Source organism: Lactobacillus kitasatonis DSM 16761 = JCM 1039 (genome assembly GCF_000615285.1).
Classification (GTDB): Bacteria; Bacillota; Bacilli; order Lactobacillales; family Lactobacillaceae; genus Lactobacillus; species Lactobacillus kitasatonis.
This window is the reverse complement of record NZ_BALU01000008.1, coordinates 1-100150: the sequence shown is the minus strand read 5'-3', so window position 1 is coordinate 100150 and position 100150 is coordinate 1. Positions and strand designations below refer to the sequence as shown.

Below are 100150 nucleotides of genomic sequence, written 5' to 3'. Positions count from 1 at the left end.
GCCAATAAGGTAATTAAGCAGTGCTTTGTCTACTTTACTTCATTATTAGAAGATGAGGGATTAATCCGTGAAAATGCAGTTTTTATCGATGGTACTAAGATTGAAGCGGATGCCAACGGGTACACTTTTGTCTGGCGAAAAGCTATTGAGAAGTATCATGCCAAGTTAAAGGAAGACGTGTCTGCTTTATATGAAGAACTGATCAATAAGGAAGTAGTCAAAGCCATGGTCGAAGAAGAAGCCCAAACTAGTCAAGGCTTAGAGATTCTGGCTCAAGAAACGGAAAAAGAAGTTGAGAAGCTGACCGAGAAAATTAATAGAGAACCTAAAGCCATTCCAGGCGGATCAAAGAATAAGGCCAAGCGCCGTGAATTAAAGAAGATCGCACATAAACTCAGAAAAGATTTTATTCCGCGTGCTAACGCTAGTTTGTGGACTTTGAAAATTTTTATAAAGGAGTTTGCTTTAGTAGTTATTTCTTCTCGATTGTAATCTTCTATACTCCATGCTATAGTTACATAAAAAGATATTAGGAGGTTTATTGAGAATGTCTAAGATTGATAATAATATCGATCCTACATTGCATGAGTTTATGGATGATTTCTATAAAAAGTACAAGGACCTCATGAAAGAATTAGAAGATAAGTAATAATTGTAATTAAGTGAGGTTAAGTTGCTATCATCAGTTGAAGAAAGGTAAAGAGAAATGACTATCAAGATTTCAAAAACTGATCCCAAAACTTATACAATTTATCAGAACGAAAAAGACCTAGGCACTCTTAAGACCTATCATAATATTTATCATGATACATGTACTTACCTAAATATTAAACTTGAAACTTACACCATTGATTTACCTTTTTCTGTTATTCGTCAACGGGAAGAAAAGCCATTAGCAGTTTTGACCGAGTCTGAAAACAAAGATTTAATCCAGTTATTGATACGAAATGGCTTTAAATGTAAGCGACGTTGCTTTACACCAATCTTTACTAAAAAAGACCTTAAATATCCAGTGAATACCTTTTCGGTAATATATCCGTTTACGCAAGCGAATTCAAGGTATCTTGAGTGTTGTGGTTTACTTTATCAATATTATAAAGACACACATGCTAATGTAGCCCCGCTAACAGTTAATCGTTCTACTTTTATTAAAGACGCACCAACAAAAACAGGTTTTTATAGTTTAAATAGAAACAATAGAATCGAAAATCTAGTATTTACTGAAAACAATGAAATCGCTTATGTCTGTTCATTGAACCGCCAAAGCTATCAACCATTTATTCAGACTGTATTAAATGAAATCTTTTCTAAATTTGATGAAATTTTCTTTGAAGCAGATGATACAGATTGGGCTGCTTCTATTTTGCTTAATCAGTTCAAGTTCAATAAAAACGAGAGTTTCAATACTTACATTTACAGCTAGATTCAATTTTTCTGAGAGTGTAATTTTAAGGGCTATCTTATAAAGCAAGTAATATGCAAAAAGTGTCTGGGAAAAAACTAATTTCCAGGCCATGAAAAAAGCGATGAACTTCATAAGAAGTCATCGCTCTTTTTGTAAGCTCTTTGTCAAATGGTGTTGATAAAGAGCCATTTTTATTTCAAAAGCAAAAAACACAGGAATTCACTAAAAATAATGAATTTCTGTGTTTTTATATCCGAGCTAAAAATCGAGTTCTTCCCAGACACTTTTTATGTAAAAGAAAAAGTCACTAAGGAAAATGTCCTTAATGGCTTTTCTACACCTTCAAATTTCTTCCTATCAGCAGATGCCCTAAGAGACATCTTGCTTAGCCTTTTCATCCTCGGAGCGCTCATCACACGCTCCGCTATTATAGTATCAAATTATTCTAGAAATTTAAAGAGATTTGTTTCAAAAAATTTACGCATGTGAACCATGAATTTGTTTCAAATTAGTATTTGGCTGAGAATCTGTTTTAGCTCTACTCTTTTGACTATTCAAGGTCTTATAAAAAGATGCAATTTGAGTAATTTCTTTAACTCCAGTTGAACAACATCCCCCAATAATATGAGCACCATGTTCATACCATTCTTTACTGAGTTTCCCAAAATCAAACTTAGCATTAAATGGAATCCAGTTTCTCTCGAATTCGTTGTAGACGCCGCCTAAGTTTGGATAAATAATGATCGTCTTCTTAGTAAATTCACGCATTTTATCAATAGCAGCAGTGGCAAAAAATGGTTTAAAGCAATTCGCACCCACAGCAAAGACTTGATCATATTCATTCAATTTCTCCATGACCTTTTTCAATGGAGTGCCGTCACTAATCTTAGTCGTATCATGCAAAGTGAAGCTAACATACACAGGCATCTTAGGTGCATTTTCTTTTAACCAGTCTAAAAGGACAACAACCTCATCAAGTTTAGGTTGCGTTTCGATTGCTAGACAATCTGGTTTATTCTCCAATAGCACCTTTAATCTTGGTAAATGAAAATCCAGGTACTGTTTTTTGGTTAAATCATAATCGCCGCGAAATTCATCACCTTCGGCCAAGTAAGCGCCGTATGAACCTACGGAAGCTGCAACATAATTATGAATCCCAGTCTGCTTTTCAAAGTCGTCTCTAGCCTTTTTTGCAATTTTGACAGCATCTGCAATCATCTTCTTGGCTTGATCTTCAGAATAACCATCTTTTTCAAAAGCTTGCACATTTGCTTGATAAGTATCGGTGATGGTCATTTGAGCTCCGGCTTTGAAGTAGTTCATATGTACACGGTAGACTTTACTCAAATCTTTTTCTAAAGCTACAGCTGTCCATAAGTCTGTATTTGTATCAATGCCTTGTTTTTCAAGTGCAGTTGACATTGCACCATCCAAAACCAAACCTTTAGCAGAAATTTGTTTAGTCAAATCCATATCCTCACCTTATTCACATTAATGTATCAGTAATTAATATTAATTTAATTTTATATTAATAAAGTGAATAAATCAACTTTTAATTTTCGTTTATACAAAAAAGCAGCCCTTCGGCTGCTTTACATAATTATTTTTATTTAATTATTACTTTACCCAATCATTAACTCCACTGTCATCACGGGCAACACCAATGACGTTTAAGCCATTTGCCCATTTCTTAAAGTGACTAGTATAAGCCTTATGGTTGGTACCTGCAGAAGTGAAGAATGAGGCAACTTCACCTTTGTAGTTCTTCATCTTTTCAAGAAGTGACTTGATTGGAGTTGCAGGATAACCTGACCAAACAGGGCTGCCCACTAAGATCAAATCATAATTATTAAAGTCGATATCTTTAAGTTGAGCTTCTGGAAAATCGGCCTTACCTTGAATTTGATCTAATGCGATGTCATTAGTCTTATACATATCTGAATCGAAGGTGCCATCAGCTACTGTAACTTCTTCAATATCACTACCGGCAATTTCACCATTAATCTTTTCTGCCATCTTCTTGGTAGTGCCTGACCATGAATAATACAAAATCAAAGTTTTTTTAGCCATAATTTGTCTTCCTTTCGTTTATTACTTTTATTGTAAATTAAAAAGAATAACTAAGCCAACATAAAGGTAACTAATTTTGCTATAAGGTACAACTAAAATTCTTTAATTACTTTTATCATCGTTGAGCCATACTTTTCCATTTTTGCTTGTCCTACGCCACTTACTTCTAAGAATTCTTCATTGTTTTGTGGCTTGATCTTGGCCATATCATGCAAACTGCGGTCAGAAAAGATCATAAATGCTGGCACTTTTTGCTTTCTAGCCAGTTCCATTCGTTTCTTTCTTAATGCTTCATACAAATCTGGATTTTCGTCTTGAGCAAAAATACGAGCCTTCTTTTGAACTTTAGCAATTCGTCTTTTTACCGTAACTTTACCATCAAGCACATCCCAACCTCGATTGGTAACATGAACTAACGGATATTTTGTTCCTTCAATTTCTAAATATCTTGATGCAATCAAATAATCGATTAAACTGATTGCATCTTTCTGATTCATTTTCAAACTGCCGAAGTGATCATATTGGGCCGCATTCATGTCTTTCATCTTTTGATTATTTGATCCAACTAAACACTGCGCAACCACATTTTTACCAAAGCGACCGTCTAATTCATAGACCATCGAAATTACTTTTTGCGCCTCGGCTGTGATATCAACCAGATCGTCTTGATTTAAGCAGTTAGAACATTTACCACAAGGTTCACAGTCTTGGCCAAAATAGCGCACGATAAATTGTTGCAAACATTCACCGGTATTGGCGTAATTGGTAATTGATTGCAGTTTTTGATATTGCAACTCGCGATACTTCTCATCAGCAGTTGAGTCATCGATAAAATAGCGGTACTGATGTAAATCGCCTGGATGGTAAATCATAATTGCTTCACTTTCTTCGCCATCCCTGCCTGCACGTCCAGCTTCCTGGTAGTAGCTTTCGATATTACATGCACTTGAAGCATGAATAACGAAGCGAACATTGCTTTTATCGATTCCCATGCCAAAAGCATTTGTAGCTACGATTACTTGAATTTGATCAAATTGAAAGGCTTCTTGAACTTCATCTCTTTCTTTTGTCTGCATCCCGCCATGATATGCGCCAACTGAAATACCTTTTTTCGCCAAATAATCAGTTAAACTTTCTACCTTTTTACGAGTGTTGGTATAAATAATTCCTGCTTCGTCGGGATGCATTTTAATATATTGCGCAATATAAAGTGGCGTATTTTGAGGCGAATTTACTACTTTAAAGCTCAGATTCGGTCGTGCAAATGAAGTAATTATCATATTTTGCTTTGGAATATTCAACTGCTCGCAGATATCATCTTGAACTGCCGGTGTGGCTGTTGCGGTTAATGCTAAAATATTCGGTCTGCTTTTTAAAGAATTAATTCCATCAAGTAGTTGCCTGTAGGCAGGGCGAAAGTCGTGACCCCACTGAGAAATACAGTGTGCTTCATCAACCGCTACTAGATCAATATCCAAGAAATTGAGCTGATATCTGAAATAGTCGATTGCTAGTCGCTCCGGAGTAATATAGATCAGTTTGATTTTTCCTTCATAGGCTTGACGCAAAATAGGATTTACTTCCTCTTGTGGTGTTGCCGAATTTAAGGCAGCCGCATTAATTCCATTTTGCTTTAATGTATCAATTTGATCCTTCATTAATGAAATTAGTGGTGAAATCACTAAAGTAACACCTGAGTTCATTAACGCTGGCACTTGGTAACAAAGAGACTTTCCTGCACCAGTTGGCATCACTGCTAGCACATTTTGTTTATTTAAAACTAAATCAATAACTTTCTTTTGTCCTGGACGAAAACTATCATAGCCAAAGGTTTGCTTTAATACTTTTTCTGGATTCATCGAATTTTCCTAACTTGAACGAACTACTTTCTTTAATTTTAACAGAGTATCATAAAAAATTCTTATGCCTTATAATTAAGGTATTCTAGTCAGAGAGAAGGAAAGAACTTGATACATCTTTTTCATCGACGTATCACATTTTCACTTGCTTTAACTATTGGATTTTTAATTATGATCCTTATTGGAAGCATTCTTTTATCGCTTCCTTTTGCAGACAAAGCAGGTCGAGCAACTGCTTATTCTGATGCACTTTTTACCGCTACTTCAGCGGTTTGTGTTACAGGATTAAGTACAGTAACTACGGCCACGCACTGGTCATTTTTCGGCCAGTTAATCATTATGATCTTAGTTGAAGTCGGCGGTTTAGGCTTCATGACTTTTGCCGTTATGCTCAGCAACTTCGCCCACCAACGAATGAGTTTAGGCGCAAGAATGCTAACAGGAGAAGCTCTTAGTCTTAATCACCTTTCACAGCTTCGCGTAGTGCGATTAATCATTAGGCTTTCACTGATTATCCAGTTAGTAGGAGCTGCTCTACTTTTTGTTGCTTTAGAGCCAAAACTAGGAATAGGTAAAGGTATTTGGTACAGTCTTTTCCACTCTGTAGCAGCCTATTGTAATGCCGGCTTTGACTTATTTGGTCCATCCCTTGAGCAGCTAAACAATAATCCTTATGTTTTAACTGTGATTATGCTTTTAATTGGTGCTGGTTCATTAGGTTTCTTAGTATGGCGTGATCTATTAACTTACCATATTCGTCACAAGATTACTTTGCATACTCGTTTTGCTTTGGCCGTTGGTGGAACTATTTTAGTTTTATCAATCATCGGTTTCTTATTCAGTGAACGAAACCTTAGCCAATTTAGTAACAGTTTAAATGGTGTAGATCGGTTCTTTAACACTCTATTTTTAGCAGTTACGCCAAGAACAGCTGGGTTCTTCTCAGTACCTTATACTAAACTCAGTACTGCCGGAATCGTTATCACGATTATTCTGATGTTCATTGGTGGTACTCCTGGTTCAACCGCTGGTGGTGTTAAGACGTCAACGATCGGTATTCTTTTCTTGCAAAGCATTGGCACTTTTACCGGAAAAGAATCTGCCTTTTCACACCGTCGCTTCACCCGCAGTAATATCAATCGCGCATTGACCTTATTCTTTTCTGCAATCTTGTTAATCATTTTAACAACATTGTTACTTACTATGACACAACCTAGCTTAGGTCATAATGGCGTCACTAAGGCTGTCTTCGAAGCAGTGTCGGCATTCGGTACTGTTGGTTTAACACTAGGACTTACACCACAACTTAATTTATTCGGAAAAATTATTATCATGGCTTTGATGTTTATCGGACGTGTCGGAATCTATACTTTCATGTATTCCATCTTCAAATCGCATCCTTCAAAACAAAGCTATCGTTACCCAGAGGAGGAAATTATCATTGGCTGATCAAAGTTTTGCCGTTTTAGGTTTAGGAAAATTCGGTATGGCACTTACTGTTGCTCTTTTAAAAGCTGAACAAGATGTGCTTGTAATCGATTCAAACGAAGAAGTAATTAACGACGTGGCCCACTTAGTTACTCACGCTGTAATTGCGGATGCTACCGATGAAGATGAGTTGCGTGATTTGGATATTGGTTCTTTTGATCATGTCTTCGTAACAATGGGTGAAAACGTAGAAGGTAGTATTATTGCTACGATGCTTGCTAAAAAGCTTGGTGTTCCAGATGTGACTACCCGTGCTAATAACCACAATCACCGTTTAGTACTTGAAAAAATCGGTGCTGACCATGTTATCGAACCTGAGCAAGATATGGCTAGACAATTAATTTTCCGTCAGCTTCACCCTAATGTAGTTAACTTCTTTAATTTATCTAAGAATGTATCTTTAATCGAAGTCAGCGTTGAAAATCCCCGCTTCTTTAATAAATCACTCGGTGAGCTAGACTTTCGTAAGAACTATGACGTTAACGTAATTGGTATTGTTCATGATGGACACTTAAATCAGGTGCCTCTTGCTACAGACATCATTAATCCTCATGATCAAATCACTTTGATTGGTTCTAATGAAGCTGTTCAAACAATTGACGAAATCTTGCAAGAAGAACATTAATTAACCGAAATAAAAATTGCCTTGAGAGAAATTTCTCAAGGCAATTTTTCTACCTAAAATAAAGTATTATCAGTAATTTCCTTAATTAATTTATACTTGATTTTAGGTAGAAAAAAAGGCTAAATGTCTTTTTTATTACTTGTAAAATGTTTCTTCAACTGCGTGAGTAATGGCAATCTTATCATGAGCATATGACAGACCACCTTGAATGTACAACATGTATGGATCACGAAGTGGACCATCGGATGATAATTCAATGGTTGAACCTTCAACAAATGAACCTGAGGCCATGACAACTTCATCTTCGTATCCATCTTGGTGATATGGAATAGGATCAACGAATGAGTTCATTGGTGAGTAGTGTTGAATTGCGGCACAGAACTTAACCATTGGGTCTGGTTTACCAAAGGTTACAGTTTGAACAATGTCACTACGTGGATCACTCCACTTAGGTGAAACTTGCATCCCCATTTCTTCCAAAAGTGCTGCAGTAAAGACCATCCCCTTTTGTGCTTCACCAGTTGTATGAGGTGCCATAAAGAAGCCTTGGTAAATATCACGCAAGTAGCCCCAAGTTGCGCCTTCACCTTTACCAGCACCTGGGACAGTCAAACGTGAACCTGCGCCGTCGATCAAGTCTTGACGACCAACTAAGAAGGCACCACCCTTAACTAAACCAGCACCAGCATTTTTGTAAAGTGAACCAGCCATCATATCTGCACCATAAAATGTTGGTTCTTCACATTCAGAAAATTCGCCGTAGCAGTTATCAATAAAGATGTTAACGTCTGGACGAACTTCCTTAATGAACTTAAGCATCTTCTTAATCTTGTCCATTGTGAAAGTTTTACGAGTGGCATAACCAAGTGATCTTTGAATGGCTACAACCTTGATAGACTTATCTTGAAGATCTTTTCTAGCCTTTTCATAGTCAACTTGACCTTCATCTGTCAATTCGGTGGTCTTGAAGTTGATGCCCCATTCCTTCATGTTGCCTGGCTTATTACCTGCTAAACCGATAACTTCTTGAATAGTGTCGTATGGCGTACCGGTTAAGTAGTAAAGAGTATCGCCTGGACGAAGCATACTAAAAAGACCAACGGTAATTGCGTGTGTACCTGAACCAAATTGTGGTCTTACTAAAGCATCATCAGTCTTGAAGTAATCCGCATAGATATCTTCAATCTTGTCACGACCAATGTCATCATAGCCGTAACCAGTTGATGGAACTAAGTCTTCTTCACCAACATGATGCTTTCTAAATAAATCTAGAACTCTTTGTTGGTTATACAAAACTTGTTCATCAATTTCTTCGATTCGAGGTTGAATCATTTTTTCAACCTTAGTAACCTTTTCTTTTAATTCTTCTGGTAAATTTTCTTTCCAAGAAAAACTCATTCTTTACTCCCTTTTCTTTTAATTTTTAATAACTTCTGCTTGTACTCTCAATGTACCATCACTATTTTGATCTAAATATACACCTTGGATTTCAGGTACAAAGCCTGGGAATTTTTCAATAGCATGTGCCAAAACTTCAAAGTACTTTTGGTCAACTTTCCCCCATTTTTCACCAGGAGCTACAATAAATACACCTGGTGGGTATGGCAAAGCACCTTCAGCTGCAGTCTTTCCAACTACATCGTCAAGATCAACCAATTCATTTTCATTACGCTTAAACATTTGATCTGCTTCAGCTGGGGTCATCTTGTAATCCTGCATCCCTGGCTTTTCGAACAATTCTTGTTGCAAAACAAAGGTATTGTTGTCCTTGTAATATTCATGCATTTCTTGGCAAAGCTGCTTAACAGTGTAGCCCTTGTAACGATCAGGATATTCTTTATATAAAACAGGCAAAACGTCTTTTACTAATGCATCATCGTTATAGTACTTTTCAAACTTTAAGAATGCATCAAGCAAAGTATCAAGTTCTTCTTTAGTATCGCCTGGTGTTAGCAAGAACAAAAGTGAGTTCAAGTCGTTCTTAGCACGAATAATATGATTTTCCATTAGGAATTCGGCTACAACTGCACCTGGGATACCAGTTTCTTCATACTTAGCATTCTTTACATCGATACCTGGCGTCTTAACAGTGATCTTAAGCGGGTCGATCATTGCTTCGCCCCTACCCATCTTAGTGAAGCCGTGCCAATTATCTTCCTTGCTCATATTCCAATATTTAGCATTAGTTGCTAATTCATCGGTTGGAATATCTGCAAAATTATCTGGAACGAATGGTTTAAACAACTTGGACTTCTTTAGAAGTTCCTTACGCCATTCAATGCCCATGCGCAAAATCTCATCCCACCACTTCTTGTTACCTTCACCAGCAGTTACATATGAGTTAACAGTTAGTGATGCGTAAAGTGGGTAAGCGTATGAAGAAGTTACAAACTTCAAGTATTCGTGGTTGAAGTGCTTATGATCGACGTAACGCTTTTGTCCTTTAATGTGTGAGTCCTTCTTCAGAATTTGTGAAGCTTGTGCCATACCAACTTGTTGCTTGTGCAATGATTGAGTAACCAGAATACCAGGATCATCAGGACCCAAGTTAAGAAGTAATGGTGACAAGTGTTCCATGATTGGTACGAATTCTTCGAAGCCGCCCCAAGCACAATCAAACAAAATGTAGTCACAAAGCTTACCGATCTTATCAACGATCCACTTGGCATCATAAAAGACACCATCATAAGTTTCAGCCTGAACGATAGCTAACCTAAATGGACGTTTAGCTTTAGCCTTTTCTGGATCAACTTTAGCAACTTCAGATCTGATTTTATTTTCAGTTAAAAAATCAGGATCCATTTCTCCAATTAAGCCCAAAGCATTACGGTCAGTTGGAATATAAACTGGCTTAGCACCGCTCATAACCAACGCACTGTTGTACAAAGATTTGTGGTTATTACGGTCGAATAAAACTAAATCGCCTTCTGACAAAAGTGCACTGGCACAAATGGAGTTAGCACTAGTTGTACCATTAGTACAAAAATATACTTTATCAGCATGGTAAGTCTTAGCTGCTAATTTTTCTGCATCAAGTGGCGTACCAACGTGAGTCATCGTGTCGCCCAATTGAGGAACGGTGTCACTAGTATCAGCAAACATCATGTTTTTGCCGAAGAATTTATTAAAGACAACACCAGCGGGATGCAAATCAAGGTATTGACCGTTGTGGTGACCTGGTGTAGTAAAACTAATTGGCTTTGCTTCAGCGAAATTAATCAAATCAGTCAAAAAGCCAGGAACCATCTTTTGTTCATATTCCTTAGCAACTTGTCCGATTTTTTTAATCTCAGCATCACTTGCTTGCCCTTTTACTTCAATAACAGGAATAGGAAAATCAGATTGTGCTCGTAATTCCGCTGCTTTCTTTTTGGCAACTTGATCACCGTTCTTAATTACAATTGCTGCTAATTCAGAACTGTTTTTAGTTTGATCAAGCGGAACTGAAGACCATTCCCGTAATTGACTAATATTTACTCCATTTCCAATAGCAATTTTTAAAAAATCCATCTTTTCCCTTCCGATTTGATTACAAATTCAAGTTGTGTATTGCAAATCTTATGAAAATCTTTATAATCTTTTTTACAGTAGGACTGTAATTATGACCAATATTCGTAATTTACAGTACACATTATTATATAAACATTGGAGGTTTTAGACAAGTGCACTTGCCGTGTTCTCCTCCGCAGGGATAGATAAATTTTTAATTGACAATTAAATAATATCTTGGAGGAAAATCTTTTTATGTCAGAAGAAATCGAAACTATTAATTTCGAACCGGGCAAAAAACATTACATGAAATGGCCGGTTATCGCTTTAATCGACTTCGTAACTATTATCAGTTTTGAAAACATTTTTTACCCATTTCAAAACCAAGGTTTATCTGTAGTTGTTTCTTGGATATTCCTTTTATTCGCTTACGTTATCCCTTACGCATTAATGTGTAGTCAAATGGGATTAACTTTCAAAGACCAAGCCGGTGGTCTTGCATCTTGGGTTCGTCACTCCTCAAACGATACTTTGGGTTACTGGACCTCATGGATGTACTGGGTACAAACAGTTCCTTATCTAGTTGACGTTTCCAACTCAGTTATTGTTTCATTCTCATGGATTATTTTGGGCAATAACACCTTGGACAAGCACATGTCCACTTTCTGGTTCGGAATCTTAACTTTCGTCATTATCTTGGCATTTATCTTGATTGAAAATGCTATTAAGAACTCATTGGAACTTCTTTCCTTAATCGGTGGTGGTGCCATGTTCATCATGTCCATGCTCTTTGTTTTACTTGCAGCTTGGTCAGTTATGCACGGTCACCATATTGCTACCCAACCTTTCAACTGGGGTGCATTTAAGCCATCATTTAGTTTGAGATACTTCTCAACTACTGGTTTGTTAATTTTCGCTATGTCTGGTGCTGAACTTGCTGCACCTTACATCGTGCAAATGCGTGATCCAAAGCATGAATTTCCTAAGGCTATGTGGATGTTAGCCATTATGACTGGTTTCTTAACTATCTTTGGTACTTTAGCATTGGCTGTCTTCTTTAATGCTCACCACATTCCACATGACTTTAAGATGAATGGTCCTTACTACGCTTTCCAACTTTTGGGCGAAAGCTTAGGTTGGGGCAAGGTCTTAATGTACATCTTCGCAATTGTTCAAGCTATCTTCATGATGGCTCAACTTGCTGTTTTGCTTGATGCTTCAAGTCGTGTATTTGCTGGTGACGTTGCCGACAGATACATGCCTAAGTGGCTTACTGGTAAGAAAGACAAGACTGGTCGTCCAGTTCACTCTTACACTTTGACTTGTGGTTTGGCTTTGTTCTTACTTTTACTTACTGGTACTTTGCCAAACATCAACTCAATTTATAACTGGTTGTTGAATATTAACGGTATTATTTCACCATACAAGACTTGCTGGGTATTCTTCGCATTCGTAATGCTTCGTATGCACCAAGAAAAATCCCACTCAGATTATGTCTTCATCAAGAACAGAACTGGTGCCTTGATCATGGGCTGGTGGTGCTTGATCTTCACCTTTATCTGTGCAACTTTAGGATTTATTCCTCAAGAAGCTGAAGCAACATTTGGTAGTGCCGCATTCAACCACCAATTAATGATGAACATTATCACTGTTATCGTTCTCTTCGGTTTAGGTTTCTTATTACCATGGTTACGTAAACGTGAAGAAAAACGCGAAAATGAAATGTAAAAATCAAATTTAATAAAAATAAAGAGTCGGTCTAAACCGGCTCTTTTTCATTCATAAAATCAAATTGTTTTTGAAAGGCACGTCCTTCTCTTAGACCATAAACAGATCCTAAAACAGGTGTCAGTGCAAATGGACGCAAGGTATTGATGTCCTTAGTTTTATTAGCATAAATGTGATGCATCTCTGGTTTAATTTCAAAAATCTTTTCTAAATACGATGGGCTAATCTCATTGACATATCCTTTAAGCGTAAAACCAACGCTATTTAATGTCTCTATACCTCGTAAAGCAGTCAGACAAACACGATTATTTCCTTTAATATTACGGTAAAAATTCTTTTGATTTGTAGTTGCGAAAATTAAACAACCATCTTCGTTAAAATCTAAATTAACAATGTTGGTGTGAGGCTCACCATTTTGGTCAACTGTACCAAAGATTGCGGAGTGAAAACAAGAAACGATTAAATCTAAAAAGTCATTATTAGTTAAGTCTGTATCTAAACTGGGAACATGTTGTCTCATAATTTTTATCCATTCTATTTTTAGCTTTACCTATATATTTAGATCAATTATATACATTATAAAAATAATGCTATTTTAATGCTCACGAAATATATTAATTTTTCCTTAATCGTTTGCAAAAAAGGACTTTTTTCGATAGAATTTTAACTAACTAAAAATAAGAAAAGAGGATGAGTATGGTCTTAGATTACAAGAAACTAGCTCAAGCAAAAAAGGATGACATTTTACGTGATTTAGATGAATTAATTGCGATTGATTCATCTGAAGATTTAGACAACACTTCTAAAAAATACCCTGTTGGTCCTGGACCAGTTAAGGCAATGAAGAAGTTCTTATCTTTTGCGGAACGTGATGGCTTCCATATTAAGAACGTTGACAACTATGCTGGTCGTGTTGATTATGGTGAAGGTGAAAAACGTCTCGGTATTATTGGCCACATGGACGTTGTCCCTGCTGGTGATGGCTGGGTAACTGATCCTTTCAAGATGCTTATCAAAGATGGCAAGATTATCGGTCGTGGTTCTGCCGATGACAAAGGCCCAGCTTTAGCCGCTTACTACGGTATGCTTTTGCTCAAAGAAGCTGGCTTTAAACCTAGGAAGAAGATCGACTTTATCGTTGGTACTAACGAAGAAACCAACTGGGTAGGTATCGATTACTACTTGAAGCACGAACCTACTCCAGATCAAGTTTTCTCACCAGATGCCGAATACCCAATTATCAATGGTGAACAAGGAATCTACACTTTAGTACTTACTTTTAAGGATGATAAGCAAAAAGGTTCTGTAATTCTTAAGTCCTTCAAGGCAGGTATTGCAGAAAACGTAACTCCACAAAAGGCTTATGCCACTGTTCAAGCTGATAACCTTGAAGAAATTAAAGCTAGGTTTGAACAATTCTTAGCCGACAACAAGTTAGAAGGTCAATTCGATATTGATGAAAACATTGCTAAGATCGAATTAACTGGTCAAGGTGCTCACGCTTCAGCTCCTCAAGTTGGACGAAACGCTGCTACCTTCTTAGGTCTTTTCTTAGATCAATTCGATTTTGCAGGCCGTGATAAAAACTACCTTCATTTCTTGGCAGACGTTGAACATGAAGACTTCCAAGGTAAGAAATTAGGCGTCTTCCACAACGATGATTTAATGGGTGACTTATCCTCTGCTCCTTCTATTTTTGAATACAGTGAAGACGGGGATGCGATTCTTAAAGACAATATTCGTTACCCTCAAGGTACCGATCCAGATACCATGGTGAAACAAGTTACTGAAAAATTTGGTGATATTTTAGCACCAAGCTATGCTTCATTTGAAGAACCTCACTACGTACCTGGCGATGATCCATTAGTTAAAACTCTTCTTGCAGTTTATGAGCGTCAAACTGGCAAGAAAGGTCACGAAGTAGTTATCGGTGGCGGTACTTATGGTCGACTATTCAAGCATGGTGTCGCATATGGTGCTCAACCTGAAGATGCACCAATGGTTATGCACCAAGCTAACGAATACATGAAAGTTGATGACTTAATTGATTCAATTGCTATCTATGCAGAAGCAATTTATGAATTAACTAAAGAAGCCTAATAACCAAAATAGTGAGCAATGAATTTCATTGCTCGCTATTTTTATTGTTTAAAAAAGTGTTCCTAAATAATAACCTGTAAATACTAAGATTAAACCGCCAAGATAAGAAGCTAGCGCATAAAAAGTAAGTCCGCGATAGTTTTTACTTTTATATAATTCAACTAATTCTGTGTTCATAGTTGAGAAAGTCGTGTAACCACCTAGTACGCCAGTCCCAACTATGGCGTAAAAAAAGACATTTGCTTTGATTCCAAAAACAAAGCCTAAGATAAATGCACCAGTTAAATTAATGAATAACGTTGGGATAGCAAATTAGAGAACTTTTTACCAAACCATTCCCAATGCCTTTTACCATAATTAGTGATTGCGTAACGAATCATCGCGCCAATTGATGCTCCAATACCTGCTAACAATAAATTCAACTTAATCTTCCTTTCTTAACAGTTGACCTACTCGTTTACCAATACCCATGCCTAAATAAGCAAAAAGAAAGCCAAAGATAATTGAGGCTAAGAAATAAATTAATGCTGTGACTGGCATGTTAGCCTGAATATTTTTCAAAACATCCAAATTAAAGGTTGAAAAAGTAGTAAAGGCACCGACAAATCCTGTACCCAAACCTACTGTTAGCCATTGACGCATAGTCTTAAATTCCATAAAGAAATATGATGCTAAAAGAAAGCAGCCGATAATATTTCCCCAGAAAGTACCATAGAAGCTAAAACTAGCATTCAAACACGCACGTGCCATTCCACCAAAGAAGGCAAAAAATGCGACACTAATATAATTACTGATTTTTGTAGACAAATATAATTCCCCCAAACAAAAAAACATCTACTCTACCCCTTCGGATAAAGTAGACGTCATTAGATTTCTCGGTTAATGGTGAACGTCATCACCTATTTAGTTAACATATTGAATATACAACAAGCGTCAGAATTTATCAAGTACTAATTCAGTAACAATATACTTGAAAATGATATAATTAATAAAAAGAAAGGGTGATTTTATGAACTTTCCTTACGAAAAAGAGTTTCGCACATATTGCAAAAAGAAGAAGAAACTAGCAGATTCAACTATTTCTTTAGCCGACAAATCCATTACTACCTTCTGGAATTATTACGCTGCTAACGTAGGTCCAGATGCTAATGTAAATGACGTTAGAGCTGGTGACATCCGCAACTTTTTAGATTCTCTTGAAACTACGCTAAATTTTAAGAGCAACACAGTTAACAAATATCTCAGCCATATAAAAATGTATTTCATCTTTCTAAGTGAATATGGCTACATTATCACCTACCCGCTATTGACCTTGCGTGGCAATAAGTTTGACCGTAAGCAAAAATATATTATCAACTGGATGTCATATTTACCTGATTTAACCCAAAACAAAGACATTCATCCCGAAACCATCAAAATGATGGCAGCAATTGTAGCTGGTTTTAAGCCGAAAGAAATTGTCGTTTTAAAGACAAATGATTTACTTAGGCAAATTGATAGTGAAGAAGTTAAACAATATATTAAAGATCATACTGACTATTCTAAAAGCGACGATCCTTATATCTTTGCTCGTAAAAACGGCGAACCATATGCATCAGACTTCAACATTAATCAGAGAATAGCACCCGATAGAAAAATAATCGGCATGCCTCTTACTACTCATAAATTACGGATGAGCTTTGTTTATTCTATCCTTTCTAATCACCAGTTATCTGATAATGACATATTAAAGACTTTACGGATTACACTAAAATCACTCACTTACTACCGCAAGAATATGACGCTTTATGTTGAAACTGAAAACTTTTCATTAGACTAAAAAAGACGATTGTTCACTCGAACAGTCGTCTTTTAGTTTGTTTAATTTCTTGGAGATGGACCTCTACCTCGATTATTATTTAAAACGTACTCTTCAATTAACTGCAGAACTTGATTGTTTTGAGGCAGTTCTGAATGTCGAGCTAAACGTCCCGTAACCGTTATTTGCGTATAATGTCTAACTGCGCCTTGGTAGATATACTTACCTGCTTCTACACTCGAGACAGGAACGATACCATCAGCCACGTAGTTCTTAGTCCCGGCAACGGAATACATCGTCAAATACTTAGGCAAGTTTTTTCTATTTTTGACAAAGTCTTTGAGCATTTGCGTAGGACGATTCAAAGTTTCCGCAAAGTTATATGGTGAACCAATTGTCATCAAGACGTTCACTCTAATCAGTCTATTGCTTGTAGTATTGAAATAATTTTCTAAAAATGCAGTATAATTCAAACCACCATTTGAGTGTCCTATTGCTTTAAAATTGTTAAAACTATATCTTTGCTTTAATTCATTAAAGGCCATGTTAAACCAACGTGCTTGCTTTTTGATATTGCTGTAGCCGTCATGATTATTTTGAAAACCAACTACAATAAATGGTTCATTATCATTACGGCGAATTCTACCCGTAAAAATCATTTGGCCATTTTCTTTAACATAAACCTTAAGCAAACTATGATTTCTGCGATCTCTTTGATTGATTTTTTGTACTAAAGTATCAAAACGATTTACAGAAGCAGAACTACCCGGAATCATAATGACCGGTGACATCCGTGAGTCACGCCGTATCTGCAATTTATCAGCATTATTTCTCGCATAAACTGCGGCTGGAACAGCACAAGCAATAGTTGCCACTAAAATTAGTATTAGGTAAAGCCATTTTTTGTATCTTTTCATTTTAAACTTTCCTCGTATTTTTTAGCTACTTTATTATCTAACTTCACAAAAGGTATGTAGATCATGACATCTACTATTAAAATGAAAATCGTATAAATTAAGACTACGATATTACCTCCTGTTCCCATCAAAGGTCCCAAGATTCCGGGAATACCATCTGGAACTGGATAAACCAATGGTGGAAACATTTTTAACAAAATAGCGACACTGCCCAAAAGCATATTAACTATTGGTGATAAGACAAATGGAATAACATAAATAGGATTCAAAATAGTCGGTATACCAACTACAAGAGCAAGATTGACATTGAAAAATACTGGTGCCGCACTAGTAACTGCTATTTCTCGTTTTTGTCTTTTATTACTGAATAAAATTAACGCAATAACTAATGCTAAGGTTGCACCAACGCCACCTATCCCTCCAAATCCGTTAAATAGTGCTTGCAAGGTATATGGATAAGGAATATTCCAGGGCGTTTTATGTGACAAAGCATACGACAAGTTAGCAATTGATTCATTACCAAAAATATTACTGCTAAAGTTTAGCGTACCAGCATAACCTAACCACATGGTAAAAGTAGTTATCAATGAAATCAAAATTGATAAGCCATAGCTACTGTGCTGGTTAGCTACCGTAGATACGCTTTGAGCAATTATTCTATCCATCTGATATTGTCGATATGTAGCAAAACCCAAGTGAATAATTAAGGCTCCAGCCAAAACAATTAGCAATGGTTTGATATTAATAATAATTGTTTTAACAAGATCTCTATCCTTAACTTCCGGAATATTATGACCAAGTTTAGCAAAAATCCAACCTACAAAATAGCCAACAACAATACCTACAATGAACCAGGTAGCATTATAGTAATTCATTTCATACTGTTGCGTGTTACGAATCGTATGAATAAATATTAAAATATACGACGCAACACTGGCAATGCCCACGATACTAGAGTTTTTACTATAATGCCGCATAGTTAACTCCGCACTGATAAAAGCTGCATAAAGCGCTAAAACGCCGGTTGTAGCTAAACTAATATCATTAACAATAGCACCAGCGAAATTATGTGCTGGAAACCATTTAGCGATGTTAGTTAAACGGCCAAAAAACTATTTGTCGATAAAAAACTATTAACTAAAGCCCAGCAATATGTTCCGATTAAGGCAAATGGAAAAATCGAAACCATTGTCTGTTGCAATATTTTAATAAAAGTTAGCTGCTTATATCTAACTAACAGATCAACTATTTTTTTGTCATTCATATTCCCACTCTTTTCTTTTCCTTACAAATATACATTTTTAGGTGAAATGGAACAAGAAAAAAAGACGTTTAATAAATTAAACGCCTTATAGTTCATATTTATTATTCAGGATCTGAATCTGAGTGGTAAGTAATACTGAACCCTGCTTGGAATTCCTTGCCCGGTTCCAAGTGATTCATGCCATATTTATCTTCTAGTTTACCATCTGTATCGTCACGGTCTGCGATACCCCACCATGGTTCGATGCAGACATAGTTTGCAGTCTTTGGGTATTGTGACCAAATACCTACAAATGGAGCATTTCTGGTCCAAATGTTAATGTGGAACTTACTCTTATCGGTTCTAAGTGAAACCTTGTTATCATGTCCGTGTAATTCGTAAATTAATGCATCATTCTTAAACAAGTCATCACTTAAAGCGATCATACTATCAGTTGATGCCAATGAACGATTTTCCCAATCAAGGCTAGCATTCTTAAGAGGAATTCTAACACGTGCTACAGATGGGTGCATGTCGAAGTAATAGTCTTCTTTCTTTTCACCGTTCTTTGTTGGTAAATTGAAACCTGGGTGACCACCAACACCGAAGATCATTGTTTCGTCTGACTTGTTAACAACACTGAAATTTTCTTCAAGCAAATTGTTCATCAAATTGTAGTTAACTCTGAACTCAAACTTAAATGGGTAAACTCTACGAGTTTCTTCGTTATCTTTCAATAAGAAAGTAATGCTTTCTTGAGTGTGGTTTTCAACTTCAAAGTCAGAGTTTCTAGCAAAACCATGTTGACCCAGGTGATAGGTCTTACCCTTGTAAGTGTATTCATCGTTCTTTAAACGACCGACAATTGGGAAAAGAATAGGTGCGTGTCTGCCCCAAATTTCTGGATCAGCTTGCCACATATATTCTTCACCGGTGTGAGCACCTTTTACACTTTGAATTTCAGCACCGTGGTCTGAAATAACCACTTTGATCATATTATTTTCAATTGTATAATCCATAATTTTATTTATCCTTACCTATCAAATCAAATAACAAAAATTAGAATGTAATCGCTTTTACTCTATTCTAACATAATGATCCGATAAGTTAGAGTAAATTTTAGGCAAGAAAAAAAGCAGTCAATGACTGCCTTTGTATTTTACAAGATAAACTTAGTTAAGTCCTTGTTGGTAATGATATCACCTAATTTATCTTCAACATAAGCTTCAGTAATGGTGATTTCACCCATTTCCATGTCTGGACCTTCGTAAAGAACGTCTTCAAGCAATTTTTCAAGAATAGTTGAAAGACGTCTTGCACCAATATTATCAGTACCTTGGTTAACATCGAAGGCAATTTCAGCAATCTTATCAACTGCTTCTTGAGTAAAGACTAACTTGATTCCATCAGCCTTCATTAAGGCAACATATTGTTTAAGAAGTGAGTTTTGTGGATCCTTCAAGATCTTTACAAAGTCATCCTTAGTCAAAGCGTTTAATTCAACACGAATTGGGAAACGACCTTGTAATTCAGGAATTAAATCACTTGGCTTACTTTCAGCAAAGGCACCAGCTGCAATGAAAAGAATATGGTCAGTTGATACAGGACCATATTTAGTATTTACAGTTGAACCTTCAACGATTGGCAAGATATCTCTTTGAACACCTTCACGAGAAACTTCACCAGAATTACGCTTGTTACCAGCAATAATCTTATCAATTTCGTCGATAAAGATGATACCGTTGTTTTGACTTCTTTCAATGGCACGTTGATAAATAGTGTCATAGTCAACCATCTTGCGTGATTCTTCTTGGATTAAAACTTCACGTGCATCCTTAACAGGCAAAGTACGCTTAACTTTCTTCTTAGGCATAATGTCATTAAGCATTGAACCCATGTCCATGCCCATTTGACCCATCATGTCACTCATTGGACTTGCCTTAGGAGCTTGTTCAACTTCAATAGTAACTTCACGATCTTCAAGAAGTCCCTTGTTTAACTTTTCAGCAACGTCCATTCTTTGGTTGCGAACTTCATCAGTAACTTCTTCTTGATCGTTATTATTTTGATTGCCGCCACCCATAAGCATTGACATCATATCTTGCATTTGTTGCATTTGGCTTTCACGATTTTCACGTTTAACACCAGGTGCAAGAAGACGGACCAATTGCTTGTTAGCTTCCTTAGTGGCTTGTGGCTTTACACGCTCAAATTGGTCTTTTTCTTCCATACGAACGGCTTCGCTAACCAAGTCACGGACCATTGATTCAACATCACGACCAACATAACCAACTTCAGTAAACTTAGTAGCTTCAACTTTAACAAATGGAGCGTCAACGATATCTGCTAAACGACGAGCAATTTCAGTCTTACCAACACCAGTAGGACCAGCCATCAGCAAGTTCTTAGGTGTGATTTCCTTTTGCATCTTTTTATTAAGTTGCATTCTTCGGTAACGGTTGTAAAGAGCAATCGCTACTGACTTCTTTGCTTCATCTTGACCAATAATATATTCATTTAAGATTCTAACTATTTCTTTTGGGGTCTTAATAGCCATTATTTTTTCTCCTAAATTTCGTCAGTAATAATTTGATCGTCAGTAAACACATCAATGCCTGATGCAATCTTAACTGCTTCATGAGCAATTTCATCAGCCTTCATGTCTTTAGCATGACGAGTCATCGCAATCGCAGCAGCTTGAGCAAAATTACCACCTGAACCAATTGCCACAACATTTTCATCTGGTTCAAGCACTTCACCATTACCTGAAATAAGTAGAAGGTCTTTATCGTTAAAAGCAATAAGCATTGCGTTTAACTTTTGTAAAGCTGGGTCTTTACGCCAGTCTTGTGCCATTTCAACGGCAGCACGACGCAAATCACCGCTGTAGCTTTCAAGCTTACCTTCAAGCATTTCTTGTAAACTTACTGCGTCGGCTACACCACCGGCAAAACCAATGACTACACGGTCATGGTAGATTCTACGAATCTTTCTTGCAGTAGCTTTAGCAATTACCTTTTCACCTAAAGTAACTTGCCCATCACCTGCAATAGCAGTCTTGCCGTTAAATCTTACTGAACAAATTGTTGTCATTATTAAACCTCAACTTTCTTCATTACGAGGAAAATATTTTTCATAATCTGATTTTAAATGAGCCATTGTCACATGCGTATAAATCTGAGTAGCAGATAAACTACTGTGTCCTAACAATTCTTGCACACTACGCATATCTGCACCATTATTTAACATTGCTGTCGCAAACGTGTGACGAAGCTCATGTGGATGTACTTTACCACTTATCCCTGCTTGATTAAAAGTTTTTTGCATGACATATTGAATTCCGCGAACGCTGATTGCTTTCCCTTGATTACTTAAGAAAACATGTTGTTCATCTTTATCCTTCAATAAGCATGGACGAGCATTATTCAAATAATTAAGCAGGGAGTTTTTAGCCCGATCATCAAAGGCAACATAACGATCCTTGTTACCTTTTCCGTGAACTAAAATTGTATTCAAGTCTAAATCGATTTGTTTTAAAGTCAAGCCGCTAACTTCGCTAACTCGCATTCCCGTCGCATAAAATAATTCAAACAAGGCCAAATTACGAACCGTTAACGGCTTATCTCCTTGCAAAGAATCAAACACCTGCTTTATTTCAGGCTGGTAAAAAAATTGCGGCAACTTTTTTTCACCACGTCTGACGACAATCGTCTGAGTCGGATCAATTTTGATAATCCGTCTTTTAATTAAAAAGCGATAAAACGAATGCAAACTCGACATTTGTCTTCCCTGGCTGCTGCGAGCAAGTTTTCTATCTGCCAAATGTTGCAAATAAATTTGAATATCTCGTTCAGTCACCTTTTGCCAGCCATTAAAGCCGCCATTCTGTTGCCAGAACTTCTTTTCTTCGTACAAATCAGTCGAATAAGACTCTACCGTTTTTTCACTATAACCGCGCTCAAACCTTAAATAGGAGATAAATTGATCTAGTAGTTCATCCTTTTCATTTTTCATTAGTCTAAGACTTCTGCCTTAAATTTATCTAAACTAGCCAAGCCACGTTCACTAATTTTTTCGTGACGCTCACGCTTTTTACGGATCTTCTTTCCTTCAAGAGCTGGTAAAAGAGCAAAGCTAGCATTCATAGGTTGGAAATTCTTAGCACTTGTAGTGGTTATATAATTAGCCATTGAACCTAATGCAGTGTCCTTTGGAAAGGCAACAGTATCTTCGTCTAAAGCTTCTCTTGCCGCATTAACACCGGCAACTAAACCACTACCGGCACTTTCTACATAGCCTTCTACACCTGTCATTTGACCAGCAAAGAATAAACCTGGTCTATTTTTTGCTTCATAACTAGCATTTAAAACGTCTGGAGAAGCCATGTAAGTATTTCTATGCATCTTACCGTAACGAACGAAACGAGCATTTTCAAGACCTGGAATCATTGAGAATACGCGCTTTTGTTCCCCGAACTTCAAGTGAGTTTGAAAACCAACAATGTTATACATTGAAGCAGCTGCATTATCTTGACGTAATTGAACTACGGCATATGGAGTCTCACCAGTATGAGGATCTTCCAAACCCACAGGCTTTAGTGGACCAAACAACATTGTTTTAGCACCACGAGCAGCCATTACTTCGATTGGCATGCATCCCTCAAATACGTCATTCTTCTCAAAGCCATGAAGTTGAGCAGTTTCCGCATTAATCAATTCATGAGCAAACTTTTCGTATTGCTCCTTAGTCATTGGACAGTTCAAATAAGCTGCTTCGCCACGATCATAGCGAGACTTCTTGTAAACAATATCCATGTCAATTGAATCTGCAGCAACAATTGGAGCAGCCGCATCAAAGAAATGAAGACTATCGGTACCTGAAAATTCTTGAATCTTTTCAGCCAATGCATCACTAGTAAGCGGACCAGTCGCGATGACTGTAATGCCATCTTCTGGAATCTCGGTAATTTCTTCTTCATGGACAGTTACATTATCAAGACTGCGAAGTGTATCAGTTACATACTTGCTAAAACTATCACGGTCAACAGCCAATGCGCCACCAGCTGGAACTTGAGTCTTATCAGCAGCCTTCATAATTAATGAATCCATATGACGCATTTCTTCTTTTAAAAGACCAACCGCATTAGATAATTGGTTGGAGCGCATTGAGTTTGTACAAACAAGCTCTGCAAATTCACCAGTTTCATGTGCAGGTGTCTCTTTCTTGGGACGCATTTCATAGAGGTCAACATGGATTCCGCGCTTAGCTAATTGCCAAGTAGCTTCACTTCCGGCTAATCCTGCTCCAATTACAGTAACATTTTTTGGCATCAAATCACCTTTATTTCTTTATATTTAAATTTTACTTATCAGTTTCATCTTCTTGTGGATCTTCACGATAATCGCCGTTTGGACAGAGAATTACTGGACCCTTCTTTGAGTGCTTTTCAACCAAGAAGTGGCCATCATTTGGACAGTTTCTGCCAATTGGCTTATCCCAAGAAACAAAGTCACATTCTGGGTAACGAGAACAACCGTAGAATTTACGATTTCTTCTAGACTTCTTTTCAACTACTTGACCCTTGCCACATTTTGGACAAATAACACCAATTTCTTTAACGATTGGCTTAGTATTGCGACAATCTGGGAAGCGTGAACAAGCATAGAACTTACCGTAACGGCCCATCTTGATTACCATTGGCGCACCACAGATATCACAGTTAAATCCAGCTGGTTCATCCTTAATTTGAACCTTTTCGATTTCACTATCTGCCTTGTTCAATTCCTTCTTGAAAGGTTGGTAGTATTCATCGACAACGTTAACCCATTGCTTTTTACCATCTTCGACTTCGTCAAGTTCGTCTTCAAGATGAGCAGTATAGTCAACGTTAGCAATATCTGGGAAGAATTGTTCAATTAAGGTATCAACAATTTCGCCTAATTCTGTTGGCACGATTGAACGACCTTCAAGCTTGACGTAGTAACGACGTTGAATCGTATCAATTGTTGGTGCATAAGTTGATGGACGACCTACACCATTTTCTTCCAAAGCATGTACCAAACTAGCTTCAGTATAACGTGCTGGTGGTTGAGTGAAGTGTTGCTTGTTATCAGACTTAGCCATTCGGACCTTATCGCCTTCTTCTAAATCTGGCAAGTCAACATTCTTTTCTTGTTGGTTATCGTAAACTTTTGTAAAACCAGCAAACTTCATCTTAGAACCAGTAGTTCTAAACATGACACCGTTTTGTACGATGTCAGCTCTAACAGTGTCATAAACAGCTGGAGTCATTTCACTAGCTACAAATCTTGACCAAATCAACTTGTACAAACGATATTGTTCAGTCGTAAGCACACTCTTAAGTGATTCTGGTGTTCTGTAAACGCTAGTAGGACGAATAGCTTCGTGGGCGTCTTGGGCATCTTCTTGGTTCTTGAAGTGTCTTTGACTTTTGGCAGCATATTCAGCACCATATTTTTCATGCAAGAACTTAGAAGCTTCTTGTTGAGCAACAGGTGAAGTACGCTTAGAGTCAGTTCTCATGTAGGTAATCAAACCAACAGTGCCTTGCTTACCCAAACTAATTCCTTCGTACAGTTGTTGAGCAATGCTCATAGTTCTACGAGTTCTGTACCCCAAGCGCTTGTTAGCCTCTTGTTGCATGGTAGAAGTAGTGAATGGAGCTGCTGGTTGGCGACGACGTTGTCTTGAAACAACCTTGGCAACTTCAAAGTCTTTCTTCTTATCGATCTTTGCCAAAACTTCTTTGACCGCATCAATATTAGGCAAATCTTTCTTCTTGCCATCAACACCGTAAAAAGCAGACTTAAAGCTTTCTTTACCCTTCTTAAATTCGGCATCAATTGACCAATATTCTTGTGGTTTAAAATCTTTGATTTCTTTTTCACGGTCAATAACAAGCTTTAAAGCAACAGATTGAACACGACCTGCACTCAAGCCTTTCTTAACCTTAGCCCAAAGAATTGGAGAAAGAGAATAACCTACAATTCTGTCCAAAACTCTACGGGCTTGTTGCGCATCAACCGTATCCATATCAATGGTGCGAGGATGTTTAAAACTTTCTTTTACAGCGTCTTTAGTAACTTCGTTGAAAGTTACTCTGTTTTTGGCATTTTTATCCAAATTAAGAGCATGGGCTACGTGCCATGCAATAGCTTCCCCTTCACGATCGGGGTCGGAAGCTAGATATACTTCTTTAGCTTTCTTAGCTTCGCTCTTTAATTCTTTAATAGTGTCACCTTTACCGCGAATAGAAATATATTTTGGCTTATAGTTATCGTCAAAATCAATTCCCATTTGAGATTTAGGTAAATCACGAATATGACCTTTTGAAGCGATTACATGATAGTTTCTACCTAAATATTTTTCAATTGTCTTGGCCTTTGCAGGTGACTCCACAATTACCAAGGTTTTCTTACGTTTTTTAGTTTTTGGTTTACTCTTTGCTTTAGTAGGCATTAAATGCCTCCTTATCAAAATATTATTTTATAATTACAGTCCACAGATTAATTAATACTTTATGAATTGTCAAATCTTTCCGTTTTTAAATTTGAAATTTACGATTGGAGTTGCTCCTGCTTCAATCAATTGATTGGGACCAGCAGAAAGCTCGCTAGTAATGGCACCTGGCACTGCATAAATATCACGATTTTCCTGTAAAGCAATACTTGCCGTAATTAGTGACCCTGATTTTTCTTTAGCCTCGGTGACAATCACGCTTTGGCTTAGACCGGCTAAGATTCTATTACGCTCAGGAAAACGATATGGACGTGGCGGTGTATCAGGCAAATATTCACTAATTACTAAGCCCCTTTGCTTAATTTGATTCTGCAACCAAGTATTTTGTTTAGGATATGAATAATTTAAACCATTGCCAATCACTGCTATTGTTCTACCTTGATTACTTAAAGTAGTGTGATGGGCTAATGCATCGACGCCTTTAGCTAAGCCACTCGCAATGACCATATTCTGTTTAATTAAATTTGGCACTAATTTTTCCATTACTTGCTTACTATAAATGGTCGGATAGCGCGAGCCGACAATCGTAACGATTTCTTTTTCAAGTAGTGAAATATCACCTTGAGCAAACAGTACAAGGGGTGGACGATAAATCTGACGCAATTTTTCGGGATATTTTTCATCAAAGAAGCCGATCACATCACACTGACAATAAATTTGTTTTACCAAGCGATCAAGATCTTTATCCCTAAAAGCCCTTTGACAGGCCTCCACTAATTGCTCAGACAATTCCATTTCTTTAATATCTTCAACTTTGATTTCTTGCTCACTATTCATCTGCTTAGCAATCGTCAGCAGTTTTACGTAACCAATTCCTTTTTGCAGTTTCAGTTTCAATAAAAATTCTGTCTTGTTCATAAAAGCCTCCACTGTTTATTACGCAAAAAATCAGCGTTTTCTTTTTAAAGATTTAATTTTTCTCAAAAAAATCGCTGACAGGAGCAAAAGTCTTACGATGAATAGCAGTAGGACCATATTTTTTCAAAGCTGCAATATGTTCTTTAGTACCATAGCCTGCGTTGTTTGGAAAACCGTATTGAGGATAAATTTTATCATAATCATCCATCAATTTGTCTCTAAACACCTTGGCCACAATCGAAGCTGCTGCAATTGAGTTGGATTTTGCATCTCCTTTAATCAACTTTACCTGAGGCAAATCCACTGGAACATTCATCGCATCAACTAGCAAAGCATCAGGCTTTATATCAAGTGCTCTTACTGCTTGAGCCATTGCTTGTCTATCGGCTTCATAAATATTGATTTGGTCGATTACTTGGGGACTTTTAACGCCGATACCTACACTGACAGCTTCTTCTAAGATTTTTGGATAAAGCGCCAAACGTCTCTCTGGCGTTAACTTTTTGGAATCATTGACATCTATTAAATCAAAATCGTGGTCAATGATCACTGCAGCAGTAACTACGGGACCAGCTAAAGGACCACGTCCTACTTCATCGATGCCAGCTACCAACTGGTTCTTTGCCCAAAATTCTTTTTCATAAGAAAAACGCTGCTCAAAAGCTTGCTTTTTTTCTAACAGCTTAGCTTGTCTTTTATGGTAACTAACCAATAATTTTTGTACGCCACTACGTGGATCATTTTCCAGCTCCGCAATTTGTTCCTCAGTGACGTCCTTTTTTAACAGTTCTTTTATTTCTTTAATTGTCATGGTCTGTCGAGTGTAATCCTTCCAATAGCACCTTTACGCAAACGTTGCAGCATAAACAATGAGAAGCGATCGTAATCATCACGCATACCGTACTTTTCAGTCATTGCCAACAAAAGATCTGGATTAGACATGTTAGCAATATCGTCTTCATTTAATTTAGAGAACTTAACTAAGTCTTTTGCATAATATTCACGCAAGTTTTTTAAGACATATAAAGCTACATCGTCGGCATGAAAGACACTATCCTTGATCGCACCAAAAGCAGCTAACTTATAGCCAACTTCTTGATCTGAAAACTTAGGCCACAAAATTCCTGGTGTATCTAACACTTGAATATTTGCACTAGTTCTCAACCATCTTTGGCCTTTAGTAACACCTGGTTTATTACCAACTTCGGCTACGTTACGGCCTACAAGACGGTTAATCACGGTTGACTTGCCACAGTTAGGAATCCCTGCTAAAGCAATTCTAATAGTAGGATTTGAAGCTCCACGTGCTTCTAATTTCTTAGTCTTTTCTGAGGCTGCTTTTTTAACTAAAGAAATTAATTTTTGCATATTTGTATTATGCAATGAGTCAAGTGCCAAAACGTATTTGTCAGGTCCACTCAATTTTTTAGCCCATTCCTTAGTTAAAACAGGATCAGCTAAATCCGCCTTATTCAAAATAATAATGTGTGGCTTATTACCAACTAATTCTTCGATCATTGGATTTCTCGAAGCTTCTGGGATTCTTGCGTCCAGTACTTCTACCAAGACATCAATTAGACCCATTTTATCTTCCAGTTGATTACGAGCCTTATTCATATGTCCTGGATACCATTGAATTGTTGCCATATTTGTTTCCTCTTCTCTTAAATTTTAATAATAATTATTAATCTATTTCTTCATCGCCTAAGAAAATAACTTCTGCAATCAAGATTTCACGATATAAGACTAAAAATCCATGTCTATATTCTCTTTCTTGTTGCGAAATTCTTCCTAAATAGTTACGCTCTTGTCTATATACTGCTGCTCTAAAGCCTTTTACATCATCAGGAAGTTCTTTTTGCTTAGCAGTATGCTTTATTTCTTTAATAAAATCTTTGAGTGAAGTTTGATTCACTTGAGCACGTAAATCAAATTCCAGCTGCTTTCTAATCTTATTAGGAATATAGATTTTATCCATTTGGTCCATTGCATATTGAACCATTTTTATTCGTACCTGATCAACTTCTTTTCTTTGATCTAAATCAGGCTTATCTGGCTCAAGCATAAATCTAAATAAAATTGTAGGCACAATTATACTAAGCAAAATTAATGTAATCTCACTTACTAAAATCAAATGGAATCTGCAATATTAATGCTCATTTTGCCTAAATTATAGGCCAAGGCGAATGTTACAGCACCATGAATACCACCTAAGCTAAAAATCCAAGCATCTTTGGTACTAATCTTGCCTTTAATTGATAGAGAAAAACGGCAGTATAAAAATCTAACAATCAAATTAGCCAAATATAAAATTATACCGCTAGTAATTGCTTCAATAGTCTGATAATTAAAGACGTCTTCACGCATAGAACGTACAATAATAATGCCTAATATGATAAATACCGTACCGTTCATAATGTCGGTTAACAATTGTGAAATTTGTTTACTATTATAAAATACTGCCGCAATAGTTAAACGACTACGTTCAGATTCTACATTATGTACTAATCCGGCTGCCACCACTGCAATAATACCTGATACCTGTATCTCTTCAGCCAAAAAGTAAATAACAAATGGCGTTAGCAAAAATAAAATCTCAACTGGCATCAATACTCCACTTGCTAAGCGATTCTTAGATCTTAAACCATTTTGACGTAAAAAGATTAAGGCAGCTGCAACAAGGGCTCATAAAATGATACCGCCACCAGCAGAATATAAGAAACTACCGATTGCAGCCCCAATGTGCAGTTGTTTATGAATATACCAGTCAACTGCCATGTTCAATAAAATAATGCCTGACGCATCATTGAATAGCGATTCATCTTTTAAATAAAAATCCATTTTTTAGGCAATTTCAATTCATGTGTAACAGACTCTGTCGCTGTAGCATCAGTAGGCGTTGAAATTGCGGCCAAAATAAACGACATCGGTAAAGACACGCCTAGACTTAAATATATGCCAAATCCAGCGGCAGTCGTTGCTAGAATAATCATTACGACTGTTAGTCCTAAAATCGCACGCCAACTTCTTAAAACGCTATAAAGCCTAGTTAGCTGACCTTCAAAAAAATAAAAGCGGAGCAACAATTAAGCCCATAAAAACTTCTGAACTAAAACTTTCAATAAGCGAATTAGTTTGCGGAATTATTGCAAGCACTACCCCTATTGCCATTGCAATATAGTTAACCGAAATTTTTCTGGCAAAATGCTGTTGGATCATTGTAGAAGCTGTCACGGCTAACAAAATAATCCCAATAAAAATCATTATCTTCATTTTTGTTTCTCATTCAATAAAAAAGCCCAGGCGGGTTTGAGGCTTGGGCTTAATACATCATTTTATCTTCGTACATTCTATATGCACGATCATAAATTGACATGCTTGGTAAATAACTAGCATTAAGTTCTAAATAATCTGACAATTTCTCATAATTTTGTTCTTGCTTTGGAAAAGTCAAATCATGTTGTGCATTATTAGCAAATTGAGCTACCTCATCTGTTGAATCAGGATCCCTTTGCGTCATCAAATAACGATAAAAACTTTCTCGATAAGCCATACATTACTCCAAATAATACAAAATTGCGTAGGCCCCATTACCGGCATGAGTTGCAATAATTGGACTGGTTTCAGCAACCAAAACATTGATCTCAGGATTAATTTCTTTGATTTTGTCTGCTAATTCATGAATTGGCTCAGGCGTATCAACATAAGAAATACCGACTTCTTTGATATGATCTTTGTTTTCGGCAATGTCTTCCAAAACTCGTTTATCAAAGGCACGACTAAACTTCTTACCGCGTCCCTTTTTAGCAACTTTTAACTCACCCTTAGGCATTTGCAATGCAATGCGAATATTAAGCATTGTAGCAATTCGACCAGAAAGAGCACCAAGACGACCACCTTTGATCAAGTTTTGCAAGTTGACAACCATCATTTCCAATTTTTGGTTATCTCTAATTTTTTCAACGTGAGCAACGATCTCATCCATTGATTTACCAGCTTGAGCATCTTTAGCTGCAGCTAAAACTTGGAAGCCTTCTGCTCTATCAGTCAATTCTGAATCGATGATTGTAACATTGTCAGATTGTTCAGCGATTTCTGCAGCCTGACGAGCCGCATCAATTGTTCCACTTAATGCTTTAGCTAAGAAAATACCGATTACTTGGCTACCATCTGCTGTCAACTTCTTAATAGTTTCAACAAAACGACCAATTGGTGGTTGACTAGTCTTAGGTAGGTTCTCTGCTTCATTCATCTTTTTGACAAAATCGCTTCTAGTAATATCGATTCCATCAACATACGATTTGCCATCAATTGTTATCGTTAGTGGTACAACAGTAATATCATATTTTTCTATTTCTTCTTTTGTTAGTTGGACGGATGAATCCGTCATAACCTTGATCTTTGACAACGTATTCGCCTTCAATTCTAATTTATTTACCCGTTTTATGATAAAATGTGAGCAATATATAATGTATTGTATCAAAAAATTTACTTAAGAATAAAGGATTGATTGGATTGTTGCAAGATGAAAATTAGTAAACTCTGGGCAGAACCTGAACATAGGTCTGACAGATATTATCTTTTGGATAATATTTTCAGTGCCATCACTCATGGTATTGGTTTTGGCTTATCTGTTGCCGGTTTAGTCGTCTTAATTGTTAAGGCGGCTCATACTGGTAGCCCTATGAGAATCGTAACTTTCACTATTTACGGTTCATGTTTAGTTCTGCTTTATCTATTTTCAACGCTATATCACAGCTTAATTTTTACCCGAGCAAAGCATGTTTTTCAAATTTTTGATCACTCTTCGATCTTTTTACTGATCGCTGGGTCCTATACTCCATATTCTCTAGTTGCTATTGGCGGTGCCTGGGGTTGGACCTTATTTGGACTAATCTGGGGACTAACCGTTTTTGGTATTATCTACTATATCTTTAACCGTGGCAAGCATGTTATCTTGGACACGATTTTATATGTTGCAATGGGATGGCTAGTCATTTTGTCAGGACCATACTTGTATAATCGCTTAAGTCCAACCGGTTTTTGGTTATTAGTTGGCGGCGGTATCGCCTACACAGTTGGTGCAATTTTGTTTAGCATGCGGAACGTACCATTTATTCATACAATTTGGCACTTATTCGTGATGCTGGGTTCTATCCTGATGTACTTCTCAGTACTATTTTACGTTTAAAAAAATGCGGCAGAAAATCTGCTGCATTTTTATTATCTATTTTTTTATTCTAAATTATCTAAATATTGTTCAATGGCTTCTTCGCTGTTTTCGATTTCACCAGCCACAACTAATTCTCTAATCTTATTAAGCGTGTGACCTAATTGAGCACCAGGACGCATCCCTCGCTTAATTAAAAATCTACCATCAACTGCCAATTCACTAGGCTTTTTAATTGGTAAGGCCAGATAACGATCTACCAAAGCCTCTGAGGAAATCGGCTGACCCAAAATATGAGCAACATCAATCGTATTGATAATTATGTCTTCACCAGCTTCAAAAAGATCATAATCAGTTGGCACATGATCAGCAATTAAATCGAACATCTTAATAATCTGTTCTACTTTTTCGGTCATTGCGTTAGAATTCTTCCAATCACGCATAAACTTGCCAATTTTTTCATTAGGCACTTTGAGCAAGATGATAATTACTGCCCATAAACTTGTCTCCATTGTTGGGCTAAATTTTAGTTGTGGGTAAACTTGCAATAAGTCTTTTTTACCAGCGAAGTCTGGTACATCTTCACTCAATTGCGTATCCAAGAAAATTTGAAATGCTTCTCTAGAAAATGAACCCAAGCCCATTTTGACGAATTCTTCACGAATACGTTCAACTGAAATCTTTTTTAGTAATTCATGATTGTCCTTGATTGCTTGCTCTGTTTTTTCTTCCAGTTTAAATTCCAGTTGACTCATGAATCTAACTGCACGCATCATTCTCAAAGCATCTTCATGAAATCTCTTTTCAGGATTACCTACAGCACGAATTATATGGTTCTTTAAATCTTCAATACCGTTAAATAAATCAACGATATTGCCGTGCATATCCATTGCTAGAGCATTAATTGTGAAGTCTCTTCTTTTTAGATCCTCATCAAGATTTTGGACAAAAGTTACATGATCAGGTCTTCTAAAGTCTTGATAGCCTGATTCTGTTCTGAAAGTAGTAATTTCATAACTTTCGCCACCATACAAAACAGTAACGGTTCCGTGCTTGATACCAGTATCAATTGATTTATCAAAGAGTTCTTTAACTTCTTCTGGATAAGCACTAGTAGTGATGTCAACATCGTGGACATGCCTATGCAGTAAAACATCTCTTACTGATCCACCTACGAAATAAGCCTCAAATCCTGCATCTTCTAGCGTTTGCAGGACCGGCATTGCTTTAACGAATATTTCTGGTAAATTATCTATTCTGATCATTAATAAAATCTCAATTCTTATTCTTTTTAATTCTTGGTCTGTTAGAATGAAGGAAAAGAGTTAAAGGAGGTAAGGCAAGATGAAAAGAATCAACAAAGCAACGCTCATTGATCTTTTGATGATTGCACTTGGATGCGCCATCTATGGCATAAGCTAGATATGATTTCCGTACCCAACAAACTAGCAGACGGAGGTTTAAGTGGTATATCGCTGATTTTGCGCCACTTCTGGGGCATCAACATGGGTTTGTCTACCCTTGTATTTAACATTCCACTTATTTTATTGGGCTACCGCTTCATGGGTAAACGCCTTTTAGCGTATACCATCTGGGGAACGGTGTCTCTTTCCTTTTTCCTTTGGTTTTGGCGCTCAATTCCTATTATAAAACAATTGGATTTAGAACACGACCTCTTCCTTTCAGCAATTTCTGCTGGTGTACTTTCGGGAATAGGATTGGGGCTAGTTTTTAGATATAACGGTACCTCTGGTGGTACTGATATTATAGCCAGAATTTGTCAGATTAAATTTGGCATATCCTCTGGTAAGATGTTGCTATTCTGTGATGCTGTAGTTTTGTTTGCATCACTATCATATTTGGATATCAAACACATGATGTACACGCTGCTTGCCTCATTTATCCTGTCCAGAGTAATGGACACCGTTCAACAAGGTGCTTACAGTGCACGTGGGCTTTTAATTATTTCAGATAAATATAAACAGATTGGTGAAATGATCGATTTGAAGCTAGATCGTGGTTTCACTTATTTCCAAGCTTTAGGTGGCTACCAACAAGATGAAAAAAAGGTAATCTATGTTGTAGTTTCACCCCGTGAAATTCCTGCCATTAAACAATTAATTAGGCAGGAAGATCCTAATGCCTTTGTTTCAATTCTTGAAGTACACGAGGCTTTGGGTGAAGGATTTACTTACAAACAAAAACGTCATCACTTCTTTATTCGTAAATAAAGTATTTATTGATAAAACATATAAGAGAGTAAATGATAATTATTTATTCCCTTTTTATTACAATTAAAAGTCTGTTTCTTTACTGATGTCTTGCCAGTCTTTTATCTCTTTAAGCTTTTGAGTTAATTGATCCATCAACAAATTTAACCGTATCACTACCTAAAAGCAAAGTCTTAGGTGAATTATCCTTGCCAATTACATCAACAATTACTTGGCCAGCTTTAATAGGATCACCAGGTTCTTGATGATCATTTTCCACATTTTCTTTATGAGTCTTCCAAGCAGTTGAAGAAATATTAATAATTGCTCCACTACGTTCTTCAGGCATATGTGGTAAAAGTTTCTGGATCAATTTAATGGGACCAAATAAATTGGTAGCATAAAGCTGTTGAATACGGGTATCTTCACCTTCTTCAATTGCGGCACGATAACCATGACCTGCATTATTCACTAAGACATCAATTGGTTCAAAGTCTTTTAACTTTGTTAGTGACTTATCAATTGAATTCATATCACTCAATTCTAATTCAACTGGAAAGCATTGCTTTTGAAATTGATTAGTCAGCTTAATTAATTTGGATAAAAAACGCGAAGTTACTGCAAGCAGCTAAAGCAATACCATAACCAATTCCTGAAGATGCTCCTGTTACTAGCCAATTTGCCATTCATGATCACTCCTTAGAATACTATTCATATTAAATTATAAATAATATTCTTTAAGCCACATTAGCGAATATGAATACCCCCTGTACGTGAAACGTATGATGACTTATTTTACAAGTTATCATACAAATCCTGCATTTCATCATCTTCAGGGACAAGCTTAAGATAACGCTCTAGTAACTGCTTAGTAATATCACTGTTGTTTTGAGCATTGAAGAACATAATCATTTGACGCAAAAAGTCTGGATTTTCCTTAAATTCTGGATAAGCAAGTAAGAATTCGCTCTGTGCTTTTTTACTATTATCTAGTCGTTCATAAGACAAAGCCAGATTCCAGTGAGCTTGTGGTTCAATAATTTCATTATCCATATTTTTGAACAAAGCAATATTGTCATTATCTTGATGCATATGGAGATACAGGTTAGATAATTGCATACGCAAATCACTGTTGTCTGGCGCAACCTTAAGACCTTTTTCAAGTAAATCTTTGGCTGTATCCATTTCGTTCAAGTTAGCCGCAGCCCTAGCACCTAATGAATACAGAGTTTCATCTAACTCGTTGTAAGCCAAACCGGCTTGAGCAGTACGTAAAACTTGCTCATTGTCATGCTTATGTTCATAGGCCTGTGCTAATAATGGGTAAGCATTAACGTAATCTGGGCTCTGTTCAATAACTTCATCCAAGAACTTAATAGCTTTATCATCATCGCCAACAGAAAGCATAACTAACCCAGCTTCATATTTACTGTCAATATCGAAAATACTATCGCTACGTTTTCTAATAATATCAGCAGCTTGTTCATAGTTACCCATCTTAGCATTTGTAGCAAATAAGCGTTGATTTAAGTTAACTTCGCCAAAAGTCTCTTGACGTTGTACTAAATCTTTATATAAAGCTAAGGCTTGTTCATAATCGCCACTTAAATAGTCTAATTCGGCTAAACCAAACTTAACTGCATCTTCTTCCGGTGCAATCTTCAGTGCTTGTAATAATTTATCCTTTGCTGTCTCAATTAAGCCACTTGTTTGATAATAATCTGCTTGAACGAGCAGACTATCCAGATAAGCAGAAGAGTCCTTAGAGACGCTGTAAAGCAGCGACAAGCCATCGTCTTCATCACCATCATTAAGCAATATTTCAGCTAGATAAACTTTAAATAAATCTTCCTTAGGGAATTTAGCGATTAAAGCACGATATACCTCTTTAGCTAAATCAGTAAAACCTGAGCCAGTCAGGTTTTCAGCTAATGACGCCAAGATCTCAGGATCATCATTATTTAGTGCTTCTTTTAAAAGATGTTTGCTTTGTGAAAAATCATGATCTTGAATTGAATCAAGCAGTTGTTCAGAATAACTCATTATTTTGCCTCCAATCAGACTATTATTGTACTAAAAAAGACGCTGGGACAAAATCCAACGTCTTTTTATTAGAGTGTTTAAGTAATTGACTACTTAACAGCTTCCTTAAGAGCCTTACCTGGCTTAAATGCAGGAACTTCACTTGCTGGGATTTCGATTTCATCACCAGTTTGTGGGTTACGACCCTTACGTGCTGCACGGTGACGTACTTCAAAAGTACCAAAACCGATCAATTGTACCTTTTCACCCTTAGCAAGGTTGTCTTGGATTGAGCCAAAGATAGCATCAACAGCAGCAGCAACTTCCTTCTTAGTCAATTTAGTCTTTGAAGCAACTTCAGAAACTAATTCAGCTTTATTTGCCATAAATAATTCACCTCCTGAATTTGAACCCGAAGTCCAAAGTTTGTTCTTTGTTTTTAAAAAACAAGGAATAATGATCACGACTAATCATTGTTTCCTAGAAACCAAAATATCACAAAACCCTTATTACAACAAGGTTTTTTAACAAATTTGGCAACTTTTTTGTTACTTTCTCTTTCTAGGAATAATTTTTATCGGTGTTCCTGTAAAATCAAAGTTTTGACGCAATTGATTTATCAAGAAACGTTCATATGAAAAGTGCATTAATTCTGGATCATTTACGAAGACCACAAATGTTGGAGGATTAGTACTTACTTGCGTCATGTAGTAAACGCGAAGTCTCTTTCCTTTGACCATTGGTGTAGGAACCAGCTTACTTGCCTCAAGCAATAAATCGTTTAAGACGCTTGATTGAATACGTTGGTTTTGGTTATCGTAAACTTCCTTAACCATTGAGGGAATTTGGTCAAGGCGTTGTCCAGTTTTAGCAGAAACAAACAAAATTGGAGCATAATCCAAATACTGGAATTCTTGTCTAATCTCACGTTCAAATTCTTTTGCACTTGTACTATTCTTCTTAGGCAAGTCCCATTTGTTAACAACGATGATAATTCCACGACCTGCTTCATGGGCATATCCGGCCACGTGCTTGTCTTGTTCTCTAATGCCTGTACTTGCATCAAGAACTAATAAAACCACGTCTGAGCGTTCAATAGCGCTCATAGCACGTAATACAGAATACTTTTCGGTCTTTTCGTAAACCTTACCACGTCTTCTAATTCCGGCAGTATCAACCACCTTGAACTTTACGCCATCTTTAGTAAAAGGCGTATCAACTGCATCTCTGGTTGTACCTTCTTCATTGGCAACGATTACTCGATCTTCACCAAGCAACTTGTTAACAATAGAAGATTTACCTACATTTGGTCGACCGATCACGCTGAATGAAATAACATCTTCTGCTTGAGTATCCTTATCTTCAGGGAATTTATCTACAATTGCATCAAGCAAGTCACCGATACCAGTACCATGACTACTTGAAACAGGAATTGGATCGCCTAAACCTAAACTATAGAAATCATAAATATCATTTCTTTGCTCAGGGTTATCAGCTTTGTTTACAGCCAAAATAACAGGCTTTTTAGTACGATAAAGCAGATGAGCAACACGTTCATCAAGGTCTGTCATATGGTTTACTACACTAGTAAGCATGACAATAACGTCTGCTTCTTCAATAGCGATTTCAGCTTGTGCACGGATCTCTTCTTCGATTTTACCGCCTTCCCAGGTAATACCCCCTGTATCGATTAAATCGAATTTATGGCCCATCCATTCGGCTTGAGCGTAATTTCTATCGCGAGTTACACCAGGCTTATCTTCAACAATTGCTAAGCGCTGATTAATTATACGGTTAAAGAGCGTTGATTTGCCGACATTTGGTCGACCAACAATCGCTACAACTGGTAAAACCATTTTCACCCTCCTTTACAAATTAGAAAATAAAAAAGCCGACATCTGTCGGCTTTTTTATACAAATGACTACTTACGGTCCTTTAATTGGTCACCAATGATGTCACCTAATGCAAAGCCGTTGTCATTGTCACTCATGTACTTCTTGTTAACTGAGTTTTCGTTACGTGAACGACGTGGACGAGAACTGTTGCTGTCTGATGAAGAAGCATTTGAGTCAGCAGCCTTGATTGAAAGTGAAATTCTTCTGTCACTTGGGTCAATGTTCAAAACCTTAACCTTAACAGCTTGGCCAACCTTTAAAACATCGCTTGGCTTGTCAACGTGCTTGTTTGAGATTTCTGAAACGTGTACCAAACCTTGGATACCGTCAGCAACTTCAACAAATGCACCAAAGTTAGTTAATGACTTAACTTCACCTTCAAAAACATCGCCTTCATGTAAGTTAGCAGTAGCTTGTTCAAATGGAGAAGGTTCAGTTTGCTTAATAGACAGGGAAATACGATGTCTGTCATTGTCAATACCAATGACCTTAACCTTAACATCTTGACCAGCCTTCAAAACATCACTTGGCTTGTCAACGTGCTTGTAAGAAATTTCTGAAATGTGAACTAAACCGTCAACACCACCAACATCGATGAATGAACCGAAGTTAGTCAAACGTGACACCTTACCTTCGATAACGTCGCCAACAACTAATTGTGATGCAACCTTGTCAAATGCTTCTTCACGTTCTTCTTCAACTAAGTCCTTGTGTGAAAGGATCAAACGGTTCTTGTTTGGATCAATTTCAGTAATCTTAAGCTTCATAGTCTTACCAATGTATGGCTTAAGATCTGAAACGTAACGGTTTGAAATTAATGAAGCTGGCAAGAAACCACGAGTACCAACATCAACAAGCAAACCACCACGTACTGATGAAGTCACAGTACCTTCGATAGCTTTGCCTTCTTCAAAGTCCTTTTGTAACTTGTCGTATGCTTCTCTTTCCTTTAAGCGGGTAACTGAGAAGAAGAATTCACCATTTTCCTTGTCGCCACCGGCTCTTCTTAATACTAAGGCCTTGAACTTGTCGCCAGGCTTAACTAAATCACGTAAGTCTGCGTTACGATCTGAAGTGTATTCACGACGAGTAATAACACCTTCAACACCAGCGTTTTCAACGCCAACATCGATTTGGCCGTCTTCAATGTCTAATACTTCGACATCGACAATATCTCCGACCTCAACTCCTTGCATTTGCTTTAATGCGTCTAAAAATTGATTACTGTTTTCTGACATATGTACCTCCCAATATCATGTCCCATTTTAAATGAAAGTTAGATATTTTTCTACTATTTTGTGCTGTTTTTTAAAAATTTTTTTGACTTTTTTCGATTTGAGCTAAAATTGCCTCTACAACCTGGTCAATTGACATATTTGTAGTGTCAATTTCAATTGCATCATCTGCCTTTTTAAGTGGCGAAATTTTACGGTGTGAATCTTTATAATCTCTTGCTGCGATATCTTTTTCAATTTCATCAACAGTTTGATTAGATTCTATTCCGCGTTCCTTAAGATCTAAAAGACGGCGTTCAGCACGTGATCTAGCAGAAGCTACCAAAAAGATCTTTACTTCAGCATTTGGCAATACTGTAGTACCAATATCACGTCCGTCCATAATGACATTGGTTTTGCCTGCCATTTGACGTTGCAAACTTACCATCTTTTCACGAATTTTAGGCAAAGCAGATACTTGTGACACATTAGCTGAAATTTCAGGAGTTCTAATTTCTTTAGAAACATCCTTTCCAGCTACATAAACTTTTTGTTCACCATTTTCGGATCTTAATTCGATGCCATCTTCATTGATAGCCTTTAAGATTCCCGCTTCATCCCCGTAATCCAAATCGTGATTGCGGGCAATAACTGTACATGCACGGTACATTGCACCCGTATCAATATATACAAACGACAATTTCTTTGCGATGATTTTCGCAACCGTGCTCTTTCCTGCTGATGCAGGACCATCTACTGCTACTTGCATTTCAACAAAAAAGAGATCTTACCGTCGACCTCTTTTATCCTTTCTGAAAGATTATTTCAACTTAAGTGTCTGGCCAATATTGACATTTGAGGTGTCTTTAAGATTATTTAATTTGGCTAATTGATCAACAGAGAGTCCATGTTTTTGCGCAATGCTAGTTAAAGTATCACCGGTTTTAACCACATAGGTTGTCTTTTCGGATGAACTAGAGCTAGTTTTGGCAGAATCGTCACTCTTTGAAGAAGTTGATGAAGCTGATGATTTTTTCTTAGCTTGAGAGCTCTTGCTCTTGGAACTTGAAGAAGTCTTTTTGACTGTTTGAACTTCAGTAGCTTTTTCAGAAGAATGATTTGAAGCTAAGCGATAAACTGTTGGAACAAGTGCAATCAAAATCACTGCTAGGATTACAATTGTTGCAATCCAGCGGCTAGAACCGCTAGGTCGGCGATCTTTTGCGCTTCGCTTCTCAGTAGGTCGCTCGTAGTGCTTGTATGGACCCGTTGATTTTTTATCCATATATAAATCCTCCATTCACTTAACGGATTAATTCTAGCATATTTTACGAAGCTTTGAATATAAAAAATCCATCAACTTTTTACGGTTGATGGAAATATTTTTAATTCAAGTTAAATCTTTTGCGGACAAATGGCTTAATCGTCTTAATTGTTGCCTCAAAGAGCAAGTAAACTGCAACGCTGTTGATGACACCTTTTAATAAATTGAATGGAACAATAATGCTAAAAATATAAGTGCTCATTGATGGCAAATGAAGCAACTGACCTAAATATACCTTTTCTGTAAAGTGATAAAGTGCACCATAACTGTTAATTGTTGGCAAGTTAGGTACTGCAGTAACCGCATAAACCGGAGTTAAAATAAAGGCATTAGCTAAAGCCAAGATGCAAGTCATGGCCAAAACACCAATGATTAATCCGACAACCGGCATCAGACGTTCTCTAAGCGTTTTTCTATTGTCAGGCGTTACATTTCTACTAAAGAAATAAAATGGCAATGAAAACGACATAGATGCCAAAAATGCAGCAATTTCACCAACGATGCTTGGAAGCGCAAAACCACTAAAGATCAAACTTAAGATCATTCTGATTAATGCAATAATGATTCCTGGAACTGCTCCGAAAATAAACATCCCAATAGTAATAATGACATCTGAGAAATCAAATTTCAAAAAGCCAATTCCTGGCATAATTGGAAATTCAAATTTCATGACAACAAAGGCAATACAGCCGATTAACGCATACGCAACAATATTGGTTAAACTGTTAGATTTAGTTCTAGCTCTATCCATAACTTACTTTCCTTTCCAAGAAAAAGGTCTATTGCTTCAGCAACAGACCCTTAAAAGTAAAGTAAGTTTTTAATGATCTGTCTTCTTCCATCTAGACTATAACTATCGGTATCATAAAAGATTCAGCCACAAAAGTGGGTCGCGGACTCTCACCGCCGGTCGGGACTTTCACCCTGCCCTGAAGACAATAACCTTGATATTCAATTTACACTTCTAAATTAATCCAAACGCATTAATTTGTCAACTTCATTTTTCGATAATTCGCGGTATTGACCGGAAGTAAGCGAATCCAAAGTTAGGAAAGCATACTTCTCTCGTGAAAGCTTTTCAACTAAATGTCCAACTGCCTTAAACATTCTCTTTACTTGGTGGTAATGACCTTCGTGAATAGTTAATTGAACAATTTGAGTATCCTTGCGTTTATCAGTTTTAAGGATCTTAACCTTAGCTGGTGCAGCCTTGAAACGATCTAATTTAACACCATGGGTTAAAGTTTTTATTTCTTCCGGCGTCAAAATTCCCTTAATCTTAGCTACATAAACCTTTGAAACTTCATTTCTTGGGTGCATCAACAAATTTGCTAGCTTGCCGTCATTAGTCATTAATAACAGACCAGACGTATCATAATCCAAACGACCTACAGGATATAAACGATATGGTACATCTTCAAAGTAATCTACTACCGTTTTTCTATCCTTGTCATCACTGGCTGTAGAAACAACACCACGTGGCTTATAGAAAAGATAAGTGTGCAAACTTTCTCTTTCAATTGGTTCATCATCCACTGTTATGTTACTGAAAGTTTCGACTTTAGTACCTAATTTGGTTACTACTTTGCCATCCACCTTAACACGACCAGCAGTAATCATTTTTTCTGCTTTTCTTCTTGATGCAATTCCTGCTTCCGCGATAACTTTTTGCAGTCTTTCAGCCATTATTATCCTTCTTTCTGAGTATCTTGATCTGCTTTTTTCTTTGGATCAAATAAATCTATTTCTTCGTTATTCGCACTATCCTCAAAATCTTCTATCAATGGAAGGTCTGCTAAACTTTGGTAATTAAAGTATTGTAAAAAGTAGTCCGTAGTTACATAAAGCTTAGGATGACCTGGTGCTTCTTTCTTCCCATTTGTCTCAATTAAGCCACGCCAAACAAGCGTCTGTAATGCCCCGGAAGAGTTAACTCCACGAATATCATCAATCTCAACCCTGGTGATAGGCTGACGATATGCCACAATAGCCAAAATTTCCAAAGCAGATTGACTTAAGTTTTTGGTTAAATCCTTTTGGAAATACTTTTCAATTATTTCTGCCGTTTGAGGCTAGTAGTTAATTTATAAATATGAGCAACATGAATTAACTGAATTCCAGAATCCTTATCTGTGGCCAATCTTTGACGCACTTTGTCTGCAATTTGTCCTAGCTCTTCACTATCTACATCTAGAAGCGCAGTTAAATTTTGTTCTTCTACTCCACTATCTCCAGCCGCATATAGAAGTGCCTCTAAATTTGCTTCCTTACTTGCCATTTACATCCGTTCTTTCTAAATTCAAATCGCCAAATTCACGCGCTTGCATAATATAAATCTCATGTTTTCTACTTAACTCGAGCATTGCCAAAAAAAGTCCAATTACATCAGAAATAGATTGCATTCGGTCTGCACAACTAAAAAAGCTAACTTTTTTCTTTTGCTCTAATCGCTTATGCAAGAAATCAATCATATCATTAATTGGAGTTTCAGCCGCTTGGATTGAAGCAGTATTTGGCTTACGCATTTTTAAGCGCCGTAAAACCATGCTAAAAGTGGTTGCTAATTCGTCAGAAGTAATCTGACCTTTTGGCAGTGGTTGAACTTTAACAGATTTGGAAACACTTGCCTCTTTAGAAACAGTAATTGGAACTTCTTCATTGCGCTCTTTGAAATATGCTGAAATCTTTTTGAAAACTGAATATTGAATCAGTTGTTGAACCAGTTCATCACGTGGATCTTCTTCAGGTTCTATCTCATCAACAAAATCATTTTGTGGCAATAAATATTGGGACTTTATTCGCAACAAAGTTGAAGACATCACGAAATATTCACCCGCAATTTGCAAATTCAACTTTTGCATTTGTCCTAAATATTCAAGATATTGGCTAGTAATTTGAGCAATCGGAATATCATAAATATCGATCTTTTGTGATTGAATCAAGTGCAGCAACAAGTCCAGTGGACCCTCAAAATTAGGCAATTCCACTGTTAAATCTTTTTTATCCATCTACTTCAACTGCCTTTAATAAATTAGTATATTCAGGTACTGCCGTTATCCTTTTATCTGGATATTCATTTTTTAATTCAGCGAAAATATCTTTTTCATAACTAATTTCACGAAAACCTGGGGCAAGCGACAAGTATCTAATAATAATAAACTTATCTGTCATTCGAGTGCCTAATACACCAACAACATTATTTTGATCATTGCGATATAAAAATAATATGAAATCATTGTCTTTTTGGTTTAAATTGATTTCTTCTTTTAAGTTTTCGATATTTTTAAAGTCTGGCAAATATGAGAGTAATCCCATTGCCGTCTTTTCGTAATCTTTTTTATATTGTATTAGCATAACTTTCACCTAAAGACGTGGATGTGTCTTTTGATACACTTGTAAAATATGTTTTTGCGATAAATTAGTATAAATCTGGGTAGTACTAATATCAGAGTGTCCAAGAATTTCTTGCACAACTCTTAAATCTGCACCATTTTCCAATAAATGCGTCGCAAAAGTATGACGCAGTGTGTGTGGCGTAACATCTTTTGTAATACCTGCCATTTGACAATATTTCTTAATCATTTGCCAAATTGCCTGTCTGGTTAACTTTCCTCCACGATTATTCAAGAAAAGATGTTCATCATTTTTCCCGGATTTAAGAATTAATGGATCACGAACTTCTTTTTGATATTTATCGATCCAGTGTAGGGCTACAGGACTAATTGGAATTAATCTTTCTTTAGATCCCTTTCCTAATACACGAATTAGGCCAAGATCTTCATGGATGTCTTGTAATTCTAAATTAATTAATTCGCTTACCCGCATACCTGTCGCATAAAGAGTTTCAAGAATCGCACGATCACGCAGGCCTAATTTTTGTCCTACATCTGGTTGTTCCAACAAATGATTAACTTCTTCTCGACTTAAAGCCGTTGGAAGGCGTTGTTCTTTTTTAGGTAAATCAATTTCTAGCATTGGATTTAATTTTTGAATATTTTGTCGTGCTAGCCATTGATAAAACTTGCGCATACTCGAAATAAGCCTACTAATCGAACTAGTGGCTTTATTTAAATCACGCTGTCTAGCCAAAAAAGCGTCAACATCACTAGCCTCAGTCGGCCATGAAGTCATCCCTTCTTTTTTAATAAAAGAAAGATATTCTTCCAGATCTTGACGATAAGCACTGATCGTATTTGTACTTAGACCACGCTCAACTTGACTAAAACGTAAGTAATCATCTATTTGATCTTGTAACTCATTATTCGCCATCGATGTCCTCATCTGGATCCTTAATCAGAGTTATTGTTCCTGCATCTTTATCTTCTTCGATTAAACCAGCCTTAAGCAAGTGACCTACTGCACGCTTAAACGCAGATTTAGAAATACCGAAGTAAGACTTAATCTCTTGAGCATCAGTTTTGTCGTAGAAAGGTAAAGTCCTGGTTTCACGTCTACGCAAACTCATCAAAATCATTTGAGCGTCGTCATCGATTTCTTCGAATGCACGAGGTAAAGCACTTAAATTCAAACGACCATATTGACTAACACCAATTACACGACCTTTAAATTGTTCACCTAAACGCATTGGACGTGGCATTTGAGAAGCATGAACAAAGCCTAAGTAATAGTCATCAGTTAAAACAAAAGCACCAATTTCACGACTAGAGTAAACAGTAGCAAAAACATTTTGGTTATTCATATTATTTGGAAAGTTAGCTGCTAGTTGCTCAAAAATATTTTCATCAGCTAATTTTGCCCAAATTCGATCCTTGTAGTCTGTTTCTAGTCTAACCAATAAACGATCATCACGACGTGGCCATCTTTCTTTTTCACGTGGCAAATCATCCATTGATAATACTACATCTTTATCTGGGAGGCCAACATCAACGAATACGCCTAGGCCAGGTCTAACTTCAGTAACCTTACCCCAGCCATATTGATCTGGTTGAGCAAATGGTAAAAATTGAGTCATTTCACGATCATGGTGCTTATTATCATAAATAAAGCCTTCAATTTCATCACCCACTTTTGGAATATCGTCTTGAGTGATTTCATGCTTTTTAAGTTCATAAGTTATCCCATCAATTTGAACATAATAAGCATTCTCGTTTTCATCAATGATTTTTCCTTTTTCAACAGTTCCAAGCATATTTAGCGTCTCCTACTTTACATATTCTTATATATAAGTATAAGAGAAATTTGGACAAAATAAAATAGCCAGCTCGAAAGCTGACTATTTTTTGATTAGCTAATCTTTATTTTTTATATCTTTAAATTAAAGGTTTGAGATTTCGCCTTGGTATATAGCACCACGACGAGCGTCAACAGTAATAGTTGAGCCATCAGAAATCTTTTCAACTGCGTCAGTAGCACCAACAATAACTGGGATACCTAATGACAAACCAATAACTGCAGCGTGTGAAGTTAAACCTGAAGCTTCAACAACTAAACCTGAAGCCTTCTTGATAGCTGGGTTGTAGTCAGGGTCAGTAGTCTTAGCAACTAAAATGTCGCCTTCCTTAACCTTGCTGTTAGCTTCTTCTGCTGAGTTTGCTACAACGGCCTTGCCGATAACTGAACCGTTACCAACACCTAAACCTTTAACAAGCTTGTTACCGATGATTTGTAACTTCATCAAGTTAGTAGTACCTGAGTCACCAACTGGAACACCAGCAACGATGATTACAAGGTCGCCATCCTTAACAAAGCCCTTTTCCTTAGCTACCTTAGCAGCTACTTCAAACATGTCATCAGTTGACTTAGGCTTTTCAGTCAATACTGGTTGAACACCCCAAACAATACCTAATGAGTGTTGAATCTTTTCATCGAAGGTCAAAGCAATGATGTCTGCGTTTGGACGGTACTTAGAAATCATACGTGCAGTGTAACCTGAGTTAGTTGCAGTAATGATAGTCTTAACACCTAATTCTTGAGCAGTACGTACAACTGATTCACCAATAGCTTCAGTTACGTTTGAACCCTTGTAAGCTTCGAATCTTTGAAGTGCTAAAGTGTTACGCTTAAGCATTTGCTTTTCAGTACGTTCGTCAATTTCAGCCATAGCCTTAACAGCCTTAACTGGGTAAAGACCGTTTGCTGATTCACCTGAAAGCATAGTTGCGTCAGTACCGTCAAGAACAGCGTTAGCAACGTCTGAAACTTCGGCACGAGTTGGACGTGGGTTTTCTTGCATTGAGTCAAGCATTTGGGTAGCAGTGATAACTGGCTTACCAAGAGCGTTAGCCTTACGGATTAAGCTCTTTTGTACAAATGGAACTTCCATGAATGGAATTTCAACACCCATGTCACCACGAGCAACCATCAAACCGTCTGATACTTGTAAGATTTCGTCAGCGTTGTCAATACCTTCTTGTGATTCAATCTTAGGGAAGATCTTAACGTAGTCTGCACCTGCTTCTTCACAAAGCTTACGGATGTCTAAGATATCTTGAGCTTTACGTGCAAATGAAGCAGTAATGAAGTTAATACCGAACTTCAAACCGAACTTGATGTCGTCAGTATCCTTTTCAGTGATACCTGGGAGGCGGATTTCAACGCCAGGAGCGTTAACACCCTTCTTTGAACCAATAACACCAGTGTTTTGAGCTTCACAAACTAATTCTCTCTTTGAGTCGTCCTTTTCCTTGATCAAAAGGTCAACCAAACCGTCATCGATTAATACGTGACCACCAACGTGAGTATCATCGTACAAACCATCGTAGGTAACGTGGATCATGTCCTTGTTACCCTTCTTAGTAGCATCCATTGATACACGGATCATGTCACCGGTGTTAATAGTAAACTTGCCACCTTCTTGTTCAGTGGTTCTGATTTCAGCACCCTTAGTGTCAAGGTCGATACCAAGAAGTAAACCAGTATCCTTTTCCACTTGACGAACCATCTTCATACGAGCAAGGTGTTCTGGGTGATCACCGTGTGAGAAGTTGAAACGGAATACGTTTGCACCAGCTTTTGCTAAAGCGGTAATAGTTTCAATATCATTTGAAGCTGGTCCTAAAGTACTAACAATCTTAGTTTTCTTCATTATTAAAAAAATCCTCTCCAAAAATCAACTAAATTAATATTTAGTCATTTCTTCATTTACATCCATAAGCGCATAATCGCCTTGGTGTTTACCATCAAACAAATCAAGAATGTCGTGGGTTTCAAGTTTGCTATTCTCGATGCCGACAGCTAAACCGCCCTTCCCATCAAGAAGCAACTTAACAGCATAGTTACCCATCTTAGTAGCATTTACTCTATCTGTGACAGTAGGTGAGCCACCACGTTGCATATGTGCAAGGACATTAGCACGAGCATCAAAATCACCGTATTTAAGTAATTCATCCTTAAATTTATCGGCAGACATGACACCTTCTGCTAAGACAATGATACCATGATCTTTGCCATCTGCAAATCCGCGTTTAAGAGTTTCTGCAATTTCCTTAATGTCATAAGGACGTTCAGGAATTACAATAGCATCTGCGCCGCTTGCAACACCGACACGCATAGCAATATCACCACATTCACGACCCATTACGTTAACAATGAATACTCTGTGGTGACTACTTGCAGTGTCACGAATCTTATCAATTGCGTCCATAGCAGTACGACAAGCAGAATCAAAGCCAATCGTGTAGTCAGTGTAAGGAATATCGTTGTCGATAGTTCCTGGCAAACCAACTGAGTTTACGCCGTGGCGAGTTAAGGCCAAAGCACCGTGGTATGATCCGTCACCGCCAATAACGATAACTGCATCAATACCGTGCTTCTTCAATTGCTCTACACCCTTTTGTTGCACTTCTTCTTGTGCAAATTCAGGATAACGAGCACTGTACAAGAATGTACCGCCTTCATTAATCTTGTGGTCAACATTTTCCGTAGTTAGCGGAACAAAGTCACCTGCAACCAAACCAGCGAAACCGTAACGAATTCCAAAGACTTCAAGGCCATGATGAATGGCAGTCTTTGTCACAGCTCTAATTGCTGCATTCATACCAGGGGCGTCTCCACCACTAGTTAAAATACCAATCCGTTTCATGAATTCACCTCATCATGATTATTTTGTGTAATTTCTCACATCAAGTAAATATTAACATTTTTTGAACTAAAAAGCTCATAAAAATTACGCTAAATTGGGCTTTATTTTTATATAGCAGATTGTTAGCACTTACATTCGCAGTAATTGTTCATCTTTCGATAACAATTAATCTTTGAAATTGACTTTTCTTAAATTAGTTAACAAATATTGCATTTTATTTTGATCATAGCGATCGCCTTGGGTACGCAGACCAAGCAAATATATATCGCCAATTTTCAAAACATCGTTAAACTTTTCATAAGCATTAGGAAAAATAATGACCTCTTGTTGACTTGAAGAATCTGCAAAGCTAGCAAAAGCCATAGTCTTATCATTCTTAGTACGAATCCTTTTAAGGCTCATTAATTTACCTACGCCAATCCCTGATTCATTGATCTGGAACTGATTTAAAGGCAAAGCATTGAATTTTTGAGCATACTTCTGGACTGCAACTAGTGGCGTGGTCGTTGTTGCAAAGCCTAGAACCTTTTCTTCCATTTCAGCTTTTTCAGCATTGGTTGGCTTTTCAGCTGGTTTTAGCGGTGCATCCCCCAAAATCTCAGACAATGAGATATTCTGTCCAGTCAACTGAACATTCGCAATTATATCCTTGCAGTTTGCTAACAATTCCTTTCTATTATCTTCAACTTGATCAAAAGCACCTGCCATAATTAGAGCTTCAATAGCATCAATTTGTAAAAACTTTGCATCAATTCTGCGTAAAAAATCACTTAATGATTTATACGGCTTAGTGTTAGCCGCAATTTCTTTAGCAAAATCTACTCGCAAACCTTTAATAGCTTTTAACCCAACCAAAATATTATTATTTTGCAACGTGTATTCCAACTGACTGTGATTGATATCAGGCGTTAACACACGAATATTAGCTTCTTGGGCCTGCATTACATACTGCTGTGCTTTAGCTGAAGTAGATGAATTCAACATGGCCGTATAAAAGGCTGCTGGATAATGTACTTTAAGATAAGCTAGCCAAAATGCAATCTTGGTATAAGCTACCGCGTGCGATCTGTTAAAACCATAGTTAGCAAATTGCTCGATATAGTGGTAAACACGCTCTCCTACTTCTTTAGCGTGTCCAGTTTTAACTACACCAGTAATAAACTTGCTTTTTTCTTGCTCAATTACATCTTGCTTTTTCTTGGACATTGCTCGACGCAAAATGTCGGCTTCTCCAAGTGAAAAGCCAGCCAAGATTTGTGCGGTTTGCATAACTTGTTCCTGGTAAACCAAAATTCCATAAGTAGGCTGCAGAATCTGCTTTAAACTCGGGTCAGGATAGCGAACTGGCTCTTTTCCATTCTTTCTTGCTACGAATGTATCAATGTTTTGCATTGGACCTGGACGATACAAAGCATTTACCGCTACAAGATCTTCAAAGTTATCGGGATGGAGCTGACGCAAAACACGCCGAATTCCTTCAGATTCAAATTGGAAAATCGCATCAGTTTTACCCTTTTGGAACAATTCCAATGTTTTAGCATCATTTAGTGGTATTTTATTAGGATCAATCTTCACACCTTGGCTGCGTACTAAATCTAAAATATTACCCAAAACAGTTAGGTTACGCAAACCCAAAAAATCGATCTTCAAAAGACCTAACGATTCAACATACCTCTTAGTTTGCTGAGTAACTGGAATGCCTAATGGCCCTGCTTGCAAGCCTGAAATTCCAGCAATTGAGTCATCACTAATTACTAATCCGGCTGCGTGAATTGAATAATGCCGTGGCAAACCTTCTAGTGCCATCGCTGTTCTAAAGAGCAACTTGTTTTCTGAGGTCGCATCAACTAGCAAACGCAACTCGCGTGATTCCTCATAAGCTTGCTTTAAGGTCATTTTACCTTTGGAATATGGAATAGCACGTGCCCACTTATTAACTTCAACCATAGTTAAGCCAAAAACGCGACCTACATCGCGCAATGCCTGCTTAGCAGCCAAAGTACCAAAAGTAAGGATTTGTGCTGCATGATCCATGCCGTATTTTTGATACATGTACTTAATAACTGCATCCCTATGAATATCAGGAATATCCAAGTCAATATCAGGCATTTCATGTCTAGCGGGGTTTAAGAAACGTTCAAATAGCAAGTGATACTTTAATGGATCTACTTCAGTAATTCTTAATGAATAAGAAACCAGCGAACCACAGGCTGACCCTCTTCCGGGACCAGTAGTAATTTTCACGCGGTGGCAATAATTGATGACATCCCACACGATCAAGAAATAATCATCAAAGCCCATTTGATTAATAACACGCAACTCATAATTAAGCTGCTTTTGATATTCTGCTGGAATCTTTGCCTGTCCAAATCTAACTTGCAAGCCAGTTTGAGCTAGATAATGAAGATATTCTTCAGAGGTAGGAAATTTGTCTTGATGATATTTAGGCAAAACTGGTTTTTGAAAAATCACTTCTGCATTGCATTTTTGTGCAATCTCGGCAGTATTATTGACTGCATCATCTAAATCAAAACGATGGTATCTTTCAAGCATCTGCTCTGCATCAACCATGTAGTGTGAACCATCCTGCTTAGCAAGTGGCACGGTATCCTGCATCTTTTGACCTGAACGAATAGCACGCAAAGTCTTTTGTAAAAATTGATCACGTGGTTTTAAATATTCACAATCTTCTATGGCAACTAATGGCAAACTAAACTGCTTACTTAAAGAGCGAACATAATCAATGTAGTCTTGAGCATTCTGCGCTGCATAAACACCAATATAGAAATCAGGAACGATCTTTTTCAAATCACGCAAATAATCGCTGCCCAGCTGTTGATTGGTTTCAAAAAGATATACTAATTCGCTTCTAGTATTTGCGGGAATAATAACCAATAAATCATTTAAATATTTAGTTAACTCTTTTAAGGTTAAAATCTTATCATTTTGCCCATTCTCAGTTAATAAATTAATTGCACTAGAAAGCCGCAACAAATTATGGTAGCCCTCGTTTGTTTTTGCGAAAACCAGCAAATTATATTTTTGCGTGCTATCAATTAATCCATTTAAGCGAATCTGCATCCCTAAAAGTGGCTTGATGCCTTCCTTTTTGGCTATTTCATAAAAGTTGACCAAACCATAAGTTACATTGATATCCGCTAAACCTACGGCATTATAGCCTTTTTCTTTTGCTGTCTTAATCAAATCTGCAACTTTTGTAGGACTGTCCAGCAATGTAAATGAACTCAGATTTTGCAGTGCAGCTATTTGCATAAGTTAACCACCTTTCGCCTTATTTTCATTAAATTTAGTATACCAAATTGCGTTAATCGAGTTTGAAATTAGCCTCTGTTTTTGATAAAATTCTACACGAAAGAAGGAATCAATATGGGTCGATATATCGTTACAATCGTATGGAGCGTAATCTACATGTTTGTTGTAGGCTTTATTGCTGGTCCTTTAACCCAAAGTGCTTCATTTAACGCAACCGACATGAGAAATTGTGTCATCGTTGGCGTAATCTTTGGTATTCTTTTCTCAGCAATTATTGCAACCATTACTGCTCACTCACACAAGGATAATAGTAAGTACAGCAAGTTAAAGTAATTTATTAATCATAAAAAATACACGTGAGAATTATATATCTCACGTGTATTTTTTTGCTTTCTAATAGAACTTGTAATTCTTCTTAGTATCTACTTGAACATCACCATGGGTTAGATATTCACTAAACATTTGCACATAATCTTTATCAAGTGTTGTTTCAATCTTATCCATGCTGTATTCAGGATAGAATCCGCCACCCATTGCACGGTAGTTATTTACTGCCAAGTGATAAATCTTATCATCTTCAATTGGCTTGCCATGCAAGGTCAATTTAGTTAATCGTTGACCTTCTGGTTTAGATAAATCTGCTTCGTATTCTACAGGATAAAAGACATCAAAGTGGTAAAGCATTGGCTTAGGTTTGATCCAACGATCAATAAAGGTAATCTTGCCATCTTTATCCTTCTTCAAGAATCCAGCACTGTGTTCAATAATGTGACGCAACTCTTTACCAGTTAATTTCACTCTGCATAATTGGTTAGCATATGGATAGTTGAGCAGAATATCTCTCATCGTAACCGTCTTATCAAAACCTTTAGCAGTTTCACTCATTACAGCAGTAGCTGAAACATCTGCTTTGGTAAACCATAATTGCATCTGTTGGATCAAGTTAATGAATGGTGCGCTTTCGATTCTGCCCTTCATTGCATTTTCAATGCGAGCAGGCTTATTCAAGTGAGCAATTGGTTGATCAAGCCATTCTTGTGTTCTTTTATCCAAATCAGCAACTTTTTCTACTACGGCTGGATCAGGATCATAATCCTTGGTGTCAATCAGCTTAGTAGTCATATTAGTGATCTTCTTGGTTTGATCATCAATATCCAAAATAACTTCGGCAACAGCTTCACCGCGATAGCCTGGTTGAACAATTGCTGTATCTTTAGTAACTACGTTTAAACGACGATGTTGGTGACCAGTTAAGAAGACATCTACTTCTGGAATTTCAGTTAAAATCTTGTAGCCTTCGTCTTCACCACGGTGAGGTTCAGTTGCCTTACCAGTAACTGGATCACTTTCAAAGCCACCATGATACATCACTGCCAAAACATCTACTTGAGGACGTAAAATCTTAGCATAATGCTTAATCTTTTCATATGCGGAAGCAAACTTTAAACCAGCAACGTTTTTTGCAGGTTCCCAGTGTGGAATATATTGTGTTGTAATACCTAAAATACCAATTTTAAGTCCATTTTTCTCGATAATGACATATTCCTTACCAAAGAATGGCACATTGGTTTCAGCGTCTAAAATATTATCATTAATTATTGGAGCTTTATTTTGATCTACATAGTAGCTTAAATAATCTAAACCAAAATTAAAGTCATGATTACCAAGGCAACGTGCATCATAGCCCACTGCATTATAGGTTTCTGTAAATTTTAACAAATCATTGTAATCACCAGTTGAGTGGGTGTAAGAAGCAAGCGGAGAACCTTGCAGGCAATCACCAGCGTCTGTTACTACAACGTGATCTGCACCGTATTTTCCCTTTTCTGACTTAATTACAGAACTTACTCGGCTTAAGCTGACTGGTGCATCATAGTCGGTTTTATTATGATAATCGGTTGGCAATAAGAAGCCATGCGTATCACTTGAATGCAAAAATACTAATTTCATTTTTCAAAATCCTTTTCTTAGGCATAAAAAAAGACACCATCATTACAGGTGTCTTTTAATTAGTTATTGCCGTTATCGTTGTTGTTAACAACTTGACGACCCTTGTAATAACCTTTTGGTGAAACACGGTGGCTTAAGCGGTATTCACCAGTAGTTGCATCATAGTGCATTGCTGGAACACTCAACTTAATGTGACCACGACGTGAACGTTTCTTTTGTTTAGAAGTATGTCTTGCAGGAACTGCCATTTAATTGATCTCCTTTATTGTAGTCTTAAGCTTCAGGACCTAGCGCCCTGAATTACTCACGTGATTCAATGATACTATTCAATTAAGAATAAATCAAGATCTATTCAGCTTTCTTCTTGTTTTTATTAAAAAACGCAACCTTATTTTTGGCTTTATGCTCTTGGCTATCGCGCCCGAAAAACCAAGCAATAATCATTCCGATAATGACCATCACTACTAATACCACGATTAAAGGCAATCTAACCTTGAAGAAGCCAAAATTGATTGCAACAGGTGAAGTATTAAGCACCACAAAAATGACGGCAATCAGAGCGACGATTGAGCCAATAATTAAATTTCTTTGCTTTTCCATTGCTACTACTTTCTAGAAGCAAACTTCAAAGAAAGTTCGTCACCGATAGTTGGGAACAAGTTGTAAAGCTTAGCCAAAACTGCCAAGCTAAGTGGCAAATTAAGTTCGCGCTTATCGCTGCCAAAGAAGTGAACTACTTGCCAAGCAACGTCGTCTGGATCAAGCATGAATTCTTGTACATTTTTAACGTAATTACCAGACTTATCAGCAATGTTAAAGAAGTTAGTGTAAACAGGACCTGGGTTAACTGTCATCACTTTAACACCAAATGGCTTAAGTTCTAGACGCAATACATTTGAGAATTGAATAACTGCAGCCTTAGAAGCACTGTAAGCAGCTGACTTAGTAGTTGGAACTTTACCACTAATTGAACCGAAGTTAATGATTTGACCGGTCTCTTGTTCCATCATTACGCGACCAACCAGTCTAGTGAAGTACATCAAACCTAAAACATTTACTTGGAACATGTTGGTTACATCTTGCATCTTTTGTTCCATAAATTCTTCGAACTTACCAAAGCCTGCACAGTTAACTAAGAAATCAATATGCTTAACTTGCTTGGTGATTTCATCAAAAGCCTTTTCAATATCATCAGGCTTGCCCATATCTGTTGGGAAAACGTAAGCTTCTGCACCAGATAATTCTCTAGCTTCTGCCGCAATTTCGTCCAGACGTTCTTTTCTTCTAGCAATCAAAATGACGGTAGCACCGCGGCCAGCACTTTCAAGAGCAATTGAACGACCAATGCCACTAGAAGCACCTGTAATAATAACAACCTTATTTCTCAGTGAATCTTTCATTATTCTGTACCTTCCATCGGAATTTCAATACGATCAAAATCATTTACCAAAACGGTATTTGGAAATACTTTCTTAGCTTGATTCTCTAGCTTCTTAGCCTTTGCCCCCATATAACGAGCGGATATATGGTTCAAGCATAATTTTTTAACATTTTCTTGTCGAGCAATTTTTGCTGCTTGAACAGAAGTTGAGTGGTAATAATTACGGGCCATTTTGCTTTCGTCACCAGCAAAAGTAGACTCATGAACTAAAACATCTGCATTCTTAGCTAAACGAGCAATACTTGGCGTTGAACGCGTATCGTAAATAATCGTTACGATTCTGCCTGGCTTTTCTGGACCCAAGAAGTCTTTACCATTTAACTTAGTACCATCAGTCAAAGTTACTTCTTCGCCTCGTTTTAGTTGACCAAGAATTGGCCCATTAGGGATATTATACTTTGCTAATTTATCAATTAAAAGCTCACCTGGATGAGTAGCTTCAACCACTCTAAAACCAAAGCTAGGGATGCGGTGATCTAATCTATCTGTATAAACGCGAAAACCTTTATCTTCACAAATTAATCCTGGTTCAGACAATTCAACGAACTTGACGGGATAAGAAATTTTCGTTCTTGATACTTGCAAAGAAGTACGCACGAACTGCTCAATTCCAGCTGGTCCATAGATTGTAAGTGGACCCACATCCCCTTGAAAAGAACGAGTCGAAAGCAATCCTGGTAAACCAAAAATATGGTCGCCGTGATTATGTGAAATGAAAATTTTAGTGATTTTGCGTAATCTAATATTTGTTCTTAAAATCTGATGCTGAGTAGCTTCTCCTACATCAAATAGCCAAATTTCATTAAGTTCATCCAGCAGTTTTAAGGCTACGCTAGAAACATTTCTCTGCTTGGATGGCTGCCCTGCACCTGTGCCTAAAAATTGTATTTCCATGAAAATCCTATTCTACTTTAAAATTTTGAATGTTTAATAATTGTTTTAGTGACAAACGCACTGTAATATTTAGATCCCTTGATATTAGGGTGCGTGTGATCACCATAAAACCAATCTGGATGATTCTTCGAATATGAATACCAATCAATTATTATAAGATTATGATACCGTTTTGCACCTTGTCTTAGCAAATCATTCACCGGTTTTTGCCAATCTCTGGTTGGTACATGCACATTGATCCAAAAGACTTTTTTCTTAGGTCCAACTTGATGCATAAGTCGATCTAGGTCACCCATAGAGAATGGTCCATTTGTACCTAAGCCAATCAATACGTTATCGGCTAAAACTCCCTGCTTTTGATAACTGTCAAGTAGGCCAAATGCAACATCTAATTGTCTAGAAACAGCCGCATCAACTAAAGCCTTAGGCATTAATTTCTTTAAGTTGTCACTTGAACCGGCCATGACAGAGTCGCCGATTGCAGTAACTTGAATTTTTTGTGCTAACTGCAAATCAAGCTGCGAAATACCATATTTAACATATGATTTATTAACTGGATGCTTTTTAGCATCTTTTTCCGCTTGTCTAATGATTCTCGACTTATCTTCTTTTTTCTGCTTTTGCTTTTTTAATTTCTTGATCAGCTTAGCATTGTCGCTCTTTTGCTTTTTGGTATTCTTTTCAATTCTTTGAGCAAGTTGAGTCTTATTAAAATCTTCCGCCTTTGCTCTAGGTGAAACAGCAATCGCAATACTACCTAAAATTAATACAAAAGCCGCAAAAATTGCTTGAGTCTTTTTAACGTAATCCTTGGTCTCTAAGTTTAAAATGCGTGCAAAGTAAGCCTTAGTTTTACCCCAAGTAATTTTACCCATTGGCTTTTCAATCAAACGATAAGTAATTTCACTGATTAACAAAATCAAAATAACTTCGATTACATGATAAAGCACTGGATGATCACCAATATTAGTAAATTTATCTTCAAAAAAGATCATGATTGGGAATTGGTAAAGATAAATCCCATAGCTTCTTGAACCAATCCAATCAAAAATGACATTAGTCATAATTCTATTCCAGTGACTGCCTGGATGCGCAATTACTCCGGCAAACACGCAGACAATCAAAGTAAACAAAAGCATTCCACCACAATAAGCAAATGACTGTTGCGGATTCATTGCCTTTGAGAAGAACATGACCAGCATCAAAATAAAGGAAACTAGTCCAACCAAATCAAGTATTCGTGTATCCTTTTTGGTCACATTAGGATTCAGCTGCTCTATTGGCCAAATAACTGCTAATGCGGCTCCTAAACCTAATGAGAAGAACCGTGTATCCGTTCCATAATAGATACGGTTAATGTCAGCTTTCATTAAATATAGAACCAGCATTTCAATTGCAGATGCTAATGAAAGTCCAATCAGAATCCCAAAAATATTCTTCTTTTTCTTTACTAGTTTTACCAGTAAGAAAATGACAATCGGCCACAAAATGTAGAATTGCCCATCTACTGACATCGTCCATAGGTTAGTAAAAGGCGATTCATTAGCCGCAAAACGTTCAAAGTAGCTTTGGCCATTATGAATTTGCCAAAAATTGTAGACATTCAGTAGGTTAGCCAGGACAATCTGATTCAGCTTAGCTAAAAGATTGCGTTGAAACAGAAAAATATACGCCGCACTGAGCCATAAAACCGAAATCAGCTGCGGATAAATCTTCTTTATTCTACTTAAATAAAAGTGTTTATTATCGTAATCTCCCGTTCTATCATATGAATTAAGTATATGATCCGTGACGAGGTAACCTGAGAGCACGAAAAAAATCGGCACACCCAAATATCCTCCCATAAACGAATTAGAATCAAGGTGATAGAGTATTACTCCGATCACTGCTAATGCTCTAAGTCCAGAATACCCTGTAATAAACCGATTTCTTCTCATAATCTATCTCTACCCACATATTATTGTACAAATTCAAAGACAAACTTGCCGATTGCAACATCGTCACCGTTAACTGCACCCTTTTCGCGCAAGGCATCATCTACGCCTAAACGCTTAAGTCTTCTAGCCAAACGCATGATACCATCTTGGTGATCAAGATTGGTCATTTGAACTAATCTTTCTAGTTGCTCACCCTTAACAACGAATTCATGCTCGCCAACTCTTTCAACAGTAAATTCGTTCTTTTTTGTTGCTTTATACTTGTATTCCTTAGTCTTTTCAACAATCTTAGGTTCTTCTTGTGCACGTTCTTCTTCGACTTCGGCAACCAAGTTAGCAGTGTCGCTCATCAACTTAGATACGCCTTGGTGCGTTACACTAGAAATTTCATAAACTGGTTCGTCATTACTTTCTTTTTGCAAAGCTTCCATAAATTCCTTGAGCTTGTCTTCTGCACCTGGAATATCCATTTGTGAAGCAACAATTAATTCACGCTTCTTAGACAAATCAGTTTCATAATTTTGCAATTCCTTTCTGATAGTGTGATAGTCGTCAATTGCTTCGCGACCATTATTAGGATCCATTGATACTAAGTGCAAAATTACCTTAGTTCTTTCAACGTGGCGCAAGAATTGGATACCTAAACCCACACCTTGGCTAGCACCTTCAATTAAGCCAGGCAAGTCAGCCATTGAAAAGTCACGACCGTCTGGCAAAATAACCATTCCCAAATTAGGAGTCAAAGTAGTAAATTGGTAAGCTGCAATCTTTGGCTTAGCCTTAGTAGTTACTGACAAAAGCGTAGATTTACCTACTGAAGGGAATCCAACTAAACCTACATCAGCTAGTAACTTAAGTTCTAGGCGTAAAACGCGGTCTTCACCTGGTTCACCGTTTTCGGCAATTTCAGGTGCCGTATTAACACTAGTAGCGAAGTGAATATTACCACGACCGCCACGGCCACCTTTAGCTACAACTAATTCTTGTCCTTTTTCTACTAAATCACCGATTAATTCACCGGTATTAAAATCATAAACTGTTGTCCCAACAGGTACCTTTAAGTAAAGGTCCTTAGCTGCTCTACCATATTGAGACTTGATACGACCGTTTTCGCCATTATCTGCTTTAAACTTACGACGATAACGGAAATCCATCAATGTACGCAAACCGCTGTCTGCAACAAAAATAATGCTGCCGCCGCGACCACCGTCGCCACCAGCTGGTCCGCCATTTGGAACGTACTTTTCATGGCGGAAAGCCACCATGCCATCGCCGCCTTTTCCGGCTTGTACTTCAATTTTAGTCTGATCAACAAATGTTGGCATGCTTATCTCTTCCTTCCGTCTTAATCTAACTTTTATTACTATACCACACAAACGCGTACTCTTGTGTGTTTTCTAGGTTTACAGCGTCAATTTTATTGTTTGTGCTTGAGGCAATGTAAGTCCTGCAGCACGCAATTCATCAACTGAAGCTTCCTTGATCTTCTTTAATGAACCGAAGTTTCTAAGCAGTTTATTTCTAGTCTTTGGTCCAATACCTTTAATTGAGTCTAATCTACTTGATAAAGCATTCTTAGCATGACGTCTTCTATGGAAAGTAATGGCAAAACGGTGAACTTCATCCTGGATTCTAGTCATTAAGTAAAAGCCTTCTGACTTAGGATCAAGTGGGATCAATTTCAAAGGAATACCATTAATTGGATCACCAAATAACAAGTGATTGGTTCTGTGTTTGTCGTCTTTAACCATCCCGGCAACAGGAATATTCAGGTTCAATTCGTTGCGCAAAACGTCTTCACAGGCATCAACTTGAATTTGACCACCATCCATCAAAATTAAATCAGGCATTTTCTTATGTTCACGCAAAAGTCGACCATAACTCTTCTAACTACTTCACGTGTGTTACGAACTTCATCGCCACCATTTTGATGTTCAACTTCACCCTTTAATTTATACTTTCGGTATGAAGTCTTATCTGGTTCACCATCTTTAAAAACAACTAAAGCTGATACTGGATCTGCACCTTGAATATGCGAGTGGTCAAAACTTTCAATAATGTGACCATACGGCAAGCCCAAAGCATCAAAGATTTCTTTTTGCGCACCCATAGTTTTACGATTGCCTAATTCTAGCAATCTAAATTTATCATCGAGTTTCAACTTCGCGTTGTCTTTTGCCATATCAAGCAAGGACTTTTTTTGTCCCCTTTGCGGTGTTCTTACAGAAACCTTAAGCACTTCTGCTAATGTATCATTATCAAAACCATCTGGGATTAGAACTTCTTTAGGCAAAACGCGGTTTCTTTGACCATAAAACTGAACTATAAATGAAGTAAATGCATCTTCTGGATCAGTTGTATCGGTCAAAGGAAACATTCTAGTTTCTCTTCTAAGCAATTTAGCTTGACGCAAGAAGAAGATCTGGATAGAAATCCAAGACTTATCAACGTAATAGTTAAAAATATCACGTTGAGTATTATCGTTAGAAATAATCTTCTGCTTTTCAACAGTTTCTTCAATATATTTCAATTGATCGCGAATTTCAGCTGCTCGTTCAAATTCTAATTGCTCGGAAGCCTTCTCCATCTTGGCAGTCAAATCTTGCTTCACTTCTGCAATATCCCCATTTAAAAAGCTCTTTATCTTCTTGATTTGTTCATCATATTCTTTTTGCGGTACCTTTTTAAAACATGCACCTAAACACTGCCCCATATGATAGTAAAGACAAGGGCGGCCTTGATAGCCATGGCAGCGTCTTAATGGGTAAACTTTTTGAATAAATTTTAACGTAGCCTGTGCCGCATAAACGTTAGGATATGGGCCAAAATAGTAGCCGCCATCCTTGTGCACGATGCTGGTTAAACGTGTTTGCGGATCATGTTCACGTGTAATTTCAATATAAGGATATCCAGTCCCTTGTTTTAATTGCACATTGTAGTATGGCTGATATTTTTTTATTAAAGTGATTTCAAGTAAAAAGGCTTCCTTATCCGTAGAAACCGTAATAATATCATAATTTCTGATTTCACGAACTAATTCAGCCCGACGTCCAACTTGCTTACTCTTAAAATATGAACGTACTCTATTTTTTAAATTTTTAGATTTACCTACATAAATAACCGTACCGTTAATGTCCTTCATTAAGTAACAGCCCGGCTTTTCTGGTAAAAGCTTTAACTTGTTCTCAATTAATTGTGTTGCCATTTTATCGCACCCCAATAAAAAATTCGCATTTAATAGTGTAACACAGCTTTTTTTAAGAAGATATTAACTTTGCTCAGAGAAATAGCTATCTAGACCAAAACTTGCTATATTTAAAGAAAACGCTTAGGAGAAATACCGATGACTAACATAGTTTTTGATTTAATTAACCAATTTGGCTACCTAGCCATCAGCTTTTTAATTGCGGTTGAAAATATTTTCCCACCTATCCCATCCGAAGTAATCCTCTCTTTTGCAGGATTTGCAACGCATCACTCACAGATGACTGTGCCACTTGTTATAATTGCCGCCACAGTTGGTGCTACTTTAGGTGCAATCATTCTCTATTGGATTGGCACCTTGTTAAGTGAAGAACGTCTTGAGAAAGTTTTTAACCATAAAATGTTCAAGATGCTTGGTTTTAAAAAAGGTGACGTTCAAAAGGCAATTAACTGGTTCGATAAATATGGTACAGGAGCAATTTTTTATGGTCGTTGCATCCCTGTCATTAGAAGCTTAATTTCTATTCCAGCCGGCACAGCCCACGTTAAGCTTTCACAGTTTTTAATTTACACCACACTTGGTAGCTTAATCTGGAACATCATTTTAGTTTCATTAGGTTCATACATGGGGGAAAACTGGCAAGTGATCGTCAACATCTTTGAAGAATACTCATTGATTATCGCTGGCGTAATCGTTATTGCAATCGTGTACGGATCATTTAAATGGTACAAAACAAAAATAAAAGCTAATTAATTTTAAAGCACTATTTTAATAGTGCTTTTTTCACCCTTCAAAAAATTAAAAATATCATGTAAAATTAATCTATCTTTACATAGAGGGGAATGTTGCGATGCAATTTCATATATTTAGAAAACAAAGCATTCAAAACTACTTAGGAAAAGATATTAAATTTTCCAAAACCATGAATGCTCTCGACTTAATGTCACTTGGTGTTGGTGCGGTTATCGGGACTGGTATTTTTATCTTGCCTGGTACGGTAGCTGCCACAACAGCCGGCCCTGGTGTTAGTTTGTCATTTATGGTCGCAGCAATAGTTTGTGCTTTAGCGGGAATGTGTTACGCGGAATTTGCTTCAGCAATTCCGGTAGCTGGTAGTGCTTACTCATATGGTAATATCGTTTATGGTGAATTTACTGGTTGGATTATCGGTTGGGCCTTGATTTTGGAATACATGCTTTCCGTAGCCACAGTTGCGGCAGGTTGGTCTTCATACTTTAGTTCATTCATTAGCCCATTTGGTTTAAAAATTCCTAAGGCTGTTTCAGGACCAATGAACTTATCGCATGGCGTTTATTTTGACCTAGTTTCAGTTTTAATTATCTTGGTCATCAGCATCCTGCTATCTCGCGGAATGAAAAATTCAATCAAGATTAATGTGGTTGCTGTTTTTATCAAAATTGCGATTATCTTGATTTTCATCTTCGTGGGGGTGCAATTTATTAAGCCAAGCAACTACCATCCATTTTTGCCATATCGCGCTTCTGGCGTAATCAAAGGTGCAACGACCGTATTCTTTGCTTTCTTAGGCTTTGACGTTGTTTCTTCATCAGCTGCCGAAGTTAAGAATCCTAAGAAAAACATGCCATTAGGCATCATTGGTACTTTGGCAATTGCGGCTGTACTTTACTTTGGTGTTTCTATTGTGTTAACAGGTATGGTTAAATACACCAAACTTAACGTAGCAAACCCTGTTGCTTTTGCTTTGCAATATGTTCACCAAGATTGGGTAGCTGAATTATTATCCTTTGGTGCAATGCTGGGTATGGCTACTATGATGCTTACAATGATTTATTCAAGTTCTCGTTTAATTTATGCAATGGCTAGAGATGGACTTTTACCAGCAAGTTTTAGCAAGTTGGATAAAAAGCATAATTCTCCTCAGAATGCCTTAGTTGCAGTAACGATCATTATTGCACTTAGTGCAGCATTCTTCTCAGTGGATCAATTAGCCAACTTGGTTAACTTTGGTACCCTATTTGCATTTACCTTAGTTTCATTTGGTATTTTGAAATTAAGAAAAAGAACTGATATCGTCAATGATGGCTTTAAAGTTCCTGGTTATCCATACCTGCCAATTATTTCTGGCTTGATTTGTATCTTTATGATTTGTCACTTAAGTTCCGAAGTTTACTTAATGGCAGCAATTTGGTTAATTCTCGGAACAGTTATCTACTTTGTTTATGGCTATCGTCACAGTCAACTTGAACATGAATAGACAAAATAATAAAAAGCGGCTAAGCCGCTTTTTATTTTACATTAATTTAGTTATTGGTTTACTTTGTTAATTGCTTTACCATCTTTAAAGAATGGCAAAACGTTGTTAGCTGCTTCTTTAGAAAGATTGTATCTAGCAATGTGTGTGGCTGAGCCAGGATGTGGTGTCATAATCACATTATCCATGTCCACTAATTCTTGTCTAGGATGTGGTTCATTTTCAAAGACATCCAAAGCTGCTCCTGCAATCTCACCTTTCTTCAGTGCAGCAATAAAAGCATCGCTATCAACTAAAGAACCACGAGCTACATTGATCAAATAAGCAGTTTCTTTCATTTGCTTAAAGACATCTGCATTAATAATATGGTAAGTCTCATCAGTTGCTGGTGCATGCAATGATAAGCAATCAGCTTCTTTAACTAAAATATCAAAGTCAACATATTTAGCATTTAATTCTTCTTCTAACTTAGCATCGAGTTGATGACGATTATGATAAATAATCTTCATGCCTAAAGCTTTAGCAAAACGAGCAACTTGTTGACCAATTCTGCTCATACCTAAAATACCTAAAGTCTTACCTTCAATAGTGTAGCCTTGGTTATCATATTCGTTAGCATCTAAAAATGCGCCTTCACGTAAAGCGTGATCGTAATAACGCAAACGACGAGCTGAAGCCATAATCATGGTTAAAGTTAATTCAGCAGTTGGACGCAATACACTCTTAGGGCAATTAGAAACAACAATGCCTTTTTCCTTGGCGTATCCAACATCGACATGCTCAAAACCAACGCCATAAGTAGAAATCATCTTTAAGCTTTTAGCAGCATCAATCATTCTTTATCAAAGGCCATTTTAGCAACAATGACGCCATCATATTCCGCAATATGATCTAACACCCATTCACGATCATCATGCAAGCGATGTCCGTCTGGACCCACCGTAACATTGCATTCTTTTTCTAAATCAGTAAGTGCATCTTTTCTCAATCCACCCCCCAATTAAAATTTTTGCGTTATTCAATTTCGAAGCCTCTATTCCATATCCTATAAAATTTTATTGATTGCGACTGCCACTCCGTCATGATCACAATCCGCAGTAATTTCATCTGCATGCTTTTTAGTATAGTCCACTGCGTTGCCCATAGCTACACCCAAACCAGCATATTTTAACATTGGCATATCATTAGCTTGATCGCCTAAAGCCATTACATTTTCTGGTTTAACATTTAAGTAGTCGCATAGTCTTTTAAGACCAGTACCTTTATCAACGCCAGCAGCCGTAGCTTCATAATAGAATGGCTCAGTTTTTGAAAAAACAACTCGTTTTTTCATTTGATCAAAAAGAGGACTAGTGATTTTACTATCCAAATAGTCTGGATCATCAATATACATGCATTTAATAATTGGAATATTCTTCATTTCTTCTTGAGTTCGATATGAGACTTCCAATTTTACAACTCGAGAATTATAAATCGTATAATGTCCTAAATCTCGATTAGAGGTGTAAATTCGGTCTAAGCTAACACTATGAAAATGCAGATTTAACTTGCGGGCAATGGCTTCAAGATCAACATAATCTTCATATTCTAGCCCTTTTTTAAAAATCACGTGACCACTAGTTGATTCAACAACAGCCCCATTAAAGCTAACTACATATTCATCGTCTTGATTATTCAAGCCCAATTCATCCAGATAACGTTGAGCACCAGACAACGGTCTTCCTGTACAAATTACGATTTGCTTACCCTGCTTTTGGGCATCCAATACTGCTTTCTTCACAGCAGGAGTAATTTCTTTTTTAGTGTTTACTAAGGTGCCATCAATATCAATGGCGATTAAATCTATCTTTTTCATCTTTTTTATAAAACAAATAAAGCACCGCTTTCAGACGATGCTTACTAAACAGACATGTCTTGTGTATTTTCTTTCAATTTAATTAAATTGGCCATATCTTCTTCACTGATTTCAAAATCGATATCTACATTTTCTTTCATTTCACTTACATTATCGCTCTTTGGTAAGACGATACAACCTAGCTGTAGATCAAAAGCAAGCATCAATTATGCGGGACTAACGTTATACTTCTTAGCATAAGCATTGATCTTGCGATCCTTAAGTAAACGTCCGTGAGCAAGTGGTGAGTGAGCTTCGATTTGAATACCTAAGTTCTCACAATACTTCATCAAATCCGTTGGTACATGTCCAATATGAACCTCAATCTGGTTAACAGCTGGCTTAATTGTACCATTGTTAACGATATTGGCTATATCTTCTTGTAAGAAGTTGGACACACCGATTGATCTAACCTTGCCGGCTTTTACAGCTTCTTCCATAGCTCGCCAGTTTTCAAGGTTACCTTCAAAGTGTCGGTCATTAGTCCTATTTACTTCAATCCAAGGCTGTGGTGAGTGAATCAAAAGCATGTCTATATATTCCAAGCTGAAACGATCTAACGCCTCATTAATTGCCTTCTTAGTACCCTCATAGTCTTTGACGGCAGTCGGCAATTTAGTTGTTAAATATATGTCACTACGTTCAACGTCGGAATTCTAAATTCCCTTTCCTACGCCATTCTCATTACCATAGTCTCTAGCAGTATCAAAAGCGCGGTAGCCAACACTAATTGCCTGACGTACAACTTTTTTAACGTCATCATTATTGATTAGCCAAGTACCTAATTGTATCTGAGAAATCTTTATTCCGTTGTTAAGCGTTAAAGTTTTATCAGAGTACATACTCTACACCTCTATATTTTATCTAATATATCTCTGTTGATTTCTTAATAACTATATGTGCATAGTTAAAAAGACTCATTGATTTGATAATCTAATGTATTGAACCTGTTGTAATAGCATACACCAAATATTACTTAAATCCTATACATATATTTAGAATTTTTAGTATTTATCAAAATTATCACTTTTAAACAACAGAGGAAAAAGCGTGATGAAACAGGCTTTTACGATATTCTTTGCAGGTCGCTCGCAATTTCCTAGTCAATACGAAATCAGCAATTTATATATAAAAAAAGAGCCGATTTTATAAACCATCAACTCTTTCTCTTCAGTCTCTTAACTCCCACAGCCTATAATACTAGTTTTCCGTACTAAAACAAGCACGGATCTTAGCAGAGTGCTGGATTTGTGTTATTTTTATTATAATTTTTTTGCTGTAATAGTAGTATTTTAAGAGAGCAAAAACGTTATGTTAAAAAATGTTACATTACTTATTTTTGTATAAAATTATTCATGTATATCAAAAATTTGCTAGCTATTTCTTTTTTGCTCATTTCAGGCCACTCCTCAATAGTGCCATTTTGTCGAAGAATAGTCACTTTATCCTTATCACTACCAAAAACATTTTGTGAGACATCATTAGCCACAATCATATCAGCACCCTTCTCACGCAGTTTCTTTTCGGCGTTTTTCAATAAGTCATTGGTCTCTGCCGCAAAGCCAACTACAACTTGATCTGGGTTCTTTTGTTTTGCCACTTCACGCAAAATATCCTTTGTTTTAACCAGCGTCAATTCTAATGTAGCTTGATCCGCTTGCTTCTTTAATTTATGATCAGCTACTTTTTTCATTCGCCAATCAGCTACAGCAGCAGCCATAATTAATATATCGCTTCGATTAAATTCTTGTTTGACCTGCATTAACATATCTTCGCTACTTGGAGCAGGAAACAATTCAATATTTTTATCCTGTGGCAAAGGGATCGTAACATTACCATAAACTAATTTAACTTTTGCTCCCATATTAGCTGCCGCTTGCGCAATAGCAATTCCCATCTTGCCACTTGAACGATTGCCAATAAAACGAACTGGATCGATTGCTTCCTCTGTACCACCAGCCGTTACTACAATCGTCTTGCCTTTTAAAATCTCTTTTTTATTTAAATGGTCTTCTACCCAGCAGAAATCTGATCAGGCTCTGGCATTCTGCCCTTAGCTGCATACCCTTCTGCCAACATCCCTACCGCTGGCTCCATAATTTGTACCTGATTGTTCTTCAAAAACTGCAAATTACGCTGAGTAGCAGGATTATTCCACATTTGATCATTCATGGCTGGCACAATCAATATAGGTGCACTTGTTGCCAACATTGTCGTACTTGCGGCATCATCAGCAATTCCATTAGCCATCTTAGCAATAAAATTTGCGGTAGCAGGAACAACCAATGCTAGTTCAGTCCAACGAGCCAGATGAACGTGTGGCACACTAGCTTCATTTTCTTTACTCCATAGGTTATCTAGCACTGGATACTTAGTTAGTGCAGCTAATGTATTAGAAGTAACAAAGCGTTCCGCATTTTTAGTCATGATTACTCGTACTTCATGACCCTCTTTTTCAAGATTTCGTACGACTTGCACTGCCTTATACATAGCAATACCGCCCGTCATATAGACTGCTACCTTCGCCATCATTCATTCCTTCTTCTTAAACAAATTTATTTTTATTTTATCATTATTGACAAAAATAGTAGAATAAAGGTTAAGGGATTTATTTCTGGAGGATAAAGTGAAGCTTATATTGAAATTAACTTTGGTTTCCCTGAGTCTGTTTTCTCTTGCAGGCTGTACTCAACAGACTCAACCGAAACCACCTAAAAGAGAAATTACTACAGTTAAAGTAACTAATCAGCCAGTTTCTTTAAAAAAGAAAAAACGGATTAAAGCACCTAGACCTTTACCGCTACTTCCTTGGCAAAAACAGCTCGACGAAAAGAAAACAATTTATACCAATTCAAATAGCATTTTAAAAGATAATTCATAGAGAAGTGACATATAGTCATTTCTTTTTTATTTGCGCATAAAAAGGTTGTTATCTTCATTTCTGTATTTTAGAATTTATAGTATTACAGAAAGGAACTTTACTTATATGCCAAATTTATCTAGTGATTTAAAATCAATTATCAATACTAATCTTAGTAATTTATCCGCTTCGAAAATTCGTGCATTTGATCAAAAAGTTTCAGGCATCCCTGGTATTATCAAGCTAACAATTGGTGAACCTGATCTCGCTACACCAGATCATATTAAAAAGGCCGCCATTCGCGACATTAACGATGACGATTCACACTACGCTCCTCAAGCTGGCAAACCACAATTGCTCAAAGCTATCAGTGGTTATCTTGATCGCTCTATTGGCGTTCATTATGATCCTAAAGATGAAATCTGCGTAACTGTTGGCGCAACCGGTGCTTTAAATGACGTTTTTATGACTTTACTCAATCCTGGAGACAAGATCATCGTTCCCACTCCAGTTTGGGCATTGTATTTTCAATTAATCAAGATGACTGGTGCAACTCCTATTCAAGTTGACACCAAAAAAGATGGTTTCATTTTAACACCTGAACATTTGCGCCATGTTCTAGAAGGTCGCGGCAAAGGAGCAAAAGCAATCATCTTGACTGACCCATCCAATCCTACCGGTCGCGTTTATGCAAAAGAGACTTTAAAGCAATTAGCCGAAGTAATTAAAGAATACAAAATCTATTCAATTACTGATGAAATTTACGCTGAGCTTGTTTATGGCAATGCGGAACATCACTCAATGTCAGAATTTATTCCAGACCGTAACATTCTAATTTCTGGTTTATCTAAAGCATACGCAATGACTGGTTGGCGTTTAGGTTACATTGCTGCTCCAAAAGAAATTATGCAAAGTGTTCAAAAAGTTAATGCATTTTTAGTAACTTCAGTCACTGACAATGTTCAAATGGCTGCTGTTGAAGCATTGAACAATGGGCAAAATGATCCCGCTGAGGCAAGAGCAATCTATGAAAAGCGGCTGCAATTTATGCAAACTGGTTTAGAAAAATTAGGCTTTGAAATGGCTACGCCACAAGGTGCCTTTTATATCTTTGCCAAAATTCCTGAAAAATATGGCATCGATGATGAACAATTTGCTTTTGAATTGGCACAGAAGGCTAAAGTTGGTGTAACTCCTGGTCGTTATTTTGGTAAAGGCGGCGAAGGCTACGTAAGACTATCTTATGCATCATCAACTAAGCAATTACACGAAAGTTTAAAGCGAATTACCGATTTCGTTAACGATTTATAAAACGAGAGAAAAAAAATAGACTTCCATACATAAAGGATGTCTATTTTTGGTTTACTAGTTAATTATTACTTGTCCCAAGTTGAGTTTTCTTCGGCATCTTCAGCAGCCATCTTTTCAAGACGAGCTTCAGTTGCCTTAACACTCTCTTGGTACTTATCTTCAACTTCGATACCCAAGTCAGCTAATTGTTGATCTGCAACTGGAGCTGGAGCGTGCATCATTGGTTCTGAGGCACTAGCGTTCTTAGGGAATGCTAATACGTCACGGATGTTGTCCTTGTCAGCAAGCATCATAGCAAATCTGTCAAGACCAATTGCAAGCCCTGCGTGTGGTGGGAAGCCCATGTCCAAAGCATCCATTAAGTAACCAAATTGTTCGTAAGCACGTTTCTTAGTGAAGCCAAGTGCCTTAAACATGTTTTCTTGGATTGAACGCTTGTGGATACGGATTGAACCACCACCCATTTCGTCACCGTTCATAACGATGTCGTAACTACGTGCGTGTGCCTTGTGTGGTTCAGTAGTCAAAAGCTTTACGCCTTCGTCATCTGGCATGGTGAATGGGTGGTGAGCTGCTACCCAACGGCCAAGACCTTCATCGTATTCGAATAATGGCCAGTCAACAACCCAGACAAAGTCGTAAACGCCCTTAGGAATAATGCCAGTTTCTTTAGCAAATTCACGACGAAGGTGGTTCAATGAGTCACAAATTACCTTCCACTTGTCAGCAACAAATACTACTAATTCGCCGCCTTCAAGGTCGAATTCCTTCTTCAAAGCTTCCTTGTTTTCATCAGTCAAGAAGCGAGCTACAGGACCTGAGAACTCACCGTCTTCGTACTTAACCCAAGCTAAGCCCTTAGCGTGGAAACGCTTGATAAAGTCAGCCTTCTTGTCAAGCTTCTTACGTGAGTATTCCTTAGCACCGTTCTTAACAGCGATACCCTTAACAAAGCCGCCATCAGCAATTGCACCTGAGAACACCTTGAAGTCACTGTCCTTGAAGATTGAGCTTAAGTCGTGAATAAGCATGCCGTAACGAGTATCTGGCTTATCACTACCGTACTTGTTCATTGCGTCAGTCCAAGTAATACGCTTGATAGGAGTCTTAAGGTCGATACCCTTAACATCCTTCATGATCTTCTTCAAAAGACCTTCAGTGTAGCTTTGAATAGTTTCTTCATCAGCAAATGACATTTCCATATCGATTTGAGTAAATTCTGGTTGACGGTCACCACGTAAGTCTTCGTCACGGAAACAACGTGCTAATTGGTAGTACTTGTCAAAGCCAGCACCCATCAAAAGTTGCTTGAACAATTGTGGTGATTGTGGAAGTGCGTAGAAGCTACCTGGGTAAATTCTTGAAGGTACTAAGTAGTCACGTGCACCTTCTGGAGATGACTTACCTAAAATTGGAGTTTCAATATCGATAAAGCCATTTTCGTCAAAGAATTCGTGGGTTGCACGTAAAATCTTTGAACGTAAGATAATAGCTTGTTGAACTTCTGGACGACGAAGGTCAAGGTAACGGTACTTTAATCTAGTTTGTTCAGAAATATCAACGCCATCCTTGATTTCAAATGGAGGGTTCTTAGCCTTGTTCAAGATAATGATGTCAGTAGCATCAACTTCGACTTGACCAGTCTTCATATCTGGGTTTACTTCTGAACGCTTAACAACCTTACCCTTAACTTGAAGAACGTATTCGTTACCAAGTGAGTCAGCGATGTCCATTAACTTCTTACCAGAGTCTTTGTTAACAACGATTTGTACTAAACCTTCACGGTCACGCAAATCGATGAAAACCAAGTTACCAAGGTTACGTACACGTTGTACCCAACCATAAAGGTTTACATCTTGACCAATATACTTTTCAGTAATATTGCCACAATAGTCTGTTCTTTTTTCAATCTTTTCCATTGTTAATCCTCTAAATCCTTCATTACTTTACCCATATCATTGATGTCTTCAAGACTTAAATCAATGGTCTTACCATCAGCTAAACGCTTAATGTTCAAAACGCCGTTTTCAAGTTCTTTTTCACCTAAAGTAATTACATACTTAGCGTGATCACGATCGGCCTTCTTGAATTGAGCCTTAAGCTTCTTTTGGTTAACATCAAAGTCAGCTTCAAAGCCTTGTTTACGCAAGCTTCTAGTAATTTCGATAGCCTTTTGAGCAGTACCTTCACCAATATTAGTGATAAAGAAATCAATGCCTCTGTTTTCAAACAAAGCAGGATTTTGCTTTTCCAAAACAAGCATTAATCTTTCTTCACCAATACCAAAACCAACAGCTGGAGTAGCTGGACCATCGAATTCTTCAACCAAGTGATCATAACGGCCACCACCCAAAATAGTAGTTGCTGATTCCCAGAGGCTCTTGTCTTCAACCATAAATTCAAAGATTACACCAGTGTAGTAATCAAGACCACGAACCAAGTCATCATCGATAACATAATCAATACCTAATTGATCAAGCATCTTCAAAATTGATTCGAAGTTTTGCTTTGAATCATCGTCAAGGAAGTCACGAATCTTAGGAGCATTTGGCAAGAACTTCTTGTCACGATCATCCTTTGAATCCAAAATACGTAATGGATTGTCGCGTAATCTTCTTTGAGAATCTTCAGATAATTCATCCTTAACTGGAGTGAAGTAGTTTACAAGGGCATCGTGATAGTCCTTACGTACTTGTTCATTACCTAAAGTGTTGATGTGAAGTTGGTAGTTCTTAACGCCCAATTCAGCAAGCAAATCGTGACCCATCATAATGGTTTGAACATCAGAAAGTGGATTGCTTGAACCAAAACTTTCTACACCGATTTGGTGGAATTCACGTTGACGACCTGCTTGAGGACGTTCGTATCTAAAAGTAGATTCCATGTAAAATACGTTAAATGGCTTTACTACTTCTGGTGCGTACATCTTGTCTTCAACGTAGGCACGAACTACGCCGGCAGTTCCTTCTGGACGAAGAGCAATATGACGACCACCTTTATCGCTGAAGTCATACATTTGCTTTTCTACGATTTCAGAACTATCGCCGCTTGAACGTGAGAAAATTTCGTAATTTTCAAAACTTGGCGTACGAATTTCACGGTAGTTGGCGCGGTTGAAGAAATTTCTTGCAGTTTCTTCGACCTTTTGCATGAACCGGATTGTTCAGGCAAAATATCGACTGTACCTTTTGGTTTTTGTACTCTCATTTAATCATCCTTTTTTATTTTGATAACTTTAATAATAAAAAAAGCGCCCTTGAACTAAATCAAGGGCGCTCAAATTAGCACGGTACCACCTTTTTGGTTGCTGCGATTAACGCTCGCCAGACGATCCATTATCTGTTAAAGGTGTCACAGACCGCAATCTATCTGCTCTTTCACCACAATGAGCAGTCTCTTTAAATAGATCTTTGCTAATCTTCATTCTTTGTCATCGATAATTCTTTTTTAGCTTATATTTTTATTGTATTAAAGTCAACCTTTGAAAGCGATTTTCTCTAAAGATCTAACACAATTGTGAATGGACCATCGTTTTCTAAGCTAACTTGCATGTCAGCACCAAACTCACCGGTCTCAACATGGAAGCCATCTTGCTCAAGTTCTTTATTGAAATCTTCCCAAAGTTCTTTTGACTTTGGTGGACGCATTGCTTCAACAAAACTAGGACGATTGCCTTTCTTAGTATTAGCCAATAAAGTAAATTGACTAACACTTAAGATTTCACCATGAACGTCTTTCAAAGACAAATTAGTTTTACCATCTTCATCTTCAAAAATACGCATCTTGGCAATCTTATCAGCTGCTTTTTTGACAACGGGAAGTTCATCCCCCTCTTTAATGCCAACTAGCAGTAAAAAGCCCTTGCCAATCTTGCCGACTGTCTTGCCAGCAATATCAACTTGCGCATGATTGACTCTTTGAATTACAACTCGCATTAATTATCAGACCTCTTTGTTTCATACACATCTGGAATATCACGCAATTTACTCAAAATTTCATCAAGTTGGTCAGCATTCTTAACAGCAACTGTGACGTAAATATGAGCAATATTGTCTTCGTTAACCTTACCAGAAATATTATTAATGTTCTTAGTAAGTGAGTTCAACTTGTTAATAACATCGCTAAGCAAGTTAGAACGGTTGTAGCCAAAGATTTCGATGTTGGCATTAAATGATTGAACGCTGTTTTCTTCCACGTTCTCCCATTCAACGTCGATCAAACGACCTTGTTCTTCGGCTTCCTTGGTAATGTTGCGGCAGTCGGTACGGTGAATAGTAACACCACGGCCCTTAGTAACATAACCAATGATCTTATCACCAGGAACAGGATTACAGCATTTGGCAAGGTGAAGCATTAAGTCACTGACACCTTGGATCATAACGCCATTCTTATGCTTAACCTTCATGACAGAATTTGAATTCTTCTTAGGCTGTTCTTCTTGAACAGATTGTTGACCAGAATTCAAAATCTTTTCTTCGAGTTCTTTTTGCTTTTGTTTTTCGTCTTCACGACGTAAGTCAACGGTCAAACGGTTAACAACGGCTTGAGTTGATAAATCACCAAAACCAACTGCAGCATACAATTCTTCCTCAGTATGGTAGTTAAAGTGATCCAACAATTTTTCAACGTGCTCTTTATCCATGAAGTCTTTAGGAGCAAGTCCTTCTTCACGAATCATATTAGCTACCATTTGTTCACCGTGAGTGATGCTCTCTTCACGGTCTTGGCCTCTGAAGTAACGACGGATCTTGTTACGTGCTCTTGAGGTCTTAACCATATCGGCCCAGTCACGTGAAGGAGTGGCATTAGTTTGCGTCATAATTTCAATGACGTCACCGTTTCTTAACTTGTAGTCAAGTGGAACCAACTTGTTATTCACTTTGGCACCAACCGCATGGCTACCTACTTGGGTGTGAATTGCGTATGCGAAGTCCAAAGTTACAGAACCCTTTGGCAATTCGTAAACTTCACCCTTTGGTGTGAAGACGTAAACACGGTCAGAGAAGATATCACTCTTAACTGACTTCATGAATTCGCCGGCATCTTTAGTTTCATCCTTCAATTCAAGAATTTCACGAACCATGTCTAGCTTTTCACCAGATGAAGTAGCTTCAACACCATTGAAGTTACCACGCTTGTATGCCCAGTGTGCGGCAACACCGTATTCAGCAACTTGGTGCATGGCTTCAGTTCTGATCTGAATTTCAAGTGGACGTCCACCAGGTCCGATGATCGTGGTGTGAAGTGATTGATAACCGTTTACCTTAGGCATAGCAATGTAGTCCTTGAAACGTCCTGGCATTGGCTTCCATTCGGTATGAACGGCACCTAAAACTGCATAACAATCACGGACATTTTTGACAATTACACGAACGGCAAGCAAGTCATAAATCTCATCGAAGTCCTTATGCTTATTTACCATCTTCTTGTAAATAGAGTAAATATGCTTTGGACGACCATAGATTTCGTACTTAATGCCTAATTCATCTAAGGTCTTCTTAAGTGTCTTAATGGTATCAGCGATGTACTTTTCACGTTGGCTTCTCTTAACATCCATCAAGTTTACGATGCGGTAGTAAGCTTCAGGATTTAAGTAGTGGAAACTCATATCTTCAAGTTCCCACTTGATAGTACCAATACCTAAGCGGTCAGCCAGTGGTGCATAGATATCCATGGTTTCTGAAGCAATTCTACGTTGTTTGTCTGGACGAAGGTGTTGCAAAGTATGCATGTTGTGTAAACGGTCGGCCAATTTAACCATGATTACCCGCAAGTCTTTAGCCATCGCAATCAACATTTTACGGTGGTTTTCAGCCAAAAATTCTTGGTGTGACTTATATTCGTACTTATTTAATTTGGTTACACCGTCAACGATAAAGGCAACGTCTTCTCCAAATTTTTCCTTTAATTCATCATTGGTTACTGGCGTGTCTTCCACAGTATCATGCAAAAATCCTGCAGCTACTGTATCTGGATCAAGCCCAAGTGTGGCAAGTGTTCCGGCAACTTGCGTAGGGTGAATAATATAAGGTTGTCCAGATGCCCTTTTTTGTCCAGCATGGGCCTTATTGGCAAACTCATATGCTTTCTCTACAAAAGCCACTTGCTTATCATTCATATATTTTTTGCAGGCATCAATTACCTGATCATGAGTCATTTCAACATATTTGGACATTAAGGTCATCCTCTCTAACGGTAAATATTTTTATTCAGTAGTCCGAAGAGTTCAATTATTAAATAAATCAAACCCAACATTAAATTATACAGAGCAAATCTTGGCAAAATTGCTAAATCGAAAACAACTGGCATTAATAACAGCCACCATCTGTTCAAGTTTAAACGATTGATTAAACTGCCCAAATGGTATGCGATTGCACCATTAATGATGAAAAACATTAAACCAACTCTAAAAACTATTGGTAAACGGCAGATACTGAAAATGTATGGCAAAATTGCCACCAAAATACTCCACCAGACAAGCGGCATCCATGCATGGACATTCAACTTCTTGATTACTGAAATTTCCTTTATCTTATCCCCAATTTTTCTCATTAAAAATTTGTGCCTCTCATCAAAGTTTAATTTAGTTGATAATATTTTACCACGTTTATTTTTCTTTTCTAGTAATAGCTAACCCAATCCAGCGACCTTGTCTCATAGTCAAGTCAATTTTAAAGCCATTCTCATCTAAGGCTTTTTCAATCTTAGGCAATTGTAAATAATCAATACCTGAAAAGATGATTTGCCCACCATCGTTTAAGTGAGCATCCATTTGTGGAATCAAGTCGAGTAAGATTTCGGCCAAAATGTTGGCTACGATAATATCAAACTTGCCCTTAACGTCGGCAAGCAAGCTCGTCTTTTGTACTCGAATGTTAGTTAAATCATTCAAAGCTGAGTTTTGCTTAGCAGCAGTCATTGATTCATCTGAAATATCGGTCGCTAAAACATCGGTCGCACCTAATTTTGAAGCAGCAATAGCCAAAATTCCAGAACCAGTACCAACATCAACTACGCTCATTGGCTTAACCATAGCACGTTCAAGACCCATCATGGCAAGTTGAGTGGTCTTGTGGTTACCTGTACCAAAGGCAAGACCTGGATCAAGCTTAATCAATTGTTGATCCTTAAAGGCAGGCTTGTATTCTTCCCATTCCGGAACGATAGCTAAGTGTCTTGAGAAGTCAATTACGTGGTAATACTTTTGCCAAGCGGTATTCCAATCTTGATCCTTAATATAAGAGGTAGTGATTTTACCGTCACCAATATTTAAACCGTAGCCTGCAAGTTCTTTAAGCTTAGCTTGAAACTTTTTAACGAGTTCATCTTTGTCTGCTTCTTCATCAAAATATGCGTAGAAATAAGTATCCTTAGGCAAATCTTTGATATCATCCATTTCAACGACAGTTGAATCGTGAAGCCAGCCAGCTTGTTCGAAGTCGCTGCGCTTTCTTGATTCAATGCCGAGTGCGTTTAAATTATCTTGAGCATAAACGCCTAAAGCATCTTCTACTTCGTGATTAGTGTCGATTTTAATAATCAATAACTTCATTAATGTATAAACTCCTTTGGGATTTTCTTTGAGCAATGCTATCATGGTTAAAGGTGATAAAAATGTCAAAGAAGAAAAATAAAAAGAATAAACTTGAGAAAACATTAGTCGAAAAAATTTTAGACCAACATAAGGTCAAGTATCGTCAAGCCGAATTTGCGGTTACCAAAGATAAGGGTGGCGTTGCGCAAATGGACACCTCTATTCTAAGGGACAAAGAGCAATTCGTCTACAAAACCTTGGTATGTGAAGGAAATAAAACTGGCCCACTTGTTGGTGTTGTACCAGTTACTGAACATTTAAGCATGAAGAAGCTTGCTAAAGTTTCTGGCAATAAGAAATGCGAAATGCTTCCTTTAAAGAAACTGGAAAAAACTACGGGTTATGTTCACGGTGCTAATACCCCTATCGGTATTCACTTTACACACCACTTCCCTATCTACTTGGATAACACAATGAAACAAACAGATGAAGTTGGTGTTTCAAGTGGTAAGCTTGGCCGTAGCGTTTTCTTAAATCCAGAAGATTTAGCCCAAGTTACAGAAGCTACATTTGCTGACCTGCTTGAATAAAAGCGTTTACAATTTATTCAGTCATTGACCGAAATTTATGGTACACTTAACTTATGCCACATAGAAGTAACATAATAGAGGAAGATGACTGAAATGAATATATTGTTAGGTATCATTGGTTTTACAGTTGCAATGATTGCCGCTATCGTGGTAACCGCATTGGCAATTGCTAAATAAACAACGAAAAAACGACATTTAAAAGGAGCAATTTTATATTGCTTCTTTTTTGTTTGCTGTTATTAAGTAATAACTTATAGTAGTATTATTTGCTATTTTATATATAAGTGCATTTAATAGATCATTGATAAATATATTTGCGCTAATATTTACTACCAGTGAGTGCTTCTTATTAAGAAACTTCTTTTATTCTTATAGTTTCTTTCAAAAAAGCACGCTAAATCCAACCAGAAAGGTTAGATAAGTAGATATGACACACAAGAATGATTTAAATTTTAATGCAAAACTTAATGGTAAAAAGAAATTCGGTTTTCGTAAGTTATCGGCAGTAGCACTTGGTACTACATTTTTCTTAAGTAGCGGTCAACTCGTTCATGCAGATGAAACATCTGCAAATCAACAAACTACTACTGAAGTTAAAGACACAACTCAAAGTTCTGATCAACAAACTGCTGAAACAAAAACAGCAGATACAAAGGACAGTAGCAAATCAACTGATACTACTCAAACTGAAACTCCAGTAACCACTCCTACTTCATCAGAAACTAATTCTAATAACAACGCCCAAGAATCAACTTCTACTAATAAAGGTGAAAAGTCAAATTCTAACAACAAAGAAACGACAAATTAAACACTGCATCTCTAGAAACAAAGGAAGATAGTGGCAAACTAGCTGCTTCATTAACTGAAAACAAGATCACTGCAGATCAACCTTCATACTCTTCTACTGTTACCGCGACAAAGAAAAACGGCAGTACAAATTTAACTCAAACAACTACTAAAAATAATCCAGTTACCTTAGCCTCTGACCAAGATACTGTTCAAGTTGATACTTCGGTTAAAAATCCTGAAAATGCCCCAGTTTGGTTAGAAATTCATAGTAATGGTACCACTTCTAATCATACTGTCGTTTGACAAACCAATAATGGTAATGGATCTGAAATTCAGAAGCAACAACAAGCTATAATCAGATTTTACGATGATGATTCTAATACATTTTTATATGTCCAAAGTAATTTCAATAATCAAGCCATCTATGCAAATGGCCCAGCTGGTAATTGGATTAACTTCGGCGATAAAGCTGCGACAACTTTTGATAATTATACTAATTCTGATAATGGTAAATATTCATACAGCAAAATGACTATCGGTGAAAATGCTAACAGTGCAGACACCATTTTAGGCTCAGGTGGCAAACCAGCTGGTTTTGCCGTAACTGGTATCTTCCCTAAATTTGATAATATCAATAACAGAACTGATGGCACTGACTCTCATCCACAATACTTCATCGTCCACTTCACACATAATAAGAAAAAAGCTGAACCACAAACCACCACGGTAACAGAACATGTTTCTTATTACTATGAAAATGGTTCAAAGCAAGGACAAACTGTTCCTAATCAATATGCTCCAATAAATCAAGAATTACACTTTACCCGTGATGGTGTAACAGATTTAATAACTGGAGTAACCACCTATGAAAATTGGAAGCTTGTAGACGCTAATGGCAATAAAATTTCACTCCCAGCTATCTCATTTAGCCAATTACCTCAAACATTGGATGAAAACTACAAGCTTGATGCCAATGGTACATTTAATATTGTTACTAACAATACTGGTAAACAAATATTAATTATCAAAGGTGATAATGGCAGCATTCAAGCAATCCCACTTAGCGATGACGACATTACCGCTTTAAAACGGTGGTTAAATTTCTATCCAAGTTCCATACGCTCAAGCTTCGATTCCAACTCCAATTGCACCTCCAACAGCTCCTAAGCCAGATATTTCTACGCCTTCAGATTCAACTCCAAAAACTGATCCTATTGATCCAGTTCAACCAGCTGATACGCCAGTGGTTCCAGACGTTGCTCCGGCTCAACCTACTAAGGCAAAAAAGGTTATCGATCACAAATCAAACACTACCGTCGCTCTTCACAGTCAGGCTCCAAAGCAAAAAACAAAAACATGGTCACGACTACAATTACACCACTACTCCTAAGGCAACCTCGATTCATACTAATAAGAGTACAGTTCAACCTAAGAGTCAAGTGAAGGAAGCTACTAAAGTTGCTAATAATAAAGTAGCTAGCCCTAAGAAGAATACGCTTCCTCAAACCGGGGAAAGCAAATCTAGTTTAGGTTTACTTGGACTTGGCTTCGTAGCTGTTGCAAGTTTACTTGGCTTAACAATCAATAGAAGACGTAAAAATTAACCATACAAAAAGCAGACAGGAACCAGATCCTGCCTGCTTTTCATTTGCTCTTTTTCTTTTTTTGTTCTTTCGGATATTTTCTTCTTTCATCGAACAACTTAATGGGCATCCCCACAAGAATAATTATCACACAAATAAGCACCAACTTAGTACTATACATATTATTATAGCCTATCCACGGTATAAAGATCTCAACAATTAATGTCCAAATCATAGATCTCCAAACCGATTTCATATTCTATCCCTTGCAATTAATTAAATAATCTTCTCTAATTGCAAGAAATTATGCCACGCATTAGCAACGTGGTCAAAACTATATTTTTGTCGACTTTGGTAAGCATTTTTTGAATATTCTTCAATCATCGACGGATGACTTAACAAAAGATCCAACGTATCAAATAGTGCTGTTTCATCCCCTGCCTGAATCAATCTACCATTATAATTATTGGTAATAATTTCATTCTGTCCATAATTGATGCCATAGCTAACCGCAGGACAGCCGTGTTCTTGTGCTTCAAGCAAAGCCATGGCAAATTCCCTCATATTGACTCCTTAAGACCTCTAGCCAAGCGTTATTGTAGGCATCAGTTAAATCTTGCTTAAAGCCGCCAAACAAAATATAATTTTCGGCCTGTAGTTTCTTGACCAAGTCCTTTAACTTAGGCTCCGTTTCTGCATCCCCATAACCATAAAAAGTAAGTGACAGTTCCGGATACTTCTCATGCAACTTCGCTGCAGCTCTAATCACATGATCTAATCTCTTCATCGCATCAAGTCGAGACACTGCAATCAAGCTATATGTTTTGCGGCTAGCAAACGCCACAGGAGTAATATCTTTTTTAACAAAAGTTACTGGAATCGCGTAGCTGTGATCCGTATCAAACAAATTAGCCGCATGATCTGCTTCCTTATTTGTCGATGAAATTACACCCGTTAAATAGCCCTTTTTAAGCATGTCACCAATACCTTGATAAATTTCAAAGATATCACCATCATATTGGCCATTAGTCGTAAGAGCTGAGTGAAAGACCATGTAGTGTAGGCAATGCATCTTCATCAACTTAAAAGCATCCAAAGTATAATCAGAACGGTCCGCATACATCACTGCTTTCGGATCGTTTTTACAAATCTCATCTAAAAAATATGCTCTAAATTCTGCTAAGCCATCAAAATCGCGCCATTTTCTGGCATACCTGAATTATCATAATACTGCCGTAATACTAGACGCCCTTTATCTTCAAAGAATTCTGATTAAGCCAAACAACCATCATCATAGTAGTCTGCTCGATCCATAAAACCATATTGATCATAGTAGTTAGCCGAATACAAGCGATTCTCGCGCAGCACAATTTGTAGACGCTTCTTGCACATCGTAGTCAGAATTATGTAAAATCTGCTCAATCAGTTCATCATCATTATCTCTTTCTGTCTGCAAATCCAATTTTTGATAATACTGAAAAAGATTGATCATCGAACTAGCTGAATACAAGCTTGCCTGCGCATCGTCATGCCAAAGATTATATTATTCAACTTCAATTATCTTGGCTTCTTGTCCAATCGCCTCAAATAAATGGACACGTTGCATCTGTGCAATTTCGATTGCTGAAGGAGTAGGGTTTTCTTGACTAGCTATAAAATAATGCATTTGTTTTTCCTCATCTAGCAAAAAAGGACGAGCCACATGGTTCGTCCTAAAATATTAATCTGCATGTCTCCACTTCTTGTCAGTCAAGATACGAGCAGCAAGAAGTCCTAAAGGCAAAGCAACCACAATCATCAATGCTTCTGTAATCCAGAAAGCACCAATATTAATGTTGGTAATACCAAAGTTAAATACGGCACGATACATGTAAAGACCTGGAACCATAATTACGATTGATGGAACCGTAATTGCAATTCTTGGGAAACCAACCTTTTGTCTTACAATACTTGCCAAAAGTCCTGCAAGAAGCGCACCAATAAAGGCTGCCAAAGCTGGAGCTATATGAACGTAATCAACTAAACTTAAACGAAGCGTATTGGCCATCGCACCAATAATTGCTGCTGTTGCTGCCATATTTGGTCGACTATTGAACATAATTGAGAAGCCAAATACTCCGCAAAAGCTGGCAATCAAGCGCAAGAACGTCAAGATGCCTGGATCAATTTTAAGCTTAAGCATTGAACCTGGATGAAGATTCAAGATAGTCGCTACAGCCCAGCCAGCCATGGTCGCGATCGTAATGATCAAAATAGCATATGTCAGTCGTTCAAGCCCGGAACGCATATCCAATTTGGACATGTCCAGTCCTGATGTAATAAATGGAAAACCAGGAATAACGAACAACATTGCCCCAATATAACCGTAAGCATGGTGATGATCCAAATGGAACAGCAGCGTTCCAATGTGGAAGCAAGCAAAGTAAACTACACAAGCAACTGCTACAGCTACTGCAATTTTGGCTACCAACGTAATCTTACGCTTACCCATGAGTGAGCGAACATAATTACCGACACCTGCACCAAAGAAGGCGCAAATAACTTCTGGCAAGCCACCACCTAATAAGAAAATGAATCCGGCACATGCAAGACCAGAACTTAAACCTGAAATCACAGAAGAATACGCAGATTTTTGATTGGAAATTTCACGCAAACGTTTGTGAATTTGACCGATAGTCCATTGACCATCACCAGCTTCAAATTGGCGAACGAATTTTTCCAATTCATTCAGCTTAGTCATATTCACGCCAGTCGCTGCTAAAGATAAAGTTTGCGAATATGATTCATTATCGACATCAAAGCAAGTATATTCAATCGATACCAGGCCGATGTCTGTTGAACAAGTAATACCAAGCGTTCTAGCGATTGTATCCATTGAGTCACGCACACGCCAAGCTCCTGTCCCACAACTTAAAAGCATGATACCAACTCTACCAACAATCGAAGCTTTTTCAACTAAGGTTGCATCTTGAGCTAATGTATCATCATCACTTTTGAAGAACTCCTCCCATAGTATCTTCATATGATGCTTTTCAGATAAATGATGTTCTTGTTCCTTTTCATTCATTGATATGATTACTTTCCTCTGTCTTTAATTTTAGTAAAATTATAGCTTTTATATTCTAACACATGATTTATATCAAGCAGGGTATAAAATTTTACAATTTTTCAAATTAGTGCTCCTTTTTTATTACTTTAAATTTATAATGTTTTTAGAGAGCCCAATAACATAGATATAAAGGAAGAAATTAAAGTGGCACAATTAACAGATGAACAATTGGCTGATATTGCTCATGATTTTTACTTAAGTAAATTAAACATTGGCGAAATTTCACAAAAATACAATCTATCACGCTACTTAATTACTAAAGCGCTAGATGATGCCGAAATGCGCGGCATCGTTAAAATTCAAATCACACAAGGTGTTAAACGCAACCAAGTATTAGAGCGCGAATTTCAAAAGAAATTTGGTTTAAAAGAAGTTTTTATCCTGCACAGCTATGAAGATAAAGATGACGATGGCGAAGCAGTAATCAACTATGCCTCTAAGCAAATTGAAAACTACTTGCAAAATACTAAAATTGCTGGTGTCAGCTGGGGTTCAACTATGCGCGGAGTAATCAATGATTTTTCTGAGGAAACCTTAACTAAGCTTTACTTTGTTCAACTGTTGGGCCAACCAATTAACGCTAACCGTCGTAAGAATCCTTTGGCTCAAGAAGCCGCTGACAGCTTGCATGCACATAGTTTGAATCTGCCTGCACCTCTTTACACCATTAACCCTAAAATCATCCCTAGTTTAAAGACAGAGCCTTACTTTAAGATAATTGAAAATTGTTATCACGATCTTGAATTGTTATTTACTGGCTTAGGAACCTTTGATGCTTTTAGAACCAATCAATTTTTACTAGCTAACTATGGGCCAAAATTATTTAAAGACATTCCACAAGATAAGATAGCAGGTATGATTATGGGTCGCCCTTATGATATTGATGGTAATTTCTTCCCTTCTATTGAAAAGCATATCTGTGGTATCTCAATGGAAGATATTATGAAAACGCCTATCCGTTTCTGTGTAGTAAGCAATCGTTTCAAGTCTGAAGCATTGCTTGGGGCTCTTCGCAGCGGCATTATTACTCATTTAGTAACTAACGACGCGATTGCAGAGAGAGTGTTACAACAAGAAGACTAATTTTTTGGAGGAGAAAAATGAAAAAAACTAAATTCGATTTATGGATCGGGGGCATCAACCTATTAAACTGCATCTTGTTCATTGCTTCCTGGTTTGCCATTTTCGGTGCAACTTTTACCACTAGAATGGCTATGTTCTATTATCTGTTTGCCTGGGCTGGTGTAATTATCAACGCCATCGCGGTTGTGCAATCACACAACTTAAAGATCTCATTAGTTGGACCAATCTTAGGCGTTATTGGCAATGCATTGTATGGTTTCACCGCTGCCCTTGCACTACCTGCAGTTATTATTAATATCGTGTCTGCTTTCTTTATTTTTATGCAACACGACAACAAAAAGAAAGAATAAATAATGCCGCAACAAAAGTTGCGGTTTTTTCTTAACTTTTATATGTAAGCGATTTACAATGACGGTGAGATGATATCTATGGAGTTTAGAATTTCTTGTATTCCAGATGCAGAAACCATGATGAACTTAGATGAGGCTATTGCTAATTTTGATTTAAATGGGCAAAAGCCGGAAGATGTTAATGTAGAAAGGATCCCCAAAAATGATTAAAGGCGTCCGAAGAAAACTGAATAGAAAAATACATCCCTGAACTACCAAAAGTTTAAGGGATGTATTTTTTAGCCTAAATATGAAATAGCAACTTGAAGCTGTGCCAACTTCATTGCAGCTTGTGCAACGTTCTTACGGTCAACATCGACATAGAGTTCAAAGTGATCGTCGTCAAACTGATAACCTGAGCCGATCGCAATTTCTTTTGCCGTTTCATTTAATTCTTTATCCTCACTGTTTGGATCAAGCTTGAACAAAATACGGCCGCCATCACTAACACGACAATGGTCTTCAGCTTCTTCTACCCAGACATAAACCGTATCACCATAAGAATCGATCATCATCGTCGCAATTTGCATTGTGTGATTATCTACCCAAATAATCTTGGTATTTTCAGCTACATAATCACCAATTTCTCTGTCTAGAGCCTTTGTTTCGTCTTGTTTCATCTTTTACCTCGTTTTGATCTCAGCTAATTTATAGCCTGAGTCCTTGAACAATTTGAATTTATTCTTCCAGCCACTTGTAATATAGACTTTCTTATCTTTAGTGATAAAAATCGCGTCAGTACCCTTTTTATGTTCAATGTACTGGTAGCCTTTTTCAAGTCCTTTATCAAAAGTAGCAGTTGAAAGTGCATCCCCATCAACAGAATTCTTCGTCACAATAGAAACACCCATCAAATTATTTTGGAAAGGATAACCAGTCTTAGGGTCCATCAAATGACTATAGATCGTCTTGCCCACTTTTAAGTATCGTTCATAAATACCTGAAGTAACAATCGTCTTATTCATTTCTGGAATAGAACCAATTGCGGTACCGCGACTCTTTTTAGGATCTTGAATGCCTACCGTCCAATTACTATGATTGGTTGGTGAAGGACCCAATACATATACATTACCACCTAAATCGATAATTGCACTGGTTACGCCATCTTTAACTAAAACTTTTTTCACTTGGTCGGTAATATAGCCTTTGGCAATCCCGCCTAAGTCCAGTTTCATGTTTTTCCTAGTTAAATAAACAGTACGCTCAGCATCATTAAACTTAACATTGCGATAGTTAACCAGCGGCAAACGAGTATCAATTTGTTTTTGCGTTGGTTTATGCGCATCAGGGAAGCCAATCCGCCATAAACTCGTAATCGGCCCAATTGCCATATCAAAGGATTCGTGTGAGTTTTGGCTATAATAATATGCCTTCTTGCATAGGTCGTAGACATCCGCTGAAACTTTCACTGGCTTCTTTCCAGCTTCAGCGTTAATTTTATCTACTTCACTGCCCTTTTGGTTAACGGTAATTTCATCAGCCAATTTTTTAATTCGAGCAAAGCCATCATCTAAAGCCGCACTTTTATTCTTGTTATAAATCTTGATTGTACAAACAGTGCCCATTAAGAACTGTGTATCTTCAGTTGGCTTAGTAGTTAAATTAGTTGTACTTTTATTCTGCGTTTTGCTTTTAGTGCTGCATCCCGTTACCACTGTCAGCAGCATCAACAAAAGCAAAAAAACTATAGGTAATTTTCTCTTCAATTTTAAATCTCCAATAAAAAAAGAGTAGTCTTTTATACTACTCTTTTAATCATTATCTTCATACAGATAAATTATTCTTTATAAAGAATATTGTCAACCTTAATTGTCTTAGTGTTACCCTTTTGAGCTGCGTTCAACAATTGGGATACGTAGGTAATAAAGTCGTTTGATGATTCAGTAGCACCTGATACTACTTGTACCTTTTCCATATCACCATCGTTGTCCAAGAATTCTTTTCTTAACTTCTTGATGTATTCCTTAGGACCAACTTTTGAGTACTTCTTCATTTGCTTTTCGTATGAAGCGTTTTGAGTCTTTGATTGACCCTTCTTGTTTACTTGGTCGTACTTAAGGTCTGAGATCTTACCATTCTTAATGGTCAAAGTGTAAACTTGGTGGTAACCGTGATCGTAGTTCAAGGTTTCAAGCTTGTAAGTACCATCCTTGTACTTAGCGTTGTTGTTAATGTGAATAGTTGCAGTATCACCCTTTTGAGCAGCTTGTACTAATTGACTAGCATAGTTTCTCATACTGTCACTTGAGCTAGTAGCACCTGATACTACTTGAATGCCGTTAATATTAGCACCGTTTGCCTTAAATTCCTTGCTCAAAGTGTTGATGTATTCCTTAGGACCAACCTTTGAGTACTTCTTCATTTGCTTTTCGTATGAAGCATCTTGGGTCTTTGACTTACCGTCTTTGTTTACTTGGTCATAAGTTGCGTCAGTAACCTTGCCACCCTTGACAGTCATTGACATCTTAACCTTGTAGCCATGGTCGTAGTTATCTTCAACTAACTTGTAAGTACCATCCTTTAACTTAGCACCAGCAATTTGCTTGCCCACTTTTTGCTTCTTAACAACTTGAGTAGTCTTAGCCTTGCTTGATGATGATGACTTGCTTGAGTTTGAGTTACTTGCAGTAGTTGAACATGCAGTCAACATCAATGTAGATAAGGTAGCTACAGAAATACCATAAATAATCTTTTTAGCTTTCATAAATAAACCCTCTATCTATATATACAAACTTAATATCTATGTGTATTCTATCACAAATACCATCATAAGTTTTATCTTTTTATATTTTTCAAAACTACGGCAATACGAGTTTTAATAACACTTTATTATAATTTTAATAAAATATTTTGCTTATAATTTCTTTTACTATGTGAAAAATAGCACTTTATCATATAGTTTTTTATTGTATAATTAGTTTGTATCTTGAATAAAAAAGTACATTTTTTCATATTTTAGAGGGGTGGAAATAATGACCCAAACCAACATCGTGGTTATAGGTGGTGGATTTGGTGGCTTGTATACCACTAAACACTTAGCAAAAAAACTCAAGAAAAATAAGGATGTAAAGATTACTTTAATTGATAAGCATCCCTATATGACAATGATGACTTCTTTGCATGAAGTTGCAGCAGACCGTGTCGATCCTAGTGCACTTAAGTACGACTTACAGAGACTATTTTCACGTAGAAAGCATGTTGATGTGGTTACTGATGAAGTTACTAAGATTGATCAAAAGTCTAAAAAAGTTATCGGTAAAAACGGCGAATATCCATATGATTACGCAGTTTTAGCAATCGGTTCTCAACCAAACGACTTCGGTACTCCTGGCGTTAAAGAATATGGCTTTACGCTTGGCAGCTTAGATGACGCCGACAGATTGCGTAATCACATCGATTTAATGGTTCACTTGGGTGCACAAGAACGTGATCCTGAAAGAAGAAAGCAATTCTTGAACTTCGTCATTGTTGGTACTGGTTTTACTGGTACTGAAATGGCTGGTGAACTTAATTCATGGAAGCCAGAATTAGCTAAACGCTACAACTTGCATCCAGATGAAATTAAGATCACTATGATGGAAATGGCACCTACTGTAATGAACATGCTTGATCGTGCTGATGCTGACAAGCTGAAAAATACTTAACCAAGCATGGTGTTGATATCAAAGTAAATACCGGTGTAGTTGGTGTTCATGATGACCACATCGATTTAAAGAGTGGCGATACCTTCCCTACCAGAACTTTGATTTGGACAGCCGGTGTTAAAGCTGTTGATTCCGCTAAAGACTTTGGCTTTGAAACTGCTAGAGCTGGCAGAATCGTTGTTAACCAATATTCACAAATTCCAAATGATCCACACATCTACGTTATCGGTGACGTGGCTATGTACGATGAAAATGGTTCAGGTCGAGGCGAACCTCAAGTCGTTCAAGGTGCCGAATCGGCTGGTAAATGTGCCTTTAAGAACATCCTGGCACAAATCAACGGCGGCGAACCTACTAAGTTCAAAGGTACCTACTCAGGCTTCATGGTTTCACTTGGGCCTAGTTGGGGTGTTGCTTCATTAGTTAATACCTTCCACTTAAGTGGTTTCTTCGCAATCTTGATGAAAGACTTAGTTGATATGATCTACTTCATCGAGATCTATTCTGGTTACTACTTGTTCCACTACATTATGAATGAATGGTTCAGAATTAAGCGTCCAACGCTTTGGCGTGGTAACCTTAACCGCTATGGTAACGTTCTTTGGACTGTCCCACTTAGAATTTTCTTAGGTATGATGTGGCTGATCGATTGCTGGTACAAAGTACAAGGATCTGGTTCTTGGTTTAGCAACAAGCTTCAGTTACATTTCCCATGGCTTGCTCAAGCAGCTACTAGTGGTGCAACTTCAAAGGCAGCCGCAACTACAGCAGCTAGTGGTAAAGCAGCTGCCGCAAGTGCAAATGCCGTTCAGTTCTCACTCAACTATGATTATGGTCACTCACCAATGGCTGTATTCGACCAAATGCCAAGTTGGGTTCAATCAATGACTAAAGCAGTTATTCCTAACAAAGCCGCTGCCTTAAACGCACAAAAGATTATGACAGTTGTCGAAATTTTGTTGGGTGTACTTTTAGTCATCGGTTTATGTACATTCTTAGCTGGTGGTATGAGTGCCGCATTTATCGCTATCTTCTGTTTATCAGGCATGAACTACTGGGTAAACGTTTGGATGTTCTTCGCTGCAATTGCAGTAATGAATGGTTCTGGTAGATCATTCGGTCTTGATATGTGGTTCGTCCCATGGCTTGAAAAGACTCTTGGCAAGGCAAGATATGGAGTCCTGCGGCCGATATATCATGTCGACAAAAACGGTGTAAAGAATTAAAATATTATCAGTTAGTAAAAAGGTCCTATAGTTTTATAGCTATAAGACCTTTTTGATTGATATAGTGAGGTTGGCCAGCATGAGAAAAATAAAAATTGGAGACATTATTATTGGGATTCTTTTGCTGGCGCTTAGCTTTACTCCCTTCTTCTTTTTAAAAACGCATAAACAAACAAGTCCAACTAATGAAGAAATCGCAGTGGTTAAGGTTAACAATAAAGTAGTTAAAAAAATAAATTTAAAACAAAACACTGTTTGGACCTATGACAAAAATGGAAAAAGAAATGTCTTAGAGGTCCGTAATAAAAAAGTTCATATGATTGAGGCTAATTGCAAAGATCAGATTTGCGTTAAAGAAGGTTGGAAGAGCAAGCCGGGACAGACGATTGTTTGCTTGCCCCATAAGTTCTTAGTGGAAATTAAGCAAAATGGCCACCCCGCAAACAAAAAAGACTTTGACCACACGTTGGTAAATCCATGATGAAATCAAAACAAACTTTACAACAAACAATATTTTTAGGCATTCTGTGTGCAGAAGGCATTATCTTAGGCATTATTGAACAAAGTTTGCCACCAATTTTTGCATTTGCACCCGGAGCTAAAATCGGCTTAACCAACATCATTACAGTGATTGCACTACTGATTTTGCCCTTTAGTGACTGCCTGCTTTTGACATTTTTACGAGTCACTTTAACGGCACTCATCTCAGGAACTGTCTCAACTTTTATTTATGCTTTTAGCGGTGCTTTTTTAAGCTTGCTAATCATGAAAGCATTTATGATCTTCTATCCTAAGTTTCTCAGCATCGTCGGCATCTCAATTATTGGTGGCGTGATTCACAACCTAGGCCAGCTCTTAGTGGCTGCCTTGATCGCCAAAAGCTGGTATATCATGCTTTATCTCCCCATTCTTACAGTCATGGGAATTCTAGCAGGTATTTTAGTCGGTGTAACTAGTTCATATTTGATGCACTATATTAATGCACTATCCTTTATCAAAAATAAGTTATTCATTACTGAAAGGTAATTTATGGTCAACGAAGCAAAATTTTGGCAAGATATGCCAGAAGTACAACAACAACTAAATCAAATCGATCCCATTATTCAAGACAATTTGGCTTCTGTTAAAGGAAAACTGGGTGAAGCATTACGGTATGCTTTTTCTGCTAGCGGCAAAAAATTGCGCCCTACTTTCGTACTTGAATTTGGTCAGCTTCAAAAGCCAGCAAAAAATGATCGCTTATTGAAGATCGCCACTTCAGTTGAAGTGTTGCACAATGCGACCTTGATTCATGACGACATCATTGATGAATCCCCTGATCGGCATGGTCGTGAATCCATCCAGGCTAAATATGGCAAGCAAATTGCAGTTTATGCAGGTGATTTTCTCTTTGCTCTATCTTTACGCATGCTGAGCAACAATACCTCTAAAATTACCAATTTGCGCATTAATGGTAGTGCAATGCAAAATATCTTAGCTGGTGAAACTGAACAGTTTGGTAATGAATATAATATGCAAATCACTAAAAAGGAATATTTGGATCAAATCAGAGGCAAAACCGCCATTTTATTTGGTTACTCCTGCTTTATTGGTGCACTTGAAGGTGGCTTTAAGAGAAAGGTAGCCAATCAGGCTAAAAAAATCGGCGAATCTGTGGGCATGGCCTTTCAATTAAAGGACGATATTTTGGACTACACAGCTGAAAGTTCCGTGCTAAATAAGCCCGTACTGGCCGATGTTGTTAACGGTGTTTACACTGGACCATTGATTTTTGCTTTAGAAAAAGATCCAGATAGTAAATTGCATGATTTAGTCAAAAAAGGCAAAGATCTAACTACTGCAGATCTAAAAGAAATTGACCACTGGGTCAAAGATAAAGGTGGTATCCAGGCTGCAGAAAAGCTGGCGACTGATTATACTAACAATGCCTTAGAGCTCTTAGAAAAGAATTTTAAGCAATATCCACGATACGAAGTTATTAAACAAATAATCGATAAATTATTAGCGCGTCAATATTAAAAAAGACTAGTAAAGCACACTAATTTAATGTGTTTTACTAGTCTTTTATTTTAGAAATTAAGCAATTTTCCAACAAACATCGTAATTGCCTGCATCCCAATTACCATTCGATAATTGGCAAGGGATGTTGGAAAGGTTGTCCCTTTCTCTGGGTTTACAATAAAACTTTCTACGTTCTTTCTTACCTTAGGAATAGTGATCAACGTTAATAGCGACATGATTGGTGCCATGTGCAAAATAACAGCAAGCACAATTGCGATAAATGGCGTATATCCCATAAAGCGATATAGATTAAAAGCCTTCTTTTTACCAAAAACAATTGGCAAAGTATAGCGATGATCCAACTTATCGTTTTCCATATCGGAAATATTATTAGCTAGCATGACCCCTGAGTTATACATCATCGATGGATAGCAAGCTAAAATAATTGCAATCATCGCTGTGAGCGACCCTTGAATACTAAAGGCAAAACTACCATTAGCAATCTGCTTGAAATTTAGTGAAATCAACGTATTCCAATTGTTGTTTACGTATGCAAACAAGAAAGGCACGCCCATCCCTTGTGAAATACCACAGAATATTTCTCCCATTGGCGTTTTGTCAATTGGAAATGGTCCTGCAGTGTAGCAACAAACAATTAAAAATAATGCTCCACCAGCAAAGAAGAGGAACCAATTAGTTCTAAAGCAAAGCCAAATACCAGCGGCAGCAGAAATAATCATCAAGATCACAATCACGCTAATTGCACTGGTCATCGAAATGTTTTCCTTTTCCATCACATTCTGCTTACGCGTTTGTTCAGTTTTAGCATGGCGATAGTCCATCACATTATTGATCCCAGTCACCATATTGTCCTGAATCATTTCAGCAAAAAAGAAAACTAAAGCATTCTGCCAATTCCAATTGCCTAAATAATAGAAAATAAATGCAGCCCCTAATGCATAGGCATACAAGGAAAGAATGGACGTTTTTATATCAACGAATTTAAAATACTTTTTTAGTGACATTCTCTTTTTTCCAAAATAAAAAGCCTGATTCAGCGAACCAGACTACTTCTAACAAAACAATTAAGCTTTTTTCGTCTTTTTAGTAATTCCTGCAATAGCTTGGAAGACAACCAAAACAATGTAGAAGTAAAATACATAAACCAGGCCAGCAATATCGAGTTGCTTCGAAGCAAACCAATACCATTGATTATCTTGTGAGCTATAAATCCAATATAAAATTCCCAATGCAATTAAGCCTAAAGCATTGATAATAGCAAAGATCCATAAGTTGCCGTTCTCATGCTTTGCCAGGTAGATTAATGACCAAACTAATGACCAAGCACCCCAGAGGCATGCTGCAACTACAACACACCAATAAAACACCGTTGCGAACATTCTTCTAACCCTCTTTCATTCATATAGTTCTATTTTAACATAATGTGAAAATCGTAACTTATTTTATTATAAATTATTCAAAAATATTCAAATTAAATAACTTCTATGTAAATAATCTGAAAAAGCATTCCTACCTTGACGGTAACCGTTTTCTAATTATACCTTTTAACTATACTAATTTTATGGAGACATTTATGAAAACTAGAGGCTTATCAGTTAAAAACGTTGTAGCAATCGGAATTGGTTCGGCTATTTATGTCATTTTAGCCCGTTTTACCTCAATTCCTACGCCTATTCCTAACACCAATATCGAACTCGTCTTTCCTTTTCTTGCTTTGCTTGCGGCAATCTATGGAGCTAAAGTTGGTTTTGCAGTAGGTTTTATTGGTCATGCTTTATCTGACTTTATCATGTATGGACAAACTTGGTGGAGTTGGGTTCTAGCAACTGGAATTTTTGGTTTAATCATCGGGCTTTCCAGCAAACGTTTAGACCTCAAAAATGGAATTTTTGGTATTAAACAAATCATCTTTTTCAATATCGTGCAAATTCTAGCTAATGCCATCGCGTGGATTGCTGTTGCACCTGTTGGCGACATTCTTATTTATAGTGAACCTGCTAATAAAGTCTTCGTCCAAGGCATCAGTGCCACGATTTCTAACGGAATTACCATTATGATCGTTGGCACGCTGCTGCTTAAGGCATATGCTGGAACTAAGATCAAAAAAGGTAGTTTGCGCAAAGAAGATTAGAAAGGCGTTTTATGACCCAACCAATTATTTCATTCAAGAATTTCACATTTAAATATGATAGTCAGGCATTTTCAACGCTAAAGAATATTAACTTAGATATTAATAAGGGAGAAAAAATTCTCATCGCTGGCCCATCAGGTAGTGGTAAATCTACGATTGGTCGCTGCCTTAACGGTTTGATCCCTAACATCGATACAGGCGATATCGAAGGCGAATGCTTAGTTGACGGTAAAAATATTAAAAACACTAATTTATTTGATTTATCTTTTACTACTTCAACCATTTTACAAGATACTGACAGCCAGTTTATCGGTTTAACCGTTGGTGAAGACATTGCTTTTGCTTTGGAAAATGACTGCGAACCGCAAAACAAAATTCGTCAAACAGTGCACCGCTGGGCCGATGAACTTAATATTTCACATTTATTAAAGCAATCACCCCAGAACTTATCAGGTGGTCAAAAACAAATTGTTGCCTTAGCTGGTGTCTTAATTGATGAATCACCCATTTTGCTTTTCGATGAACCCTTAGCTAACCTTGATCCTGCTTCTGGTGTTAAAACCATGGCCCTGATTGATCAAATTCAAAAGGAATTGAACGCCACGGTAATCATTATCGAACACCGCGTTGAAGAAGTGATGAGTCAATCGTTAGATCGCATCATTTTAATTAACGATGGTGAAATTGTTGCTGATAAAAAGCCTAATGATCTTTTACATGAAAACAGATTAGAGGATATTGGCGTTAGAAGTCCGCTTTATTTAAAAGCTTTAGAGGAAGCTGGGATTGATGTTGCCAGCATCCCTGATTTAACTTCTGTTGCAGCCTTGCCAGATGAAGCTGAAATTGACAATAAATTGCAATACTGGTTGATCACAGCACTTTAGAAGGTGAAAAAGAAGAAACTACTCCTTTACTTGAATTAAAAGGCGTTGGCCACCGCTACAACAAATTGCAGGTTAATCCATTTCATGATGTCACAGCCACCATCAACAAAGGCGATTTTGTTTCAATTGTTGGTCAAAATGGTGCTGGCAAAACTACCCTTTGTCGCATTATCTGTGGTTTCATCTCAAATGAAGGTCGCGTTCTTTTTAACGGCGATGACTTAGCCTCACTTTCAATCAAAGAACGTTCCGAAAAAATTGGCTACGTCATGCAAGATCCAAATCAAATGATTTCTCAAAAGATGATCTTCGACGAAGTCGCATTGGGTTTACGTTTACGTAATTATAATAAAGAAGAAATCAAACAAAAAGTTTATCATGCACTCAAGATTTGTGGCCTTTACCCCTACCGCAACTGGCCAATCTCTGCTTTAAGCTTTGGTCAAAAGAAGAGAGTTACGATTGCCGCAATTCTTGTGCTTGAACCTGATTTACTTATTTTAGATGAACCAACTGCAGGCCAAGATTGGAAAACTTATACTGAGATCATGAGCTTTTTAAAGCAACTTAACGAACAAGGCAAAACGATCATGATTATCACTCATGATATGTACCTCATGATGGAATACACAAATCGTTCTCTTGCTTTTGCGGACGGCGAACTAATTGCGGACACACTGCCAATCAAACTATTAACTGAAAAAGGGTTGATTAAAAAGGCCGCACTGAAGCGGACAAGTCTGTATGATTTGGCTAAAAAGTATCAACTAAAAGATCCTGATGCATTCGTTCGCGCATACATCAATTCAGAAAGGAACAAGTAATATGCATGATGAAAGTCAAATACTAGGCTATCAACCAGGCAGCGGCTTTATTTACCAGCTAAATGCCACAACCAAATTAGTTTTCATGTTGTTAGTTTCAGCAGCTTGTATGATCACCTATGACACACGCTTTTTGGTAGCGATCGGCATTTTCTCAATCTTTCTTTTTAAAGAAGCAAATATCAAGTGGCGTCAAATTTCTTTTATTGTTAAATTTATCGTCGCTTTCATGGTTTTAAATCTACTCTTTGTTTATCTTTTCCAGCCAACTTATGGCGAAAACATCTATCATTCAAAGAGCATCTTGATTCATGCCGGTTACTTTACTTTGACGATTCAAGAAGTTTTTTACCTATTTAACCTCCTATTAAAATACGTCTGCTCCATTCCAATCGTGCTGCTCTTCCTGTTGACAACAAATCCAAGTCAGTTTGCAGCAAGTTTAAACCGAATTGGGATCAGCTACAAGATTTCTTATGCTGTAGCATTAGCCTTGCGTTATATCCCCGATATTCAAAATTCTTACTGGGCTATTTCAGCAGCACAACAAGCACGTGGGGTTGAACTATCAAAGAAGGCCAAGTTGTCTAAACGAATCAAAGGTACATTAAACATCGTGATGCCATTGATCTTCACTAGTTTAGATCGAATCGATACAATCAGTACAGCCATGCAGCTTAGAAGATTTGGTTCAAAGAAAAAGCGTACTTGGTACGTAGCTGAATCATTCAACGAAAATGATTTTTGGATAATGGGCTTAGCCGTTGTGCTAGTTTTAGTAGTTGTGCTTCTCTGGTGGCTTGATCATGGCCGCTTCTATAATCCATTCGTATAACCAAAAAGGGCCGCCATCAAATTAGCGATCCTTTTTATGATGTTTCTTCTTTTTATCATCGTCTTCTAAAGTAACGATCTCTGGCTTTTTAGGAATTGGCGGTGTTATCACTTCATAGTTGCGCAAGCGACGTTCTAAGTAATCGTCAAGCTCTTTACCTATATTTTCGTGAACAATTATCGTCATTTAGTCCACCTTCTTTTCCCTTATTATACGACTAAAAATGCAGGTTAAATAAGGTGATCACCAGGTAAGTCATACCGCTAGCAATTACGGGACCAGCTGCAACACCTTTAAAGACGACCACACCGATAATCGTACCAAGCACCAAGCAACAGTAACTTGTGGTACGGCGGCCAATTGATCAACACCATATCTAGATAAAATAGCTACGGCGATGCCAGCCAAAACTGCGATCCATCCTGCTGGTGTTTTAAAAGTTTTGATTAGGTCTTTAAAACCAATTTGTCCAGTGGCAATCGGAATCAGGATAGCCACGGAAATGACGGTTACCCCCCAGTTGATCCCTTTGGCTTGAATTGTAGGCAGCCATTTGCTGGTAAAAGGCAACAACTTGAATAGCATCACAACCCCTGTAGCAATAATCAGTGACATGTTCTTACCAACTAAAGCTACTACTAAAATTAAGGCTAAAAATAGCCAACTTTCCATTTATTCTTCCCCCTCAAAAATACTTATTCCTTTACTTTAACAAAAATTCATTTTCATGACAAAATAAGTGAAATCTAAATTCAAATATGCAATAATAAAAATACGCAAGGAATGAATATTGTATACGCAAATATAGTCCACGGAAACGTGGACTTTTTTGTATACAAAAGAAAAAGCCCGATTACTCGGACTTTTTGGGACATAAGTTTATTAAGGGTTAATTTAATCTTTGCTTGGCTTGACCAAAAAAGCCGATAACCATAGCTACAGCGCTAATGATCAAACCAAGTAAAGTCGAATGATTTTGTTTTTGACCTGTTTGTGGAAGTGTAGCTACTGCTGTTTTCTTAACTTGTGGAGTGGCTGTAGCGACCTTCTTAGTAGAAACGCGTTTGATAACGGTTTGTTCTACCTTAGATTCTGAAGTAGCAGTCTTAACTTTCTTAACTGTTTTAACCTTTTTATCTGTAATTACTGCTTTGCCAATGTGGTGCTTGGCTTGAGGTTGGAAGAAAGTTTCTTCATCGTCTATTTCAGATGTATCTGGAGTAACCGTACCTACATCAGGTAAAGGTGTTTTGGCTGAGGTTCACTGAATTGGGGAGTTTCTGGCTCGTCTGAAGTTGAAACTTTAGGTGCTGGTGGGAAAAGGTTAGGTTGATCCGGCTCAGGTTTTGGTTCTGGCTTTGGATTTGGTGTTGGCTTAGGCTGTGGTTGGAGAACCACTGTATAAGCTGGCATCATCCAATCCCAACGGTGTGTTTCACCACTGACAGAAACCCTGTCGTCAATGATATTTCCGTCTAAATTTTGGGTAGCGAAAATATGAGTTTTCGGTGCTAAAATACTACCTAAAAAATAATCATTATCAAAGGTTAAAGTTGTAAGATTCGTACCAAGTTCCAAAGCAACTTGTTAAATTGACTGTGAGTATTATTAGGACCACCAACATCTGATCCATCTGTGTAATTTAAAGTAAGATGTGCATGAGCTGATAAATCTTTATTTTGAATTCCTCTTACGTTTAAAATAACCGCCGTAGTGTCAGCTCCTGCGGTGATGCCCTTAATCGTAAGATTCTTTTTATCACCTGAAATAAGGTCAACGTTTACATCTACGTAAATTGGTTCATCTTTTTTAGGTTGAGCATTTGTGAGATCAATAGTGTTTGAATTAATATCTACACCTTCAGTTTGAGAATGACTTGCCCAGTTTTTAGATTTTTCACTTAACTTATCAAGTTCACCTTGAATATCTAATTTTTTATCGGCTTGGATAATTTCATCATATCTGATATTAAATGATTGCCAATTTAGATTTTCAGCAGTTCCTAAATTAATTTCTGTTTGGTTACCATGACCATAGGGTCTATATTCAATATCTGGTCCAAAAACAACTACTCTGTTGTTACCATCAACTGATTAAAGTGTTTAGTTATTTTGCCAAAATATTGAATATTACCAGTAGTTGCATTACTGGTTGCACTATCATCTGTACCAAAATCACCTGCGCTATTGAGCTTGTCGGTAGCAACGTTACCAGCCATGTGAGATAAACTGCCACAATCTACTTTATTACCGAAGATATGAAAAATACCCGCAATACTTAAAGGATTCTTGTCACTTGCGTCTTTAACACATTTCTTCAAATCATCCTTAGACATTTGGTTAATAACGGGCTTATTTCGAGATTCGACAGATGGTTGTTCTTCTCCATCTTTTGTGGTTGATTGATTTTTTTCATCAGTCTTTTCAGCTAATTCTTCATCATAAGCATCCTTTCCTTTTCCAGTACCGGTAGTACGGCCCTTACCAGTACCATTTGAGCCAGCAGAACCAGTTGTTTGGGGTGTCCCAGTATCTGCACCAGTTAAGCTAACAGTCTCAGCTAAAACTGGATTACTAAACAAATTCATACCCAAAATAATAGTGGTAGTGCCCGCCATAAGAGCCTTTAAATTATTCTCCGTAAATTATATGCTTTTGACATTATTTAAAAAATTTTCATTTTTATGATTTTAGTTTTCTTACATACATGCGGATTGTAAGTGCCTACATGTAATTTGATGATTTTTATATATAAAACGCAAAAAGGGAAAAGAATAACTCTTTTCCTTCATCAAATTATGTAAATATTAAATTTTCGATAATTGCTTTTATTTACATTAAGAACTGGTATATACCTAGTGATGCTTAAGGCAACAAAAAAAGCCCGATTGCTCGGACTTTTAGAGTATGAATATATTAGGAATTAGTTTTTCTTAGCTCTACCAAAGAAGCCAACAATCAATGCTACAGCACTAAGAGCAATACCAATTAAAACAGATTGGTTTTGCTTTTGACCAGTTTGTGGGAGTGCAGCTGCTTTTGGAGCGGACTTCTTAACAGAAACTTTTTCTACTGAGCCTCTTTCAACCTTAGACTTTGGAGTAGCAACAGTAACTGCCTTAGCAGTATTTAGTTCCACTTCAATCTTAGGTGCTTGAGTTACAGGCTTATTCTTGTTATCAGTAGTCTTCTTAGTAACAACGTAACTCTTAGCTTGAGCTTTGAAGAAAGTTTCTACATCGTTTTCTGACTTAATTGTAGTGGTTGTTTCTGAATCAGGGAATGGAGTCTTTGACTTAGGTTCACTGAAGTTAGGAGTGGTGCTGTCAGAAGTTTGTGGTTGGTCTGGAGTCTTTGATTGTGGCTTAAAGAAGTTAGGCTGTTCTGGAGTGTTGTCACTTGGTTGATCTGGATTTTCATTACCAGGAATTTCTGGGTAAGCTGGGTTAGGGAACCATGGAAAGACTGGTGTTTCATCCTTAGGCTTCTTAGTGTCATCATCACCCTTAGG

89 protein-coding genes, 13 pseudogenes and 2 riboswitches are annotated in these 100150 nt (G+C 37.3%); of the genes and pseudogenes, 28 read left to right on the top strand and 74 right to left on the bottom strand.

Annotated elements, in window-relative coordinates; translation table 11 throughout:
• Window positions 1-420: pseudogene (locus JCM1039_RS12310) on the top strand (IS5/IS1182 family transposase); the annotation flags it as partial.
• Window positions 421-706: 286 nt separating this feature from the next.
• Window positions 707-1423, top strand: a complete 717-nt coding sequence (locus JCM1039_RS06560) for a GNAT family acetyltransferase (protein ID WP_236692561.1) — start codon at window positions 707-709, stop codon at window positions 1421-1423.
• A gap of 459 nt (window positions 1424-1882) precedes the next feature.
• Here JCM1039_RS06560 and mmuM read toward each other — a convergent pair whose 3' ends face one another.
• From mmuM to recQ, 3 genes are all read right to left on the bottom strand, one after another.
• On the bottom strand, window positions 1883-2878 hold the full coding sequence (mmuM, locus tag JCM1039_RS06555) for a homocysteine S-methyltransferase (RefSeq protein WP_025015150.1): 996 nt from the start codon (window positions 2876-2878) through the stop codon (window positions 1883-1885).
• A gap of 144 nt (window positions 2879-3022) precedes the next feature.
• Window positions 3023-3475: a flavodoxin family protein gene (locus JCM1039_RS06550; protein ID WP_025015149.1), complete on the bottom strand. Its 453-nt coding sequence runs from the start codon at window positions 3473-3475 to the stop codon at window positions 3023-3025.
• Window positions 3476-3567: 92 nt separating this feature from the next.
• The gene (gene recQ, locus JCM1039_RS06545) at window positions 3568-5334 is read right to left on the bottom strand and encodes a DNA helicase RecQ (protein ID WP_025015148.1); all 1767 of its coding nucleotides are present in this window, start codon (window positions 5332-5334) and stop codon (window positions 3568-3570) included.
• 108 nt (window positions 5335-5442) lie between these two features.
• Between recQ and JCM1039_RS06540 the strand changes: the two genes are divergently transcribed.
• Together JCM1039_RS06540 and JCM1039_RS06535 are read left to right on the top strand one after the other, a co-directional pair.
• Complete coding sequence (locus tag JCM1039_RS06540; RefSeq protein ID WP_025015147.1) at window positions 5443-6783, top strand: TrkH family potassium uptake protein; 1341 nt, start codon at window positions 5443-5445, stop codon at window positions 6781-6783.
• Entirely contained in the window at window positions 6776-7447 is a 672-nt protein-coding gene (locus tag JCM1039_RS06535) for a potassium channel family protein (protein WP_025015146.1), read from the top strand. The genes JCM1039_RS06540 and JCM1039_RS06535 overlap by 8 nt, the downstream gene beginning before the upstream one ends.
• Window positions 7448-7582: 135 nt before the next feature.
• Here JCM1039_RS06535 and JCM1039_RS06530 read toward each other — a convergent pair whose 3' ends face one another.
• Window positions 7583-8845: a methionine gamma-lyase family protein gene (locus JCM1039_RS06530; RefSeq protein WP_025015145.1), complete on the bottom strand. Its 1263-nt coding sequence runs from the start codon at window positions 8843-8845 to the stop codon at window positions 7583-7585.
• An 18-nt stretch (window positions 8846-8863) separates the two neighbouring features.
• Window positions 8864-10957: a putative ornithine decarboxylase gene (locus JCM1039_RS06525; protein ID WP_025015144.1), complete on the bottom strand. Its 2094-nt coding sequence runs from the start codon at window positions 10955-10957 to the stop codon at window positions 8864-8866.
• Window positions 10958-11191: 234 nt separating this feature from the next.
• On the opposite strand from JCM1039_RS06525, the gene JCM1039_RS06520 reads away from it, so the two are divergent.
• Window positions 11192-12664: an APC family permease gene (locus tag JCM1039_RS06520; RefSeq protein ID WP_025015143.1), complete on the top strand. Its 1473-nt coding sequence runs from the start codon at window positions 11192-11194 to the stop codon at window positions 12662-12664.
• Window positions 12665-12695: 31 nt separating this feature from the next.
• On the opposite strand, the gene JCM1039_RS06515 is transcribed toward JCM1039_RS06520, so the two are convergent.
• Complete coding sequence (locus JCM1039_RS06515) at window positions 12696-13184, bottom strand: pyridoxamine 5'-phosphate oxidase family protein (RefSeq protein WP_025015142.1); 489 nt, start codon at window positions 13182-13184, stop codon at window positions 12696-12698.
• Between the two features lie 176 nt (window positions 13185-13360).
• Between JCM1039_RS06515 and pepV the strand changes: the two genes are divergently transcribed.
• Window positions 13361-14764: a dipeptidase PepV gene (pepV, locus tag JCM1039_RS06510; RefSeq protein WP_025015141.1), complete on the top strand. Its 1404-nt coding sequence runs from the start codon at window positions 13361-13363 to the stop codon at window positions 14762-14764.
• A 48-nt stretch (window positions 14765-14812) separates the two neighbouring features.
• On the opposite strand, the pseudogene crcB reads toward pepV, so the two are convergent.
• Together crcB and JCM1039_RS06500 are read right to left on the bottom strand one after the other, a co-directional pair.
• A pseudogene (gene crcB / locus JCM1039_RS10985) lies at window positions 14813-15186 on the bottom strand (fluoride efflux transporter CrcB).
• A gap of 1 nt (window position 15187) precedes the next feature.
• Window positions 15188-15598 (bottom strand): fluoride efflux transporter FluC, encoded by a 411-nt coding sequence (locus JCM1039_RS06500; RefSeq protein WP_373852433.1) that lies wholly within the window; start codon window positions 15596-15598, stop codon window positions 15188-15190.
• 16 nt (window positions 15599-15614) lie between these two features.
• A riboswitch (Fluoride riboswitch) is annotated at window positions 15615-15673 on the bottom strand.
• A gap of 100 nt (window positions 15674-15773) precedes the next feature.
• Between JCM1039_RS06500 and JCM1039_RS06495 the strand changes: the two genes are divergently transcribed.
• Window positions 15774-16583 carry a site-specific integrase gene (locus JCM1039_RS06495; RefSeq protein WP_025015139.1) on the top strand — a complete coding sequence of 270 codons (810 nt, stop codon included), beginning with the start codon at window positions 15774-15776 and terminating at the stop codon, window positions 16581-16583.
• Between the two features lie 41 nt (window positions 16584-16624).
• Here JCM1039_RS06495 and JCM1039_RS06490 read toward each other — a convergent pair whose 3' ends face one another.
• From JCM1039_RS06490 to fakB, 14 genes and pseudogenes are all read right to left on the bottom strand, one after another.
• Window positions 16625-17479, bottom strand: coding sequence for an alpha/beta hydrolase (locus tag JCM1039_RS06490; RefSeq protein WP_025015138.1), 855 nt, complete (start codon window positions 17477-17479; stop codon window positions 16625-16627).
• Window positions 17476-18519 (bottom strand): PTS transporter subunit EIIC, encoded by a 1044-nt coding sequence (locus JCM1039_RS10980; protein ID WP_244438045.1) that lies wholly within the window; start codon window positions 18517-18519, stop codon window positions 17476-17478. The genes JCM1039_RS06490 and JCM1039_RS10980 overlap by 4 nt, the downstream gene beginning before the upstream one ends.
• Before the next feature lie 325 nt (window positions 18520-18844).
• Window positions 18845-19741 (bottom strand): aldose 1-epimerase family protein, encoded by an 897-nt coding sequence (locus tag JCM1039_RS06480; RefSeq protein WP_025015137.1) that lies wholly within the window; start codon window positions 19739-19741, stop codon window positions 18845-18847.
• Between the two features lie 140 nt (window positions 19742-19881).
• Entirely contained in the window at window positions 19882-21279 is a 1398-nt protein-coding gene (gene hslU / locus JCM1039_RS06475; RefSeq protein ID WP_025015136.1) for an ATP-dependent protease ATPase subunit HslU, read from the bottom strand.
• Window positions 21280-21290: 11 nt separating this feature from the next.
• Window positions 21291-21815: an HslVU peptidase proteolytic subunit gene (gene hslV, locus JCM1039_RS06470; RefSeq protein ID WP_013437789.1), complete on the bottom strand. Its 525-nt coding sequence runs from the start codon at window positions 21813-21815 to the stop codon at window positions 21291-21293.
• Window positions 21816-21824: 9 nt separating this feature from the next.
• Window positions 21825-22736: a tyrosine recombinase XerC gene (xerC, locus tag JCM1039_RS06465; RefSeq protein ID WP_025015135.1), complete on the bottom strand. Its 912-nt coding sequence runs from the start codon at window positions 22734-22736 to the stop codon at window positions 21825-21827.
• Window positions 22736-24052: a methylenetetrahydrofolate--tRNA-(uracil(54)-C(5))-methyltransferase (FADH(2)-oxidizing) TrmFO gene (gene trmFO, locus JCM1039_RS06460; RefSeq protein ID WP_025015134.1), complete on the bottom strand. Its 1317-nt coding sequence runs from the start codon at window positions 24050-24052 to the stop codon at window positions 22736-22738. Before trmFO ends, xerC begins: the two co-directional genes overlap by 1 nt.
• Window positions 24053-24083: 31 nt before the next feature.
• Window positions 24084-26201, bottom strand: coding sequence for a type I DNA topoisomerase (topA, locus tag JCM1039_RS06455; RefSeq protein ID WP_025015133.1), 2118 nt, complete (start codon window positions 26199-26201; stop codon window positions 24084-24086).
• A gap of 69 nt (window positions 26202-26270) precedes the next feature.
• The gene (gene dprA / locus JCM1039_RS06450) at window positions 26271-27119 is read right to left on the bottom strand and encodes a DNA-processing protein DprA (RefSeq protein WP_025015132.1); all 849 of its coding nucleotides are present in this window, start codon (window positions 27117-27119) and stop codon (window positions 26271-26273) included.
• Window positions 27120-27171: 52 nt separating this feature from the next.
• On the bottom strand, window positions 27172-27930 hold the full coding sequence (gene rnhB, locus JCM1039_RS06445) for a ribonuclease HII (RefSeq protein ID WP_025015131.1): 759 nt from the start codon (window positions 27928-27930) through the stop codon (window positions 27172-27174).
• Window positions 27927-28766, bottom strand: a complete 840-nt coding sequence (gene ylqF / locus JCM1039_RS06440; protein ID WP_025015130.1) for a ribosome biogenesis GTPase YlqF — start codon at window positions 28764-28766, stop codon at window positions 27927-27929. The genes rnhB and ylqF overlap by 4 nt, the downstream gene beginning before the upstream one ends.
• Before the next feature lie 37 nt (window positions 28767-28803).
• Window positions 28804-30392 (bottom strand): annotated as a pseudogene (locus JCM1039_RS12930) (cation:proton antiporter).
• A 49-nt stretch (window positions 30393-30441) separates the two neighbouring features.
• Window positions 30442-30672, bottom strand: a complete 231-nt coding sequence (locus tag JCM1039_RS06420; RefSeq protein ID WP_025015129.1) for a YozE family protein — start codon at window positions 30670-30672, stop codon at window positions 30442-30444.
• Window positions 30673-30675: 3 nt separating this feature from the next.
• Window positions 30676-31527: a DegV family protein gene (gene fakB / locus JCM1039_RS06415; protein WP_025015128.1), complete on the bottom strand. Its 852-nt coding sequence runs from the start codon at window positions 31525-31527 to the stop codon at window positions 30676-30678.
• A gap of 117 nt (window positions 31528-31644) precedes the next feature.
• Between fakB and trhA the strand changes: the two genes are divergently transcribed.
• A complete protein-coding gene (gene trhA, locus JCM1039_RS06410) occupies window positions 31645-32310 on the top strand; it encodes a PAQR family membrane homeostasis protein TrhA (RefSeq protein ID WP_025015127.1) in 666 nt (221 codons plus the stop codon).
• Between the two features lie 44 nt (window positions 32311-32354).
• Here the strand turns inward: trhA and JCM1039_RS06405 are convergent, their stop codons facing one another.
• The gene (locus JCM1039_RS06405; protein WP_025015126.1) at window positions 32355-33554 is read right to left on the bottom strand and encodes a CCA tRNA nucleotidyltransferase; all 1200 of its coding nucleotides are present in this window, start codon (window positions 33552-33554) and stop codon (window positions 32355-32357) included.
• A 79-nt stretch (window positions 33555-33633) separates the two neighbouring features.
• Between JCM1039_RS06405 and JCM1039_RS10965 the strand changes: the two are divergent.
• A pseudogene (locus JCM1039_RS10965) lies at window positions 33634-34520 on the top strand (YitT family protein).
• 109 nt (window positions 34521-34629) lie between these two features.
• On the opposite strand, the gene JCM1039_RS11730 reads toward JCM1039_RS10965, so the two are convergent.
• The 17 genes and pseudogenes from JCM1039_RS11730 to JCM1039_RS06310 all read right to left on the bottom strand — a co-directional run bounded on the left by JCM1039_RS11730 (window position 34630) and on the right by JCM1039_RS06310 (window position 52269).
• A complete protein-coding gene (locus JCM1039_RS11730; protein ID WP_236692572.1) occupies window positions 34630-35040 on the bottom strand; it encodes an SDR family NAD(P)-dependent oxidoreductase in 411 nt (136 codons plus the stop codon).
• A 254-nt stretch (window positions 35041-35294) separates the two neighbouring features.
• Window positions 35295-36542 carry a tetratricopeptide repeat protein gene (locus tag JCM1039_RS06385; RefSeq protein ID WP_025015124.1) on the bottom strand — a complete coding sequence of 416 codons (1248 nt, stop codon included), beginning with the start codon at window positions 36540-36542 and terminating at the stop codon, window positions 35295-35297.
• Between the two features lie 89 nt (window positions 36543-36631).
• Entirely contained in the window at window positions 36632-36907 is a 276-nt protein-coding gene (gene hbs / locus JCM1039_RS06380; protein ID WP_003547110.1) for a non-specific DNA-binding protein Hbs, read from the bottom strand.
• Window positions 36908-37069: 162 nt separating this feature from the next.
• Window positions 37070-38377, bottom strand: a complete 1308-nt coding sequence (der, locus tag JCM1039_RS06375) for a ribosome biogenesis GTPase Der (protein WP_025015123.1) — start codon at window positions 38375-38377, stop codon at window positions 37070-37072.
• 66 nt (window positions 38378-38443) lie between these two features.
• On the bottom strand, window positions 38444-39655 hold the full coding sequence (gene rpsA / locus JCM1039_RS06370) for a 30S ribosomal protein S1 (protein WP_025015122.1): 1212 nt from the start codon (window positions 39653-39655) through the stop codon (window positions 38444-38446).
• Window positions 39656-39725: 70 nt separating this feature from the next.
• The gene (cmk, locus tag JCM1039_RS06365) at window positions 39726-40400 is read right to left on the bottom strand and encodes a (d)CMP kinase (RefSeq protein ID WP_025015121.1); all 675 of its coding nucleotides are present in this window, start codon (window positions 40398-40400) and stop codon (window positions 39726-39728) included.
• A 51-nt stretch (window positions 40401-40451) separates the two neighbouring features.
• Entirely contained in the window at window positions 40452-40916 is a 465-nt protein-coding gene (locus JCM1039_RS06360; RefSeq protein ID WP_025015120.1) for an SAG1386/EF1546 family surface-associated protein, read from the bottom strand.
• A gap of 100 nt (window positions 40917-41016) precedes the next feature.
• Window positions 41017-41706, bottom strand: a complete 690-nt coding sequence (locus JCM1039_RS06355; protein WP_025015119.1) for an ECF transporter S component — start codon at window positions 41704-41706, stop codon at window positions 41017-41019.
• 75 nt (window positions 41707-41781) lie between these two features.
• A riboswitch (FMN riboswitch) is annotated at window positions 41782-41896 on the bottom strand.
• A gap of 28 nt (window positions 41897-41924) precedes the next feature.
• Window positions 41925-42641, bottom strand: coding sequence for a pseudouridine synthase (locus tag JCM1039_RS06350; protein ID WP_025015118.1), 717 nt, complete (start codon window positions 42639-42641; stop codon window positions 41925-41927).
• A 2-nt stretch (window positions 42642-42643) separates the two neighbouring features.
• A pseudogene (gene scpB / locus JCM1039_RS10955) lies at window positions 42644-43233 on the bottom strand (SMC-Scp complex subunit ScpB).
• The gene (locus JCM1039_RS06340) at window positions 43223-43963 is read right to left on the bottom strand and encodes a segregation and condensation protein A (protein ID WP_025015117.1); all 741 of its coding nucleotides are present in this window, start codon (window positions 43961-43963) and stop codon (window positions 43223-43225) included. The pseudogene scpB and the gene JCM1039_RS06340 overlap by 11 nt, the downstream one beginning before the upstream one ends.
• On the bottom strand, window positions 43956-44309 hold the full coding sequence (locus JCM1039_RS06335; protein ID WP_025015116.1) for a reductase: 354 nt from the start codon (window positions 44307-44309) through the stop codon (window positions 43956-43958). Before JCM1039_RS06335 ends, JCM1039_RS06340 begins: the two co-directional genes overlap by 8 nt.
• Before the next feature lie 9 nt (window positions 44310-44318).
• Window positions 44319-45224 (bottom strand): site-specific tyrosine recombinase XerD, encoded by a 906-nt coding sequence (xerD, locus tag JCM1039_RS06330; RefSeq protein WP_025015115.1) that lies wholly within the window; start codon window positions 45222-45224, stop codon window positions 44319-44321.
• Entirely contained in the window at window positions 45214-46104 is an 891-nt protein-coding gene (locus JCM1039_RS06325; protein ID WP_025015114.1) for a CvfB family protein, read from the bottom strand. Before JCM1039_RS06325 ends, xerD begins: the two co-directional genes overlap by 11 nt.
• A gap of 126 nt (window positions 46105-46230) precedes the next feature.
• Window positions 46231-48000 carry a pyruvate kinase gene (pyk, locus tag JCM1039_RS06320; protein WP_025015113.1) on the bottom strand — a complete coding sequence of 590 codons (1770 nt, stop codon included), beginning with the start codon at window positions 47998-48000 and terminating at the stop codon, window positions 46231-46233.
• A gap of 33 nt (window positions 48001-48033) precedes the next feature.
• Window positions 48034-48996 carry a 6-phosphofructokinase gene (gene pfkA / locus JCM1039_RS06315; protein ID WP_025015112.1) on the bottom strand — a complete coding sequence of 321 codons (963 nt, stop codon included), beginning with the start codon at window positions 48994-48996 and terminating at the stop codon, window positions 48034-48036.
• Between the two features lie 165 nt (window positions 48997-49161).
• Window positions 49162-52269, bottom strand: coding sequence for a DNA polymerase III subunit alpha (locus tag JCM1039_RS06310; RefSeq protein ID WP_025015111.1), 3108 nt, complete (start codon window positions 52267-52269; stop codon window positions 49162-49164).
• 114 nt (window positions 52270-52383) lie between these two features.
• Between JCM1039_RS06310 and JCM1039_RS06305 the strand changes: the two genes are divergently transcribed.
• Window positions 52384-52602: a YjzD family protein gene (locus tag JCM1039_RS06305; RefSeq protein ID WP_025015110.1), complete on the top strand. Its 219-nt coding sequence runs from the start codon at window positions 52384-52386 to the stop codon at window positions 52600-52602.
• 60 nt (window positions 52603-52662) lie between these two features.
• On the opposite strand, the gene JCM1039_RS06300 is transcribed toward JCM1039_RS06305, so the two are convergent.
• The 8 genes and pseudogenes from JCM1039_RS06300 to uvrC all read right to left on the bottom strand — a co-directional run bounded on the left by JCM1039_RS06300 (window position 52663) and on the right by uvrC (window position 61696).
• Window positions 52663-54219 carry a bifunctional metallophosphatase/5'-nucleotidase gene (locus JCM1039_RS06300; RefSeq protein WP_025015109.1) on the bottom strand — a complete coding sequence of 519 codons (1557 nt, stop codon included), beginning with the start codon at window positions 54217-54219 and terminating at the stop codon, window positions 52663-52665.
• Between the two features lie 59 nt (window positions 54220-54278).
• Complete coding sequence (gene rpmF, locus JCM1039_RS06295) at window positions 54279-54467, bottom strand: 50S ribosomal protein L32 (RefSeq protein WP_003547064.1); 189 nt, start codon at window positions 54465-54467, stop codon at window positions 54279-54281.
• A 100-nt stretch (window positions 54468-54567) separates the two neighbouring features.
• The gene (locus tag JCM1039_RS06290) at window positions 54568-54819 is read right to left on the bottom strand and encodes a lipopolysaccharide assembly protein LapA domain-containing protein (RefSeq protein WP_025015108.1); all 252 of its coding nucleotides are present in this window, start codon (window positions 54817-54819) and stop codon (window positions 54568-54570) included.
• A gap of 5 nt (window positions 54820-54824) precedes the next feature.
• Window positions 54825-55619 (bottom strand): SDR family NAD(P)-dependent oxidoreductase, encoded by a 795-nt coding sequence (locus tag JCM1039_RS06285; protein WP_025015107.1) that lies wholly within the window; start codon window positions 55617-55619, stop codon window positions 54825-54827.
• Window positions 55619-56554, bottom strand: coding sequence for a ribonuclease Z (gene rnz, locus JCM1039_RS06280; protein WP_025015106.1), 936 nt, complete (start codon window positions 56552-56554; stop codon window positions 55619-55621). Before rnz ends, JCM1039_RS06285 begins: the two co-directional genes overlap by 1 nt.
• Before the next feature lie 17 nt (window positions 56555-56571).
• Window positions 56572-58491, bottom strand: a complete 1920-nt coding sequence (locus tag JCM1039_RS06275; protein ID WP_025015105.1) for an acyltransferase family protein — start codon at window positions 58489-58491, stop codon at window positions 56572-56574.
• 20 nt (window positions 58492-58511) lie between these two features.
• Window positions 58512-59816: a GTPase ObgE gene (obgE, locus tag JCM1039_RS06270; RefSeq protein WP_025015104.1), complete on the bottom strand. Its 1305-nt coding sequence runs from the start codon at window positions 59814-59816 to the stop codon at window positions 58512-58514.
• A gap of 78 nt (window positions 59817-59894) precedes the next feature.
• Window positions 59895-61696, bottom strand: a pseudogene (uvrC, locus tag JCM1039_RS10950) (excinuclease ABC subunit UvrC).
• Window positions 61697-61834: 138 nt separating this feature from the next.
• Between uvrC and JCM1039_RS06260 the strand changes: the two are divergent.
• Complete coding sequence (locus tag JCM1039_RS06260) at window positions 61835-62449, top strand: DedA family protein (RefSeq protein WP_025015103.1); 615 nt, start codon at window positions 61835-61837, stop codon at window positions 62447-62449.
• A gap of 97 nt (window positions 62450-62546) precedes the next feature.
• The gene (locus tag JCM1039_RS06255) at window positions 62547-63932 is read left to right on the top strand and encodes an APC family permease (protein WP_025015102.1); all 1386 of its coding nucleotides are present in this window, start codon (window positions 62547-62549) and stop codon (window positions 63930-63932) included.
• 50 nt (window positions 63933-63982) lie between these two features.
• Here the strand turns inward: JCM1039_RS06255 and JCM1039_RS10945 are convergent.
• The 4 genes and pseudogenes from JCM1039_RS10945 to coaBC form a co-directional block, all read right to left on the bottom strand.
• A pseudogene (locus JCM1039_RS10945) lies at window positions 63983-64951 on the bottom strand (NAD(P)-dependent oxidoreductase).
• A 23-nt stretch (window positions 64952-64974) separates the two neighbouring features.
• Window positions 64975-65784 carry a sugar-phosphatase gene (gene yidA / locus JCM1039_RS06245; RefSeq protein ID WP_025015101.1) on the bottom strand — a complete coding sequence of 270 codons (810 nt, stop codon included), beginning with the start codon at window positions 65782-65784 and terminating at the stop codon, window positions 64975-64977.
• Window positions 65785-65828: 44 nt separating this feature from the next.
• Window positions 65829-66665: pseudogene (locus JCM1039_RS10940) on the bottom strand (aldo/keto reductase family protein).
• A gap of 491 nt (window positions 66666-67156) precedes the next feature.
• Window positions 67157-68352, bottom strand: a pseudogene (gene coaBC / locus JCM1039_RS10935) (bifunctional phosphopantothenoylcysteine decarboxylase/phosphopantothenate--cysteine ligase CoaBC).
• 97 nt (window positions 68353-68449) lie between these two features.
• On the opposite strand from coaBC, the gene JCM1039_RS06230 reads away from it, so the two are divergent.
• Together JCM1039_RS06230 and JCM1039_RS06225 are read left to right on the top strand one after the other, a co-directional pair.
• A complete protein-coding gene (locus JCM1039_RS06230; RefSeq protein WP_025015100.1) occupies window positions 68450-68704 on the top strand; it encodes a hypothetical protein in 255 nt (84 codons plus the stop codon).
• Between the two features lie 105 nt (window positions 68705-68809).
• Entirely contained in the window at window positions 68810-69994 is a 1185-nt protein-coding gene (locus tag JCM1039_RS06225) for an aminotransferase class I/II-fold pyridoxal phosphate-dependent enzyme (protein WP_025015099.1), read from the top strand.
• Between the two features lie 65 nt (window positions 69995-70059).
• Here the strand turns inward: JCM1039_RS06225 and aspS are convergent, their stop codons facing one another.
• From aspS to prmA, 6 genes and pseudogenes are all read right to left on the bottom strand, one after another.
• On the bottom strand, window positions 70060-71913 hold the full coding sequence (gene aspS / locus JCM1039_RS06220; RefSeq protein ID WP_025015098.1) for an aspartate--tRNA ligase: 1854 nt from the start codon (window positions 71911-71913) through the stop codon (window positions 70060-70062).
• A gap of 2 nt (window positions 71914-71915) precedes the next feature.
• Window positions 71916-73201: pseudogene (gene hisS / locus JCM1039_RS10930) on the bottom strand (histidine--tRNA ligase).
• 290 nt (window positions 73202-73491) lie between these two features.
• A complete protein-coding gene (dtd, locus tag JCM1039_RS06210; protein ID WP_025015097.1) occupies window positions 73492-73929 on the bottom strand; it encodes a D-aminoacyl-tRNA deacylase in 438 nt (145 codons plus the stop codon).
• Window positions 73929-76169, bottom strand: coding sequence for a RelA/SpoT family protein (locus JCM1039_RS06205; RefSeq protein WP_025015096.1), 2241 nt, complete (start codon window positions 76167-76169; stop codon window positions 73929-73931). The genes dtd and JCM1039_RS06205 overlap by 1 nt, the downstream gene beginning before the upstream one ends.
• A 14-nt stretch (window positions 76170-76183) precedes the next feature.
• A complete protein-coding gene (locus JCM1039_RS06200) occupies window positions 76184-76546 on the bottom strand; it encodes a hypothetical protein (protein WP_025015095.1) in 363 nt (120 codons plus the stop codon).
• A gap of 55 nt (window positions 76547-76601) precedes the next feature.
• Window positions 76602-77546 (bottom strand): 50S ribosomal protein L11 methyltransferase, encoded by a 945-nt coding sequence (gene prmA / locus JCM1039_RS06195; protein ID WP_025015094.1) that lies wholly within the window; start codon window positions 77544-77546, stop codon window positions 76602-76604.
• Window positions 77547-77608: 62 nt separating this feature from the next.
• On the opposite strand from prmA, the gene ybaK reads away from it, so the two are divergent.
• From ybaK to JCM1039_RS12005, 4 genes are all read left to right on the top strand, one after another.
• Window positions 77609-78118 carry a Cys-tRNA(Pro) deacylase gene (ybaK, locus tag JCM1039_RS06190; RefSeq protein ID WP_025015093.1) on the top strand — a complete coding sequence of 170 codons (510 nt, stop codon included), beginning with the start codon at window positions 77609-77611 and terminating at the stop codon, window positions 78116-78118.
• Between the two features lie 427 nt (window positions 78119-78545).
• The gene (locus tag JCM1039_RS12205; protein ID WP_025015092.1) at window positions 78546-78926 is read left to right on the top strand and encodes a hypothetical protein; all 381 of its coding nucleotides are present in this window, start codon (window positions 78546-78548) and stop codon (window positions 78924-78926) included.
• 509 nt (window positions 78927-79435) lie between these two features.
• The gene (locus JCM1039_RS06170; protein WP_025015091.1) at window positions 79436-80074 is read left to right on the top strand and encodes a mucin-binding protein; all 639 of its coding nucleotides are present in this window, start codon (window positions 79436-79438) and stop codon (window positions 80072-80074) included.
• Window positions 80075-80163: 89 nt separating this feature from the next.
• On the top strand, window positions 80164-80511 hold the full coding sequence (locus tag JCM1039_RS12005) for an LPXTG cell wall anchor domain-containing protein (protein ID WP_236692575.1): 348 nt from the start codon (window positions 80164-80166) through the stop codon (window positions 80509-80511).
• Between the two features lie 255 nt (window positions 80512-80766).
• On the opposite strand, the gene JCM1039_RS12875 is transcribed toward JCM1039_RS12005, so the two are convergent.
• The 4 genes from JCM1039_RS12875 to JCM1039_RS06150 all read right to left on the bottom strand — a co-directional run bounded on the left by JCM1039_RS12875 (window position 80767) and on the right by JCM1039_RS06150 (window position 83557).
• Window positions 80767-81054, bottom strand: coding sequence for a glycosyltransferase (locus tag JCM1039_RS12875; protein ID WP_280113558.1), 288 nt, complete (start codon window positions 81052-81054; stop codon window positions 80767-80769).
• The gene (locus tag JCM1039_RS12870; RefSeq protein ID WP_051523218.1) at window positions 81026-81613 is read right to left on the bottom strand and encodes a glycosyltransferase; all 588 of its coding nucleotides are present in this window, start codon (window positions 81611-81613) and stop codon (window positions 81026-81028) included. The genes JCM1039_RS12875 and JCM1039_RS12870 overlap by 29 nt, the downstream gene beginning before the upstream one ends.
• A 420-nt stretch (window positions 81614-82033) precedes the next feature.
• A complete protein-coding gene (locus tag JCM1039_RS12650; protein ID WP_244438044.1) occupies window positions 82034-82192 on the bottom strand; it encodes a hypothetical protein in 159 nt (52 codons plus the stop codon).
• An 18-nt stretch (window positions 82193-82210) separates the two neighbouring features.
• Window positions 82211-83557 carry a threonine/serine exporter family protein gene (locus JCM1039_RS06150; RefSeq protein ID WP_025015090.1) on the bottom strand — a complete coding sequence of 449 codons (1347 nt, stop codon included), beginning with the start codon at window positions 83555-83557 and terminating at the stop codon, window positions 82211-82213.
• Between the two features lie 186 nt (window positions 83558-83743).
• Here JCM1039_RS06150 and JCM1039_RS06145 point away from each other — a divergent pair, with 186 nt between their 5' ends.
• The 3 genes from JCM1039_RS06145 to JCM1039_RS12865 all read left to right on the top strand — a co-directional run bounded on the left by JCM1039_RS06145 (window position 83744) and on the right by JCM1039_RS12865 (window position 85242).
• Entirely contained in the window at window positions 83744-84682 is a 939-nt protein-coding gene (locus JCM1039_RS06145; protein WP_025015089.1) for a sugar-binding transcriptional regulator, read from the top strand.
• Between the two features lie 17 nt (window positions 84683-84699).
• A complete protein-coding gene (locus JCM1039_RS06140; protein WP_025015088.1) occupies window positions 84700-85032 on the top strand; it encodes a hypothetical protein in 333 nt (110 codons plus the stop codon).
• A 78-nt stretch (window positions 85033-85110) separates the two neighbouring features.
• The gene (locus JCM1039_RS12865; RefSeq protein ID WP_269082121.1) at window positions 85111-85242 is read left to right on the top strand and encodes a hypothetical protein; all 132 of its coding nucleotides are present in this window, start codon (window positions 85111-85113) and stop codon (window positions 85240-85242) included.
• 68 nt (window positions 85243-85310) lie between these two features.
• Here the strand turns inward: JCM1039_RS12865 and JCM1039_RS06130 are convergent, their stop codons facing one another.
• The 3 genes from JCM1039_RS06130 to pplA form a co-directional block, all read right to left on the bottom strand.
• Window positions 85311-85691 carry a DUF1828 domain-containing protein gene (locus JCM1039_RS06130; protein WP_025015087.1) on the bottom strand — a complete coding sequence of 127 codons (381 nt, stop codon included), beginning with the start codon at window positions 85689-85691 and terminating at the stop codon, window positions 85311-85313.
• A gap of 3 nt (window positions 85692-85694) precedes the next feature.
• Entirely contained in the window at window positions 85695-86777 is a 1083-nt protein-coding gene (locus tag JCM1039_RS06125; protein ID WP_025015086.1) for an FAD:protein FMN transferase, read from the bottom strand.
• A gap of 71 nt (window positions 86778-86848) precedes the next feature.
• Entirely contained in the window at window positions 86849-87775 is a 927-nt protein-coding gene (gene pplA / locus JCM1039_RS06120; RefSeq protein ID WP_025015085.1) for an extracellular electron transfer flavoprotein PplA, read from the bottom strand.
• A gap of 268 nt (window positions 87776-88043) precedes the next feature.
• Here pplA and JCM1039_RS10910 point away from each other — a divergent pair.
• The 4 genes and pseudogenes from JCM1039_RS10910 (at window position 88044) to JCM1039_RS12195 (ending at window position 91960) form a co-directional block, all read left to right on the top strand.
• Window positions 88044-89941 (top strand): annotated as a pseudogene (locus JCM1039_RS10910) (NAD(P)/FAD-dependent oxidoreductase).
• Window positions 89942-90020: 79 nt separating this feature from the next.
• Window positions 90021-90422, top strand: coding sequence for a NusG domain II-containing protein (locus JCM1039_RS06110; RefSeq protein ID WP_034533075.1), 402 nt, complete (start codon window positions 90021-90023; stop codon window positions 90420-90422).
• The gene (locus JCM1039_RS12200) at window positions 90419-90967 is read left to right on the top strand and encodes a Gx transporter family protein (protein WP_025015083.1); all 549 of its coding nucleotides are present in this window, start codon (window positions 90419-90421) and stop codon (window positions 90965-90967) included. The genes JCM1039_RS06110 and JCM1039_RS12200 overlap by 4 nt, the downstream gene beginning before the upstream one ends.
• Window positions 90968-90970: 3 nt before the next feature.
• Entirely contained in the window at window positions 90971-91960 is a 990-nt protein-coding gene (locus JCM1039_RS12195; protein WP_025015082.1) for a polyprenyl synthetase family protein, read from the top strand.
• Window positions 91961-92010: 50 nt separating this feature from the next.
• On the opposite strand, the gene JCM1039_RS06095 is transcribed toward JCM1039_RS12195, so the two are convergent.
• Both JCM1039_RS06095 and JCM1039_RS06090 read right to left on the bottom strand, forming a co-directional pair.
• Window positions 92011-92967: a UbiA family prenyltransferase gene (locus JCM1039_RS06095; protein WP_025015081.1), complete on the bottom strand. Its 957-nt coding sequence runs from the start codon at window positions 92965-92967 to the stop codon at window positions 92011-92013.
• A gap of 60 nt (window positions 92968-93027) precedes the next feature.
• Window positions 93028-93342, bottom strand: a complete 315-nt coding sequence (locus JCM1039_RS06090; protein WP_025015080.1) for a hypothetical protein — start codon at window positions 93340-93342, stop codon at window positions 93028-93030.
• Window positions 93343-93536: 194 nt separating this feature from the next.
• On the opposite strand from JCM1039_RS06090, the gene JCM1039_RS06085 reads away from it, so the two are divergent.
• The 3 genes and pseudogenes from JCM1039_RS06085 (at window position 93537) to JCM1039_RS06075 (ending at window position 96640) form a co-directional block, all read left to right on the top strand.
• Window positions 93537-94094, top strand: a complete 558-nt coding sequence (locus tag JCM1039_RS06085) for an ECF-type riboflavin transporter substrate-binding protein (RefSeq protein ID WP_025015079.1) — start codon at window positions 93537-93539, stop codon at window positions 94092-94094.
• Window positions 94095-94105: 11 nt separating this feature from the next.
• Window positions 94106-95805 (top strand): annotated as a pseudogene (locus JCM1039_RS10905) (ABC transporter ATP-binding protein).
• 1 nt (window position 95806) lies between these two features.
• Entirely contained in the window at window positions 95807-96640 is an 834-nt protein-coding gene (locus tag JCM1039_RS06075; RefSeq protein WP_025015078.1) for an energy-coupling factor transporter transmembrane component T family protein, read from the top strand.
• Window positions 96641-96661: 21 nt separating this feature from the next.
• Here the strand turns inward: JCM1039_RS06075 and JCM1039_RS12390 are convergent, their stop codons facing one another.
• The 7 genes and pseudogenes from JCM1039_RS12390 to JCM1039_RS12645 form a co-directional block, all read right to left on the bottom strand.
• The gene (locus JCM1039_RS12390; protein ID WP_013437729.1) at window positions 96662-96826 is read right to left on the bottom strand and encodes a hypothetical protein; all 165 of its coding nucleotides are present in this window, start codon (window positions 96824-96826) and stop codon (window positions 96662-96664) included.
• A gap of 31 nt (window positions 96827-96857) precedes the next feature.
• Window positions 96858-97312, bottom strand: a pseudogene (locus tag JCM1039_RS10900) (DUF441 domain-containing protein).
• 217 nt (window positions 97313-97529) lie between these two features.
• Complete coding sequence (locus JCM1039_RS11990) at window positions 97530-97709, bottom strand: LPXTG cell wall anchor domain-containing protein (protein ID WP_236692578.1); 180 nt, start codon at window positions 97707-97709, stop codon at window positions 97530-97532.
• Window positions 97710-97870: 161 nt separating this feature from the next.
• On the bottom strand, window positions 97871-98218 hold the full coding sequence (locus JCM1039_RS10895; protein ID WP_025015077.1) for a collagen-binding domain-containing protein: 348 nt from the start codon (window positions 98216-98218) through the stop codon (window positions 97871-97873).
• Window positions 98188-98691, bottom strand: a complete 504-nt coding sequence (locus tag JCM1039_RS13010) for a collagen-binding domain-containing protein (protein WP_476703013.1) — start codon at window positions 98689-98691, stop codon at window positions 98188-98190. Before JCM1039_RS13010 ends, JCM1039_RS10895 begins: the two co-directional genes overlap by 31 nt.
• A 17-nt stretch (window positions 98692-98708) precedes the next feature.
• Window positions 98709-99257 carry a hypothetical protein gene (locus tag JCM1039_RS11715; RefSeq protein WP_051523217.1) on the bottom strand — a complete coding sequence of 183 codons (549 nt, stop codon included), beginning with the start codon at window positions 99255-99257 and terminating at the stop codon, window positions 98709-98711.
• 305 nt (window positions 99258-99562) lie between these two features.
• A partial coding sequence (locus JCM1039_RS12645; protein WP_025015076.1) for an LPXTG cell wall anchor domain-containing protein occupies window positions 99563-100150 on the bottom strand: 588 nt, incomplete at its 5' end.

Excerpts from the sequence above, each read along its gene's own strand:
- JCM1039_RS06275 (WP_025015105.1), bottom strand. The coding sequence starts at position 58,491 with ATGAGAAGAAATCGGTTTATTACAGGGTATTCTGGACTTAGAGCATTA.
- JCM1039_RS06200 (WP_025015095.1), bottom strand. The coding sequence starts at position 76,546 with ATGAGAAAAATTGGGGATAAGATAAAGGAAATTTCAGTAATCAAGAAG.
- xerD (WP_025015115.1), bottom strand. The coding sequence starts at position 45,224 with ATGGCGAATAATGAGTTACAAGATCAAATAGATGATTACTTACGTTTT.
- JCM1039_RS06130 (WP_025015087.1), bottom strand. The coding sequence starts at position 85,691 with ATGAAACAAGACGAAACAAAGGCTCTAGACAGAGAAATTGGTGATTAT.
- JCM1039_RS06560 (WP_236692561.1), top strand. The coding sequence starts at position 707 with ATGACTATCAAGATTTCAAAAACTGATCCCAAAACTTATACAATTTAT.
- der (WP_025015123.1), bottom strand. The coding sequence starts at position 38,377 with ATGGTTTTACCAGTTGTAGCGATTGTTGGTCGACCAAATGTCGGCAAA.
- JCM1039_RS06360 (WP_025015120.1), bottom strand. The coding sequence starts at position 40,916 with ATGGATAAAAAATCAACGGGTCCATACAAGCACTACGAGCGACCTACT.
- JCM1039_RS12390 (WP_013437729.1), bottom strand. The coding sequence starts at position 96,826 with ATGACGATAATTGTTCACGAAAATATAGGTAAAGAGCTTGACGATTAC.
- yidA (WP_025015101.1), bottom strand. The coding sequence starts at position 65,784 with ATGAAAAAGATAGATTTAATCGCCATTGATATTGATGGCACCTTAGTA.
- topA (WP_025015133.1), bottom strand. The coding sequence starts at position 26,201 with ATGCCTACTAAAGCAAAGAGTAAACCAAAAACTAAAAAACGTAAGAAA.
- trhA (WP_025015127.1), top strand. The coding sequence starts at position 31,645 with ATGAAAATTAGTAAACTCTGGGCAGAACCTGAACATAGGTCTGACAGA.
- ylqF (WP_025015130.1), bottom strand. The coding sequence starts at position 28,766 with ATGGCAACAATTCAATGGTATCCAGGACATATGAATAAGGCTCGTAAT.
- JCM1039_RS06515 (WP_025015142.1), bottom strand. The coding sequence starts at position 13,184 with ATGAGACAACATGTTCCCAGTTTAGATACAGACTTAACTAATAATGAC.
- obgE (WP_025015104.1), bottom strand. The coding sequence starts at position 59,816 with ATGCCAACATTTGTTGATCAGACTAAAATTGAAGTACAAGCCGGAAAA.
- JCM1039_RS06095 (WP_025015081.1), bottom strand. The coding sequence starts at position 92,967 with ATGTCACTAAAAAAGTATTTTAAATTCGTTGATATAAAAACGTCCATT.
- rnhB (WP_025015131.1), bottom strand. The coding sequence starts at position 27,930 with ATGACAATTAAAGAAATAAAAGAACTGTTAAAAAAGGACGTCACTGAG.
- JCM1039_RS06335 (WP_025015116.1), bottom strand. The coding sequence starts at position 44,309 with ATGCTAATACAATATAAAAAAGATTACGAAAAGACGGCAATGGGATTA.
- JCM1039_RS06300 (WP_025015109.1), bottom strand. The coding sequence starts at position 54,219 with ATGAAATTAGTATTTTTGCATTCAAGTGATACGCATGGCTTCTTATTG.
- hslV (WP_013437789.1), bottom strand. The coding sequence starts at position 21,815 with ATGACAACAATTTGTTCAGTAAGATTTAACGGCAAGACTGCTATTGCA.
- ybaK (WP_025015093.1), top strand. The coding sequence starts at position 77,609 with ATGTCAAAGAAGAAAAATAAAAAGAATAAACTTGAGAAAACATTAGTC.
- JCM1039_RS12200 (WP_025015083.1), top strand. The coding sequence starts at position 90,419 with ATGATGAAATCAAAACAAACTTTACAACAAACAATATTTTTAGGCATT.
- JCM1039_RS06140 (WP_025015088.1), top strand. The coding sequence starts at position 84,700 with ATGAAAAAAACTAAATTCGATTTATGGATCGGGGGCATCAACCTATTA.
- JCM1039_RS06290 (WP_025015108.1), bottom strand. The coding sequence starts at position 54,819 with ATGGAAAAGCAAAGAAATTTAATTATTGGCTCAATCGTCGCTCTGATT.
- JCM1039_RS06150 (WP_025015090.1), bottom strand. The coding sequence starts at position 83,557 with ATGAATGAAAAGGAACAAGAACATCATTTATCTGAAAAGCATCATATG.
- aspS (WP_025015098.1), bottom strand. The coding sequence starts at position 71,913 with ATGGAAAAGATTGAAAAAAGAACAGACTATTGTGGCAATATTACTGAA.
- pepV (WP_025015141.1), top strand. The coding sequence starts at position 13,361 with ATGGTCTTAGATTACAAGAAACTAGCTCAAGCAAAAAAGGATGACATT.
- JCM1039_RS06075 (WP_025015078.1), top strand. The coding sequence starts at position 95,807 with ATGCATGATGAAAGTCAAATACTAGGCTATCAACCAGGCAGCGGCTTT.
- recQ (WP_025015148.1), bottom strand. The coding sequence starts at position 5,334 with ATGAATCCAGAAAAAGTATTAAAGCAAACCTTTGGCTATGATAGTTTT.
- xerC (WP_025015135.1), bottom strand. The coding sequence starts at position 22,736 with ATGAAAAATGAAAAGGATGAACTACTAGATCAATTTATCTCCTATTTA.
- JCM1039_RS06405 (WP_025015126.1), bottom strand. The coding sequence starts at position 33,554 with ATGATCAGAATAGATAATTTACCAGAAATATTCGTTAAAGCAATGCCG.
- rnz (WP_025015106.1), bottom strand. The coding sequence starts at position 56,554 with ATGGAAATACAATTTTTAGGCACAGGTGCAGGGCAGCCATCCAAGCAG.
- JCM1039_RS12865 (WP_269082121.1), top strand. The coding sequence starts at position 85,111 with ATGGAGTTTAGAATTTCTTGTATTCCAGATGCAGAAACCATGATGAAC.
- dprA (WP_025015132.1), bottom strand. The coding sequence starts at position 27,119 with ATGAACAAGACAGAATTTTTATTGAAACTGAAACTGCAAAAAGGAATT.
- JCM1039_RS06495 (WP_025015139.1), top strand. The coding sequence starts at position 15,774 with ATGAACTTTCCTTACGAAAAAGAGTTTCGCACATATTGCAAAAAGAAG.
- JCM1039_RS06310 (WP_025015111.1), bottom strand. The coding sequence starts at position 52,269 with ATGCAAATAGCTGCACTGCAAAATCTGAGTTCATTTACATTGCTGGAC.
- JCM1039_RS06110 (WP_034533075.1), top strand. The coding sequence starts at position 90,021 with ATGAGAAAAATAAAAATTGGAGACATTATTATTGGGATTCTTTTGCTG.
- pplA (WP_025015085.1), bottom strand. The coding sequence starts at position 87,775 with ATGAAAGCTAAAAAGATTATTTATGGTATTTCTGTAGCTACCTTATCT.
- JCM1039_RS12870 (WP_051523218.1), bottom strand. The coding sequence starts at position 81,613 with ATGTATGCGGACCGTTCTGATTATACTTTGGATGCTTTTAAGTTGATG.
- JCM1039_RS12205 (WP_025015092.1), top strand. The coding sequence starts at position 78,546 with ATGACACACAAGAATGATTTAAATTTTAATGCAAAACTTAATGGTAAA.
- JCM1039_RS11715 (WP_051523217.1), bottom strand. The coding sequence starts at position 99,257 with ATGGCGGGCACTACCACTATTATTTTGGGTATGAATTTGTTTAGTAAT.
- JCM1039_RS06355 (WP_025015119.1), bottom strand. The coding sequence starts at position 41,706 with ATGGATAGAGCTAGAACTAAATCTAACAGTTTAACCAATATTGTTGCG.
- hbs (WP_003547110.1), bottom strand. The coding sequence starts at position 36,907 with ATGGCAAATAAAGCTGAATTAGTTTCTGAAGTTGCTTCAAAGACTAAA.
- JCM1039_RS06340 (WP_025015117.1), bottom strand. The coding sequence starts at position 43,963 with ATGGATAAAAAAGATTTAACAGTGGAATTGCCTAATTTTGAGGGTCCA.
- JCM1039_RS06530 (WP_025015145.1), bottom strand. The coding sequence starts at position 8,845 with ATGAGTTTTTCTTGGAAAGAAAATTTACCAGAAGAATTAAAAGAAAAG.
- JCM1039_RS12875 (WP_280113558.1), bottom strand. The coding sequence starts at position 81,054 with ATGAGGGAATTTGCCATGGCTTTGCTTGAAGCACAAGAACACGGCTGT.
- JCM1039_RS06385 (WP_025015124.1), bottom strand. The coding sequence starts at position 36,542 with ATGAGTTATTCTGAACAACTGCTTGATTCAATTCAAGATCATGATTTT.
- JCM1039_RS06225 (WP_025015099.1), top strand. The coding sequence starts at position 68,810 with ATGCCAAATTTATCTAGTGATTTAAAATCAATTATCAATACTAATCTT.
- JCM1039_RS06500 (WP_373852433.1), bottom strand. The coding sequence starts at position 15,598 with ATGTTTTTTTGTTTGGGGGAATTATATTTGTCTACAAAAATCAGTAAT.
- JCM1039_RS06260 (WP_025015103.1), top strand. The coding sequence starts at position 61,835 with ATGACTAACATAGTTTTTGATTTAATTAACCAATTTGGCTACCTAGCC.
- rpsA (WP_025015122.1), bottom strand. The coding sequence starts at position 39,655 with ATGTCAGAAAACAGTAATCAATTTTTAGACGCATTAAAGCAAATGCAA.
- JCM1039_RS12195 (WP_025015082.1), top strand. The coding sequence starts at position 90,971 with ATGGTCAACGAAGCAAAATTTTGGCAAGATATGCCAGAAGTACAACAA.
- JCM1039_RS06480 (WP_025015137.1), bottom strand. The coding sequence starts at position 19,741 with ATGGATTATACAATTGAAAATAATATGATCAAAGTGGTTATTTCAGAC.
- JCM1039_RS06420 (WP_025015129.1), bottom strand. The coding sequence starts at position 30,672 with ATGGCTTATCGAGAAAGTTTTTATCGTTATTTGATGACGCAAAGGGAT.
- JCM1039_RS06205 (WP_025015096.1), bottom strand. The coding sequence starts at position 76,169 with ATGTCCAAATATGTTGAAATGACTCATGATCAGGTAATTGATGCCTGC.
- JCM1039_RS06090 (WP_025015080.1), bottom strand. The coding sequence starts at position 93,342 with ATGTTCGCAACGGTGTTTTATTGGTGTGTTGTAGTTGCAGCATGCCTC.
- hslU (WP_025015136.1), bottom strand. The coding sequence starts at position 21,279 with ATGGCTATTAAGACCCCAAAAGAAATAGTTAGAATCTTAAATGAATAT.
- JCM1039_RS06550 (WP_025015149.1), bottom strand. The coding sequence starts at position 3,475 with ATGGCTAAAAAAACTTTGATTTTGTATTATTCATGGTCAGGCACTACC.
- dtd (WP_025015097.1), bottom strand. The coding sequence starts at position 73,929 with ATGCGAGTTGTAATTCAAAGAGTCAATCATGCGCAAGTTGATATTGCT.
- JCM1039_RS06520 (WP_025015143.1), top strand. The coding sequence starts at position 11,192 with ATGTCAGAAGAAATCGAAACTATTAATTTCGAACCGGGCAAAAAACAT.
- rpmF (WP_003547064.1), bottom strand. The coding sequence starts at position 54,467 with ATGGCAGTTCCTGCAAGACATACTTCTAAACAAAAGAAACGTTCACGT.
- JCM1039_RS06255 (WP_025015102.1), top strand. The coding sequence starts at position 62,547 with ATGCAATTTCATATATTTAGAAAACAAAGCATTCAAAACTACTTAGGA.
- JCM1039_RS06490 (WP_025015138.1), bottom strand. The coding sequence starts at position 17,479 with ATGAAAAGATACAAAAAATGGCTTTACCTAATACTAATTTTAGTGGCA.
- JCM1039_RS06085 (WP_025015079.1), top strand. The coding sequence starts at position 93,537 with ATGAAAACTAGAGGCTTATCAGTTAAAAACGTTGTAGCAATCGGAATT.
- mmuM (WP_025015150.1), bottom strand. The coding sequence starts at position 2,878 with ATGGATTTGACTAAACAAATTTCTGCTAAAGGTTTGGTTTTGGATGGT.
- cmk (WP_025015121.1), bottom strand. The coding sequence starts at position 40,400 with ATGCAAGTAGCAGTAGATGGTCCTGCATCAGCAGGAAAGAGCACGGTT.
- JCM1039_RS06525 (WP_025015144.1), bottom strand. The coding sequence starts at position 10,957 with ATGGATTTTTTAAAAATTGCTATTGGAAATGGAGTAAATATTAGTCAA.
- pfkA (WP_025015112.1), bottom strand. The coding sequence starts at position 48,996 with ATGAAACGGATTGGTATTTTAACTAGTGGTGGAGACGCCCCTGGTATG.
- JCM1039_RS06285 (WP_025015107.1), bottom strand. The coding sequence starts at position 55,619 with ATGAAAGATTCACTGAGAAATAAGGTTGTTATTATTACAGGTGCTTCT.
- JCM1039_RS06350 (WP_025015118.1), bottom strand. The coding sequence starts at position 42,641 with ATGGCTGAAAGACTGCAAAAAGTTATCGCGGAAGCAGGAATTGCATCA.
- trmFO (WP_025015134.1), bottom strand. The coding sequence starts at position 24,052 with ATGCCAAAAAATGTTACTGTAATTGGAGCAGGATTAGCCGGAAGTGAA.
- JCM1039_RS06325 (WP_025015114.1), bottom strand. The coding sequence starts at position 46,104 with ATGCTTGGAACTGTTGAAAAAGGAAAAATCATTGATGAAAACGAGAAT.
- JCM1039_RS06305 (WP_025015110.1), top strand. The coding sequence starts at position 52,384 with ATGGGTCGATATATCGTTACAATCGTATGGAGCGTAATCTACATGTTT.
- pyk (WP_025015113.1), bottom strand. The coding sequence starts at position 48,000 with ATGAAGAAAACTAAGATTGTTAGTACTTTAGGACCAGCTTCAAATGAT.
- prmA (WP_025015094.1), bottom strand. The coding sequence starts at position 77,546 with ATGAAGTTATTGATTATTAAAATCGACACTAATCACGAAGTAGAAGAT.
- JCM1039_RS06170 (WP_025015091.1), top strand. The coding sequence starts at position 79,436 with ATGACTATCGGTGAAAATGCTAACAGTGCAGACACCATTTTAGGCTCA.